Source organism: Terasakiella pusilla DSM 6293 (assembly GCF_000688235.1).
In the GTDB taxonomy this organism is placed as follows: Bacteria; Pseudomonadota; Alphaproteobacteria; order Rhodospirillales; family Terasakiellaceae; genus Terasakiella; species Terasakiella pusilla.
Window position 1 is genome coordinate 1 of sequence record NZ_JHYO01000008.1, and the last position, 115,343, is coordinate 115,343.

The following is a 115,343-nucleotide window of genomic DNA, read 5'->3' on the forward strand; positions in this document are numbered from 1 at the left end:
GTACCGGACTGGATACAAACGGAGGCGCCATCCAGTTCGAGAGCAGACTTAACGCCCAACTCTTTTTGAACCAGGAAGCCCTGACCGTCATAATAGTTTACCCCGGCGAAGTTCAGGCCCAGAGAGGTATCACGTGTATGTGTCCAAGTCGTGTTACGAGAAAGGATGTCGATCTCGCCAGACTGCAACGCTGTAAAACGTTCTTTCGCAGTCAACGGGATGAACTTCACTTTCATCGCATCGCCAAGGACGGCAGCGGCAACGCCACGGCACACATCCACATCGATACCTGTCCAGTTCCCTTTTTCATCCGGAATAGAGAAGCCCGGCAGACCTGTGGAAACACCACAAATCAATTCGCCGCGCGCCTTCACAGTTTCGAGGGTATCTGCTGCAGAGGCTGCACCTGCTGAAACGGCTGTTGCAACAAGCGCACCTGTCAGGACAGACATTGTTTTCTTCATTTTTGAAATCTCCCGTAATTTGTACAATAGACGGAACAAGCAACCGCCAGAAAACCGGCTTCACCCATCGCGTCCTTCGTCACCAAAAAATCCCTAACATTTTTTTGTTCATTTATTCTTTGGCTTAAAACTTTTTTTGCGGACAAAAGCCCGCTTTCGAACCCGTGTAACAAACAAAACCTGACATCGGCTCGGCTTGTTCATGACTTCAGCTTTACCCGTATTTAGTCGTTTAGCAAGACCAAAATCGGGATAAATTCCATTTTTCTGGCGGTCAAATTAAAATTTATGCGTAGTAATGGGTATACATCATTGCCCATGAATATAAATAAGGCGCTTGCGTGCGCTGCAGCGTAAGGAATCGGTTATTTTTTGTGCGCTGCATGATTACATTTTAGCCAGATCAAGGACTTTAATATTTTTTTTTAAATCTTTTGGATTTCTTCGCCAAAGCGTGGCAAAAAATAAACAAACCCAACTTTTTCGTTATGTGGAGAATCTAAAATTATGTCTGAAACCATTATCGGTGTCATCGGCGGCAGTGGCATTTACGAAATCGACGGACTGGAAAATGTCCGTTGGGAAACCGTCTCCTCCCCCTTTGGTAAGGTCTCCGACGATATTCTGTTTGGTGAACTGGACGGCGTGCTAATGCGCTTTTTACCGCGCCACGCCCGTGGACATAAAATCTCCCCCAGCGAAGTCAACTATCGCGCCAATATCGATGCCTTAAAACGCACAGGCGTCACCGATATTATCTCCGTCTCTGCCTGCGGGTCTTTAAAAGAAGAGCTACCACCGGGGCATTTTGTCTTGGCTGACGATTATATTGACCGCACATTTGCACGCGAAAAATCGTTCTTCACCACCGGCTGCGTTGCCCACGTTGCGTTTGGGGAACCTGTTTCCAAGCGCCTTGTTGATTGTCTGGAAGAAGCCCTGAAAGAAACCGGGATCGAGTACACCCGCGGCGGCACCTATCTTGCGATGGAAGGCCCGCAATTTTCAACAAAGGCGGAATCGAACCTGTATCGCAGCTGGGGCTGTTCTGTCATCGGCATGACAAATATGCCGGAAGCGAAGCTCGCGCGCGAAGCCGAGATGGGATATGCCACCGTTGCCATGGTCACCGATTATGACTGCTGGCACGAAGACCATGACGATGTTACCGTCGAACAGGTTATTCAGGTGCTGATCGGCAACGCTGAAAAAGGCCGTACACTGGTGAAAGCCGTTGCCCCAAAAATTGCTGCTGCCCCTTTACCTTGCCCAAGCGGATGTCACACTGCCCTTGAACATGCGTTGATCACCGCGCCGGATGCCCGCGACCCAGAGGTTATGGCAAAACTTGATGCGGTTGCCGGACGCGTCTTGAAAGGCTAACCCCACATGTCACGACCCCTGACATTTTTCAGCCTCTGCCTTATTGCCCTGTCTTTTTGGACGGGGCATGCGCAGGCCACAGAAGACGAAACCGTCCATGACATCTTCATTCATGAAGGGTTGAAATATCAATATAAAGGGGTCGTCCATGACCCGGAAAGTCTGGGTGCCCTATTACAGCCCCAAACCGCAAGCGAGGAAGAAGGCTATCATGTCCTGCGCTTAAACTGTGTCATCAGCAATGATGACCGCGCGCTATTTGAAGAATTGCAAAAGTGGGTCTACGCCAAAACCGTTGATGGCGACCCCAGCGCGCCGGAATGTCGCCGCGCCATCTCGTCCTTACCCAACTCCTACCTACGTGCGAAAATCGAAGATTCTATCGGTGAACGGTCCCTGAACGAGGGGGAACAGCCTTTTGTCGGCACCTGGCAAGGGGTACGCACAAAACCTGACGGATCCGTGGACTACACATGGCGCGTCCTTCGCTCTGATCAGGGCTTATTTCATGTCACCTTTTATCAAGATGACAGCTATTCTGAAGAGATGACCCTGTATCAAACCAACGGCTTTTGGTGGATCGAAAACGAGTTGTTTCACGAATTGCAGGACCATCGGATGATTTCGCTACCCGATGTCTATTCTTTTGAGATACAAGGCGACCAAATTATATTTTCCAGCCCCTACACTTCCTATGATTTTGTAGACCACCGCATTGAAAATTAAGGCATGACTCCATGAACGTAAACGGCACCCCGACACGCACCATCTGGCTCAACAACAATGGCTGGGCGGTTGATATTATCGACCAGACCAAAATGCCTCACGCTTACGAAATCGTAACCATGGAAACGCTGGACGATGCGTGCGTTGCCATTAAAGACATGTTGGTGCGCGGTGCACCTTTGATCGGGGCGACTGCGGCTTACGGGATGGCGCTTGCCCTGCGCAACGACGCCAGCACCAATGCTTGCGATGCGGCTTATGAGGCGCTCTATGCCACCCGCCCGACAGCCGTAAACCTGCGTTGGGCGTTGGATGAGATGAAGGCGAAAGTCTTCCCCTTGCCCGAAGCTGAGCGGGAAGCCGCAGCTTACAAGCTGGCGGCAGAGATTTGCGATGATGACGTGGCGCAAAACTCCGCCATTGGAGATCATGGCCTGAAAATCATTGAACAGCTCTGGGAGAAGAAGGGCAAACAAGGCGTCATCAATATCCTGGCTCACTGTAATGCGGGCTGGCTTGCGACCGTGGACTGGGGTACAGCCACCGCGCCGATGTATAAAGCCTTTGAAGCCGGTATCCCCATCCATGTCTGGGTCGATGAGACACGCCCGCGCAACCAAGGGGCCTCGCTGACGGCGTGGGAACTGGGCAATCACGGCATCCCACACACCTTAATTGTCGATAACGCAGGTGGACATTTGATGCAGCATGGTCTGGTCGATCTTTGCATTGTCGGCACAGATCGTACCACCGCCAGCGGTGATGTGTGCAACAAAATCGGCACCTATCTAAAAGCCCTTGCTGCCCATGATAATGGCGTGCCGTTTTATGTCGGCCTGCCGTCCCCGACCATCGACTGGACCGTCGATGACGGCGTCAAAGAAATCCCGATTGAAGAACGCGATCAAACCGAAGTCACGCAAATGACGGGCCGCCTGCCTGATGGCAGCGTTGCCACGGTTACCATCACGCCAGAAGGCTGTAAGGCAGGTAACTTTGCCTTTGATGTCACCCCTGCCAAATATGTCACCGGCCTGATTACCGAACGCGGCATTGCGCCGGCGACCAAAGACGGTCTGGCCGCCCTGTTTCCGGATAAAAACTAATGTTGGCAAAAGACGTCATTAAAACCGCCCTGAAAATGAATGATCTGGGGATCAATCAAGGCACCAGCGGCAATGTGTCTGCACGCAAGGGCAGCGGTTTTCTCATTACCCCCTCCGGTCTGGACTACGACAGTTTAAAGGCAAAGGACATCGTCAAGGTCAAACAGGACGGCAGCTATAAAGGGCCGTTGAAACCGTCGAGTGAATGGCGCTTCCATCATGATATTTATCAGGTGCGCGACGATGTAAATGCCATCATCCACACCCATTCCAAATTCGCCACCACCTTGGCCTGCCTGCGCCAAGACTTACCGCCCTTTCATTATATGATCGCAGTGGCGGGGGGCAAAGATATCCGGTGTGCGCCGTACGCGACCTTCGGCAGCCAGGACCTATCCGATCACGCGATTGAAGCCTTACAAGATCGTAAAGCCTGCCTGCTTGCCAACCACGGCATGATCGTCGCGGCGGAGAACTTGAAAAAAGCCCTCGCCATCGCCCATGAGATCGAACTGTTGTGTGAACAATATCTCAACGCCCTGCAAGTCGGTGAGCCGCATACCCTAAGCGATGCAGAAATGGAAGAAGTGCTGGAAAAATTCAAGACCTACGGCAAACAAGATACAAAAGAGGAAGACTAACCCCTTCCCATCGTCAAACAACACCCTACATTAAGACAATGTTTCTAAAATGTAGGGTGTTTTTATGTTGAGAACAGGTCTTGTCGCTTCTTTGTTTTTACTTGCTGCACAGCCAAGTCTGGCGCAAGACAACCACACCTCCCAACAACATGATTTTAAACTGGTGGAAGTTACCAACGGGCTGGACCATCCGTGGGGCATGGCTTTTCTGCCTGACGGACGCATCCTGATCACCGAACGGGACACTCCGGCCCTACGCCTCGTCGAAGACGGTGTGTTACATCCCAGCCCGATTGCGGGCCTGCCGGACAATATTTCAACATCCGGTCAAGGCGGCTTGCTGGATATCACACTGCATCCCAATTTTGCCACCAACCAAGTGCTCTATCTCTCCTATGCGGGGAAAGGCGACGACGGTGTCGGTACGGAAGTCCTGCGCGCCAGACTGGTCGGTCATCACTTGACGGACGTCGAGACTGTCTTTCAAGTGTTCCCGAAGACGGGCGGCAGCGCCCATTATGGCTCCCGCCTGCAATTTGGGGCGGAGGGTGAACTTTATGTCACAGTTGGCGATCGCTACAGTTACATGAACGAAGCGCAAAACCCCGCCAATCATCTGGGCAGCATCCTGCGCCTGACGGATGAAGGAAAAGCCTTCAAAGATAATCCGTTCAGCGATACTGTCGGCAAAAAACCTGAAATTTACACTTTCGGTCATCGCAACCCACAAGGCCTGACCGTTCGCCATACAGATGGATCCCTTTGGGCCCATGAACATGGCCCGCGTGGCGGGGACGAGGTGAACAAGCTAAAAGCCGGTGCAAATTACGGCTGGCCCGCCATCACCTACGGCATTGATTATTCGGGACGGACAATTTCGGACAAAACCCACGCGGCGGGTATGGAACAGCCCGTTGTATATTGGGATCCCTCCATCGCGCCCAGCGGCATGGCTTTTTACAAGGGCGACAAATTCCCCAACTGGCAGGATGATCTGTTTGTCGGTGCCCTTGCCGGACAACATTTGCGCCGTCTGGAAATGGAAGGTGATCAGGTCGTGGACCAAGAGGTCCTGCTCGACGAGCTTGCCCGGATCCGCGATGTGCGCAACGCACCGGATGGGTATCTCTACATTCTTACAGATGAAAGTGACGGCAAGCTGTACCGCCTTGAACCCTCAGTTCAATAACGCATTGACGGTGCGCACCAACTCGTCGGACCGAAACGGTTTTTGCAAAACAGCATCCGCACCACTCACAAGGGCAGCATCCAGCAAATCACCGCCATCTTTTAAGGCGCCCCCGCCGGAAATGGCAAGGATGGCGATATTGGGGTTCGCCGCAATCGCTTTGTCGATGACCGCAAGTCCGTCAATATCAGGCATCAGAATGTCCGTGATCAACAGATCGTAGCGACCATGCTTAAGCATGTGTAACGCTTCTTTACCGTTTTCGGCACTTTGCACCTGAAAACCAGCCTCAGCCAAAGCCGATTTCATCACCAACAAAATTGCCATGTCGTCATCGACAATAAGAAGCTGTGCCACAGTGGCCTCCGCCTTGATTTAAAGTTGTATTGTACGCTACCATACGAAAGGTAAATAAATCATAAAGCTTGGCGTTTGCTTTTATTGTTCGCATCCCCTACATTGTTTGCGTATCGAAAAGGAAACAACCGTGCAAGATTACCTCACTGAAATTGCCACCATTATTGTGGACCTTCCCCACTGCAAAAGACTCGGCTTGAAAATCACCCGCCTTGATCAAGGCAGCGGGGCGATGGAACTCCCGCCACAAGCTGACTTTATCGGCAATACCAAGCGCCAGTTTATGCACAGCGCAATCGCCACAACCTTGCTGGATACCTTGTGCGGCGGTGTTGCCTCATCAGTTTATGATGGCGGGCGCACGGTTGCGACCCTTGATCTGCGCATTGATCACCTGACGCCGCTGGATGGCAGCAAACCCCTTTTTGCCGAGGCGGAGTGCTTTCACCGCAATGAGGACGTTGCCTACATTCAAGGTTGGGCGTGGCAGGACACGCCGGACAAACCCGTTGCCAAAGCGACCGGCACCTTTATGACCAATGGTAAATTCCAACTCCAACCAAAGGCCCCGTCATGAGCCAGAAACTCACGCACCTGCAAGACCTGAACCGCCTGATCCCCTACGCGCAAATGGTCGGGCTTGAGATTGCACGTGACGACAAAGGGCTCCTCACCAAGCTTCTTGCCCACCCGGATAATATCGGCAACGAGGTCATCGGTGCCATCCATGGCGGGGTGGTCGGCGGGCTTTTAGAACATGCGGCTTCTTTCCATCTTTTACACGAACTGCTGGATCGCGACACCATCCCACGCATTATCAATGTGTCTTTTGATTACCTGCGCCCCGCCCTCTTGAAGGATACATACGCCCGTGGCTATATCGTCAAACAGGGCAAACGCGTTGCCAACGTGCGCGTCAGCGCGTGGCAGGAAGATGAAAACAGACCCGTTGCCTGCGCAAATGCACATTTCCTTATTGCGTAAATTGTCCCGAAGACCCATTTATAAAGGCCCTAGAGATCGCAGAAGAATGTAAGGACATGGATAACATGCAGTTTTCAGAAACCACCCGAATGGTCACCGTCACCGTTAATCCGTTTTTTTTAGAGGATGAGTCAGACCCGCAGAAAAACAGCTTCATGTGGGCCTATCACATCCGCATCAACAACGAAGGCAACGAGGCTGTCCAGCTGATCTCGCGCTATTGGAAAATCACCGATGGTTTGGGCCGCGTTCAGGAAGTGCGCGGCGAAGGTGTCGTGGGCGACCAACCTCTGTTACAACCGGGGGATTCGTATGAATATACCAGCGGTGTCCCTTTGCAAACCCCGTCCGGCTTTATGGGCGGCGCCTATGAAATGATCAGCTCTGTAGGCGAGCGCATCCACGTAACTGTGCCAACTTTTTCTCTCGATAGCCCCTTTGAAGCACATACCGTCAATTAAGAGAATTGCCCTTCGCGCCTAAGTATGAAAAAATACACAGATATTTCATCATATAAGGACAAGAGGCGTGACTTCCCCTTTTGGTATTATCGGTCGCTGTGAATGGGTTCATTTTTCTGAACTGGAAGGATGCGACATCAAAGCGAAAATTGACACCGGCGCAGATACATCCGCGTTACATGCCTGGAAAATAAAGCCATTCGAAAAAAATGGTCAGGAATGGGTGCGCTTTGAAATCCACCCCAAACAAAAAACCACAGAGGGCAAAAAAATGTGCGAAGCCCCTGTATTGGCCAAAAAAGATATTAAAAGCTCAAACGGTCAGATCGAGTCGCGCTTTACCATTCGCACACCAGCGAAAATAGGGCCGCACAAATATCATATTGACTTAACCCTCACAAACCGCGATGAAATGGGTTTTAGGATGCTATTGGGCCGTAAAGCGATCAAGGGGAGGTTCCTTGTCGATTGCGCCCATTCTTTCTTACAATCTCACGCAGAATAACCATACACGCTTCTAGGAGCCACTTATGAAAATCCTTATGCTTGCAAGGAACCAAAACCTTTACTCCCACAAGCGCCTGAAAGAGGCTGCGGAGGAGCGCGGGCATGAGTTGAATATGTATGACCCGCTGAAATGCTATATGGATATTGCGTCCCATCGTCCGAAACTGTTTTTCGGCTCAACCGAGATTAAAGGGTATGACGCGGTTATTCCCCGCATTGGGGCGTCCGTCACCTTCTATGGTCTGGCTGTGTTGCGCCAGTTGGAAACTATGGGCATGTTTCCCGTCAACGAGTCCGTCGCCATTGAACGATCGCGCGACAAGCTGCGCTCCATGCAGTTGCTGGCGCGCGATGGCATTGGCCTGCCCGTCACCGTCTTTGCCCATGACACCAAAATGACGGAAGAAGTGATCCAGCGCGCAGGCGGTGCCCCGGTGGTGATCAAACTTCTGGAAGGAACGCAAGGCGTCGGTGTTGTCCTTGGTGAAACACATAAAGCCGCCAAATCCGTGATCGAAGCGTTTCGTGGGGCAAACGTCAACATTCTGGTGCAAGAATTTATCCGCGAAGCCGGTGCAACCGATATCCGTGCCCTTGTTGTGGGCGGTAAAGTCGTTGCCACCATGCAACGCACCGGCGCTGAAGGTGATTTTCGTTCTAACCTGCATCGCGGTGGGTCCGCCTGCAAAATCCGGATCACACCGGAAGAACGCAGCACTGCCATTCGCGCGGCAAAAACCATGGGGCTGAATGTCTGTGGTGTGGATATGCTGCGGTCCAACCACGGTCCTGTGGTGATGGAAGTGAACTCGTCACCGGGTCTCGAAGGTGTGGAAACCGCAACAGGCATTGATGTGGCCAGCAAAATTATCGAGCTTATTGAGAAAAAGGCCGAATACGGCAAAACAAAAACCAAAGGCAAAGGTTAAAATCATGCCCCGTGCTCCCTTTATCTTGCGTGATGTCGAAATTCCCGCGGGGACGCGGAAAACCATTGATCTTTCAGTCGGGTCTTTCAGCAACCATATGCCCGCGAATATCCCTGTTCATGTGATCCACGGGCGCACTGAAGGCCCAACGCTGTTTGTCAGCGCCGTGGTCCACGGGGATGAAATCATCGGCGTGGAAATTGTGCGCCGACTGCTGGCAACCCGGTCTTGGACGCGCCTGAAAGGTACCTTGATCTGTATTCCAGTGGTCAATACATTCGGTTTCATCAGTCATAGTCGCTACCTGCCGGACCGGCGTGACCTCAACCGATCTTTCCCCGGCGCGCCCGATGGCTCGCTGGCTGGTCAGCTCGCCCATGTGTTCATGCGCGATATTGTCGCAAAATGTGACTACGGTATCGACCTGCATTCTGCGGCAACACATCGCGTTAACCTGCCGCAAGTACGCTACAATTCAGATACGCCCGAAATGGCGGAAATGGCGACCGTCTTTGGCGCCCCCGTCGCCCTTGAAGCGCCCTTACGGGAAAATTCCTTGCGCGCAGAAGCCGCCAACCTCGGTGTCAACGTCCTCCTCTACGAATCGGGCGAGGCTTTGCGCTTTGATGAATATGCGGTGCGTATTGGCGTGCGCGGGATCCTCAACGTCATGGGGCATCTGGGCATGATCAACAAACGCAAACTCACCTCGAGTGCCGCAAAATCCGTCACTGCCCATCGCAGCAAATGGGCGCGTTCCCCCATCGGCGGCATTTTCCGCGCGGTTAAAACCATTGGGGACGTGGTCAAAAAAGGTGACGTTCTCGGCTATATCTCCGATCCGTTTGGCGCGAATGAAGAAACCCTGACATCGGCCCTAGAAGGGGTGATCATCGGGCGCACCAATCTCCCCCTCGTTAATCCGGGGGATGCCCTCTTCCATATCGCCCTTCTCAAAAAGATTCGGGTCGCAGAAGAAAAACTCTCCCAAATGGAAGAAGATATCGAAGCCGATCCCCTGTTTGATGAAGACGAGATTATCTAGCTTCTCTCTGCCCTGACAGCCCCTAAAAAACTTCGGAAATTTAAGTCACTTGACAGCTTGCCTTTAATTAAGGATATTTTTTATCCTTAATTAATTCACAGGAGCTTGAACCTATGTCACAACGTCTAAAACCCGCCCAGTTCTCAGCCGCACAATATGAAAAGATGGCGGCCCTTTCCGAAGCAACACGGGCGAATAGCGCTCTTGAAACCTCGTTATTACATCTCATTGATGCCCGCGTTTCCCAGATCAACGGCTGTGCCTTCTGCCTAGATATGCATATCAAAATGGCACGGGCTGAAGGTGAAAGCGAATTGCGCCTGCATCATCTGGCCCTCTGGCACGACTCGCCCCTTTTCAGCCAACGTGAAAAAGTCGCGTTCAAATGGGTCGAGGCCGTTACCTTGCTGACCGGTAAAGGCATTGCAGAAGATATCTACCAAGAAGCGCTTGGAGAATTTGGGGAAAAAGATCTGTCCGATCTCACCTTCGCCATTGCCTCCATCAACAGCTGGAACCGACTGGCCGCGCCTTTCAATACGGTTCCCGGTTCAGCCGATGCTCTCTTCGGTCTGGATGCAGTAAAACTCGGATAAGGATAAGAAGCCGCCCCTGTCGGGGGATTGGCGGCTTCTCATTTCCTCATAGACGCGCTAGAAAGGATACCAGAACGTTCACATGCATTTTTCCAAAGAGGGCGCGATGCTTCTCAAAAATCAGGTCGAATGGGCCTTACATTGTTGCTCTATCCTCTCTGCCCTGCCCGCAGACGTGCGCCTGTCCACCAAGGCCCTGTCCGAATTTCACGGCATCCCGAAAGAATATCTCTCCAAAGCCCTGCAAGCCCTTTCAAGTGCAGGCTTGGTGGAAGGGACACTGGGCCCTAAAGGCGGCTATCGCCTTGCCAAAAGCGCCCGCGAGATCAACTTTCTGGAGATTGTCGAAGCCATCGAAGGGCGCAAGCGTACTTTTAACTGCACAGAAATCCGCGGGAACAATCCGTGCAATCCGGCGGATCAGACCTACACCAAACCGTGTGGGATTGCCCGCATCATGTGGAACGCCGATGAGGCCTGGCGCGACAGCTTGCGCGGCGTCACCCTGCAAGACCTGAATGACAATCTCGAAGACGACCTCACAGAAGAAGAATTGCAAGAAAGCCTCAACTGGCTTTTATCTTATAAGTAAGATAGGGATGTTTATTAGCTTTCGGGCAGATTCATCCTTGCATTCTGGCTAACTTGAGTCTATAACCCGCTACCTCGTCACCGACACCTTGTGTTTGTGGCGCATATTTTGTTAAAGGCATTAAATGATGACGCGTTTGGCTAAGGCATGCCTCTCCGTCAGGTTTAATGTAGATACACAAAGGATAATGAAATGCCTAAGATGAAGACAAAATCTGGCGCTAAAAAGCGCTTCAAGATCACAGCGACTGGTAAAGTTCGCGGTGCATACGCATTTAAATCTCACAACCTGCGCAAGCGTTCTCAGAAAATGAAACGCCAAGCACGTGGTACATTTATTTTGACGGCCGCTGATGCGCGCACGGCAAAAACAATGTTGCCTTACGCTTAGTCCGCACAGTTATTAGAAAAGGTTTAAATCAATGCGTTCTACTGTAGCAGTTGCATCCCGTGCACGTCGCAAGAAAATCATCAAACAAGCCAAAGGGTACCGCGGTCGTAATAAAAACGTCCTGCGCGTAGCTATGGAGAAGGTCGATAAAGGCCTTCAGTATCAGTACCGTGACCGTCGTAACAAAAAGCGTAACTTCCGTTCGCTTTGGATTCAGCGTATCAACGCGGGTACACGTCAGTACGGTGTCTCTTACTCACAATTCATGAACGGCCTCAAACTGGCTGGTATCGAGCTGGACCGTAAGGTTCTGGCTGATCTGGCAGCACGTGAGCCAGAAGCGTTTAAATCCTTGGTAGACCAGGCTCAGGCCGCTCTAGCCAAGTAACAAAACGCTCATGTAAAGCGTCTTGCTTTACGGCAAAATATCTTGGAAAAGAGGACTGAAGCCTTATGGCTTTAGTCCTCTTTTTGCTTGTTCACACATTTCCATTTTAGGAACGGATTATGGAAAATATCGATCAGATAAAAACAGAAGTACTGGAAGCTGTCGCAGCCGCAACAGACTCCAAGGCTCTTGACGACATTCGCGTCAGTGCGCTCGGTAAAAAAGGCTCCATCACCTCATTGATGAAGAACATGAAAGACCTGAGCCCGGAAGAACGCAAAGAAACCGGTCAAAAGCTCAATATCGTCAAAGGCGAAGTGGCTCAAGCCCTGGATGCCCGTAAAACAGAACTGGCCGACGCTGAACTGAACGCCCGTCTGATGGCAGAAAAAGTCGACGTCACCCTGTCTGTGCGTCCAGAGACACAAGGCACCGTTCACCCGGTGAGCCAGACCATCGACGAAGCCATCGCCATCTTTGGTGAAATGGGCTTCAGCGTCGCAGAAGGACCAAACATTGAAGATGATTGGCGTAACTTCGGCGCGTTGAACATTCCGCCAGAACACCCAGCCCGTCAGGACCATGACACCTTCTACCTGCCGCGCGAACAAGACGGCAACCGTATGGTTTTGCGTACCCACACGTCCCCTGTTCAAATCCGTTCCATGCAGGAAAAGGGCGCCCCGATCCGTATCATTTGTCCGGGTCGCACGTACCGTTGTGACTATGACGCAACCCACACACCGATGTTCCACCAGATCGAAGGTCTGGTCATTGATGAAAAGACACATTTCGGTCACCTCAAAGGGTGCCTGATTGACTTCTGTAAAGCCTATTTTGGTGTGGATGACCTTCCCGTTCGCTTCCGCCCCAGCTACTTCCCGTTCACTGAACCCAGTGCGGAAGTGGATATCGGCTGCACCCGTGAAGGCGGCGAATTTAAAATCGGCGCAGGCGATGACTGGCTGGAAATTCTCGGCTGCGGCATGGTCCACCCGAAAGTGTTGGAAAACTGCGGCATCGACTCCGAAAAATATCAGGGCTTTGCCTTCGGTATGGGCATCGAGCGGATTGCCATGTTGAAATACGGCATTCCTGATCTGCGCACATTCTATGAATCTGATTTACGTTGGTTGCGTCACTACGGCTTTAAAGCCCTTGATGTGCCATCCATGGTGGGAGGGCTGACCCGATGAAATTCACCTATAGCTGGTTGCTTGAGCACCTCGACACAGACAAAACTTTCGATGAGATCGTCGAAAAACTATCCATGATCGGCCTTGAAGTTGAAGGCGTGGAAGATCGTTCCAAAGGTCTGGAAACGTTTAAAATCGCTGAGATTCTAAGCGCTGAAAAACACCCGGACGCGGACAAACTGAAAGTCCTCAAAGTCTCTGATGGCGAAAAAGAATATGACGTTGTCTGCGGTGCGCCCAACGCACGTGCGGGCCTGAAAGGCGTCTTTGCGACCTCCGGGTCCTATATCCCCGGTCTGGACGTCACCCTAAAGCCGACAAAAATTCGTGGCGTGCCATCTGAAGGCATGATGATGTCTGAAGCGGAAATGAACCTGTCTGACGATCATAACGGTATTGTTGATCTGGCTGGTGACGTTGAAGTTGGCGCGCGCGCAGTGGACGTAATGGGGCTGACCGATCCGATCATCGAGATTGCGATCACTCCAAACCGTGGCGATTGCGCCGGTGTGCGCGGCATTGCCCGTGATTTGGCAGCGGCTGGATATGGCACCTTAAAGCCGATCAATACTGATCCGGTTGCGGGCACATTTGAAAGCCCGATCAAGATCAACATTGCCGACACAAAAGCCTGTCCGCAATTTGCGGGTCGCTACATCCGTGGCGTCAAAAACGGCCCGTCCCCAAAATGGCTGCAAGACAAGCTGCTGGCTGTTGGCCTGCGTCCGATCTCTGCCCTTGTGGATGTAACAAACTATTTCTCCCAAGGTCTGTGCCGTCCGCTGCACGTTTTTGATGCCGACAAACTGAATGGCGACATCAACGTCCGTCTGGCGAAAGAAGGCGAAACCCTGCTGGCCTTGGACGAAAAAGAGTACAAGCTGGACAGCGACATGACCGTTGTGTGTGACGACACCACCCCGCATGGCCTGGGCGCCATCATGGGCGGTGAAGTGTCCGGCTGTACCGATGAGACAACAAACGTCTTCCTTGAATGTGCGTTGTTTGACCCGATCCGCACCGCCATGACAGGGCGCAAACTGGATATCCTGTCTGATGCGCGCTATCGTTTTGAGCGTGGCGTGGATGAAGCCGCGGTCGTTGACATGACAGAAATGGCAACCCGCCTGATTCTTGAACTATGCGGCGGCGAAGCGTCCGAGCTGGTCGTTGCGGGTGAAGAGCCTAAGTGGCAACGCACCATCACGCTGCGCAAGGCCCGTGTTAAAGAACTGACCGGCGTGGACGTGTCGGAAGCGGACATGGTGCGCATTCTGGACGTACTGGGTTGTAAGCTAGACGATCAAGGCGACAGCTTTGCCGTTCAACCGCCGTCCTGGCGTTCCGATATTGAATTGGAAGCCTGTCTGGTCGAAGAAGTTATCCGCGTTTATGGCTACGAACATATTGAGGAAGTCTCGCTTGTTCGTGACACCAATCTGCCGGAAGTCGCGCTGTCCCCTGCCCAGCAGAAACGGGATGTCGCACGACGCACGTTGGTCACCCGCGGGATCTCCGAAGCGGTGACGTACGCCTTCCTGCCGGAAAAACAAGCCCGCCTGTTTGGCTGGACAGACGAAAACCTGCGTCTGACCAACCCGATCAGCACGGACCTTGAGATCATGCGCCCAAGCCTGCTGCCAAACCTGTTGGCGGCGTGTCAGCGCAACAATGATCGCAACATGCCGAACGGGTGCCTGTTTGAAGTCGGTCCGCAGTTTGATGGCGATCAAGCCGATCAACAGCCGGTCGTGGTTGCCGGTGTGCGCACAGGCCAGACAGGCCCGCGTAACTGGGCACAATCCCCGCGCCGCGTGGATGTGTTTGACGCCAAAGCAGATGTAATCGCGGTTCTGGAAGCAGCCGGCGCGAAAGTAGACAGCCTGCAAGTGGACCCGGAAGGGGCGCCCGCCCATTACCACCCGGGCCGCAGCGGTGCCTTGAAACTTGGGCCGAAAAACACCTTGGCCTACTTCGGGGAACTGCACCCCGGCGTGCTCACCAAGATGGGCTACAAGGGCATTGCGGTTGGTTTCGAGATTTATCTTGATAACATCCCGGCCACAAAAGCCAAAAAGACTGGGGCTTTGCGCCCGCTTTTGGTGCTGTCACAACTGCAATCGGTGGAGCGCGACTTTGCCTTTGTCGTTGATAGTGACGTTGCAGCCGCCAAGATCATCCAGTCTGCTAAAACAGCAGACAAAAAGCTGATCTCTGATGCAAGCATCTTCGACGTTTATGAAGGCGACAACATGGAAGCGGGTAAAAAGTCCGTTGCCATCACAGTGACCTTGCAACCGACGACAGATACCCTGACAGACGAAGACATTCAGACTGTCAGCGATAAAATCATCGCAAGCGTTGCGAAAAACACTGGTGGGGAGCTGCGCGCTTAACGCCAGCTTCACATCAGCGACGAAAAAAGGGCTTCCACTTTTTCAGGTGGAAGCCCTTTTTGCTTAAGCCCTTGTCTTAGTTGTGTTCGTTCATATAGGTGACATAGAGCTTGTCATACTTCATCGTATGTTCGCGCAGCCATTTCGCCATATATTCCAGAAAATCAACACTGGTATCCTGACCCGCTTCCTGCTGTCGTTTAATCTCGTTTAAACGCTCCAAGAAGACCCGGTGGGACTTTTTGTGGGCTTCCAGCTCTGGATAGCTCATCTTCGCCATCTCGGCTTCTTCATTAGCCAAATGAATATTCATGTGGTCACTAAACTTGGCAATCATGTCATCAACCTGATCTGCGCCTTTGCCCAGACGCATGAGCGAGTAATACCCGTTGAGCATCGTGATAAACTCTTGGTGTTCCTCATCCACAACCGGATTACCCGTTCTCAGGCTCTCATCCCATTCCATCAGAATGATGGTGTCATTGTCACTTCTGACACGGTCCAAGAACGATTTCACCTCTTCGCGCAGGATTTCCGCTTGATGGGATAGTTCAGAGGACGCATCGGAAATCTGGGTCGCTGCCGCCCCGGTTTCCCCTGCCGCCTGCTCCACCGACTGGATGTTGATCGTCACCTCGTTTGTCCCTTGTGAAGCTTGCTCCACATTTCGCGCAATCTCTGACGTGGCCGCCGTCTGTTCTTCCACAGCCGCCGCAATAGAGTTGGCAATCTGGTCAATCTCGGTAATCGTTTCCCCAATGCTGGAGATCGCAACCGCCGCTTTGTGGGTCACCGACTGCACTTCGCCGATTTGCTTGCTGATTTCCTCTGTCGCTTTTGCGGTTTGGTTGGCAAGGTTTTTCACTTCACTTGCCACCACAGCAAAGCCCTTACCCGCTTCACCCGCGCGCGCAGCTTCGATGGTTGCGTTTAGAGCCAACAGGTTGGTTTGTTCGGCAATATCCTGAATAAGGCTCACCACGGTGCCGATCTTGCCCACTTCCTCCACCATATTTTCAACAGTAGCTTTTGTGTCTGTCGCCTGTCTGGCCGCATAATCCGCAACCTCAGACGATTTATGTACATGGCGGCTGATCTCACCTTCAGAACTTGCCAGTTCTTCCGCTGCGGACGCGACCGTCTGCACGTTGGTCGAAGCTTCTTCCGCCGCCGCCGCCACGGTCGTTGCCTGTGAACTGGTCTCTGTCGCCGTTGCGGACATTTGTGTGGCAGAGGCCTGTAATTCGGTTGCCGCCGACGTCACGGTCTGAACAACCTTGCCTACGCTGTCTTCAAAGCTATCGGCCATCTGGATCATGGCGGCTTTGCGCTGTGCATCCGCGCGGCGTTCCTGCTCGATCTGTTCGGCTTCCAGTTCCTTCACCTTGATCATCTGTTCTTTAAAGTGATTAACCGAAACTGCCATGTCGCCAATTTCGTCCGTCTTGTCGGTGTAGGGCACATCAACCGTCAAATTATCTTGCGCCAAATGCCCCATAACCCCCGTCATCGCCCCAATCGGGCGGGTAATGGAACGCGACAAGACAAAACCGATCGCCCCGACAATGACCGCAATCACCAGCACCACCAGCGCCAGAACATCACGCAATTCAAATGCCGGGATATCAACTTCATCCATCGCAATTTCTGTGACAGCCGCCCATGTAGTCCCATGGAATGTGATCGGCGTGTAATTGGACAGGACTTCTACCCCCTGATAATCAACTGCAACCATCACCCCCTTCTCACCAGCCAAAGCTTTTTTAACCGCATCGGTTTCAATTTTGCGCTTCAGAATCGTGCTCTCTTTGGAGAAACGCGAATCACTTCGCATGGTGTAATCCCCACCAACGAGATAACTTTCCCCGGTTTTCCCCATACCGACAGCCGAGTTCATGATCTTGTTGATCCGTTGAATCGGCATCTGAACGATCACGGCCCCATGAAAAACACTGCCTTCCTCATAGAGCGGTGTCGCCATGAAACTTGCCGGTTTATCCCCGCTAGGGGCATAGGACGCGATATCGGAAAAAGCAATGGTGCCTAACGGCTTGTTTTCAACTTCCCTGTAAACTTTTGCAAGGTCGGTCTTGGACCAATCGCCATCCTTAAGGTTGGTGCCAAAATCCGTTTCCTTATAGACGGAATAAACAACGTCCCCGTCCTCATTAATAAGGAAAATATCATAAAAACCCCGACTGTTGAGCAACTGAGTAAACCACGGATGATAATGCGCATGGGACGCGCTATAGTCTGACCCGTCCCCGGCATCTACCAATTTTTGACGCTCCCCCGCTTTGTGTGGATTATTGGTGATATACAGCGCGCGCACCATCTCTTTGGCGCGATCACCATATTGCGCAAAAGCGTTTTCAATCTCCTACACCGCTTTGACAGCCATATCGTTTGTCGCTATGACGCGCAAATCTTCTTCCACCGCATGCAGATAGTTTTCCAATTCACTGACACGCGCTTCTTTCACCGCTGCCAGCTTGGAAAAAGCCGCATCTTCCAGCGCCTTTTCTGATCGGGTAAAGGAGATCACCCCCGTCACCACCACAGCAAGGATGGACAGGCCTATTATAACCGAAGGTAGTTTTGTAGAAAGCTTCATGGCGGAGTACGACCTCTCGTTCTATTCTTAATAGATTGCCCCGCGCGCCCCTAATAACAAGAGGCACGATAACAAGATCAATCATTTGGTTAGTGCTTTGAGAATTGTAACAGTTTTATCACACAGGACACCAGTGCATATCAACCATAACTTACATTCAAATACTCTTATGGATTTTTTGCTATGACTTGGATCAATTCTAAACAAATAAACCCATCTTCCTCAACCAGATCGCCGACCGATACACCCAGACAGCACCAAATCCATTTCTTTAAGTCATTGATTTTTAAATGAAAAAAAGAATTTCCTATACCTAATTGCTACACACAGTTAGTACACTCTAGATTCGTTTGATGTCAAATTCATTCTACAGGCGGATTTCCATTCCCCTGAATTTTAGAAATCCGCTCATTTCTATTTCGTTCAATATCATCAATAGTTTCAATCTTAGGCGTTTAACCCCGGAGTGTGGTGGAATGAGTTATACTGATCCATCAGCACCGAGGACATTATGGGACAAGTTCTACACGTAAGCGCCAAGACCACTCACGCAGTCAGAGCAGCAATACAGCAATCGCAAGCTTCGGTCTCGGAGTTAAGCGAGCGTTACGGCATTAATCCTAAGACTGTTCGCAAGTGGAGACAGCGCGAAACAGTAGAAGATGCAGCGATGGGGCCCAAGAACCCGCATTCGACAGTTCTTAGCCCTGAGCAAGAAGCGGTTTGCATTGCCTTTCGCCGTCATACTTTATTACCCTTGGATGATTTCCTGTATGCTTTGCAGGCCAGTCTTCCCCATCTTAGCAGATCATCTTTGCATCGTTGTTTTCAGCGTCATGGTATTCAATTTACCAATCAGAAACGTCAAAAATATGCCTTTCATCACATTTTTGATAGGGTATGCGATGAGTTTGATATTGAGCACCGTCTGACAAAAATCAACCACCCTTGGACAAATGGGCAGGTTGAGCGGATGAACCGAACTCTCAAGGAAGCGACTGTAAAACCCTATTATTACGAAAGTCATAATCAACTTCGTAACCACCTGCAAACATTTGTCGCGGCTTATAATTTCGTAAAGCGTTTAAAAACCTTACGAGGTCTAACACTATACGAATACGTTTGTAAAATCTGGACAAAGGAGCCAGAAAGATTCAAAATTGATCCAACCCAACACACGCCGAGACTAAATACCTAGTCAGGTAATAGAACATTGCGCAGCCCCCATCAACTTTTACTGAAGTCAATTTGTACCTGAATAAAAAACCCACTTCGCCCGCAGAGGGGAAAGACGAAGTGGGTTTATCGGATCAACTGAACCGCTTATTTCGGCATAGGACGCAGGGTCTTGTCAAACTGGTCCATGGTAGGATATGTCATCGGGTCCAGATCCTCGAGTTTATCCAAATAAGCGTCATAATCAACGAGGAACTGTTCGCGGTCTTCCTGACTGATATAAGGAACATGCCAACCCACAAACGGCGGCAAGACGTCAAAACCGGCATAACGCAATGTGCCACGCAACAAGGGACGCAGCATATCTTCAAACGGACCGTGAATGGCGCCTTCGCCGAACATATGTTCCTGACCGCCCAAGGTACAGGCAACCAACGCTTTTTTGCCAGCCATCCCGCCTTTATCATAAAAACGCAGACCGCCGTAGATTTTGCCAGAAATGAACACCCGGTCAAACCAGCCCTTCAGGATCGCCGGAACCGAGAACCAATAAATCGGGAAGCTGAAAATTACCAAATCAGCCCACAGGACCTTTTCCACTTCTGCCTGAATGTCAGCTGCGATGGTTTCATTTTCATACCCATGACGTTGTTCCAAAGCGTAGACCAGATAGTCTTTGTTTTTGCGATCGGCGAAATCGTCAGCGCTTGCAATCGGGTTCCAATTCATTTCATAAAGGTCCGAAACCTTTACCTCATGGCCCTGCCCTGTCAGTTTTTCAACAGCCTTATCTTTCATCGCTGTTGTAAAGGACTGCGGTTCTGGGTGGGCATGCACAATAAGAATATTCATAGCTTTACTCCAATCTCGTTATGTCATTTTAATCAAGGGGTGTCGGTGCGTGGCAGACCTCGCAAACAGGGGGTGCTGCCGGTGCAAATAGCTTAAAAATAGAAAGGGAAATGATGACCACCGACGACACGAGCACCAGAAAGATCATCAGCTTTTCATGTCCGAAGTGATCAATAACCACCCCGCCTAACAAGGACCCAATCGCCGCCCCGCCGGTAAAGGACAGTAGAAGGGAAGCGGAAACCTCGACCCGCTCATCCGTCAAAATTTCGTCATTTACGATAGACACACTCAAGGGATAAAAGGAGTTGATAAACACCCCCAATATCATAGACAGGAAACACAGCAGCCAAAACGAACTTTGCGGCGCCAGATACATGACGCAGGCCACAAAGATAGTCCCGCTTAAGGCCGTGTTAAGCGTATTCCATCGCCCGAACCGATCCGAAATCATACCCACCGGCAACTGCAAAAGCGCCCCGATACAAATCGCCGCCCCCACAAAAACACCAATTTGGGTCATGCTATAGCCGCTCTTTTCCGCATAGACAGCTGCATTGGAAAAATAAGATCCGAAGGCAATCCCGGTAATGGGACACAAAAGACTAGCCATCCCTTTCCAGCGGAATCTAAGAAGTTTTTTCTCAAGGACCTTACGGCCCACACCGGCGCATTTGCGAAAAATAAGCAAAAACGGGATCAACGCGATCAAGCAAAAAGACACAGACAGCATCAGCATCACATTGCCCGTTCCTTGCCAAAAGGTCAGCAAAAACTGGCTGCCGCCCAATGCGCCCATAGACAAGAGAATATAAAGCCCAAAGACCCGACCGCGCTGTGCATTCGGAACGGATGTGTTGATCCAACTTTCCGAAATCAGGAAAAGACCACTCATGGCGATACCGGACACAAAGCGGATACACATCAATAAAAACAAATTGCCGGTAAAAGGAGTCACGGCCATACAGGTGCTTAAAATAACTAAAAACACCAAAAACATGGGCACGTAACCAAAACGAAAGACAATCGCCGGCAACACAAACAACGGCGCAGCCTGCCCCAAAAAATAGGACGCCATAACACCTCCAACTGCTGAAGATGAATGACCCACAGACAAAAGTTGTAGCGATAGAACAGTATTATATAGTCCCGCTCCTGCTGAAAACATCAGACAGGAAAACAAGAGAGGGCCTAAGGCCAAATTTATTTTCATCACATGCCCCTAATAGGACGTTTCAGCATCCAGCTTGCGCTCATGAAGCACACGGTTTAACCAATCCGGGTCCATTTCCGGCTCCGAAGAAAGTAAAAGTTCCGTATATTCATGATGGGGCGGCGTGAACATATCGTCACGTAAGCCCTGCTCAATGATATTCCCCTGCCTCATCACCACAACTTCATCTGCAATCGCGCGCACGGTTGCGACGTCATGAGTGATAAACAAGTAGGCCAAACCCATTTGATCCTGAAGCCGTCTCAACAGCTTTAAAATGCCCGCTGCCACCAACTGATCCAATGCCGAGGTAACTTCATCACAAATGATCAGTTCAGGTTCCGCCGCCAAAGCACGCGCAATCCCGATCCGTTGTTTTTGACCACCTGACAACTCCCGCGGTTCACGCATCATAAATTTATCGGGGTCTAGCTCGATCATTTCTAGGAGTTCACGAACGTGCGCTTCTTTCGCTTTGCCCTTTAGGCCTAGATAGAATTCCACAGGTCGCCCGATGATATCCTTAATCTTCTGACGCGGATTAAGGGCCGTGTCCGGGATTTGATAGATCATCTGTACTTTGCGCAAATCATCTTTATGACGCTTGCGGTAATCCGATGCCACTTCTTGTCCATCAAACAGGATGCGTCCTTGGGACGGTTCCAGCAAGCCGGTAATAACCCGCGCTGTCGTACTTTTACCAGAACCAGACTCACCGATAACCGCCAATGTGCGGCCTTTGTAGACCTTCATGGAGACGTTATTCAAAATTTGCACATTGCCGTAACCGGCGACGATGTTATCCACCTCAACCACGGGCACTTCGTTCGGGGTCACGCGACGGACCTCGCTTTGCAAGGTTCTGACCGACCAAAGGCTCTTGGTATAATCTTCCTTTGGCGCCGACAGCATCTCACGAGTTGGGGCTTCTTCAACAAGGCTACCATGTTTCAGAACCATGATCCGGTGCGCCATTTGCGCCACTACCGCAAGGTCATGGGTAATATAAATGGCAGAACAGTTAAATTCGTTCACCACTTCGCGCACAGCCGCCAGCACTTCTATCTGTGTGGTAACATCAAGGGCGGTCGTTGGTTCGTCAAAAATAATCAGATCAGGCTTGCACGCCATCGCCATGGCAGTCATCGCGCGTTGCAATTGCCCGCCTGACACCTGATGGGGATATCGAAACCCGATGGTATCGGCATGGGGCAGATGTAAACGCTCGTATAAGTCCAACGCATTGGCCTCGGCTTCTTTACGCTTCATCGCCCCCTGCTGGATGGGCCCTTCGCAATGTTGGTCGATAATTTTATGCGCCGGATTAAAAGACGAGGCCGCACTTTGCGCCACATACGCAATGCGCACAGTGCGAAGGGCACGGCGTTCCTTTTGGTTAGCCTGCGCAAAATCCAGACCATCAAACAGGACTTTCCCCTTGGTGATCTTGCAGCCGTCACGGGTGTAGCCCATAGCTGCCAGACCAATGGTCGATTTGCCAGCCCCTGACTCGCCGATCAAGCCCAGAACTTCACCTTTTTTAAGGCTCAGGTTGATCCCTTTTACGATTTCATACCATTCATCTTCAAAGAATGCAGAGATATGCAAATCCTGAATATCCAGCAGAAGGTCGTTAGTGTTTTGCGTCATGACATTAATCCTTCAGTCCGCTGGACAGATGCAACAGCCAGTCCACAACAAAGTTTACAGCAACGGTCAGCAAGGCAACCGCAGCAGCGGGCAAGAGTGGCGTATATTCCCCAAACGTGATCAAAACCGCGTTCTCGCGCACCATACCACCCCATTCTGCCAACGGCGGCTGAATACCAAGACCCAAGAACGACAAGCCACTAATAAACAGAAAGACGAAACAGAAGCGCAGGCCAAACTCAGCGATCAAGGGGGCGGAAATATTGGGCAAAATCTCGCGCGAGATGATCCACAGCTTGCTTTCCCCGCGCAGTCTGGCGGCTTCGACAAAATCAAGGGTCACCACGTTCATGGCTGTTGCCCGCGAAATCCGAAAGACCCGTGTCGCATCCAACACCGCGATCACAAAGATCAGAGACACTGTATTGGTCCCCACCACCGACAAAATCAGCAAAGCAAAGATCAACTGCGGGACAGCCATTAAAATATCAACGGTGCGCGACATCACTTGATCAAACCAGCCGCCCACAGTTGCTGACAACATCCCGATGGTACCACCGATCAAAAACGCCAATACCGTGGTTGCAAAGGCAACACCAACCGTATTACGCGCCCCGTAAATCAGGCGGGTAAACATGTCTCGCCCCAGATTGTCCGCACCCAGCCACATGCTGGCATCAGCCGGTGCATAAGCATCCGCGATAATTTCGGTTTCGCTAAACGGGGTGATAAACGGTGCAAACAGCGCGCAAAAAACATAGACGCAGATAACGAAGAGGCCGAATTGCGCACTCAAAGGCGCTTTGGCAATTTGTTGTGTATACGTTCTCATCCTACTTACCTCGGGTGCATGAGACGGGGGTTGGACAGGATGGAGATCACATCCGCAACCGTATTCAAGGTGATATAGGTGACCGCAAAGATCAGACTACAGGCCTGCACGACGGGCAAATCCCGTTTAGAGACCGAGTCAACCAACAGCTGCCCCAATCCCGGATAAACAAAGACCACTTCCACAACCACCACACCAGCGATCAGATAAGCCATGTTCAACGCGATCACGTTTGCAATCGGTGCAAGGGCGTTAGGAACCGCATGGAAAAGGATCACGCGTGACTGCTTCATCCCCTTCAGACGGGCCATCTCGATATAGGGACTAGCCAAAAGATTAATCAGCGCCGAGCGGGTCATACGCATCATTTGCGCCATAACCACCAAGACCAACGTCATAACCGGCAAGATCGCGCTAAAGACTTTATCCCAAAAAGGTGCATCCGGGTTCGGGCTGGACATGCTGGGAAACAGACCCAGCTGGATCGAAAAAACATAAATCAGAATGTACGCCACAAAAAATTCTGGGAAAGACACAGAGGTCAAAGCAGACACGTTTACAATTCTGTCAAACAAAGTGTTGCGATAAAGCGCTGCCAAAATCCCCAACGTCACCGCCAACGGGATCGAAATCACAGCCGCCAAAGCTGCCAAAAACAGCGTATTGGACAAGCGTCCCAAAATCAGGTCTGCGACATCGCGTTGGTTGGCGAAAGACACACCAAAGTCACCGACCATCGCGCCAGATAACCAGCTAAAAAAACGTGTGAAGGCAGGTTGATCCAGCCCCAACTGCTTTCGGAAAGCGGCTAGGTTTTCAGGCGTTGCCGACTGACCGAGGATCGCCTCAGCCAAATCACCGGGCATTAATTCAACGGCAAAAAAAATGATAACAGAAACAGCAAAGAGGGAGAAAAGCCCAAAAAAAATGCGTTCTGCTAGAATCTTATATAAAACATTCATGATGTTCAAATTCATAAAAACGAAAAAAAAGATCGGGTGCTCAAGGAGATTTCAAAAGGGGAGCGCCATGATGGCGCACACCCGATCCGTAAGGTATTAGGACAAACGGCTTAAGCTTGCCACCAACGTTCAATTACGCGTAAACCATCGAGTTCGGCATTAGAGGAAAGCTTACCATCGTTAGCAATTTTCTTGGTCCGTGCGGAGACAAAGTTACCAAACATCGGCATCAACGTGCTACCTTCGTTGCTTAGGATACTTTGCATTTCGTAGTACATAGAACGGCGCTTTTCTTCATCCAGTTCAGAACGTGCCGCAGTCAACAGTTGGTTAAACTTGTCATGCTTAAAGTGGCTCTCGTTCCAGGAAGCGTTTTCGGCGTAAACCAATGACAGCATGCTGTCTTCGGTCGGACGACCAAAATAGTAGGACGCACAGAAAGACTCTTTCATCCACACATCGTTCCAGAAACCGTCAGAAGGCGCGCGCACCACATGCAGATCAATACCTGCTTTGGACATGTGTTCCTTGATCATAACAGCAGCGTTGGTTGCGCCAGAGAAAGCTGCATCAGACACGTGCAACCTGATTTGCAAACCGACTTCGTTGGCTTTCTTCAAGTGGAACTTGGCCTGATCTGGGTCATAAGGGCGTTGCGGCAAGTCTTTGTTGTAAAACTTATAAGCTGGGGAAATCGGGTGGTCGTTCCCCACCATGCCGTAGCCTTTAAGCGCTGTTTTAACCAAGGCCTCACGGTCAACCGCATATTTGATCGCCAAACGGACATCATTGTTTTTGTAAGGCACACGATCCATCATCATCGGGAAAGTGTAATGCTGACGCCCTGTTACGTTATCAATCACAACATTCGGGTTGCGCTTGAGCAGGTGAACCGCTTTCAGGTTCACACGGTTGATCAAGTCAACTTCGCCTGTCATCAAAGCGTTAATCCGTGCTGTGTCATCTGCAATCACCAGAACTTCGGCACCATCAAAGTGAGCGCGACCTTCTTTCCAGTAATTGTCGTTGCGCACCAGCTCCAAACGGACACCCGGCTCAAAATGCTTGATCTTGTAACCGCCTGTGCCATGACCGGATTTCCAGTCTGCCACACCGTCTTTAGACGGCAGCATAACAAGGTGAAAATCAGTCAAAACATAAGGGAAGTCAGCGTTACCGCCCTTCAACTCAAAGACAACATTGTTGCCGTCAGCGCGCACGTTTTCAACTTCCGTCAACAGCCCCTTCGCCGCAGATTTACTGTCTTCGCCTTGGTGGTGGCGAATGGTGGCAATCACGTCTTCGGCACCAAACACTTTGCCGTGATGGAACTCAATGCCGTTGCGCAGCTTGAAAGTCCATTCTTTTGCATCCGGCGAGGCTTCCCAAGACACGGCCAACTCAGGGATCAACTCCCCTTTGTCATTGATTTCTACGAGGTTGTTATAAACAGCACCGGAAAAACCGATCATGGTAAACGCTTCTGCCCACAAGCCAGGGTCGGTGGAATCGGTGGTGTTACCGCTGGACACAGCCACTTTGATAATCCCACCTTTTTTCGGCTCTGCCGCTTGTGCAGTCCCAGAAAACGCGACCGGCGACAGTCCGCCGATAAGACCCGTGGCAACCGTCCCCTTCAGCAATGAGCGACGCGTTAAGCTAAAACCATTCCCTGAATTCTCAGACATTTCTCTCTCCTATGAAGCATCCTGTTGATTTTTACCTTTAAAATCCCGTAGTTATATTTTTGTCAGGATCGGTCTAAATCATAATTGTTAATGTTACTATTGCATTTATATTTTGCAAGTTCTTTTTATGGGTTCCACAAGTTTTTGATGAAGGCGTGACAACGTCACGCCCCCGTCCACTTTGGCTCTCGGCCTTCCTGAAAGGCTTTTGCGCCTTCGGTCGCATCGCTGCTTTCCAACATCTTTTTAAAGTGGGGCCATTTGCCCTGCTGGATACCTTCTTTCAACGCACGATAGGAATCTCTAAAATCGACGCTGTCGGTTTCGCGCACCCCTTCTTTGATGGCCGCGAGGGACAAAGGAGCTGCTTTCAACAACTGTTGCGCCAAAGCGCGTGCTTCTGCCATCAACTGATCGGGCGCAACCACTTTGTTGATGAGATTATATTGAAGCATTTCTTGTGCAGACAGACGCCGCCCGGTCATCAAAACTTCCATCGCCAAAGGTCGCGGCAGATATTTCGGCAACAGGATCGTTGCAATGTCCGGTGCGACCCCGATATGCACTTCCGGCAAGAAAAATGCCGCATGATCTGCTGCAAGGATGAAATCTGCACGCAGCAACATTTCAAAACCGGCCCCAACAGCCAGACCATTCACAGCGCAAATCACCGGCTTTAACAGGTCGTGCATTTCTGTGAAGCCGCAAAAACCGCCCACACCAAAATCCGACACATATTCTTCGCCATCAGCAACGCCATTCAAGTCCCAGCCGCCAGTAAAAAACTTGGCACCGGCCCCGGTCAGGATCGCCACCCGCAAGTCTGCATCATCGCGAAACATGGCGAACACCCGCCCCAAGTCACGTGAATAAGCCGCACTGATCGCGTTCGCCTTCGGGCGGTCCATCTCGATTTCCAAGATGGCCCCGTTGCGGGTAAGATTGATATTTTCAAAAGTTTCCATTGTCGCTCTTCCTATTTTACGAGTCGAACCAAAGCGTCCACCGCTACTGCGCCCTTGCCTTCAGGCAGGAGCATCAGCGGATTGACATCCAATTCGTAGACCTTGTCTTTATTGTCGATCACGTAGTTTGAGATCGCCAACACAGCATCAGCTGCGGCATCCAGATCCGCCTTGGGTCGCCCGCGAAAACCATGGAATAAAGGCGCGGTTTTCAACCCGTTCAGAGCATTGAGAATTTCGTCCTTTGTCGTCGGCAACAACAAGGACGCGCTGTCCTTCAACAGCTCCACCATCACGCCACCAGCACCCACAACCAGACACGGACCAAACTGGGCATCGCTATTAACCCCCACGATGATTTCCGCAACCATGTCCGCGACCATTGCTTCGATCAGGAAAGCGTCTGCCAAGCCTGTCATCTCGTCGATAGCGCGGCGCACGGCGTCTTCGTCTTTCAGGTTTAACTTCACCCCGCCGATATCGGTTTTGTGATCCACACCCAATACTTTGGCAATGATCGGATAGCCAATATCGCTTGCCGCCGCCACAGCTTCATCCGCCGTCTTTACAACCCTGTGGGACGGCACCTGCACCCCATAGGCCAACAGCGCTGCCTTAGATTCTGCTTCGTTCAGGCTAACCGCTTGTTCAGCACACACCGCTGTTGCAGGCGGAGCCAACAGATGATCTTTCGCCTCTTCTTTCCAAGCCATACCGATTTTTGCAGCGGCTTCGATGGCAGCCAAGCCATTATCAATACCGGCAAGAGGAACAATCCCTTTTTCGATCAGTTCTTCAGCCACGGCCTCTGTCATATTTTCAGGCATAGCCGATAAGATGGCACAATGCCCGCCCAGATCTGCTGCCGCGCGGATAAATCCATTTTTGGAGAACAGCCAGTCCGCATCGCTACACCGGTCCAAACGAGGAAAATCAAGAAGGGAAATGTTAAAGTCGTAGCCCACTTCCATAAATTTCTTGAACTGCTGATACAGTCGTTCTTCGTCGCGCCAGTCAAAAAGCTGATAATCCAACGGGTTTGCCACGTCGATGGACGGGTGGACATAGTCTTTCAGTCCAGCAACCGCTTCAGGTGACATCTCGGGAAAATCCAAAGCAAGCTCGTCCGCCGCATCCATGATCAACGAACAGTCCCCTCCCGAGGTAGACAACGCACTACAGCGCATCCCCCCAACCGGGCCGGCAACATGCAGAATTTTCAAGGTTTCGATAAACACATCCAGGCTTTTGACCCGCGCGATAGCAAGTCGTGCAAACAACGCATCCATCAATGCATCCGCACCGGTCAAACTTGCTGTGTGGGACATGGCGATTTTTTGCGCAGCTTCGGATCGACCAATTTTAATGGCGACGATCGGCTTGCCGCGTTCGCGAGCATAAAGTACGGCTTCTTCAAAAGCCTGCGGGTTTGCAATCCCTTCAATATGCAGGCCGATGGCTGTGACATTATCATCATCGGCAAAACAGCGAATAGCTTCGGGCAGGTCATATTTTAAACGAACACCCAAGGACTGCATATACGCAATAGGCAGGGCTTTATTTTGTAGCGTCAGGTTAAAGGCCACGTTGGACGATTGCGTCACAATCGCGACCCCCTTTTCCACCCGCTTACCGCCTTGTTGATCAGGCCACAACATCACCCCATCCAGATAGTTCAGGACACCATAGCAATTGGGGCCCAAAATCATCATATCACCAGAGGCTTCGACCAGTTCGCGGGCAAGAGCTGCACCTTCTTCGCCAGCTTCTGTAAATCCGGTTGCATAACAGACTGCACCACCGCAGCCCATTTCTGCCAGTTCGCGCACCAACTCAATAGTCAGGTTTCGGTTTACTGCAATATAGGCAGCATCCGGCGCTGCGGGCAGATCGGATAAAGATTTAAAGCACTTCAGGCCGCCGACTTCCTCCTTTTTAGGATGGACCGGCCAAATCTCTCCATCAAACCCCATCTTCCCACTTTGGCGGATCACTTCTGCAGCTTCAACGCCGCCGAACACCGCAATGGTTTTGGGTTTTAGAAAGCGCGATAAATCCATTTTCTGGTTCTCCAAATATGTTGTCTTTACCCCCCGTTTTTATTGCAATTAAAACAATAACATTTTACACTTATCGACAATAGTTAGACATTTTTCGCCCAAATAGTATATGCAGTGCAGCAATGAAAAATTATGGTTTTTTTCTCTTACCTGAATTCAGTAACCTGTGTTTATCATTGGCTGTTGAACCCTTGCGCGCCTCCAATCTGTTTTCCCCGCAACGGGCATACAACTGGCATTTGCTGTCACTAGATGGGCAACCTGTGCGCAGCAGCAGTGGCTTTACATTTGATGTGGACTTCCCCCTAGAGACGGGCTGTGACGCGGTTAAGTTTGATATCCTCTTTGTACTTGCCAGCTATAACTATCAAAAATATGCCACTAAAGAAGTCTTGCAAGCGCTTAGAAACCTTGGCCGTAAAGTCCCTGTCCTCGCCGCCATTGATAGCAGCTCGTACCTGTTAGCCAAGGCAGGACTGCTGAACGGGCACAAAGCCACCATCCATTGGGAAGAATTAAAACATTTTCAGGAATTGTCGCTGGATGTGGATGTGGTTGACCAACGCTTTGTCATGGATTCTAACCGATTATCCTGCGCTGGATCCGCGACGACCCTTGATTTTATCCTGGAAATTATTCGACGTGATTATGGCAAGGTTTTTAGCCAGCAAGTCGCCTATCACTTTTTATATACCAGCGAACAACCGGGGGAATATCCGCAAATCCGTCTAGCGGAAGGTCAAACGAAACATCTGTCTGCGCGGATGCAACGCGCCTTCAAGATTATTGACGAACATCTGGAAGGCCCGCTTTCCATCACGGAACTAGCGGAGAAATTACGGATATCCCAACGCCAACTGGAGCGAGAATTTAAAAACAATATCGGCATGAACGTGCGGCAATATTATCTACACACCCGCATCCAAAACGCTCGCAAGATGATCGCCGAAACCTCCCTCACCTTATCGGAGATCGCTGTTCGCACCGGCTTTTCCTCCCAATCCACTTTGGGGCGGGCGTACAAAAAAATCATGGGCCACCCGCCTTCGGAAGACCGCTTCCAACCCAAACTCGGCAGTCGTCAGCGACAGCTCAAACGCTCATAAAAAAAGGGGAGACTATGCCCCCCTTCATCTTGATACGGTGCGTTCAAGCGATTATGCCGCCATATACTGCCCGCCATTGACCGACAGCGTAGCCCCATTGACAAAACCCGACGCCGTGGAAGCCAAAAAGACAACCGCATTGGAAATATCTTCCGGAAGCCCCAATCGACCAACCGGAATTTTTGCCTGTTCCTGCTGCAAAATTTCAGCCGGCATAGCTTGTGTCATCTCGGTTTCCACAAATCCGGGACAAACCGCGTTTGCCGTCACACCTTTGCCTGCCAGTTCCTGTGCGATAGAACGGGTAAAGCCGAGGATACCCGCTTTTGCCGCCGCATAGTTGGATTGACCAAACTGACCGCGCTGCCCGTTCATGGAACTGATATTGATAATGCGACCGAAGCCCTTTTCCCGCATGGCAGGAGCAAAGACACGGCTGGTGTTAAAAACACCGCCCAGATTGACATCGATCACAGTCTGCCATTGGCTGACAGGGTCCATTTTGTGCATAAAGCCATCACGGGTAATCCCCGCGTTATTGACCAGAATATCCACATCGCCATATTTTTCGATCAGCAACTGCTGCGCGGCTTGCACGGAGTCGTAGGACGCCACGTCAATCACAACGCCCGGAATACCGGTTTCTTCCTGAAAATTGCGGATCTGATCGGCGTTAATGTCCCCGATCACAACCTGATACCCTTGGCCCTTCAGGTCTTTGGCACAGCGCGCCCCAATGCCACGCGCGCCGCCGGTAACAAAGGCGATTTTAGAAGTGTTCTCAGACATACTTATACCCCTTCAGTTATATTTTCAACAATCAGACAAATGCCTTGGCCACCACCGATACACATGGTGATCAGGCCATATTTGCCACCGATGCGCTTCAATTCATAAAGGGCTTTAATCGTGATGATCGCGCCTGTCGCGCCAATCGGGTGGCCCAAAGCAACTGCCCCGCCATTGGGGTTTACTTTTTTAGAATCCAAACCTAACACCTTGGACACAGCGCAAGCTTGGGCGGCGAAAGCCTCGTTGGACTCGATTACATCAATATCGTCCAGTGTCAGATTCGCTCGGCTCAAGGCCTGATTGACCGCATCGACCGGCCCCATCCCCATAATCTCCGGCTTCACCCCCGACTGACCGTAAGAAACAATACGTGCCATGGGGGTCAGTTTTTCTTCTGCTACCGTCTTTGCGGAGGCCAAAACCACAGCACCAGCCCCATCATTTAAGCCAGATGCGTTGCCCGCCGTCACAGAACCGTCTTTCTGGAAAACCGGCTTCAAGCTCTGAAAGTCATCCAGAGACGCATCGGGGCGGAAATGTTCGTCCTGATCAAAAATGATACCTTTTCGCGGATTTACTTCTACTGGAACGATTTGGTCTTTGAAACGCCCTTCTTGAACGGCTTTTTCTGCACGTTTGTGACTTTCAAGGGCAAAGGCATCCTGATCTTCTCGGCTGATGTCATGTTCTGCCGCGACATTTTCAGCCGTTACACCCATGTGTCCATGCCCAAACGGGTCGGTTAGAACACCGACCATCATGTCGATAATTTGGTCATTACCCATGCGTTTGCCAAAGCGGTGCGCCTCCATCAGGTAACCGGCTCGGCTCATGCTTTCAGCACCACCAGCGACACAGACATTAACGTCATCAAGCTGAATTTGCTGGGTCGCCGTGATGATCGCTTGCAAGCCACTGCCGCACAAACGATTCAACGTCAGGGCCCGAGACGAAACATCCATACCCGCTTCAATCGCTGCCACACGCGATACATACATATCACGGGCCTGGCCGTGCAAGACATTGCCCAACACACATTGTTCTACTTTGTTTGCATCCAGACCTGATCGCTTGATCGCCTCTTTGGTAACCACAGTTGCCAGATCACATGCTGTCATATTTTTAAGAGAGCCGCCAAAGGCTCCGATACCGGTTCTCGCACCAGCAAGAATATACACATCCTGCATTTCAAATTTCCTGCACTATTTTTATGTTATAGATACATTAACATATTGCCAAACCTTGTCCATCCTAAATGTTATTGGAATCATAACAAAAATATAGTATAAGGGAATCTGTATCAAAAAACTAAAAGTAACTCCATATGGCTAAATCGACGCGACTTATTACTGCCTCTTTTGTCCTTGCATTCGTTGCGGCCAATGCACCACAAAAGATGAGAACCGAAACAATTTCCAAATGGGTGAAGGTTCATCCCACCCGCATTAGAAACCTTGTTTCGCAAATGGTAAAAGCAAACATCCTCAAATCTTATCGTGGGGCTGCAGGTGGTTTAACGCTTGCGCGTTCGCCAGATCAAATCACCCTACGGGAGGTATATGACGCTGTTCAGGACTCCCCGCTAATTACCGAAGGTCTGGACAACCCTTTTGAAGGTTTTGAAGACCATTGCATGGTTCATTCTGTCTTCACCCGCCTGTTTGCAGACATTGAAGGCAACATCCGCCAACAGCTTGAGGAAATTACGCTTTCTTCTCTCTTTGTGCCGTTTGACACGGATATGGACATTGATCACGATACCGAAGAAGCGGTCTAGTCACCTTGTTGAGAAAAAAAGGGCCCTTGAAAATTCAAGGGCCAGTTTAAAAGCGTACCGTCTATTGGCCTCAGGTGCATATACGCTTTCCTCAAGGTCACTACTTATTCAAAATTTCTTTTGAAATAATGTGACGTTGAATTTCCGACGTTCCTTCCCAGACACGTTCGATACGGGCGTTACGCCACAGCCGTTCCACGATGGTTTCATTCATCAGGCCCATACCGCCGTAAATCTGAACCGCTTCGTCCGTGACCCGTGCCAGCACTTCACTGGCAAACAATTTAGCCATCCCCGCATCACCGTCAGACATGGAGCCTTCGTCCATTTTCTGTGCGGTATAAAGGGTCATCAAGTCAGCAGCGCGAATTTCCGTCGCCATATCCGCCAACTTAAACGAAACACCCTGGTTGCTGCCGATGGTCTTGCCAAACTGGGTGCGTTCTTTCGCCCAGGAAAGGGACAAATTCATGGCACGCTGTGCTTGACCGACACAGTTTGCCGCCACCATCACGCGGCCTGCGGTCAACCAATCGTTCGCCACATCCCAACCGCCGTGCAGTTCGCCAAGGATTTTTGAAGACGGCACGCGGCAATCATCAAAAAACAGCTCATACTGATGATAACCGCGGTTGCTAACGCACGTAGGGCCGCGACGAATGACCAGACCGTCAGTATCGGTATCCACCAAAAAGGCGGTAACCTTGTTTTTCATGCGGCCCTTATATTCAAATTTGTCTGTCACCGCAAAAACGATGGCAAAATCGGCTTCCCCAGCGTGGCTTATAAAATGCTTGCTGCCGTTGAGGATAAAATCATCCCCGTCTTGCGTAGCGCGGGTTTTGATGCCTGCTGCGTCTGATCCGGCGTCCGGCTCGGTCAAAGCGAAACAGTCAGACTTTTCACCACGCACGCATGGCAACAGATATTCATCAACCTGATCACCTTTACACGCCATCAAAATTTTGCTGGGACGTGCGACAAACACATGCAATGCCCAGCCAACTTTTGACAACTCGCGTTCAATCAGGGCCTGCGAGACATAATCAAGACCGGGGCCACCAACTTCTTCCGGCATGTTGAAGGCGTAAAAACCGTTTTCCAGTGCGCGCTGCTTGATATGTTCAGCCAGTTCCGGCGAAACTTCACCCGCTTGCTCAACTTCTTCTTCATAGGGTAACAGTTCTTTTTCAACGAAAGCCTGAACTGCATCTACCAGCATTTGCTGTTCTTCTGTAAGGTTAAAATCCATTTTTTCTATCCTAAAAGCGTGAAATCACGCACCTTTCCACACTGGCTCGCGGCCTTCCTGAAATGCAATCGCCCCTTCTGTAGCGTCGCTGCTTTCAAGCATTTTTTTGAAGTGCGGCCACTTGTGTGCGCGCAAATCGGCATAACATTCCTCAAACGACAAAGTTTGGGTGGCGTGGCGTACTTCTTTAATCGCAGCCACGGACAAAGGTGCCGACAACAGGACGCGACGCGCCAGCGCGCGGGCTGTCTCCATCACCTCGCCATGGGCACAGACTTCATTCACGATACCTAGATCCTGTAATTCCGCTGCGGACAAGCGCTTACCTGTCAACAGAATTTCCATGGCCTTTTGACGTGGCATGATTTTCGGCAAAACAAAGGTGCCGATATCCGGCGCCACACCCACTTGCGCTTCCGGCAACCAGAACTGTGCTTGTTCGCTGGCAACGATTAAATCGGCATTTAACAACATCTCAAAGCCAGCCCCGATGGCGTAACCGTTGACGGCACAAATAACCGGCTTCAACAGGTTATGCATTTCTGGAAAGCCGCCAAAGCCACCTTCCCCAAAATCACCCGTATATTCTTCGCCTTCCGCAACCGAGTTTAGATCCCAACCAGCACAAAAAAATTTGCTGCCCGCGCCTGTCAAGATTGCGACTTTCAGGTCGTCATTATCGCGGAACTCGGCGAAAACCTCGCCCATTTTTCGGCTCAACTCTGCATTGATCGCGTTGGCTTTCGGACGATCAAGCGTGATCTCCAAAATCGGGCCGTTGTATTCGATATGTAAGAATTTTTCCATTTCCCTGCTCTGCTTTCTTAAATGGTCTTTATTTTTTGATGGATTATTATTGTTCTTAATGCAAAAACATATGTATCAAATTTGGACAAATTAAAATCAAACTTCGCCAAACATGAAACACTTCAGCTTTTTGCTCTTACCCGACTACAGTAATCTGTGCCTCTTCAACGCATTGGAGCCCTTACGTGCAGCCAATTACTACATTGGGCGCACCTATTACACGTGGTCGCTTGTAACGTTGGATGGACAACAGGTGCATAGTTCCAGCGGCCTGACCTTGCCTGTGGATTGCGCCCTCAACGAGGTTGGGCGTTTTAAAAACCTGGATACGCTGATTGTGCAATCCAGTTATAACTATCAATCCCACGCCACCCCAAAAGCGATTCTGTCGCTACAAAAGAACCGGCATCACTTCAAAAACCTCGGCGGTTTTGATGCGGGCAGCTATTTGTTGGCAAAATGTGGATTGCTTGATGGCTATAAAGCCACCATTCATTGGGCAGAGATTGAGACCTTCTGCGAACAGTTTCCCGACATTGACACGACCAACACCCGCTATGTGATTGACCGTAACAGGATCAGTTCCGGTGGGGCGACCACCGCACTTGACCTCATGATCGCCTTAATCCGCACGGACCACGGGGCGGATATTGCAAAACAGGTATCCGACCTGTTTGTCTTTGATACCGAACGATCGGAAAACACTCCTCAAAAAGAGCGTACGACCTCGCTCATCGAGGAAAGCTCGCCGCGCATTGCCCGTGCCTTACGACTGATTGAAAGCAATCTTGAAGAACCGCTGCCCATCCCACAACTCGCCAAGCAAGCCGGTATTTCCCAACGTCAACTACAGCGGCACTTTGCCGCCACTTTCAAGATGACGCTGGAACAATATTACCTGCGCACCCGCCTCCGCCACGCCCGACAACTCCTGCGCGAAACCTCCTTGCAGATATTCGAGATTTCCATCCGCTGCGGATTTTCTTCCAGAACCTCTTTTTCGCGCGCCTACAAAAATATTTTCGGCCTCTCCCCTTCTGACGAACGCATCCGCGCTTAAAGGGCAACAACACCTTATATCCCCCTCCTTTTCCACTAAGTACTTGAAAGTAATAAGATAATGTATACTATTCTTCTAATCGTATTGGCGCATGGAGTATGCAGGCTTTCAACGCCGTTCACCTCAAAGAAATCAAACCGAAGCGCCCCCCCCCCTGAAAAAAGACTTGGTAATTGACGCTTTGAACAAAGCAATAGCCCTGCGTAAACCACCAAAAGACGTGATCTAACATTCAGATTGTGGCAGTCAATAGTGCTCAAACAAGTTCCGTAAGCTATTGGTAAAATACAAATTCAAACAATCAATGATATAAATGGATTTCCCCCAGTAAGCCGAGCCGATGATACCGCAAAGAGACACCATCAAATTAAAAAAACGGGCTGGCTAAGGGAGTGAGACACACTCCACCTTTTCCGTACAGGTCCACACTTGTTCAAGGTAGACATACCAATGCCAAGATCGGCAGGTCTTCTTTGCGTGACAGGCCACTTGTCAAAAAAGTTGGACGGCTTCACGTTTAAATTCATCAGTTTTTTTGAGAATCATTTGTTCCTCCTGTAAATCTCAGGTTAACAGAAGGTACTCTCCAGTTTTAGGGAAAAACGAGTCCATGATCGTCTGGACTGCCTTTGCTATGGAAAAGCAAAATCATGAAGCGCTTGTCATGTTGAAAAATCACAAAATAGAATTGGACGACGCAGCAAAAGCGCGTTCCTAAGATATATTTCTTTGCGAACTGAAAGAGAGGATCCAGTCTGTGGCCCTTTTTGCTTTGGGAACAAAAGTAATAATTAAAAATATATCCAGCATATATTTGCAATTTAATGAAAGCTAACTGAAAGAAAACCACATCATAATGACTTACATTTAATAACAATAGGAGGCTCACGATGATGGGCAAAAAAGGGAAGGCCCTTTCATTTTTCTTGGTGGTTTGTTTTCTTTTTTCAAGCAATTCGGCACGGGCCGGGACGCTTTTTGAAGGCGAAAGCATCGAGACTGGCGCAGGTTTTCCTGCCATTTACAAATTTATCGCGGGAGATAAAGATAAGCCGTTGTTGGTGATGGTGCCCGGTGCCCACCATAGCGCACGAATTTTCTACGGGGGGCACAAAGGGGCAGTACCTCAAGATTTTGTGGCTCATTGGCTGGTTAAAAAAGGCTACAATGTTCTCGCGTTGTCTTACCCGATTGGTCTGGCCGATCCGGCAATTGAAACCAATCATCCCGATTTCAATGTAACCGCTTGGGGCAAACAAGCTGCCGAACTGGCTGAAAAAGCCATGAAAGATCACGGTTTGAAGAATGACGTGATTTTGCTGGGCTGGTCCATGGGGGGCAAAATCCCTAGCTCTGCCTATAAGGCGATGAAGGATAAGGGGCTGAATCTTGATTTCTATATTGCCTTAACCGCTACAGCCCCCATGCCGGGTATGATTGCGTCGGGGCGTGAATTTCCCATGCTCGACAGCGGTTATGCAGAACGCCATAGCTCATTTGCAGGTTGGTTTAAGCAGGTGGCTGTACAAGGCAAGAAAGAAGGCCATGAGATCATTCCTGAAAAGATCTATATGTCCCAATACGTGGGTGACATTTCCATTGGTCAACAAGGCTATGGTCAAATCTATAAAGACGGGAAATTTGTTACAGATCTAATAGCAACTCAACAAGATATGTCTTCTCATGATTATGGTAACTTTCCTCTTGTCGGTGTGGTCGCACCAAGTGGTCGCGGTGATTCACGTCATGCAATTGTGGATGTCGCAAGCTGGAGCTTTTATAACGCCAACACCATTTACAAACGTTACCTGAAGGGCAACAAGGTCAGCCCAGCCAAACTGTCTGATGCCCAATGGCAAGGGTTGCTGGATGTCTCGGAAAACATCGGGTCACGCTTATTAGAGCGTGTAGAAGGAAATCATTTCTTCTTTGTCGGTGAAGATGGGGCACGCGCAACAGCAAATGCCATTGAAAGGATTGAACGTAAAGTCGATGCGGTGAAATCCGAACTCACCACACACCTCGGCGTTCACATCCAGTAAAGTGTCGAGATAAAAGTAAAACACCCGCAAAAGAGTTGCTCTTTGCGGGTGTTTTTCTTTTATCAGGATTGAGTGACTGTTTTGATAAATTTAAAGGCCAATTGCGCCCCGATGATCACAAGGACCATACGTACCAGATGGAGAAGGGCAACGTAGGTGACTGACCTGTTTCTAGAATCCCGAACCAGTTGATAAGATACTTTTATCACTGGAAAGGAAATCTAATGACAAAACGCAAAACCTATTCTAACGAATTCAGAGCCTCTGCCATTGCTCGTGACCTCGGCATATCAGTCGGTCAATTTGAGATATTGTGGAAGGCTTCTTCTTTTTTCGCACAATGGGCAGGGAAACAGTGATGGCTAAAGGAGTGAGACACACTCCACTTTTTCAAAACAGGTCCACCAAGAAATCGTCTTTTTGGGTGGCGAAAGCCTTCCATTGCTTACCGGTTTTCACCCGTACATAAAGACTTTTGGTATTGTCACGTTCATATACAGTGACGTTCCCGCACGGTGACGTTTTGATAACTCGGTTCGGCATAGGCAATAAAAAACCGAACCAAGTGAACGGTCTAAATATGGTAGCGGCGGCCGGAGTCGAACCGGCACGTCCTCACGGACAAGGGATTTTGAATCCCTCACGTCTACCAATTCCATCACGCCGCCATAGCAGCCATTCACTGGTTCGGTTGCCCCTCTTTTAGTGCGTCACTTCTTTCGGTGCAAGTCTTTTTTCACCCTCTTTTTATCTTTTGACATAATTTTTTCATCTTCTTCGTCCATAACACGTTGCGAACGCCCAGAAGCACTGGTAAACAGCGGCAAATCAAACTTTTACGACAGGATCAAAAACGTGTTGCAACGATGTTATGACTGGACCATGAACCTAGCGCTTCATCGCCATGCGCTGCTGATTCTGTTTGCTGTTTCTTTTGCCGAAAGCTCCTTTTTCCCGATCCCGCCGGACATTATGCTGATCCCCATGATCCTGATGGCACGCGATCAAGCTTGGAAGATTGCAGCGGTTTGCACGGTTGCCTCTGTTTTGGGCGGGATTGCGGGTTATGGAATCGGCTACGGATTATTTGAAGCCATCGCCCAGCCCATTCTGGAATTTTACAATGCGGCTGAAAAATTCGAATCGGTCAAAGCCCTTTATAATGAACATGGGGTGTTGATCGTCTTTTCCGCAGGGTTCTCCCCCATTCCGTACAAGCTGTTCACCATCGCCAGCGGCGTAACCCAAATGGATTTAACCTCCTTTGCCTTGACCTCCCTTGTCGGGCGTGGGGCGCGCTTCTTTATTATTGCGGCGCTGTTGTGGAAGTTCGGCATCCCGATCAAAACCTTTATCGAACAGCATTTGGGGAAACTCACCTTGTTGTTTGTCGCCCTTCTGGCCGGTGGTTTTGCCCTTTTAAAATTATGGCACTAGAAACATGACCTCTCTGATCAATCGTATTTCATCCAACCCGAAGCTGCCCGGCCTGTTCCTGTTTCTGGTCTGCCTTGGCGCTCTCTCCACCGCTTACTTTGTTGAATATGTGCTCGGCATCGAACCTTGTGAGTTATGCCTTTATCAACGCATCCCCTATGCCGCCGTTGGGCTGTTCTCCCTCTTTGCCATCATTGGCAAACCTGGCAGCTTTACCCAGCAAGCCGCCCTGTTGGGATGCGGCATCGCCTTTTTGGTCGGGGCATCCTTGGCCTTTTATCACTTTGGTGTCGAAGAAAAATGGTGGTCGGCGGCCTGCGGCGGTGCGCAATCCATGGATATGAGCCTTGATGACCTGAAAGCCTCCATCATGGCAGAGCCGCTAAAACCCTGTGACAGCCGTGACTGGGTCATGTTTGGCCTATCCATCACGGTTTACAATACGGTTGCCAGCCTGTTTTTAGCCGCAATCAGCTTTACGAGCCTTGCGATCATCCGTAAACTAAAAGCCCACACAAAATAACTGAACGAGAAGACCCATGAGCAGTTCTAAAGGCCGCATGCCCGGTGATCTAAATCACGACCAGATGATTGAACGGATGATCCGCGTTGATCAGGCGGGAGAATACGGTGCTGTTCGCATTTACAAGGGCCAGCTGGCTGTCCTTGGGAAAGGCGATAAAAAAGAACTGCTTGCACATATGTTGGAGCAGGAAGAAGTTCACCTCGACACCTTTAATAAAATGGCCGCCAAACGCCGCGTGCGCCCGACCTTTTTCACCCCCATCTGGCACGCTGCCGGTTTTGCCCTTGGGGCAGGCACAGCGCTGTTGGGGGAAAAGGCCGCCATGGCCTGCACGGTTGCCGTCGAAGAAACCATCGACGGACATTACGCCGAACAGATTGAAGAACTGGGTGAGACTGAGCCGGAACTGAGCGCAACCTTTGCCAAATTCCGCGAAGAAGAACTGGAACATCGCGACATCGGTTACGAACATGGCGCGGAACAGGCCCCAGCCTACAACCTATTGAGCAAAGCAATCAAAAGCGGCTCCAAGTTTGCAATCTGGGTTTCAGAAAGATTTTAGCTAATTCTTAACGCTGGTTGAATTAGTATTCAAAAACATAAACATATACTCAGGTATAGCCACTTCCAAGGATGCGCGGATGGACTCCCTTCTTATAGCCATTGATTATCGTGACCCGGCATGGATCGCGATTGCTTTTGCCTTCGGTCTCTTATGTCGTCAGATAAAACTGCCCCCCATGGTGGGCTTTTTGATTGCCGGTTTTGTGCTGCACCTTATGGGGGCGCAAAGCGGTGAGTTTTTACGCAGCATCGCAGACCTTGGGGTGACCCTGCTGCTGTTTACCATCGGCCTGAAACTCCGTGTGAGCAGCCTGCTCACGCCCGAAATTTGGGGAACGACCACCCTCCACATGGGGACCACAGTTGTCCTCACGGCCTGCCTGTTGATGGGCCTTAGTGTCGGTGGCGTCCTGATGTTTGACGGGATGAACTTTTCAACCGCCCTGATCGTCGCCTTTGCCCTGTCTTTTTCAAGTACCGTTTTTGCCGTCAAAACTATGGAAGATCGCGGCGCAATGACCTCGCGCTACGGTCAGATAGCCATCGGTGTCTTGGTTATGCAGGATATCGCGGCGGTCCTTTTCCTCGCCTTCTCCTCCGGCAAAGTGCCGTCCCCTTATGCCTTGGGACTTCTTGCGCTCATTCCCGGGCGTCACCTGCTGTGGAAGCTTATGGAACTCAGCGGTCACAAAGAATTATTGACGGTCTTCGGGTTTGTTATGGCCCTTGGCGGCGCCGCACTTTTTGAAGCGGTCGGCATGAAAGGCGATCTGGGGGCCCTGATCTTCGGTGTTCTCCTCGCCAATCACCAAAAAGGCAGCGAGCTTGCCCATACGCTCATGGGCTTTAAGGATGTTTTCCTTGTCTGCTTCTTCCTGACCATTGGCTTGACGGGCTTGCCGACCTGGGAAACGGCGGGTGCTGCGCTTATTCTGTTGCTGCTGGTTCCGTTCAAGACTGCGCTGTTCTTCAAAATCTTCAGTTTCTTCAAGGTCCGGGCGCGCGCAAGCACGCTCGCCTCCCTCAGCCTTGCCAACTATAGTGAGTTTGGCCTGATTGTGGCCGCCATTGCCATCAGCGCGGGCTGGCTATCTAACGAATGGCTGACCGTTATTGCGCTGACCCTGTCTGCTTCCTTCATTCTGGCAGCACCGTTCAACGCTTTCAGTGACCGGATCTACAACAAATACCGCCACTATCTCAAAAAACATGAAGCAAGAACACGTCTGGCAGGGGATGAAGATATCTCCCTGAAAGGCAATCTGATCCTTGTCTTTGGCATGGGGCGTGTGGGCTGTGCGGCCTATGACCAGATTGACGCCATGGTGGATGGTCAAATCCTCGGCATCGACCAAGATGACCGCGAAGTTGCCCGACAGCTTGAAGGTGGGCGAAATGTGCTACGCGGCGATGCGACCAACCCGGAATTCTGGTCCCGCGTAGAAGGCGATAAATCAGAGATCCAGTTGATCCTGCTCGCTATGCCAAACCCGCGCGCCAACCGACTTGCCGCAGAACAATTGCGCGCGCTCGGCTATCATGGGCCAATCGTCGCCACGGCAAAATTCCAGGAAGATGTCGAAAAGCTCAAAGAAGCTGGCATCGATCGCGTTTACAATATCTATGCCGAAGCCGGTACGGGTGCGGCAAACCATATGCGCGAATTCCTCAAACCGGACGAAACACTGGAACGCCGCGCACGTTCTGCAGGGCTTTAAATACAATCAGATAAAAATACGTTACTCTTGAGCACACCTATATTCTAGATGGATTTAGCACAATGAAACTGACTGCAAAAACACTCCTTCTCGCTGCGGCCTTCACCCTGTCCGGCCTAGCCCTCAGCGCTTGTTCACCTGAAGTTGGCTCCAAAGAATGGTGCGCAGATATGAAAGAAAAGCCGAAAGGCGACTGGAGCGCAAACGAAGCAACTGACTTTGCGAAACACTGCGTCTTTTAAGAAAGCCCCTAATTCAAGACAATAAAAAACGCCTTTTTGTGCTTTGGGAGAAGCGTCAAAAAGGCGTTTTTTTTAATCGTAAGGGGACGATTAACGTCTGATGTCAGGGCTACAGGAACGTGGGCGAAATTGGGAGGTTCGCATTTATTCCGTTAAGACGAATGTGCCAGGCCAGACCCACCTGAAACGTTCGAATGGAAGAGTTTGGAAATTTTAGTCCCGATCTTCACAAATACCGTCCAAGCCGCTTCGGAACGTACTTTGTGCGCACGTGCAATCGCTGCATCGATTTGATCGCGGGTTAGCGGTTCAGATTCTAAAATCATGTATTTGCTCATGGGTCTTTCTCCAAAAAATTTGATCATTCAAGCCCGATGCATATGAATGTATTTCTTTTCCTGAAAAATGATAATATAGTGTTTTAGCACATCACTTGTGAATTTATGGAAAAGGTCATACCAATTGAGCATTGAAAGCCAGATGTCCATCTTCGCTCAGGTGGTAAAATACGGCAGCCTTTCCGCCGCTGCGCGTCATATGCACCTGACCCCTTCCGCCATTAGTAAACAGCTGGGTGCCTTAGAAGACCGCTTGGGTGTCCGCCTGCTCAATCGCACCACCCGTCGGCTTAATCTAACCGAAGCTGGCGCGCGCTATCTGCAACATAGTCAACGCATCCTGCGCGAAATTGAAGATGCGGAAACCGAAGTCGGCGGGATGCGTGACAAGCCCCGCGGCCTGTTGAAAGTCAACGCCCCTGTTGTGATGGGCGCACGCCAGATATCGCCGCTGCTGGTCGAGTTTCAGGAACGCTACCCCGAAATTCAGGTGGAGATGAACGTCTCCGATCGACGGGTGGACTTGCTAGAAACCGGCGAAGACGTGGCTTTGCGCATTGGGGAAGAACTCTACGATTCCTCCATGATCGCGCGCAAAATCTGCAAATTGCGCCGGATCGTCTATGCCTCGCCCCATTATCTGGAAAAATATGGCGAACCCAAACACCCTGACGATCTGAACGCCCACAACTGCATCACCTACAACGAACCTGCCTACTTAAACGACTGGCCGTTCAATAACTGCCCCGGCCCAAAATTCATCCGCGCCACCGGCAGTTTTATCAGCAACAACGGGGAAGCCCATCATTATGCGGCCCTACAAGGTCTGGGGATTGCGCGTCTTGCGACCTTGCTGTGCGGGGAAAAAATCAAATCCGGCGAACTGGTGGAAATTCTGCGCGATTATGAGCCCCCGTCACGGGTTTACTTCTGGGCGATTTATCCGCAAAATCGCTATCTGCCGCCAAAGGTGCGCGTCTTCATCGACTATCTTTTGGAAAAACTCAGCCCCACCCCACCTTGGGATCAATACGACTCATGACCTTGGATATCCTCCCCGCCCCCTCGCCAAATTTTAACAACCGCCCAGACGGGTGTGCCATCGACATGTTGGTCCTGCACTATACCGGCATGCAATCAGGGCCGGAAGCTTTGGACCGTATGTGCGATGAAGCTGCTCAGGTCAGCGCCCATTATATGGTGGAGGAAGATGGCACCATCTTTCAACTGGTTGCAGAGGAAAAACGCGCATGGCATGGCGGTGTCAGCCATTGGCGCGGAGACAGCAACATCAACGATCGTTCCATCGGCATTGAAATTGTGAACCCCGGTCACGAATGGGGGTATCGCCCCTTCCCCGATGCTCAGATCAACCGTGTGGTGCAGCTCTGTCAGGCCATCCTGTCACGCCATCCGCATATCCCGCCGCGAAACGTCATTGGACATAGCGATATAGCGCCTGCGCGCAAACAAGACCCCGGCGAGTTGTTTCCGTGGCAACATCTGGCTGCGCACGGGATCGGGCTTTGGCCCACCGACCTGTCAACCGCCACAAACGAAGGCGAGATAGATCGACTGCTCAGCGACTTTGGATATGACCCGCAGGAGCCTCAAGCAAGCCTAATCGCCTTTTATCGTCATTTCCAACCCGATGCCCTCCAGACCCCGGACCTTGAAAAATCACGTGCGATCCTGCGCGCATTACTTGACCTTGCGACAAAATAGCCGTAAGGGAAAGCGGTCAGGTGGTTGGATGATCGCTCTATGTCTGGTAACGGGCATAGGGAGGAAAGTCCGGGCTTCATGGATATACGGTGCCGGATAACGTCCGGCGAGGGTGACCTTAGGGAAAGTGCCACAGAAAGCAAACCGCCACGCAAGCTTCGGCGTAACACGTGGTAAGGATGAAAGGGTGCGGTAAGAGCGCACCGCCCGTCTAGCAATAGAAGGGGCACGGTAAACCCCACCGGAAGCAAGACCGAATAGGGATGGACGGCGGATTAAACGGGCCGCAGGTGCATATTCACACCACGCATCCGGGTGTGTCGCGTGAGGCGTCTGGTAACAGGCGTCCCAGACGAATGATCATCTATGCTGTGTAAACAGCGGGACAGAACCCGGCTTATAGACCACCTGACTTTACTTTTCTGTTGTTCAATCAGCCTGTCGCAAGCCAGATCCCAACGCCCACCATCAAGGTGCCGGCGACACGGTTCATGGCTTTGACGTTGCCGCTTTTCTCTAAAAAGTGCCGCATGGATCGACCGCCGCCTGCGTAAAGGCACAGGCATAAAAACTCGATGGTCAACAACACCACGATCAGGGCAATTAACTGTTGAGCCAACGGTTTGCTGGTATCCAGAAACGGCGGCAAGAGCGTCACAAAAAAGGCCCAGCCTTTCGGGTTGGCAATGGCGGTCACAAACCCTTGCAAGGCAAGTCCTGTACGCGACACTTCTTTGGACTGCGTGTTATCCAACGAAATTGCCATCCGCCCGCGTGAGCGCCACATCTGGATGCCCAACCAGCATAAATACGCCCCGCCCACCCATTTAAACGCGGTGAAAAAGTTCGGGAATTCCAGCATAATGGTCGCAACCCCGATAGCAGCGCAAACAGCAACCAGCCCGACGCCGATCAGCTCCCCCCACATCATCCAGAAGGTTTTGCGAATGCCGATGGTAAGTCCCAACGTCAAAGAAAGGGTCATGCACATGCCCGGCGTAATCGAGATCAAAAATGCCGTGGGTAAAAACAGGGCCAACAGGGCAAAATCAACCATAGCACTCCCTTTCAAATAAAATAGGCTGGATATGCGTCATATCTTGAATGGTTAAAAAGAACAAACGGAAAATTGTACCCTGACAAATCCACTCTACCCCCCGCCAGCCTTCTATGTTAGGCGTAACAAAAAGATAAATAAGGGATAGATAGGGAAATGTTCGAGATTGTTTTATTGTCCGTTGCCTCGCTCGCTGCCGGGGCGTTAAACGCGATTGCCGGGGGTGGCAGTTTTTTAACCTTCCCCGCCCTCGTCTATACCGGCATGGCCCCGATCCCTGCCAACGCCACCAGCGCGGTTGCCGTCTTTCCCGCCTACCTCAGTGGCACGCTCGGCTTTATCAAAGAGCTCAAAAGCTTTGGCCTCAAGCCCTTACTCATGTTGACCCTGCTGTCCATCCTTGGCGGTGTCCTGGGGGCGGGCCTGCTGCTCGTCACCCCCAGCGAGGTCTTTAGCATCATTGTGCCGTACCTGCTATTGTTCGCAACCGCGCTCTTTGCCTTTGGGGACCGTTTGACCCTCTACATCGCGCAAAAAGGTAAGGAGATCAAATCCAACAATCCATGGCTGACGTTGCTGACCTGTACCTATGGCGGCTATTTTAACGGCGGTTTGGGGATTGTCCTGCTCGCGCTTTTCTCTCTGCTTGGGTTTCGCGACCTCAACCTGATGAACGGGCTTAAAAACCTGCTGTCCTTTATCTTATCGCTGGCCTCCATCCTCACTTTCGCCCTTGCAGACATGATTGACTGGCAATGGGCGGGGGTCATGATGGTGTCCGCCACCATCGGCGGCTACCTTGGCGCGTTACTTGCGCGACGCTTGCCCAAGGACTGGGTGCGCAAGTTCATCATCCTGATCGGGCTTGTCATGTCTGTCGCCTTTTTCCTGAATTAGATAATGAAGTTCAGCCCATTTCCTGATATGCTCTCAAAAATGGATAAGGAGAGAGATTATGCACACTCAGTCCCCATTTTTATCAGCCATTCATAGCCACTGTCGTAAATGCACCTGCGGGTTTGAAAAATGCAGCACACCCTGCCATTTTATCGAACATATGCTGGAAATTTTGATCATGAACACGCCGGATCAGCATAAAGACCAGATTTACCGGTCCATCACCACACGCTAAGTCGCTTTCAGAAAGTTATCTTTTTTCTTTGGCTTGTGCCTCATGCAACAGGTCAGCCTGCGCATAGGGTTCACAGAGTTTCCAGATCTTTGTCATCTCAGCTTCGGCAAGGTCCATCTGCTTGACCATCCCCTGTAACTTGCGCCCCAGCTGATTGCGCCCGCGCCCGAAGTCGCCATCGGCCTGCCTCGCAAACTCTGCTGACAAAGCCTCAAAAAAAACGGCGACGCGATCATAACGCATCCGCCCGATTATGAGGGCCAGTTCAAACAACTCGCCCTCATAATAAGGCACTTCGGTTTCGTGTAAACGCTCAGCCATTCTCTTTTCTTTCCTCTTTAAAATGTCGGCGGCGTACAAGCTGTCACCAGCTCACAGACCTCTTTGCCGGTATTACGAAAGCGATGTTCCAGCGAGCTATCGAAATAATAAGCCTCACCCGCACGTAAAATCTTTTTCTTGCCCGCGACCGTCACTTCCAGCTCTCCACGCAAGATGACACCGCATTCTTCGCCCTCATGGGTCAGCATCACGCGACCGGAATCGGCGCCCGGCTGATAGCTTTCGTGCAGCATCTGGATATTGCGATTGGGGATCCCTGCGCCAACCAGCTTGTAAGACACCCCTTCCTTACCGATTTCCACCAGTTCTTCTTTTCTAAAAAAGTAACTTTCGCGTTTTTCCAGATCAAAGCTGAAAAACTCGGACAATTCCATGGGAATCCCGTCCAAAATCCGTTTCAACGCGCCCACAGACGGGTTTGATCCTCCCGATTCAATCAAGGACAAGGACGAATGCGCCACCCCCGCTTTTGTCGCCAAGGCGCGTTGCGACAAACCATATTGTTTGCGCACGGTTTTTAGCCGTAATCCCACATCCAGATCGTCCATAAAACGGCCCTTTGTTCAAATGTTCAATATTCTGGACAGTCTATCTTAAATTTTCCTTAATTTCAAATACTTAACAATATGAAGAAACAGACTTGTTGGTAAATCACAAACAAACGACACTGGAGTCAGATTTTTTATGAGGATAAATCATGACAGCACGTCCAAACAATCTCGACAGCTATTGGATGCCCTTTACCGCCAATAAGCAGTTTAAAAAAGACCCCCGCATGCTGGTTTCTGCCGATGGCATGTATTACACAAGTGATGATGGTCGCCAGATCATGGATACCTCAGCGGGTCTGTGGTGTGTCAATGCTGGACACAACCGCCCGAAAATCCGCGAAGCCGTACAGGCGCAAGTCGCGGAACTGGATTATTGCCCGTCTTTCCAATTCGGGCACCCCAAAGCGTTTGAACTTGCCAACCAAGTTGCCGAGCTGTTCCCCGATGGGATGAACCATGTGTTCTTTACCAACTCCGGTTCTGAATCGGTGGACACCGCCCTTAAGATCGCACTTGCCTATCACCGCACCAACGGGCAAGGCACCCGCACCCGCCTGATCGGGCGTGAACGCGGCTATCACGGCACCGGCTTTGGCGGCATTACGGTCGGCGGTCTGGTCAAAAACCGCATGTATTTCGGCAGTCTGCTAACAGGCGCGGATCATATGCCGCACACCCACGACTTGGCTAAAAACGCTTTCACCAAAGGCTGCCCGGAACATGGCGCAGAGCTTGCGGACGAGCTGGAAAATATCGTTGCCCTGCATGACGCCAGCAACATCGCCGCTGTGATCGTGGAGCCTATGGCAGGTTCAACAGGTGTTCTCATGCCCCCCAAAGGCTACCTCCAACGCCTGCGCGAGATTTGTACCAAACACGGTATCCTGTTGATCTTTGATGAGGTCATCACCGCCTTTGGGCGTTTGGGCACCGCAACGGCATCTGACTATTTTGGTGTAAAACCCGATATTATCACCTGCGCCAAAGGCCTGACCAACGGCGTTGTCCCTATGGGGGCCGTGGTGGTTGCTGATTACATTTATGACACCATGATGGAAAAGGCCGACAGCCCGATTGAGCTGTTTCACGGCTATACCTATTCCGGTCACCCCATCGCCTCAGCTGCTGGCCTTGCCACCCTTGAAACCTACCGCGAAGAAGGCTTGTTCCAGCGCGCCCATGATCTTGCGCCCTATTGGGAAGAGTCTTTGCATCAATTGAAAGACTGCAAGAACGTCATCGATATTCGCAATATCGGTCTTGTCGGCGCAATTGAACTCGAAGCCAAAGGCGGCACACGCGGTTTTAATGCGATGGTGGAAGCCTACAAACAAGGCCTGATGATCCGCATCACCGGGGATATTATCGCCATGTCCCCGCCGTTGATTATCGAAAAGAAAGAAATCGACCAGATTATGGAAACAATGCGCAGCGTCCTCGCCGCAATCGACTAAAAGGAAAAGACTTCAATGATCGGACATTTTATCAACGGTGACACTGTTACCCCGACGAATGGCAAAACCGCAGATGTGTTTAACCCGACCACAGGTCAGGTCAGCACCCAAGTCTGCCTTGCCAACGAGGACGACCTCAACAACACCGTTGCGGCTGCAAAAGCCGCCTTCCCGGAGTGGGCCAACACCCCGCCGCTGCGCCGCGCACGCATCCTGTTTAAGTTTAAAATGATGCTGGAAGACCGCATCGACGAGCTGGCGGAAATCATCTCCAACGAACATGGCAAAGTCTTTAGCGATGCCAAGGGTGAAGTCACCCGCGGTATGGAAGTTGTAGAATTTGCCTGCGGTATTCCGCACCTGTTGAAAGGCGATTTCACCGAAAATGTCGGCACAAACGTGGACAGCCATTCTATGCGCCAAGCCTTGGGTGTGGTCGCGGGCATCACGCCGTTTAACTTCCCCGCCATGGTGCCCATGTGGATGTTCCCCGTGGCGCTCGCCTGCGGCAACACGTTTGTTTTAAAACCAAGTGAGCGCGACCCATCTGCAGCACTTTGGATCGCAAACGCCTTGAAAGAGTGTGGCCTGCCCGCAGGTGTCTTCAACGTCTTGAACGGCGATAAGGATGCAGTCAACGGCTTGTTGGCACATCCTGATATTGCCGCCATCAGCTTTGTAGGTTCCACCCCGATTGCGGAACATATCTACACAACCGGTGCCGCCAATGGCAAACGCGTACAAGCCTTGGGCGGCGCGAAAAACCATCTGGTTGTTATGCCTGACGCGGATCTGGATCAAGTGTGTGACGCCTTGATGGGCGCGGCCTACGGGTCAGCGGGCGAGCGTTGCATGGCCATTTCCGTTGCCGTCTGTGTGGGTGATGAAGTTGCCGATCGTTTGAACGAAAAACTAAAGGCCGAGCTGCAAAAGCTCACCGTTGGCCCCAGCCTTGACCCTGCTTCTGAAATGGGGCCGCTGGTCACAAAAGACCACCTGAATAAAGTCAAAGGCTATGTGGACATCGGTGTTGAAGAAGGTGCCGACCTGCTGGTTGATGGTCGTGACTTTAAAGTCGCAGGCTATGAAGACGGCTTCTTTATGGGCGGGTGCCTGTTTGATCGTGTCACCCCAGACATGCGCATCTACAAAGAAGAAATTTTTGGCCCGGTCCTGAGCGTCGTGCGCGCCCAAAGCTTTGATGAGGCCCTTGATCTTATCAATGCGCACGAATTTGCCAACGGCACCTCCATCTTTACTAATGATGGCGATGCGGCGCGCACCTTTACCAGCCGTATCCAGGTCGGGATGGTCGGCGTCAACGTTCCGATTCCCGTCCCGATGGCGTTCCACAGCTTCGGGGGCTGGAAACGGTCCCTGTTTGGCGATCATAGCGTCCACGGGGAAGAAGGCGTGCGTTTCTATACAAAACTAAAAACCGTCACAACCCGCTGGCCCACAGGCATCCGGGCGGGCGCGGATTTCATCATGCCTACCATGAAGTAAAAAGACACTATTTCTCCAGAAAAACAGCCGCATACACGTCTATGCGGCTGTTTTATTTTCTGACGGCACTATTGTAACTTTAGATTGATAATCCCATATAATCTCTTTGTAGGACCACGTGCCTTTAAAGTGTTTGCATACAAAACTTTTTCCTTAGGGATTGACCTTTATCGAATTTTTAATATTCTCGCGCTAAGATTGCTCATTGGAGAAAAAGATTTCATGATTAAGCAATTAACACGCATCTTTAGCATCGTCGCCCTAATGGTAAGTTTTGCCAACGCGACTCATGCCTCCGATGTGGCGAAAATATATACGTCTTTTTTCTCCAATGTTGTGTCAGAAAATCAGGATCGCCCCGGCTTTGGGTATGAGCTGGTCGCGGAGACCTTCAAACTTGCCGGGAAGGACTTTGAAATTATTCCGCTTCCTTGGGCACGGGCTCAATATCTGGTCAAAAACACACCCGAAGCGCTGATCTTTCCCCTGTCATGGACGCCGACCCGCAATGCCCACTATGACTGGAGCCTGCGGATTTTCAGCAACCACACACATTTCATCGGGTTTAATAAAACCAAACTGACAGCCGATAGCGCCCACCAAAAACGCATTGGCGTCCAGCTTAAATCCGGTTGGGACAACTGGTTGACCGAACAAGGTTATCAGGATGTCTACCGTGTCCCCGGTGATGGCAAGGAATTGATCAAGCTATTGCGAAATGACCGCATTGATGCATGGTATACTGACACCATTATCGGTGACTATGTGATCGGTCATCTCGACCAAAAAAACTTCACCTACAGTGATCCGATCCAGACCTTCCAAACCTATCTGGCGACCAACCGTGACGTGCCTTACCCCCATGTCGCCGCCCTTAAAACCGCTTTCAAACAATTAAAAGACAGTGGTCGGCTGGACGAAATCTTCAAAAAATACAATATCTCAGACCTGAATAAGTAATGAATGTACTGCACACCTCTGATTGGCACCTGGGGCGCATGCTCTATGGGAAAAAGAGATACAATGAATTTGCAGCCTTTCTCGACTGGCTGATCACCACAATCAAAGATCAGCGGATTGACTGCCTGATCGTTGCCGGTGATATTTTTGACACCACAACCCCCAGCAATCGGGCGCAATCTCTCTACTATCAATTTCTCTGTGACATGGCGAAGACCGAGTGCCGCCACGTGGTGATCGTTGCGGGCAATCACGACTCGCCCTCCTTCCTTGATGCGCCGAAGGCACTGTTAAAGGCGCTCAATGTCCATGTGGTCGGGCAACGCAGCGACCATATGAGCGACGATATCCTTGTCCTGCGCGATGCCAATGCACAGCCAGAAGCCATTCTATGCGCCGTGCCTTATCTGCGTGATCGCGACTTACGTAAAGTCGAAGCCGGCGAAACCCTAAAGGATAAAGAACAAAAGCTCCTGACCGGCATAAAACAGCATTACCACGAAATCGCACAAACAGCTGCGCGCCTGCGCACGGACCTTAAGGCCGATATTCCCCTCATTGCGACAGGTCATCTGTTTGCCGCAGGCGGTCGCTTGGAAGAAGGGGACGGCGTGCGTGACCTCTATGTCGGCAGCCTTGGGCATGTGGGCGTCGATGTGTTTGCGGACCTGTTTGATTATGTCGCCCTTGGCCATCTGCATGTCCCCCAAGTGGTCGGCGGATGCGATATCGTGCGCTACAGCGGCTCCCCCCTACCTATGGGATTTGGGGAGGCGAAACAGCAAAAGAGTGTCTGTAAAGTGACCTTTGATGCGACAACAGCTGAGGTGCAGACCCTGGATATTCCCCTCTTTCAAAAGCTGGTCAAGCTGCAAGGCGACCTTACGGACCTGCGCGATCAACTCACCCGCCTTGTCCATCAAAAAGAAAGCGTCTGGGTAGAGCTTGTTTATACAGGCAAGGAAATTGCGCCCCACTTGCGCGATGACATGGAACAGATAATTGAAGACAGCCCCGTCGAGATTCTTCGTCTGCAAAACAAACAGATCGTGGACCGTATATTAAGCCAGTCCGACCAAAGCGAGAGCCTTGAAGACCTAAGCGTCCACGATGTGTTTGAACGCTGCCTGAGCACGGGGGACCATCCTGAGGCGCAACAGGACGACTTGCGCCACGCCTACAACGAGATTTTAAAAACCCTTTACGAAGACGACACCCGCGCCGAATAGCGAGACCTTTTATGAAAATCCTGAATGTCCGGTTTAAAAACTTAAACTCCCTTGTGGGGGAATGGTCCATCGACTTCACCGATCCGGCATTCACCACCGAAGGCATTTTTGCCATTACAGGCCCAACCGGGGCGGGCAAAAGCACCATTCTGGATGCCATCTGTCTCGCCCTGTTCGGGCAGACCCCGCGTCTGGGTAAAATCAGTCAGGGCAGCAACGAGATCATGTCGCGCCAGACCGGCATCTGCTTTTCAGAAGTCACCTTTGAAAGCCAGTCCGGCACCTACCGCAGCCATTGGAGCCAGCATCGCTCCCGCGAAAAGGCAGATGGCAACCTGCAATCGCCCAAGCACGAACTGTCGGACGCCGCCAGCGGCAACATCCTGTCCAATAAAGTCTCCCAAGTCCCTTCCCTCATCGAAGACGTTACGGGCATGGACTTTTCCCGCTTCACCCGATCAATCTTGCTGGCTCAAGGGGAGTTTGCCAAATTCCTGACCTCCAGCGCCGATCAACGCGCCCCGATCCTCGAACAGATTACCGGCACGGAAGTTTACAGCCAAATTTCCATCCTCGTCCACGAACGCAACCGCGAGGAAAATGACAAGCTCCAGCAGCTTAAACAAGCCGTCGATCACGTCACCTTGCTCAGTGAGGAAGACCTCACCACAATCACAGAAGACCTTGAGCGCGCAACAGAACAATTGGATGCGCGCAAAGACGCAAACGCCCATCTCACCAAGACCTTACACTGGCGTCACTCCATTGATAAACTGACAGCCGAGCTTAAAAGCTTGGAAGACGCACAGGTGCAACTCGCCAACGACACCACCGCCTTTGCCCCAAAACTCAACGCCCTTCTTGAAGCACAAAAAGCCGCCAGCCTCGACAGCCTGTTTGCCACACTCCAGACCAAACGCGCCGACCAAACGGCTGACCAAGCCCAACGCACGCGTGAGGAAGAAAAGCTGCCCCAATTGATCAAAACGGGCGAGGACAGCAAGGTCCGATTTGATCAAGCGGTTGAGGCCTTCAACACAGCCCGACAGCAACAAGCAAACGCCCAAAACCTCCTCAAAGCGGTGCGGCAACTGGACCACCAGCTCCAGACGGTAAAAGACAACTTGGCGAGCGCCCAAAGCCAGATTGATAAAGAGGAAACAGCCCTAAAAAACCTACAGGCCCAACATCTGCAAAACCACACAGACACAACCCGCCTCAGCCAACAGCGCACCGAAAGTGATGAATATTTGCGCACGCATGCGGCAGATGAAAGTCTGATCGCCGATCTTGCGGGTATTGAAGCCCAATTAAGCGCCCTGCAAGATCAACAAAAGGCGCTCACTCTCGCTGTGCAAAAACGCGACCATGCCCACAAAGCAGTGGAGGAGGCCGCTGAAAAAGTGGCGCAAGGAAGCGCCGCCTTAACCGCCCTTCACACAGCGTTTGAAAGCGCAACAACCCAAAAAGCCACGGCCCAAAGCCAGCTCGACACGCTTTTGGCAGGACGCCTCCTGCGGGAATATCAGACGGAGAAAGACACGCTCGTGCGCGAACTGGGCTTTAAACAGCAGATCGCCACCCTTGAGGCCCAGCGCCAACATCTGGAAGACGGCAAAGCCTGTCCACTTTGTGGGGCAACCGATCACCCCTTCGCCCAAGGCAACGTCCCCACACCGGATGAAACAGAGCTCCAGATCACCGAGATCACCCGCCTGATCGAGCAAATCGAACACGCACAACAGAACCTGCAAGACGCAGACAAAGCCGTCACCCAAGCGCGGGAAAAACACCTCGCCCAAGAACATCACAATGATCGTCTGCACCTTGAACAAACAACTGCCCAAACCACCCTCAGCGATGCGGAAAACCAAATGGCTGAGGCCAAAGCCAGCCTTGCCAAAAGTCTGGAAACCGTGCAGGCCCGTTTACACCCCTTAGGCATTGATCAGATCGATAGCACAAATACCCAAGACCTGCTCGCCCAACTGCGCCACCGCCGCGATCTCTGGCACAACGCTGCGACCCAAAAAACCACGTTTGAAAAAGAGGCCGACCGGCTGGAGACACAAAAGCGCCATCTGGAACAGAATATTCAAGACCAGACCAAACGCCTTACCCAACAACATGCCGACTTGGAGACCTTGCGCCACCGCCTCACCACCCAGCAGGCCGAGCGTCAAAACCTGTTTGGCGACAAAGACCCCGATCAGGAAGAAAAGCGCCTGAACGACCACGTTGCACAGGCTGAACAGCACAGAGAACAGGGCGAAACTCACTACCGCACCTGCCAGCAAACCTACACCACGGCGAAAGAAAAAATCGACGATCTCAAGGCCCGTCTGACAGAACGCGCGGATCAATTACATGGCTTGGAACATGAGTTTATCACCCAACTCAACGCCTTGGGCTTTGAGGATGAGGCAAGCTTCAATACCGCGCGCCTGCCTGCCGTTGAGCGCGACCACCTCCAACAACAGGCCACGGAACTGGAAAACCGCCGCCTCAACCTCACCGCCCGACAGGCAGAAAAAACCGAGGCATTGCGCGAGCTTCGCACCCAACACCAAAATGACCAGCCCCTAGCAGACTTGCAACACGCCCTTTCTGAGGGCGAAGCCCGCCTTGGGGAACTGCAAAGCCAAGTCGCCAGCTTGCGCCACCGCTTGGACGAGAATGAACGCGCCAAAGAGCTGATCAAAGACCGCCAAAGCGCCATCGTTGCTCAACAAAAAGAATGTGTAAAATGGAACAGCCTGCATCAGCTGATTGGCTCGTCAGACGGTAAAAAATTCCGCAACTTCGCCCAAGGCCTGACCTTTGAAGTGATGATCAAACACGCCAACCAGCAACTCAGCAAAATGTCGGATCGCTACCTCTTGCTGCGTGACACCACCCAACCGCTGGACCTCAATGTCATGGACAACTATCAAGGCGGTGACGTGCGCTCGACCAAAAACCTCTCCGGTGGGGAAAGCTTTATCGTCAGCCTCGCGCTTGCCTTGGGACTGGCCCAAATGGCAAGCCACAACGTGCGCGTCGACTCCCTCTTCCTCGACGAAGGCTTCGGCACATTAGACGAAGACGCCCTTGAAACCGCGCTTGAAACCCTCTCCAGCCTGCAACAAGACGGCAAACTCATCGGCGTCATCTCCCACGTCCAAGCCCTAAAAGACCGCATCCCCACCCAAATCCACGTCACCCCCACCCACAACGGCCGCAGCCGCTTAAATGTGCCGGGGGTTGGGGGGGGGGGGGGGGGTGAAAAGTGAAAAAGATTTTTTAAAAATCTAATACCCACAGGTAAGGTTTTTGCGAAAGGCTTTTCCTATTCTGCTAACTAAGATTCAAAGCCTTCCATAATCCTCTATGAAGCATAATATCTTCGTTAATTGAAAATGTAGAATTCTGGTTTCTGAACTTGTAACTATATCTTGTTTCCCTTCCAACCCTTTGAATATTTCCAATTGCGCATGATGAAAATAGAGCGTCGAGAATACTTGCCAGAACATCAGGATCGTCTGATATTTCTTCTTCAATAAAATTAATAAAGTCTCTCGTTTTGAGTTCTCTTGACCGAGTTTTGCCGAAATAACTAAAAACCTGTTCGATAATCTTATCAGAGATTATACCTACTAAACTATCTTTAATCTCTGGCAGAAAATACTCACTTGAGTAGTGCTTAACGCCCTCCTTGACATCATTCTCACTCAACGTTCTTGAATTATAAAAATTTTGCATACTTTTCATAAGCTGCAAAAAGTCTCTTGGAGTATGTCTCGTGTGATTGAGAAGATGTTTAATTGTTTCGGTATGATTGATGCGCTTGGGAAAAAAACTATCAAATATGTCAATGTTTTTGTCGATATATAAATGAGCTCTGGCATTTGCTAATTTGACTAACTCATTTTCAGCTAGATTCTCCTCCCCCCTATACCAATCAAGTTTTACACTAGTGTCTTGTCTAATTTTATTCTTATTTGTGTTGTTGGCTTTCTCAAACACATCAGTGCGGCACAAAATAATAATTTTAATTTTTTGTCTATTTTTGGCGAAGTGCATATTGAGCCGTCTTGCTTGGAAAATCAAAGACCCTATAGCCTTGTATTGCATTTCTTTACCTGTAAGGATGTCATCCAAACCATCAATTACGACAATGTGCTGCGAACCAAAGTTAACCGACAGAATTGCTTTTAACAGATGATCTTCAAGCATTGGCATTCGTCCAATTGCATCCGGTAAATTACCTTCTTCAGTGATTTTAAGGGTTTTTAAAATGTCTAAAGAAAACGTTCTTTTTGAAGAGTGCTCTATGATTCTCCGAATATTCGCATCTGGCAGAAGTCCTACAGACCTCAGAGTACCAAAGGTCTCAGAGAAATCGGCGCCTTGTGCCATGCTCTCATCTTGCTGTATGGAATCCATTACCGATATTAAAAGAAGCCAAGCCCAAGCAGACGGATAAGTTGCCTCAGAGCTTTCTTTCGAAGGACTAAGCTTATCAAATGTTTTAAAAGGAAAGTCTTCTAGGTTAATTCTTTTTACAAAAAATTCAGGATCATGAGCTGCCTCATTTTCAAGCTTCTCACCAAGAATGGATTTTCCTGCACCTTTATTGCCTAGAAACAAAAAATCAGGCTTAAACCTAGCATGGGATAGTGCATTTTTATGATCATAATACCCTTCATTGATCAACCTTGGTTGATACAAAGCTTCATTAGAAGCATCAGCATATCCAAATTCAATTTTTTTAAACAAATGACTACATCCTAAAAAGATAAAACAACATTTTTTCAACTTTTGCACGTCAACTTTACACAACCAAAAAGATATAAATCAAGCCCCATTCGACAAAACTTAGATACTTACTATGTCAAAAACTAACAAACCATGATTCAAGAGAATCCTTATAAAACAAAGTATTACACACCCATAAGATCGGATTCCTATAGGCAGAACACTAATAAATCGCGAGTTTGTTTTTTACTAAGAATCCTGTAATAGGTCATTGAAATTAAAAGAGAACATTTCAAAACAGGTTTAATTGTTTTCTTTAATAACTGTATATGATTTAATCATTTTCAGACCGACAAAATGCGGACAAAGGGAGCGGCACCTCTCTTAACGCGCCTTAAACACTTAAGGTGAACTTTGCGTTAGGAGAAAACATGCCTAGAACAATCCCACTATCTAAGGGCAACCACATTACAGGTTTCCATCCCATTCGCCCTGGCCATGGGATGGTGGCTTTTGAAAGTAAACTTGAGTGTGATTTTCTCTCTTGGATCACTAAATTTGGAGGCAACCCTACGGTTACCTCCCAACCACTCACAACAAAGTATTTAGATCATAACAATATCTGGAGAAAATATACTCCTGATTTTCTGATAACATATCCAACTTTAATTCCAGTCCAGTTACAAAAATGGAATTTCAGTACCAACACTATCATCGAAATTAAGTATTCTGCTGAAGCTGAAAAAAAGTCAGCAACGATCCAAAGAAAACTAAATGCCGTTCGTAAAATAGGCTACCGCACAGTTCTCCTTACAGAAATTGACATTACAGGAGAGCCCTATGAATAACTCAAAAACTCTTGACCCTTCAGTACATGAAGAAGCGAAACGCCGTTTTGATATCCTGAAAAAATATCGAAATCGAACACATTTCTCATTGGAAGAAATCACCTTACTTTCAAAAAAGTTAAAATTATCACAATCTCAAACAAGGAAGATTCTTCGTCGCTTCCTTGAAAGCGGGGGACTAAACTCCCTATTTCCCAGAAAGCCTGGACCGAGAGTTGGGACAAGAAAACTAATGCCAGCTTGCGAAGAAATCATTCGTGAGAAAATTTACAAATTTTATGCTTCACTATCTCAACCTAGTATCTTGAGGTTAAACGAAGAAATTACTGCTGAATGCAAAAAGAATTTTGTCCCAATTCCAAACATCAATACTGTAAGGGCAAGATTAAAAGATGCTGACGCCGAACTCATCGCAAAAAAAAGATATGGAATTGCCAAAGGGCATAGTCGACGAGGTACTGCCTTTAAAAGACACGTAGTTCAAAAACCTCTTCAAGAAGTTCAAATAGACCATACCCCTGTAGACATAATACTTCTCAGCGAAGACAAGAAAACAACATTAGGTCGGCCATATTTGACGATTGTAGAAGATGTCTACAGTCGTATGGTTCTAGGGTATTACCTTTCAATGCGCCCCCCAAGTTCATTATCAGTTGCTCTTGCTCTTCTTAATGCAATTTGGCCGAAAAACGATCTCTTAGACGAAGTCAATATTCCTAGTGAATGGTGTTGTTATGGAGTTCCCTATAGCGTCCATATTGATAATGCAAAAGAATTTCGATCTATTGCTTTGCGAAAGGGATGTGAAGAATTTGGTATAACCCTAAAATACCGTCCTGTAAAAAAATCTTGGTTTGGAGGTCATGTTGAACGCCTCTTAGGAACTATCAATAGTCAAGTTCATCAACTACCAGGTACAACAAAATCTAATCCGCTTGATAGAGGTGAGTACGAAAGTGCTGAGCATGCAAAATTCAATTTCAAAGAATTTGAAAGATGGTTAATCCTTCAAATCCAAAAATACCACCACTCCGACCACCAAGGCTTGGGGAGAATTCCACCAATCTCAATGTGGAAAATGGCTTGTGACAAAGGGTTTTCTCCTGAAACGGTTGGAGATAAAAAACATCTTTACCTAACATTTTTGCCGCTTGAAACGAGAACAGTTTCTCGTGAGGGTATTCGGCTATTCAACATACGTTACGTAAACACAGAGATTGAACGATATGCAAATTATCTTGGGAAAAAAGTCATTGTGAAATATGACCCAAGAAACCTTGCAAAGGTATGGGTCTACTTTCCAAACAATAATATCTACGAGTTTCATTATAGAAACCCAGGAAACCCTAACATCTCAAGGTGGGAACTAGAAGCAATCAGCAAAAAACTAATTGCTGAGGGGAGAGCACGGGTCTCTGAAGAAGCCCTGTTTCAAATTCATAAGCAGCAACGCGAAATAGAAAGAAGCGTTGCGTCCCAATCCAGTCAAATTGAGTCAGAACCAGAAAACGTAAATGAAGACCCCTTACGTAATTATTCTCCTAAGACTCTGGATACGGAGTAAGTGACATGACTGAAGATGCAACAAATTATAGTCATTTGAGTGAATTAGCACTTGAATACATTCATCGCAGTGACGACGAACGTAAAAGGTTCATATGCCAAGACAAATGGATAGCATTACCATTTGCAGAACAAGCAATTAAGCGCATTGAAGAGCTCCTTTTTTTTCCGAAGAACAAAAGAATGACATGTTTATTAATTCATGGAGAAAGTTCAATGGGAAAATCGCATATTTTGGATAGGGTTCGAAAGAAATACTCTGCAGGCATCCAACGAAGAGATGGAGGAGACAGCCACCCTATTCTGGCTCTTCAACTAGTTGCAACTCCTGATGAAAAACGTGTTATGTCAGCAATCACACGCAGCCTAAAAGCACCTACGCGAAATAGGGAAACAATTGAAAGCCTTGAACGGGTTATTAGTAATGTTTTTGCACGTATCAAGCCAGCAGCACTTTTCCTCGATGAATTTAACAACATTGATGCATGCTCACGCCAAGATCAGAAAAAAATACTCAATTTCTTCAAATATCTATCAAACGAATACCGGATGCCCGTTATAGCTTTTGGCACCTCTCTTTCAGTTTCAATCATAGGATATGATCCACAAATAAGTCGCCGCTTCGAAACCTTTTTATTGCCGACCTGGTCATTAAATGAAGAGTTTATAGACTTCGTAGCAAGCTTAGTTGCAACATATCCACTAAGAAAAAAAAGCCACGTCATCGAACCCAGATTATGTAGAGAAATTCTAGAAGTTTGCGATGGTGTAACAGGAGAAGTTGAAAAATTACTGCGCAGAGCAGCTTTAAAAGCTGTTGGGGGAGAAGAGCGCATAACGCCTTCGATCATATCGGAGGTAATAGATCAAAGATGGCTATAACTACATCATCACATTTTCAAAAGGTGGATTTCCTACCTCATGAGGCATTTTCCTCCTGGTTTACACGACTAGCATCTGAAAACAGTTGCTCTGCAAAAGATTTCCTTCATCTTCTTGATGACCATTTTGGCTACAAAGGAACATTGGTTCGATCAAGTCGTGATATTGATGATCCATCAGAGGAACTTCTAATAGCCCTATTTTGTATAGATTTTGCAAATGTCGAAGAAATGCGTTCCTCGACTTTATCATCTTGGAAGAATCAAATTACATTTCCTTGGCTTCGTACTCGCTATAATTCAAGTACCCTTTCCCCAGTTAAAAAAATCCGGTGGTGCCCTACATGCCTAAAGGAAAATGGCAATTTTGATATAAGGTATAGACTAGGTCAAAACCTGTGCTGCTCAAATCATAAACAATTTATATCAGATAAATGCCCCTGCTGCTTCCAACCCATCACTACTTGGCCTCTACTAAATAGTAAATATGCTCTGTGCCCTTACTGTCAATCTCACCTTGACAAAGGAAACCACTTAGAAGTCCCAGATTGGGCTTTGCAATGGCAAGAGCTCGTAGACACTGCCAATAAAAAATTTGTTGTGTTTCATACAGGAAAAAAAGTCGCTACCTTCAGGTTTGTCGAAATGTTTATAATGTTCCATGCACTTCTGGACCCATTATATTCCCCTGGAAAATGGGTGAAAGGCTTAGCTGAAAGCCCTTGGATACATCCTAAATATATCTACAGCCTATTCGACGAATTCCCAAACAGAGTATCTTCCATTACGACTCACATGCAGACATGCGCATTAATAATCATGCTAATGAACAAGGATGCAGACAAACTGAAATTTTTCTTCGCAAAACTTGATGAAACGCGTCAACGTATCGTCGCTGTTGTTTCAGATCGTTGCTTGCCCCTTAACTGGTCGTCCTACTTGCCAGCTTCAGCAATCGAGTTCGCAGAAACAGATGCTATGCTAAAAATGAGGAGACCTCTATATCAATCTTTCACACGTTACATACGAAATCCAAACCCGTCCAAACCTATCCAGCCATTACGTTATCCTCTCTCAAGAAAACGTAATGAAATATTGCAATAAATATAACTGATTTATAGGTGCATTATGTCTTCATCAGTCCGTATCTCAGAACGTCTCTTTCAAGCTGCTTATCAAAAAGGGAAAATTGAATGCAGATCTACCGCCAAACAAATCGAATATTGGGCGGAAATTGGTAGGACTGTGGAAAGACATGCAGGTCTTACGGCTATGGATTTATTGCAAATATCTTCTGGTGCTAAAACACTAATAATTGAAGAAATGGATGTCAGCAATATTTCAAGTTCAACCATCTTAGAACTTATTGAACAAGATAAAGCTTCCGGTGATTTCCAAAAAGATATTTTGAAAAATGGACCTATCTATCAGCGCTGTTTAACCAATACAAATTACCTTGAACAAATTCATCCTGATGGCAGCACAAAAATTGGAAATTTTGTTGATGGTTGTTTTGTAAAAAAGACATAAGCGAAGCGAAGAGAAATAATCACTTTTGCCATGACTATTACTTAGAAAGTTTATTGAAGAATGGATCCTTTTTTACTGTCTCGCTAGCTTTTTCAAGGTCAAGGCTACATATATCAAAATCAATTTCTATTTGTTCTGTTCTTGACATTGATTTCTCAAAAATCGCATGCCGATTATAAATCTCAAAATGCGGAGGATTGGAAACATACGCTACAAATTCTTCAAATAACTTATCTGCACTCCACTTTTTTATCTCAGCAGACAATTTAGAAACACACATGATCAGACTTCTAAGGCTAATTACACATGCATCTTGCAATTCATACCCATCAAATATGACAGAGTTAGTAATTATTATGTTGCTAACTCGAATTGCTTCTTTCCCTATACACAAGTGCTTAGCCACTTCCTGAATTTTTGTCTCTATAACCTCCTTTCGTTTCTTTAACTGAAAAGCACCTTTCGTAATGCCTTTTAAAGAATGATAAAACTCCCTTGAGCTTGCGTACTGACCAACACTTTTTGCCTCACACAAAACAAGATTATTTCCGATCTTTATAACAAAATCTGTTTCATTCTTACGTTTCCCTAAAATCCTATAGATTGGGATGCTGCGCGGCAAAACTTTGAACTTCTCCTCTCCCCACCCATTTGTGAAATTTGTAATTTGTTCAATACATCGTTGTTCGAAGTAAGTACCTCGAGCCGAACTTTCGCCATGGTTCCCCAGTTGCAACTGCAAAAACCTGACCGGATCAACAGTCAAAATCGCGGGGACAGTCAATTTCAGAAAGTTTTTATCAATACTGATCAGAGGCCTTGACCACACTCCATCTTTTGCAGGAATGGAGAAGGTTAATTTCTCAATTATTTTCCGAGCACGTTGGCGCGTGCAAGGTATGCAGTGAGATAATAAATGAATCAAATCCGTTTTTTGATAATCCATTACAATCAAATCAACACTTTTCTTCTGTTGCACCTCTTCGACTAGAGCCAAGCAAAGTGAATGTAAAATATCCCACGCATATACGACATCAACATGTCCTCGTTCTTCTAACGCGGTGAATAAATATTCAGTTCCTACCCACCCTCGAATTTTTGCCAAGCACGATGCTCTTGGTTTTTGAAAAACAGGAGCTGTTCTGAAAAATGGTTTTCCACCATCATAGCTAACGCCAGTTACAATGTCGTATTGAGAAAGAGCCAAGGCATCAAGACGGTCATAAACCTCATCATAGGCCTGTAAATACCATTCTTTATCCCTTTGGTAATTTATAGCTTTCCTGACCTGATAGCTTTCTCCAAATGAATTTCTCTTAGTCTCTAGAGACACCTTATCTTCGGAAAAAGAAACTTTATCTTCGAGAAAAAACACTCGATCAAAAGCAAACTTATAGAGAAAAATTGAATATAAAGTTTTTTGTATCGCTGAAGCGGCGGCATTCACTTCTGGCTTATTCAATGACTCAATCGGCAACACAATTTCAGTATCTAGTTTCCTTCTTTTAGACTGCATAAATAAAAAGTCAGAGAGAAGGTCAATTGTAGCCTCATTGAAATCCACCCCTTTTTCAAAGGTATCGACATCTTTTAGAATAGGTAGAACCGAGCGGTTAATATCGTTTAGTATGCTACTTATGACTAGCGGCAAAGGATGGTCGTCAGAGTTTTCATTGATCTTTTCCCAGTTGGTCTGACAGCGTTTTCCAACATATAACGCAAAACAAACAAGTTGCCTCTCTTGTTCATTATTTACGGGTATATTGCTCCATACATTTTCGTCCCACGCATAATTGTATGGCATAGAGACCTTCTTATCTTTTACGAACTGTCGAATACTCTCCATAACCCCCTCATTTACACAACCAAAGTAGGGTGACCCTCCCTATCAAAACTTATCATATAGTTGTTTAGATCATATGGACAGATTCGTAAAGTTGTGATAAAACTAGACTTCCAATTGAGCTGTTACTCTTGAGAGCAAAGCATGCCAAAAGACCTCGTTAGCACTTCTCCTTTTCTTTTCCAGTTCGCTGTGAATAGAGAAGGTAGCACTGAAATGCCAGGGCACTACGACTCTTCTAGAAATGTATGGGTCGTAAACGACAATGGTACATCCACTCCATTAATAGAAAAAGCTGAGAATGTTGCTGAACTTGCCACAAAAACTAAGGCACAAGTTGAAGGTGAAGATATGCCGTTCACCATCACAAATGAATTAAGAACAAAAACCGAGGCACAGCGCAAACGTGATGACGAAGCCCAGTCAATTTATAGCTCACTATTGATGCTGATAACCAAAACATGCTCAGCTCCAGAACGTGATGATTGATGTTCCTAATACTAACTAATGAAAAAGATATAACATCTGATTACATAGTTCGTGAATTAGAGAAACGATCTTTACCTTATTACCGGCTCAACTCAGAGAACCTACCCAATTCGAAAGTTTCTTTTACCCCTGATCTAGGATGGAAAATTTCCTATAACAACAAAGTATTGTCTTTCTCAGACGTTACCGCAGCATATTTCAGACGCCCTGGAGAAATCTCACTGCCTGCAAGCGTTACAGGCTATGACGAACAAAAATATTGCCTGGGTGAATGGAACACCGTTTTACTGTCCGCAATAAACTCAATTGAAAATAAATGGCTAAATTCCCCCAAGGCTATTTATTCTGCCGAAGACAAACCTATGCAGCTATTCTTGGCAAAGGAAATTGGTTTCTACATTCCCGAAAGCTTGATAACGAATGATGCGAAATTAGCTTCTGGTTTTACAAATGGACAGGCTTGTATCGCAAAACCATTAAAAGTCGCGTTATTGGATGAAACAGAACAAGAGAAAGTAATTTTCACCAACAAACTTCCTCGCGGACAAGTATTCCCAGATGAAACACTATCATTGGCCCCAATCATTCTTCAAACTGAGATCAAAAAAGAATGTGATATCAGGGTAACTGTTGTTGGCGATAAGGTATTCGCGACAAAAATCTTATCGCAGTCAACAGAGGAAACCAAAGTTGATTGGAGAAGAGGTGAGCACGTCGACCTAATTCATCAAGCCTGCATCCTTCCAGAAGAAATTGAAGAAAAATGTATCACCCTAACACGGAAACTTAATTTGCGATTTGGGGCGATTGACTTAATTCTCGATCAGCAAGGTGTTTACTGGTTTCTAGAAATTAACCCTAACGGCCAATGGGCATGGATAGAAAACAGGACCCAAAGCCCTTTGTCATCCTCAATTGTTGATGAGCTGGAAAGAATCTCTAATGCTTAAGAAAACAATTGAATTTATATGGCCTACGTTCCCTGAATGGAAAACATTTAACCCAATGCAGCTGGATATTTCTCAGCAAGAAGAAGCTAATAAGATTAGAACCTTAGATTGGAGTCAAAGCACTGATTTAGCTATAGATGAAGCCATCAGAATTTCAAATAATGAAGATGAAAGACTAAGAAGTGTAAAATCAAAAGCGACAAATATCTTATTATTCATTGCCGCCTTTGTTCCATTTCTAACTTTTTCTATTAATTCGCCTTGGTCTAAGAACATTGTTTCTTTACCCGAATGGTTAACAATGTTGTTTTTTGGAGCCGCAACATCTTATCTTTTGGCATCAGCAGTATGGGCTTTGCGGACAATACAAAAAGCTGCATATCATTACGTCTACGTCACAGACCTGACAAAGATATGGGAACATCCAGATAGAAATATCCAGGAAGACCTCTTAAAAGAACATTTACTAGCATCTCTTCACAATCAAGAGATCGTGAATATAAAAGTTAGCACTTTTAATATGGCTTACGCCTTCCTTTACCGCGCTATTATTGCCCTCGCAATATTGATATTCCTGCAACTGGCCTACAGCTTTTTAACAAAGCTCTTTCCGTGGTTTGTTGTAATTTATGAGCTAATTTTTGGAGTGAGTATTTAGCTATTCCATGGTCACCCACCACAACATTTTTTATATTTCCTTCCGCTACCACAAAAACAAGGGTCGTTTCGACCAATCGTACCCTGTCTAGCCAAATAGTTTTGACGCCTGCTTTGTTTTAGGTTATCTGCCCCTTTTTTCAATACCTCTAAACGTTCTTTGCTTAAGCCAAACAATGTTGCTTTCTCCCATTGAACATTAACTAAACGCCCCGTACCGGCATAAGTCAACTCAATCAAAAAACGCTCCTTCTCATCATTCATAGCCATAGTGGCGTGTGTGTGATCAATTGCTTGACCATGCTTAGGTAATGCAGAGGGTATTGAATAAGCAAATACCGTTATGTTCACATCACCGTGTATTGATATCGGCTTGGCTTCTTGAGCATTGATCGACTTAAAAAGAGCAGGATCAATGCTTCCAAACAACTGCTCTCGCCAACCACCATTTAAATCAAGTAGAAAGCTTGTGAATTTTGCCTTTGAAGCATTTGGGGCAGCTGCGCAATGATCTATAACCTCTCTCATCCTAAGAGGCATTTCTTGAATTGGGAATGGAGATGCTTCAGGGTCAAATAACTTCTTGCTAAAGAACTCATTGATTGGCGTTCGGTAGCCTAGAAAGTTTATTTGTCTATCTGCCTGCCCACCTTTTTTATCCTCAGCATATCCCTCATAATAATTATGGGAATGATATAGGCCGATATGATCAAGCTCATCATCAAGATGGAGTACGTCGGAAGCCAATGCTTTTTTCCTGACTTCCACAAAATGAAGAAATTGAAGAGGATTAATAAAAAGATCTGCGTACACGCGCAAATCGTTTATGGATATCGTCCAAACTGGCTGTTGCCCGGGGTTGATACCAATCTTTCTCAAATGCTGGGTTTGGGCAGCTATCTCAGTGAACGGGTCCAAGGTTACGGCACACAAAGTAACACTATGAAAGTCGGACAATGAGATTTTCGAAACCTCTTTATGTTTGTCATCAAAGATTGAAACTGTTCCAGCACTTTTCATGTAATCAAGAAAACGATTTCCTTGTTTAGCTGGAGCTTCTACCAATCCTCTAAGTGATCGGATATATGCAGGTATATCTGTTGCAGGCGAAGTATATGTAAATGCTCCTGCTTTGACCTCGATAACGAACAGATGCCCCTGATATAAAATCAAACTATCTGTTTCAAACCAATTTGGGTTTTGCGCACCCTCCGGCTTCCAGCGATAATAAACTTCTCGAAAAATTTCACAGCCTGGCATCAATTTTTGGAAATAGTCTAATGGCAATTTTTCTGAAGTTTCCTTTCTATTATGTATCCATTCCTGTTTTACCTCCTCAGAAATAGCGTATAACTTCTTTTCTAATTGCCTGTAAAAATGATCAAAAAGTTGGTGTAAATCAAAACAGTAAAACTTACCTTCAATTTTTATGAATGGTTTCTGGAAAACAGGCCATATACGAAGTGGCCACCCGGCCAAATCACCTTCAGCAAAAAAATCTTGATTTTCACCAAGAGACCAAGAAAAATCTTCTAGGAACTCCTTTGGAAGATCACAAACTTTCTCAAGGTCAAACAATCCATACCCAAGAAATTTATCAACAGCGCTATGCAATTCATCTTCGAGATCGTATTTTTTCAGAATTGCAGGACCAATATCTTCAGGAGAAGATATTTCTTCAAATACATCGCTTAAATCTTCAGTTTCCAGGATTTTTAAAACTTGCTTCCTTGATTTTTCTATCTCCCGGTGAGAATCAGAAATCCCGTTGCTAAGACTATCCCAAATTTTTTCGATTTCATCACAAAGAGCATCACTAGAAAGACCATAATGATTTGAAATCAATTCAGATTGTGAACTTAGAGTATCACGTAGAGAAGAAACCTGATGACATGGATACATTTCCCCACGAACATTGATCCAATGCAATTGAGCTTTTACTGAAAAATCTTCAAAGAATTCATCAAATTCAGGATCTTCCTTTTGTTTTTTGCACGTTAAAGAAATTAGATAACTCATATTCACTAGTTTGAATAAGCTATCTACAAGCTCTTTTAGTTTTCTCCATCCCTCTTCATCAACTTCATCTTTCTGATTGTCTTGTGGAGAAACCGAGACTAATACACTTTGAATGTAATCCAGCATCCGCATTGAGACAGTATCAGGCTCTACATCTTTTTCTTGGCCCTCAAAAATCATGCACTCTCTTGCCAGCTCCCAAAAAGCTCGATGCAATAGTTTAAGAGGAGGGTATTGCACAACCAATTGCGCAATTTGAGCTACGAGGCTGTCAATTTCTGAAATAATCTCCGGTAATTTCTCAATCATATTGTCACGGAACTTAACGAATTGACCATCATCCCAGTTTGATTGATAAAAAATATCTTTGCCAAATCGAGCATATTGGTGAGGCCCAAACTGAAACACATCATCAGGCTTCATAAATTGTTTTTTCTTCATTCTTTTCGCCATTAAACGTCCACCTGAAAACACGCTTCAATTGCTTGAAGTTCGTTTATAACGTCATCACACAAAGCCTCAAAATGAACTGCAAATGTCTCATGCTCATCCAAAGCTTTTTGAATAATTTTCTTAGCCTCATCCCCCGCGGAATGACCTTTAACTTTTGAACGTATCAACTGAATATTTCTAAGTGCCTTTAATCCATGGCTCTCATCTGTATCGTCAAAATTCTTCACCAACTTCTCTAACAAAGAAATGCTGCGTTCTTGGTTATCATACTCAATCTCTAGCTCGGTTAATCTCAGCCTGATAGGTTTTACTAAAAAACCCTCTACAATCAACTTACTAAGATCCATAACTGCTTCCGCCCATTCATCCTGACTGGATGTGCGCGGAATATTGATATGATCAACGAGTTCCTGATCCCTTAACTTCCAGAAGCCAATAGAATTCTTATTCCATGTATTCAAAAGTCGTTTTAGTAAAATTAACGCTTCCTCATTATCGAAATACTCAGCCTTAAAATCATTTGCAAACGCACGATCAGAAATCCCAGTCTTAGGCTCTTCATTAAAACCTAGCCAATGCAATTGTTCAGAATACGGTAGTTTAGCTAGATCACAGATATATGCGTGAATTTGGCCTGCTTCATTTACATCATACCCACGCAAAGACCACGCAGCCCTGCAACTAATTGATCGGGTTGTAACAGTGTATTTTTCTCTATCAGTTTTATATTTTAGGAGGACCTCTGGCCTAAAGAAGGCGGGCGACAGTTCAAAGGGAAGATCGTTTTGATCAGCGACAAAGTAATTTGTTGTCGCTTCCGGTGCAGTTGAAATTTTACGAACCACCTTATTTCGCCAATCAAACGCAACAAAATCAGCAAAATCTCTTTCCTCAGTTGCAAACCAATTAGCCTCTAAATCAGCACTACTTTTAGGGGGCGGAATAACTTCAAAACCTCGTAGGTAGCTGCCGGCTCCACCGTCATTCTTTTTTCTGAAAATAAAATTCTCGCTAAGCTCAATGATTTCTTCTGGGCGTGATGTCCAACCCGAAAATCCATCATAATTTATCAGCGTAAAATCATATACACGAACCAATGAAGCATTGGAGGCAGCCAGATAGTAGTTTAATTCTTCCCGATCAATTGTAACTAGGTAACATTCATCTGCATCCTCTTTGAGAGTTACAGAAACAATTGGTTTCAAATCACCGTTTTCATCATATTTACAAAATGCGCGTTGTGATGTTTTCCAATGTATTCCAGTTAAATGACTAAACTCTTGAGCAACCTCACAATATGTGCTGCCCGCCCCTGTTTCACCTTCAATACTTCTCATAAAGATTAGGTTTTTTGCACTTCTTAGAGTTTTTGTTCCATCATCACACGACTCTTTTTCGACTCTAACACCAGGCTCCCCGCCACCAGATACATAACATGCGGCATGTGTGAATGGATTCATACTCCAGCCCAAGAGGTCATCTGCATCGATAGGGAAAAGGAATTCATTCGGCACGACTAACGTGTGAACAAACGTGTGTTTATCAGAAGCATAAATTATGAGCTCATTATCATTCGCTGTATTTTGTTGCAAAAAGTGAAGATGCTGTTCCCCCTGAATCCATTCCAAATATGGCGCAGTCTCCTCCGGACAATAATCGATTGATTTAAGACCTTTAAGTAATTGCTTATGTAAAAAACTAGGCATTTTCAGCCCTCCGTTCATCCATACCCCAAAGACACCCTCAGATGGTTTTTAACAAAATAACAAAACCTACAGGGAATATATTATTCTTATGCACTACAGCATAGCAAAAAAGAAGCCTTCCGAGGCTAACATAACAGGTTACTAATTGAAGAGTTTTTGACGCGCTATATGGTTTAAATCGCGAACTAGATATAAACTGTATTTCTAAATCAAATTAACACATGGTCAACTCGACAAAATAAAAACAAAAATACACATTAACCATTTGATATTACGGCTATCTATTGTTTTTTTCTCATTGTTTTGGATTATGATTTATTAAATTCATGATAAAAACCACATCATGAATCGATAGAGAGAGCAGCGATTAATTCTAGAAAACAGTGATTCAAAAATAAAAAAATCGCCAAATATTATTTTTCGACATACTAGCTATAGGCCTCACGGACATAAATGCCCCCCTCTACGATAAAACCCAAAAAACACCTCCTTAGGATCAAAACCGTGAAAGGTCTTGATCCTATTTATTTTTTCGTTCGACATCCCGTTCGTGCTGATTTTTGGAAAGCTACATATATGCAAAAGGGAAAAGTTACACACAAGATATAGAGATAAAACCACAGGTGAAGCCCTTGTAAACTGGGGGTTTACCCATGTTTTTACGTTGACCTCCCATCAAATCCCATGGTATCCCATATTATCCCATCGAATAATAAGGGCCTCTTCCTTCTTTGACAGAAGTGCGTCTCGGTTCATCGGTTTTTAACGACCTATGAGTCATTATTCAACGGGATTGGTTTGGAACTCTTGTTTTGTAGGCAAAGCCACCATGGCACTTTTTGTCGGAAGGCATCTAAATAAAATAGATAAAAAGGGACGCACCAGTGTTCCTAAGCCCTTCCGCGCGTCTTTTGAAGACCAGTCTTTCCGCGGGATGTACGCCTACCCTTCCTTTAAATTCCCCGCAATCGCCGCCTGTGGCGAAGAGTTCATGATCCTGCTGTCCGATAGCTTGACGGCGGAAACCGACTTTTTCTCTGATGATCAGGACGATCTGGCGGCTGTTATTCTGGAAAGCGCAACGCAACTGAGCTTTGATGGCGAAGGTCGTGTGATTTTGCCGCAAGACCTGCTGGATCATGCCGGTATCACCGACGAAGCCCTGTTTGTCGGGCGCGGTCGGGAGTTTTTCATCTGGGAACCGGGTGCTTACGAAACCCATTCAAAACAAGCCTTTAACCGGGCCCGCGAAGCCAAGCGCACCTTAAAACTCAAAGTCACGGGAGACAACGTATGAGTGGTCACATCCCCGTACTGTTAAACGAAATTGTTGACGCCATCGATCCACAGGAAAACGACATTGTTGTCGACGGGACCTTCGGCGGGGGCGGTTATACCAAAGCCATACTGGACAAGGCCAATTGCCGTGTCTTCGGCATCGACCGTGATCCGGACGCCATCAAGCGCGGGAACGATCTTTCCCAACAACTTGAAGGTCGTCTGACAATGTTCGAGGGCTGCTATGGGGACATGGCGGCCCTTGTCGATCAGAAAGTGAACGCAGTGGTTCTCGATATCGGGGTCTCCTCCTTCCAGATTGATGAGGCGGATCGCGGCTTTTCCTTCCGTGAAGATGGCCCGCTGGATATGCGCATGGCCCAAAGCGGCGAGAGCGCAGCCGATGTGGTCAACACCTATGGCGAAAAAGAACTGGCCGATATCATTTATAAATATGGCGAAGAACGTCATTCGCGCCGTGTGGCCAAAGCGATTGTGGAAGCCCGCAAGGAAGAAGAGATCACGACCACAGGGCAACTGGCAAAGATCGTGCGCTCTGTCGTGTGGCAAGCCAAGGACAAGATCGATCCGGCGACCCGCACCTTTCAGGGGTTGCGCATCTATGTGAACGACGAATTGGGCGAACTGGAACGCGGACTTGCTGCCGCCGAGCAGATTTTGGAACCCGGCGGTCGTCTGGTTGTTGTGACCTTCCACTCCCTTGAAGATCGCATCGTCAAAAAGTTTTTGAAAGAACGCGCAGGCCAGACCTCGCGCGGCAACCGCTATATGCCGGATGCCGGCGACAGTGGCCCGCAAGCCACCTTCACCCTTATCAACCGCAAACCCGTTGCCCCCAGTGATGGGGAATGTCGGGAAAATCCGCGCGCGCGTTCCAGTAAACTGCGTGCCGCTTTGCGCACAGATGCCCCCGCTTGGACAGGAGAAAACGCATGACACGCCTGACCATCGCCTTAACCGCTGTTCTCGCCCTTGCGCTGTCCATCGGGGTATTTCGTATCACCTATCAGGTGGACGAACTTGAAAAGCAGTTACACAGCCTGAACAACGAAATTCTGGATGAACAGGAAACCATCCATATCCTGAAAGCGGAATGGAGTTACCTGAACGATCCCAGCCGTCTGGAATCTCTTGCCAAACGTTATCTTGATCTGGAAGAGATGCGCGGGGAACAGCTTGTCACCTTTGACAGTCTGAATAATCCGGCTGCCTTGCCACCTGACCCCAACACAACCCCGGCAAAGCTGGAGCAATAATCCATGGAATTGCGCGGGGCAAAAATCAAACAACAGCGTAACAAGCGCGCTATTGAAACAGGACATAACCGTACCATGGTTGCTGGTGCGGTCTTTGCCGTTCTGTTTATGGTGCTGGCTGCGCGGGTTGTGGATTTATCCCTGTTCAATGGTCATCAGGAACCGCGCTTGGTCAAGGTTGAGACCAGTACCGAGATTGAAACCACGCGGGCCAACATTCTAGATCGCAACGGCACGCTGATTGCGACCTCCTTGCCGACGGACTCTTTGTTTGTGGATTCAAAAGCATTTATGGCAACCGGTGAAGATGCGACCATGACAGCGCGTAAACTCGCCAGCATCCTGCCGGAACTGAGCCTGAATAAAGCCGCTGAAAAACTGACTTCTGGCCGTCGTTTTGAATATCTGGTGCGTAACCTGACACCGGAACAGAAATATCAAGTCAACCTGTTGGGTATCCCCGGCCTGCACTTCCAACGTGAAGAGCGCCGCACCTACCCCCACGGCCCCTTGGTCGCCCATGTCCTTGGCTATACAGATGTGGACGGACGCGGGATTTCCGGTGTGGAAAAAAGCTTCGATCAACAACTGCTGGGACCGGATGGCAACCTGCAACTTTCCATTGATGTGCGCGTCCAGTCCGTTGTGCGCGCTGCCCTTATGGAAACGATTGAGGAATTTAAAGCCATCGGCGGCGCAGGGCTTGTGATGGATATTGAGACGGGCGAGCTTCTGGCCCTTGTCTCCCTGCCCGATTTCGACCCCAACGACACCAGCACCGTCAAGGGAGATGCCGGTTTCAACCGCGCAACCAAAGGTGTGTATGAGATGGGATCCATCTTTAAATTGTTGAACACCGCCATGGCGCTTGATGCGGGTGTGGTCACCTTGCGTGATAAGTTTGACGCAACAAAGCCGCTGAAAATCGGTCGCTTCCGTATCAATGACTTTCACGGCAAAAAGCGGGTGCTGACCGTGCCGGAAGTCTTGGTCTTTTCCTCCAACATCGGGTCGGCCCAAATCGCACTGGAAGCAGGGACCGACCTGCAGCGCGAATATCTAGGACGGTTTGGCCTGTTGAACACCGCTTCCATTGAAATTCCCGAAGTCGGTGCCCCCTTGCTGCCGGGCAACTGGCGCAAAGCCAACACGATGACCATCTCCTACGGGCATGGTATCGCGGTTTCCCCCTTGCAATTGACCAGCGCCATCGGTGCGGTTGCCAATGGGGGCATCCTGCGCCAACCGACTTTGCTCAAAACCAACGAAGCAGACCGCCTGCCCGGTCATCGCGTGATTAGTGAAAAAACGTCCGAAGTCATGCGCAAGCTGATGCGCCTTGTTGTTTTGCAAGGCTCCGGCAAAAACGCGGATTCAAAATTTTATCGCGTGGGCGGTAAAACAGGGACAGCGGATAAGCAAGAAGGCGGGCGGTATAATCGCCGGGCACGTATTTCGTCCTTTGCAGGTGTCTTCCCGATGGATAACCCAAAATATGCGATCCTCGCCATGGTCGATGAGCCGGTCGGCATTAAACGCACCTTTGGCTATGCCACAGCGGGCTGGGTTGCCGCCCCCATTGCCAAAAAGATCGTAGATCGCATCGGCCCCATGTTAGGCCTGCAACCATCCAGTGGTGACGAACAACTCTATCAACCAGGGGACCCCCTGTTCATCAAGGTGAAAGGGTAAGTCATGGTTATGTTGCAAGATCTCATCCCCGAATTTGACGCAAATGTCGCTGTCAGCGGGATCACGGTTGACTCCCGCAAGGTCGAAGACGGCTTTTTGTTTGCCGCCCTGCCCGGCACGCAAGTCGATGGGCGCAAATTCATCCCCCAAGCAATCGCAAACGGGGCGCGCGTCATCTTGACCGCCAACGATCAGGAGATCGAGGCACCGGACAATGTGGTGGTGGTGTACGACGCCAACCCACGTCTGCGCTTTGCCGATATCGCAGCCTCTTTTTATGAACGTCAACCCAAATGCATTGCGGCTATTACCGGCACAAACGGCAAAAGTTCCTGCGTGACCTTTGTGCGCCAGCTTTGGTCCCTGTTGGGGCAACAAGCCGCCAGTGTCGGCACCATTGGTGTGTCCGCCCCCGGTCTGGAAATCGCGGGCGGCCTGACCACCCCAGATGCCGCAGGTTTGCATGAACGTTTGGCTGATTTGGCCGATCATGGCGTCACTCACCTGGCCATGGAAGCCTCCAGTCACGGGTTGGACCAATACCGCCTTGACGGGGTGAATGTGCGCATTGCCGCCTTCACCAACCTCAGCCGCGATCATCTGGATTACCATCCGGACATGGATAGCTATCTGGCGGCCAAATCCCGCTTGTTTAGTGACGTGTTGCGCATGGGCGGCATTGCTGTCCTGAATGCCGACATCCCGGAATTTGAGACGTTGAAAGACGCAACCGGCACCTATGGTCACAGCATCCTCAGCTATGGGGAAAAAGGCGACGATATCCAACTTCTGTCCGCCACCCCGTGTGAGGGCGGACAACGCCTGTCCCTCAGCGTGCAAGGTACGACCTATGACATTACCCTGCCCTTGGCCGGTGATTTTCAGGTGGAAAATGTGCTCTGTTCTTTAGGCGTTGTTCTCGCCTCCAAATTTGAAGCAGCAGAGGTTGTGCCGTTGCTGGTAAAACTAGAAGGCGTGCCCGGTCGTCTGGAACTGATCGGCAAGGGTGTCTATGTGGACTACGCCCATACACCCGATGCGCTTGAAACCGTCCTCAAGGCCCTGCGCCCCCATACGGAAAATAAGCTGGCTGTCCTGTTTGGCTGCGGCGGGGACCGTGACAAAGGTAAACGCCCTGAAATGGGTCGGATCGCACGTGCCTGTGCCGATGTGATTTATGTCAGTGATGATAACCCGCGCAGTGAAGATGCAACCACCATCCGGTCTGAAATCATGGCAGCTTGCCCGGATGCAATTGAAATTGGCGATCGCAAAGCCGCTATTGAAACCGCGATCAAAGCAATGGACGATGGTGACGTTTTGGTGCTTGCGGGTAAAGGGCATGAGACAGGCCAGATTATCGGCGATAAAGTCCTGCCCTTTGATGATCGTGCGCTCGCGCGGGAGGTGATCCATGGCTGATCTCCTTTGGACAAGCGAAGAAGCCGCGAAAGCTGTTGACGGCACGCCCTTTGGCGATTGGGCCTCAACGGGCATCACCATCGATAGCCGCGCTGTGGCGAAAGGCGATCTGTTTATTGCGATCAAAGGCCCCAGCTTTGACGGTCATGACTATGTGCAAGCCGCCCTGAAAGCCGGTGCCAGTGCTGCCATTGTCTCCCACATTCCCAAGGATTGCCGTAAAGACGACAATCTTTTGCTGGTGCGTGACACGACCAAAGCCCTGGAACAATTGGGCATTGCCGCGCGTGCACGCTCCAACGCAAAAATCATCGCCGTGACAGGCAGTGTCGGCAAAACAGGCGTCAAAGAAGCCTTGGCCAGCGTCTTGTCCCAACAAGGCAAAACACATGCGACCATCGGCAATCTCAATAACCATTTCGGCCTACCCTTAACTTTGGCACGGATGCCGCGTGATTGTGACTATGCGGTCCTTGAACTGGGGATGAACCACGCAGGCGAACTGACGCCGCTGTCCCACATGGCAAAACCACATGCCGCCATCATCACCACCATCGCGTCCGCCCACCTTGAACATTTCAACGGGTTAGAGGGGATTTGCGATGCCAAATGTGAGATTTTCGCCGGACTGGATCAAGACGGCGTTGCGATCCTAAATGCCGATAACGCCTTTTTTGATCGTATGAAAGACGCAGCCCTTGGCCATCGCATCCTCGGCTTCGGCACCTCATCAAAGGCGGACTTCAAAGCCATTGACGCAACACCTGTCGCCACCGGCACAGATATTAAAGCGGACCTGAACGGGCACGCCCTTAACTACACCATTGCCCATCAAGGTCAGCATTGGGTGGGCAACAGCCTGTGCGTCTTAGCGGGCGTTGTGGCTTTGGGTGCGGATGTCAAACAGGCCGCGGCCCATCTTGGTCAATTGGCGCAATTAAAAGGGCGCGGGGCCGTCCATCATATCGATGCCCCGTTCGGCAGCATTCAGGTGATTGACGAAAGTTACAATGCCAACGAAGCCTCCATGCGCGCTGCCCTTGAGGTTCTGTCCCTCAAAGAGGGGCGTCGCATCGCTGTGCTGGGTGATATGCTGGAACTTGGTCCCGATGAAGTCAACATCCATGCCGGATTGGTGGATGCCTGTGATCCCATTGATCTGGTCTTCACCTGCGGTCCCCTCATGAAACATTTGCATGACGCGCTCCCCCAAGCCAAGCGCGGTGCCCATGCCCCCGATTCAAAACACCTCGCCCCACTGGTTGTGCAAAGCCTGCGCGCCGGTGACATCATCAGTATCAAAAGCTCAAAAGGATCGCGCACGGTTATCGTGCTGGATGCCCTGTTGGATTTGGATGTGAAAAAAGAGACCTAACACACATGCTATACCACCTCCTCTTTCCCCTAGCCGATGAATATACGGTCTTCAACCTGTTCAAATACCTGACCTTTAGAACAGGTGGCGCGGTTATGACCGCCATGTTGATCGCCTTCATCATCGGCCCGTCCATGATCCGCTGGTTGCGTCAATGGCAGGGGCAAGGCCAACCCATCCGCAACGATGGCCCTGAAAGCCACCTGAAAAAACAAGGCACACCGACCATGGGCGGGATCATGATCCTGTTTTCCATGTCCGTGTCCGTCCTGTTGTGGGCCGACCTGACCAATATGTATTTCTGGGCGGTGATGCTGGTCACTCTTGGCTACGGCCTGATCGGTTTCACCGATGATTACCTGAAAGTCTCCAAGAAAAACACCAAGGGTCTGTCGGGGAAACTCAAGCTTTTGGGGCAAATCCTGTTTGCCGGGATCGCCGCTTACATGATTGCGCTCACTCAGCCTGACAGCCTCAACACCCATCTGGCGCTGCCGTTTTTCAAAGACGTACTGATCAACCTCGGTTGGTTCTTCCCCGTCTTTGGGGTCTTTGTCATGATCGGCGCCTCTAACGCGGTTAACCTGACAGATGGCTTGGATGGTCTTGCGACGGTGCCTGTCATCATCGCCTGCGGCGTCTTTGCCATCATCGCTTATTTGATCGGCAACGCGGTCTTTTCCGGCTACCTGCAAATCCATTATGTCCCCGGCGCCGGGGAACTGGCGGTTATTTGCGCCGCTGTTATTGGCGGCTGCATCGGCTTTTTGTGGTTTAACGCCCCACCCGCCATGGTCTTTATGGGCGACACAGGATCTTTGGCCCTTGGCGGCACCTTGGGGTCCATCGCGGTTGTGACCAAGCACGAACTGGTGCTGGCCATTGTCGGCGGCCTGTTTGTGTTGGAAACCGTGTCCGTCATCGTACAGGTTGCCTCCTTCAAGCTGACGGGCAAGCGGGTCTTTAAAATGGCCCCGCTGCACCATCATTTTGAGAAAAAAGGCTGGGCCGAGCCCACTATCGTTATTCGCTTCTGGATCATCGCCTTAATCTTGGCCTTGATCGGGCTTGCGACATTGAAAATTCGTTAAAGGACAAACGGTCGTGATCATTCCAACCACATATAAAGACAAAACGGTTGCCATTCTGGGTCTCGGTAAATCCGGCCTATCGGCGCTGCATGCCTTGAAAGAGGCAGGCGCAACCGTGTGGGCATGGGATGATCAATCCGATCAAAATGACCTTGTCGATCTGACAAAAGCGGACTGGTCACAAATTGACCTGCTGGTCATGAGCCCCGGTATCCCGCACACCTATCCCGCGCCCCATCCGGTGGCAGAACTGGCCCGCGCCCACAACGTAGACATCGTCTGTGATGTGGAACTGCTGGTCCAGACCCAGCCCAATGCAACCTATATCGCCATCACCGGCACCAACGGCAAATCCACCACAACCGCGCTCATCAGCCATATTCTGGAGGTTGCGGGCTTTGACGTGCAAGTCGGCGGTAACTTCGGCATCCCTGCCCTTGATCTTGATCCACTGGATGAAGACGGCGTCTATGTGCTGGAAATGTCGTCCTATCAGCTGGAACGCACACCGTCACTGTGCGCGGACGTCGCCATCTGGATGAACATCAGCCCGGATCACCTCAACCGCCACGGCGGGCTGGACGGCTATATTGCGGCAAAGAAAAATATCTTTAACGGTCAAAGCAACGAACAGTTTGCCCTGATCGGGGTTGATGACGCCCATAGCCGCGCTGTTTTTGCTGAAGACGGTTTGACCAACGCGCGCCGCATCGCCATTTCTGCCCAAGGCCCCGTTGAAGACGGGATCTTTAGTGACGAAGACATCCTGATCGACGAGGCCTTTGATGACGAAGGCACCCAAGTCATGGACCTGTCTGCCATCAAGACCTTGCAGGGTCGCCATAACCAGCAAAATGCCGCCACCGCTTACGCAGCCGCCATGGCGATTGGTGCCGCACCGGAATGGATCGTGCGCGGGCTTGCCAGTTTCCCCGGCCTTGCCCATCGTCAAGAAAATGTCTGTGTGGTCGAGGGCGTCTCCTTCATCAACGACAGTAAAGCCACCAACGCGGATGCAGCGGGCAAAGCCTTATCATCTTACGAAGACATCTACTGGATTGCCGGTGGTCAGGCCAAAGAAGGCGGGATCGACAGCCTGAAGGATGAGCTATCCCACGTCAAAAAAGCCTACCTGATTGGGGAAGCCCAAGACGCCTTTGCCCAGACCCTTGAGGGTGTACTGGACTGTGAGCGCTGCACCACCTTGGACAAAGCCGTTTTGCGCGCCTTTGCAGATGCGCGTGCAACAGGCGGCGTTATTCTGCTGTCCCCGGCGTGCGCGTCCTGGGATCAGTTTACCAGTTTTGAAGCCCGCGGCGATGCGTTTAAAGACCTTGCCTGGCGCGTGCAGGAGGAGGCCGCGAAATGATCAGCTTCTCTCGTGTAGATACCAGCATTATGGGGCGTTGGTGGTGGACGGTCGACCGTTGGCTGCTGGCATCCCTGTTGCTGATCGTTGGTGTCGGGGCGATCCTGACCCTTGCCGCCAGCCCGCCTGTTGCGGCGCGCCTCCATCTCGATACCTACCATTTTGCCCTGCGCCAATTTGCTTATCTGCCGCTTGCTTTGGCGGTGATGCTAGGTGTCTCCATGCTCACCCCCATTCAGGTGCGCAGGCTCGCGACCCTTGGCTTTGGCGTCTTTATCTTATTGACCGCCAGCACGCATTTTCTGGGCGCGGAAATTAAGGGTGCGGCGCGTTGGGTGTCGCTGGGCAGCTTCACCCTGCAACCGTCTGAATTTGTTAAACCGACCTTCGCGGTCGTTGCCGCATGGATGTTTGCTGAATGGCGCAAAGACGGCACTTTTCCCGGGCATTTCATTGCCATCGGGCTGTTTGGCTTGGTCGCAGGCTTGCTGGTCACCCAACCGGATTTCGGCATGACCGCTGTGATCTCGGCGGTCTGGGGGATACAGTTCTTCCTCGCTGGCCTGCCTGTCTTCTTTGTGGTGCTGGTCGCCTTTTTGTTTATGACAGGATCAATGGTCGCCTACATGACGGTGGATCACGTGAAAAGCCGTGTGGATCGCTTCCTTGATCCCACCAGCGGCGACAGCTATCAGATCAGCCGTTCCCTCGAAGCCTTCCAGAACGGGGGCTTTTTGGGCACCGGTCCGGGGGAAGGACAGATCAAGCATGTGCTGCCCGATGCCCATACCGACTTTATCTTTGCCGTTGCAGGCGAAGAATTTGGCATGATTGCCTGCCTGTTGATCATTGGTCTGTTTGCAACCGTGGTCTTGCGCGGCTTTGCCCGTATGTTCCGTGAAGACAACCTGTTTGTCTTGCTGGCGGTGGGCGGACTTGTCACCCAGTTTGGCCTGCAAGCGGTCATCAACATGGCTTCGACCACACATCTGATGCCGACCAAAGGCATGACCTTACCGTTTATCAGCTATGGCGGCTCCAGCCTTCTGTCCCTTGCCCTTGGTATGGGGATGCTGCTTTCTTTAACACGACGACGCCCCGGAGGTGACTTGTGAGCGACACAAAACCACTCATCATTCTGGCTGCCGGTGGCACAGGGGGGCATGTCTTCCCTGCAGAAAGTCTCGCCAGTGAATTGCAAAAACGCGGCTATCGTCTGGCGCTGTTTACGGACAAGCGCGGCGGGTCTTACAGCGGTGTGCTTGGGGGGCTGGAAACAAAACATATCTCCGCTGGCGGTGTTGCAGGTCGCGGCCTCATCGGCAAAGCCCTGTCTGCATTCTCGCTTGCATGGGGAACTTTTCAGGCCAAGCGCCTGCTGGGGAAAATGGGGCCACGCGTTGTCGTGGGCTTCGGCGGCTATGCGTCCGTGCCGACCATGATTGCTGCTTCCCTTGGTGGCTATGCTTCCATGATCCACGAACAAAACGCCGTTCTGGGTCGCGCCAACCGACTGCTTGCACCCAAGGTAAAACGCATCTGTACCTCTTATGCCCGTGTCGATCACATCGGCGGGGTGGACAGTTCCAAGGTCAACTTTACGGGCATGCCCGTGCGCGCCAACATTATTGATGTGCGCAACACCCCCTATCCTGTTTTGGATGAGACCAGCCCTATTGAAGTGTTAGTGCTCGGCGGCTCCCAAGGGGCGCAGGTCTTTAGTGACGTGCTGCCGGAAGCGTTTGGCAAATTGCCGACATCGTTACAGGACCGCTTGCACATCACCCAACAGTGCCGACCGGAACTGCTGGACGAAACCCGCAAGCGTTATGTGGAAAAAGGCCTGAACGCGACACTCGACAGCTTTTTTGACGATGTGCCCCAGCGCCTGAGCAAGGCGCATTTGCTGATCGCACGTTCCGGTGCCTCCACCGTTGCGGAAGTGACGACCGTTGGCCGTCCGGCGATCCTTGTGCCTTATCCCTACGCGATTGATGACCATCAAACCAAAAACGCCCATGCCCTTGATGAAACAGGCGCAGGCTGGCTGATCCCGCAGGATGGTTTGGATGCCGATCAACTCGCCATACGTCTGGAAGCGTTGTTTACAACACCAAAGACCCTTATCAACACTGCCGCCGCCAGCCTCAACGCTGGCCGTCCCGATGCCGCATCCCGACTTGCCGATGCGGTCGAAGAACTTATCGAGGTATAAAAAGACCATGAAATCCCTTCCCCTCTCCATCGGCACTATCCATTTTGTCGGCATCGGCGGCATCGGTATGAGCGGCATTGCAGAAATTCTGCATAACCTTGGCTATCAGGTGCAAGGCAGTGACCTCAGCGACAACGCAAACGTTAAACGTCTGCGCGATCTGGGCATCCCCGTCTTTATCGGTCATACGGAAGAAAATGTGGCCAATGCCGAAGTGGTGGTTATTTCCTCTGCCGTCAAACCCGATAACCCTGAAGTGGTGCGCGCCCGTCACAAGCTGATCCCGGTTGTACGCCGTGCGGAAATGCTGGCGGAACTGATGCGCCTCAAAGCCTCAATTGCGGTTGGCGGCACCCATGGGAAGACCACAACAACCACCATCATCGCAACCCTTTTGGATGCGGCAGAAATGGACCCGACGGTTATCAACGGCGGAATTATCAATGCCTATGGCACCAACGCGCGCCTTGGCGAAGGCGACTGGCTGGTTGCGGAAGCCGACGAGTCTGACGGCACCTTTATTAAACTGCCCGCGGCCTGCGCGGTTGTCACCAACATCGACCCGGAACATCTGGATCATTACGGCAACTTTGATACGTTGCGCAAAGCCTTTGATACGTTTGTGCAGAACATCCCGTTCTACGGATTTGCCGCCCTGTGTATCGACCATGCGGAAGTGCAAGCCATGATCCCGCGCGTGTCAGATCGCAAAATCGTCACCTACGGGTTTTCCCCCCAAGCGGACGTGCGCGCAACCAACGTGGATATGAATGCCGATGGCGTGCGTTTTGATGTCACCATCACGCGCCGCGGTGACGAAGACGCCCGCACCATCGAAGGTCTGCATTTCCCTATGTTGGGTCAGCACAACGTCCAGAACAGCCTTGCCGCCATCGCTGTCGGTCTGGAACTGGGCATGAGCGATGCTACCATCCGCAAAGGCTTGTCCTCTTTCAGTGGGGTGAAGCGTCGTTTCACCAAAACCGGCGAAGTCGATGGCATTGCGATCATTGATGATTATGCTCACCATCCGGTCGAAATCGGTTCTGTCCTTAAGGCCGCACGCGGCGCGGGTCGCGGCAAGGTGCATGCTGTCGTGCAGCCGCACCGTTATTCGCGCCTGCGCGATTTGTTTGAAGAATTTTCCACCTGCTTTAACGATGCCGACACCGTCATTGTGGCCGACGTTTATCCCGCAGGGGAACAGCCCATCGAAGGGATCGACAAGGCCCATCTGGCAGAAAGCCTGATCAGCCACGGACACCGTCACGTCATCGCCCTTGAAAATCAGGACGCGCTTGCCGGTGTGATTAACGAGATCGCAAGCCCCGGTGATTATGTGGTCTGTTGTGGTGCGGGCAGTATTTCTGCCTGGGCCTATGCGCTGCCGGATCAACTGACCAAGGTTAAGGGAGTATAACAACGTGACCAACCTGCCTGCCTTCAACACCGGATTGCTGGATCGTCTGCCCCCTGTGCGCGGACGACTGAGCGCCAATGCGCCTTTAGACAAGGTGACATGGTTCCGTGTGGGTGGCCCGGCGGAAGTCATGTTTCGTCCTGAAGATGCAGACGACCTTGCCCTGTTTATCAAAAACAAACCCAAAGACGTGCCTGTTACTTTCTTGGGGGTCGGGTCCAACCTGCTGGTGCGCGATGGCGGCATCCCCGGTGTGGTGGTCCGTCTAGGACGCAACTTTGCCCAAATCAGCGTGGAGGGCGACCAGATTATCGCAGGCGCCGGTGCCTTGGATGGCAACGTTGCAAAAGTCGCGCTTGAGAATTCTTTGGGAGGTTTAGAATTTCTTAGTGGTATTCCCGGCACAATAGGCGGTGCCCTGCGAATGAACGCAGGCGCCTATGCGCGGGAGATAAAAGACGTGTTGATTGACGCCACTGCAATTTCACCCCTTGGTGAGGTTAAAACCCTCAGCCTTGCGGACCTTGGATATTCCTATCGTCACAGTGATCTGGCGGACGACTGGGTCTTCCTGTCTGCCCGTCTGCAAGGGAGGACAACTGATCAAGACGCCATCCGCGCTGAAATGCAAAAAATTCAGGACGCCCGCGGGTCCAGCCAACCGATCCGGTCGCGCACTGGCGGGTCCACCTTTGCCAACCCAGAAGGGCACAAAGCATGGCAGTTGATCGACCAAGCCGGATGCCGTGGCCTCAAACGCGGCGGGGCGCAAGTGTCCGAACAGCATTGCAACTTCCTGATTAACACGGGTGACGCCACCGCCGACGACCTTGAAGGTCTGGGCGATGACGTGCGCGCGCGTGTGAAAGACACCAGCGGCGTCACCTTGCGTTGGGAAATTAAAAGAATTGGTTTGAGAAAAGGAGAGACATCATGACAACCCATGTTGCCGTCCTCATGGGCGGATGGTCCTCAGAACGCGAAGTCTCCCTCGTTAGTGGTGCGGCCTGCGCCAAAGCCTTGCAACAAGCAGGGTATAGTGTCACGACAGTCGATATCCAGCGCGATATGGGCACCTTGTTGACCCGCCTTTATCCAAAGCCGGATGTGATCTTTAATGCACTTCACGGCCCCTATGGGGAAGATGGCTGTATGCAAGGTTTCTTGAACATCATCAACATCCCTTACACCCATTCCGGTGTGATGGCGTCCGCGATTGCCATGGACAAGCCAATGGCAAAGCGCCTGTTTGAACAGGTCGGCATCAAATGCGCCAAACATATCATGGCGAAACGCGACGATGTGTTGGCGGGGGACGTGATGGATCGCCCCTATGTGATCAAACCGACCAATGAAGGTTCCAGCGTTGGGGTTAAAATTGTCCTGAATGGCGATGAGCCGCCGTTCTCCCACGATGACTGGCCCTATGGTGAAGAAGTCATGGTCGAAGAATTTATTGCGGGGCGTGAACTGACCGTTGCCGTCATGGGTGATCGCGGGGCCTTGGGCGTGACCGAGATTTGCACTGATCATAAATTTTATGACTATGACGCAAAATATGTTGATGGCGGGTCTTATCATGTGGTCCCCGCAGACGTGCCGGAAGACATCACTAAAAAAGTTAAAACTATGGCAGAACTGGCCCATGAAACATTGGGCTGTCGCGGCGTATCGCGTGCGGACTTCCGTTATGACGATAAAAACGGTGAACTTTATATTCTGGAAGTAAATACACAGCCCGGCATGACCCCGACATCATTGGTGCCGGAACAAGCGGCAGCAGCAAATATTTCCTTCCCGAAACTGGTCGCCTGGATGGTGGAGAACGCGCGATGCGACAATTAAGTGTAGCTTCCAGCGCCAAGAACAAGCGCAAACGCTCAACCCCGTTCTGGAAAAAAGCCGCCTTTAAACCGTTGGCTTTCAGTGCGGTGATGGGGCTGTCTGCGGCGCTTTTGACCTATGCAGTCAAGACCGGTCTTGCCGATCTCGCCTCCAGCCGCTTTGAGCGCGCAACTGTGGAAGCGACCGCAAATTCAGGCTTTATCCTGCGCGATGTGCTGGTTGAAGGGCGCAGCAACACGCCGATTGAAGATTTGCGCGCCGTCGTCAATCTGGAACTGGATCAACCGATTTTTGATGCCGACCCGGAAACCTTGCGCGAACGGATTGAGGCCTTGCCGTGGGTGGCAACCGCCATGGTGGAACGACAACTGCCGGATATCATCCACATTCGCCTGAACGAACATCGCCCGACCGCCATCTGGCAACATGACAGCACCTTCTCGCTGATTAACAAAGAAGGCGACGTCATCTTGACCGGCGGGGAAGATATTAAAGTCTTTTCTCACTTGCCGTTGGTGGTTGGAGCGGGTGCGCCCGCACATGCTCAAGAAGTCTTGCAGATTTTACGCACAGAACCAGAGCTGCACAAACGGGTCAAAGCCGCTGTGCGCGTGTCTGACCGCCGCTGGGACATTGTGATGGACAATGATTTCACCATTCGCCTGCCCGAAGATCATCCCGAAAAAGCATGGTCACGTCTGGCGCTTTATACGAAAGAGAATGAACTGTTTGAAAAGAAACTCGCATCCGTCGATTTGCGTTTTCCAGACCGGATATTAATAAAAATCGACGATTTGGAAACGATTCGTAAACCATTGCTGGGGCAAGATACATAGGTCGGAGCATATCTGTTCCTCCTAGTTTTGAATAATTTTGGAATGCAAAACGTGACAAAGAAAACCAGAAACGGCTTGATTGCAGCCCTGGATATCGGCACTACAAAAGTGTCGTGCTTTGTCGCGCGTGCAGGGTCCGGCAAGGCCCCGGAAATTATTGGCCTGTCCCACCAGATTGCCAACGGCCTGCGCCGGGGCGTGATTGTGGATATGGAAGCCGCGGAAAAATCAATTCGCAGCGCCGTCCATGTGGCAGAAGAAATGGCGGACGACACCATCGAACGGGTCATCGTTTCCCTGTCCGGCGGTCATGCTCAAGCCAATCTTGTTAATGTGGAAACCAACGTCCATACCGCGCAAATTGCCGATATTGACGTACAGCGTCTGTTTATGCAGGCCCGCGCCCAAGGGCAAATCCCCAAAGATCACACCCTGCTGCACACGCTGCCGACAGAATTTTCCATCAATGATGAACATGGCGTGCGTGACCCGCGCGGCATGGCAGGCGATCGTCTGGGCGCGCGTATGAATTTGGTTTCCGCCAATTCCAGTGCGGTGCAAAACCTGAAAACCTGTCTGGAACGCTGCCACCTTGATGTGGAAGAAGAAGTGGTCGCGGCCTACGCAAGCGGTCTCGGCTGTCTGGTCGAGGATGAGCTAAGTCTCGGCGTCTGCGTCGTGGATATGGGCGGCGGCACCACTGACATCGCTGTCTTTATTGAAGGCGAGCTGGTCTATATGGACAGCATCCCAGTTGGCGGCAAGCAAGTGACAAACGATGTGTCGCGCGGCCTGAACACGCCGATTGCACACGCTGAACGGATGAAGACAAAATTCGGCAGCTGCCTGCCAGCACCGAGTGATGATCACGAAATTTTGCGCGTCCCCGTGTTGGGGGAAGAAGATGATGCAGAAGGCACAACAGCCTCCCGGTCCATGCTGGTCAGCATCATCCAGCCGCGCCTTGAAGAAACATTGGAGCTTGTGCGCGAACGTCTGGAACACAGCGGCTTTGATAAAGCGGTTGGTCGTCAGGTCGTTCTCACCGGTGGGGCCTCGCAGTTGCGCGGTGTGCCGGAACTCGCCGCACGCATCCTCAATAAAAAAATTCGTCTTGCCCGTCCGCAAAAACTCAGCGGTCTGGCAGATGCAACAAGTGGACCTGAATTTTCAACATGCGTCGGGCTGTTAAAGTACGCATATGAAAAACAAGGGTTGTGGCCGACCGGCGCAACTCAATCTGGTCCCGACCCAAATAGTATTTTGGGAAAATTAGGGTTCTGGTTTAAACAAAATTTTTAGATTTAGGACCTAGACTACACAAATCCCCCTGACAACCATCATCATAAGATGGACTGGGGAAAGAGCGATAACAAGGCAAGTCACATACGTTGTTTTTAGAAAGGGCACTTAAAAATGGCCATTAATTTTCAAGCTCCGGAACATCAACCGGCCCCCACGCAGACAGGTCCGCGCATCTCCGTCATCGGTGTTGGTGGCGCAGGCGGTAACGCTGTCAACAACATGATCCAGTCCCAGTTGGAAGGCGTTGAATTCGTCGTTGCCAACACGGACGCACAAGCTTTGACACAGTCCAAATCCGATCACCGGATCCAATTGGGTGCCAATCTGACGTCTGGTCTGGGTGCTGGCTCCAAGCCGGAAATCGGTCGCGATGCAGCCCTTGAGTCCATTGACGATATCATGCAGCAAATCTCCGGCTCCAACATGGTGTTCATCACCGCTGGTATGGGTGGCGGCACCGGGACAGGTGCAGCGCCGGTTATTGCCCATGCGGCGCGTGAAGCTGGGATCCTGACCGTTGGTGTCATCACCAAACCTTTCCAGTTTGAAGGTGTGCACCGCATGCGTCTGGCAGAAGCCGGTATCGAAGAAATGCAAAAATACGTGGACACGCTGATCGTGATCCCGAACCAGAACCTGTTCCGCATCGCAACGGAAAACACAACCTTTGCCGAAGCCTTTAAAATGGCCGACGCCGTGCTTCATTCCGGTGTGCGTAGCGTCACCGATCTGATGATCCGTCCGGGTATGATCAACCTCGATTTCTCCGACATCAAAACGGTTATGTCCGAAATGGGCAAAGCCATGATGGGCACAGGCGAAGCTGAAGGCGAACGTCGCGCGATTGAAGCGGCGGAAGCGGCGATCTCCAACCCGCTTCTGGATGACAGCTCCATGAAGGGTGCCAAAGGCGTCCTGATCAATATCACAGGCGGCATGGATATCTCGCTCTTTGAAGTGGACGAAGCTGCAAACCGTATCCGTGAAGAAGTTGACTCTGATGCCAACATCATCTTCGGGACAACGCTTGACGAAAGCCTTGAAGGTAAAATGCGCGTCTCTGTTGTCTCTACAGGAATAGACAGCATGGAAGCCCGTGCGCCGAAACCACGCGTTTTGGAAGATGACGTTGACGCCATCAGCACACAAGCAGCTCCAAAACCGCAAACGGCCCCTGCTGCAGCACAAAGTGCACCTGTACAAACACAGACACCTGCCCCACAAACAACTGTGGCCACACACACGCAGCCGACAATGGCTCAAACTGTTGCGTCCAAAGTTTTGTCCATGCAGTCTGCTGCCAAACCGGCTCAACAAGACACCATGGCTCAACAGCCGGTACAGCAAAACGCAGCCGTCAACGCTGAACAGGTTGCCATGCGCATTCAAAACACACTGGGCAACACCCAGTCCGTGCAACAGGAACGCGCCCCGTTCATCCCGCCGGCCGCTGCTGAAGTTGCCCATGTGGAAGAACCGGTTGCCGCCCATAACCCGTTCCATGCTGCCCCGAAAGCAGCTGAACAGCACGAAGAAGCTCCAAGTGCCGCCCGTTCTCTGTTCGATCGCGTAACAGGCCGTGGCGCACGCCCGCAAAAACCGAAAGAAACAGCGGAAATCCACGAAATGTCTCAGCAAAGTCTGGACATTACACCGCAGGATCGTTCCTCCGTTTCCTCTCAACAAGCTGAAGACGACTTGCTGGATATCCCGGCATTCCTGCGTCGCCAAGCCAACTAAGGGTAGGTCTGCCTTAACCGCCCGTCAAAATAACCTTTGGTTATTTTAAAAACAACGTAACTTAAAGCCGTTCCTACTGGTGCAATCGCCCTTGCACGTCTGGGAACGGCTTTTATTTTCAATAAGTTAGAAATATTTCATCTTGTAACAAAACGTAATAAAGCTTGATTTGAATTCTTCCCCTCATCCGGTTAATAATTCAACCTACGAAATTCGGGTAGACACACCACCAAAGATGAAAGACGCGTCATGACAATGATTTCAAACCAGAAAGCGACACAGGTCCTCCGCCAGAAGACTCTCAAAACGGCGATCAACTGTTCAGGCATTGCGCTTCATTCTGGTGAAAAAGTCACCATTACGCTGAAACCTGCTGAAGCCAACACTGGCATTATCTTCAAACGCACCGACATTGCAGGCAAAGGCGCGGAAATCGCAGCCACCTACAACAATGTCGTTGAAACCCTGCTCTGCACAAAAATCGGCAACGAAGAAGGTGTCACCGTTGCCACAATCGAACATTTGATGGCCGCCCTGTCCGGTTGCGCGATCGACAACCTGATCGTTGAAGTGAACGGCCCAGAAATGCCGGTCATGGATGGCAGCTCTGCCCCGTTCGTCTTTTTGATCGAATGTGCCGGCACCAAAGAATTGGATGCCCCACGCAAAGCCATCCGCATTGAAAAAGCAGTCAGCGTTGAAGATAAAGGCCGCTTTGCAGGCTATCAGCCGTGCAAAGGCAGCATCCTTGACTTCACCATCGATTTTGACAATCCGGCGATTGCCCGTCAGGACCACACGGTTCATCTGGGTCGCGGTGTCTTTAAAGAAACAATCTCACGTGCGCGTACCTTCGGCTTTTTGCATGAAGTTGAATATATGCGCTCTCAAGGCTTGGCCCGTGGCGGCTCCCTCGACAATGCCGTTGTGGTCAGCGCTGATGGCGTTATGAACGAAGATGGCCTGCGCTATGAAGACGAGTTTGTACGTCACAAAATTCTGGATGCCATTGGCGATCTTGCTTTGGCAGGTATGCCGATCATCGGTCGCTACACAGGGGTTTGTTCCGGTCACTACCTCAACAACCAACTGCTGCGCGCCTTGATGGCGGACCAGGATGCCTGGTCTGTGGTCCCGATGACGGCAGAAGATCTGGACGCGGCCTATCTGGAACAGCGCAAAACACAAAGCGCCTGAGAACGAACTCTCATAAAACGACTTAGACCCTGCGCTTGATTGCACAGGGTCTTTTTTGTTGAAATATTGCATTTGCATAGAGACAAGACCACTTTTCTTGGTATAGTCTCGCGACGTTTCCCAACCAACGGCAATAGATAATAGACTTCAGATGAAACATTTCTCGCACCGCCCGTTTTTCTATCTCGCTGCCCCTGTGCTTGCTGTCTCCTTACTCAGCGCCTGCTCATCTACAGATGACGAAGTTCCCTATGTGGAAAGCCCGGTCGAGCAGCTCTATAATGATGGTCACAATGCCTTGCTGGCGGGGGAATATGAAGTCGCGGCGCAAAAGTTTGACGAAGTTGAACGTCAGCACCCTTATTCTGTCTGGGCGACCAAATCCCAGCTGATGGCCGCCTTTGCCTATTATGAAAACGAAAAATACGACGAAGCCGTCATTGCCCTTGATCGTTTCATCCAACTGCACCCGTCCAACAAGGACGTGCCTTACGCAACCTACCTCAAAGGCTTGTCTTACTACGAGCAGATTTCGGATGTGGGCCGTGATCAGTTGATGACAGATCAGGCGCAAAAGACCTTCCGTGAATTGATCAAACGTTTCCCGACCAGCAAATACGCGCGCGACGCCCGTCTAAAACTAGACCTCACCGTTGACCACTTGGCCGGTAAGGAAATGGAGATCGGACGCTATTACACCTCGCGCAACCAATGTATTGCCGCGCTGAACCGTTTTAAGTCGGTTGTTGAAAAATATCAGACAACGACCCACGTTCCCGAAGCCCTGCACCGGATGATCGAATGTTACATCCAGTTGGGTCTGGAGGATGAGGCAAAACGCACAGCCGCCGTCCTGGGGCATAACTTCCCCGGGTCGGAATGGTACATCGATACCTATCAGATCGTGGAACGTAAACGTCTAAAAGATAAAGAAGACCCTAGCTGGTACTGGCCGTTTGAGAAAAAAGACACCCTCGAACTGTTGGAAGAACAGGACGGCGTCAAGGCAGAAGAAGAACGCCTTGAAGGGGAAGAAGACCTGTTACCGGTTAAAAAAGAAAGCTCTTGGTGGAAAGTCTGGGAATAAGCGGGCGCAAAGATGCTACATCGTCTTTCAATTCGTGACATTGTCCTGATCGACAAACTCAATATCGATTTTAAAAACGGTCTCTGCGTCTTGACCGGGGAAACCGGCGCGGGTAAATCGATCCTGCTGGATAGTCTCGGGCTTGCCCTTGGCGCGCGCGCCGACAGTGGGCTTGTGCGCCATGGCAGTCCCAAAGGCAGTGTCAGTGCTGAATTTGATCTGCCGGCCAATCATCCCTTCTGGGATATTTTGGCCGATGCGGATATTGAACGTGAAGAAGACACGCTGGTGCTTCGCCGCGTGGTCAATGCCGACGGACGCTCCCGCGCCTATATCAACGACCAGCCAGTCAGTGTGTCCTTGCTGAAACAAGCAGGCGCGGCACTGGTGGAAATCCATGGACAGTTTGACACCCAAGGGCTGATGAACCCGGCAACCCATCGCGGCCTGCTGGATATATTTGGCAACCTTGGCAAACTCGCTGCACAGACCAAGACGGCCTTTAAAGACTGGAAAAAGGTCGAGAAAGAACGCATAGAGGCCGAAGCCGCCCTTGAAAAAGCCCGCGCCGACGAAGAATATCTGCGCCATGTGGTCGAAGAGCTGACCCAGCTTGCCCCGCAAGAAGGTGAAGAAGCAGACCTCGCCGCCCAGCGTCAAAAAATGATGCATGGCGAAAAGCTTTTGGATGGCATGAAGCAGGCCCATGGGGAACTGTCCAACCATAAAGGGGTGGAAACCATGTTACGCAATGCGCTTCGCCACCTTGAACGCATCGCGGAAAAAGCCGAAGGCAGCCTGAATGAGGTTATCGAGACACTGGATAAAGCGTCTGAATATACCTCCCAAGGTATCCAGCTTCTGGAACGGGCAAGTAACGATGTTGACCTTGACCCGCGCCATCTTGAAGCCATCGAAGAACGCCTGTTCGCCCTGCGTGGGGCTGCGCGCAAACATGATGTGCCCGTGACCGAATTGCCGGGCCTGAAAGACCGTTTTGAAGCCCAATTAAATGCGGTGGAAGCAGGCGATAGCGCCCTGCAGGACCTGCGCGCCCAAGAAGTCGAAAAACGCACGGCCTATATAACCATCGCTGAAAAACTCGGCGCAGAACGTCGCAAGACAGCCCAAGGTCTGGACAAAGCCGTCAACCATGAGCTAGGGCCGCTAAAGCTGGGCGGGGCCACCTTTGGCACCACCTTGCAAAAGCTGGAACAAGCCGACTGGAACGAGACTGGCTGTGACCGCATCGCCTTTGAGATTTCCACCAACCCCGGCGCGCCGCTGGGACCGATTGCCAAAGTGGCCTCCGGTGGGGAACTGTCACGCTTTATGCTCGCGCTTAAGGTGGTTCTCGCACAGGCCGACCCGATCCCGACCTTAGTGTTTGACGAAGTGGACGCAGGTATCGGCGGCGCGACCGCAGCGGCTGTGGGCGATCGCCTTGGTAAGCTGGCGGAAGAGGTGCAGGTCCTTGTGGTCACCCACTCCCCCCAAGTTGGCGCACGCGGTAACCATCACTTGCGCGTTTCTAAAAGCGAGAGTAACGGGTCGGTGACCTCCACCATCCGTGCGCTCAGTGATGATGAACGAACAGAAGAAATTGCCCGTATGATTTCCGGTGAACACGTCACCACGGAAGCACGCGCGGCGGCAGATACCCTCCTAAACGCGGTTTAAGAATATGAAAATTAAAGGCTTAAGAGAAGTTGCGGTTGATCAGTTGACCGAACTGGACGCCCATGCCGAACTGTCAGCACTTGCCAAAGAAATAGCCGAGCATGACAAACGCTATTATCAGCACGATGACCCAACCATTGACGATGCGGCCTATGATGCTTTGCGCGCGCGCAACACCGCGATTGAAGAAAAGTTCCCGCACCTAAAACGCAAAGACAGCCCGACCGATAAGGTCGGCACGCCTGTTCAATCCGGTTTTTCCAAGATCACCCATGCAGTGCCGATGCTGTCGCTTGGCAATGCCTTTGCCGAAGAAGACGTGCAGGACTTTCTGGATCGGATCCGCCGCTTCCTTGGGTTGGATGCGGGTGAAGAACTGGCAATTGTTGCTGAACCAAAAATCGACGGACTGTCCATCTCACTGCGCTATGAAAACGGCAAATTTGTGCAAGCCGCAACCCGCGGGGACGGACGTGTGGGTGAAGATGTCACCCGCAATATCCTGACACTCAAAGAACTACCGAAAGAATTGCCCGCGGGTGTACCGGATGTAGTGGAAATCCGCGGTGAAGTCTATATGGCGAAGGATGAGTTTTTGGCCCTCAACCAGCGCCAAACGGATGCAGGCGCCAAAGTCTTTGCCAACCCACGCAATGCCGCCGCCGGATCGTTGCGCCAACTGGACAGCAACATCACCGCCAATCGCCCCTTGCGCGTCTTTGCCTATGCGTGGGGCGAATTAAGCGCGCCGTTAGCAGACACCCAAATGGGCGTGATCGATACCTTTAAATCATGGGGTCTACCCGTCAACCCGTATACCAAAGTCTGTCGCAGCCTTGAGGAAATCATGGCGCTTTATAACCAAATCAACACAGATCGCGCCCAGCTAAATTATGATATCGACGGCGTGGTCTATAAGGTGGACCGCCTTGATTTGCAGCAACGTCTTGGCTTTGTATCGCGCAGCCCGCGTTGGGCCATTGCCCATAAATTTGCGGCAGAACAAGCCCAGACGATTGTGGAAAATATCGACATTCAGGTTGGGCGCACAGGCAAACTGACCCCGGTTGCTCGCCTGACCCCGATCACGGTGGGCGGTGTTGTGGTCTCCAACGCGACACTCCACAACGAAGATGAGATCAAGCGCAAGGACGTGCGCATCGGGGATACAGTGGTGATCCAGCGCGCCGGTGACGTGATCCCGCAAGTGGTGGAAGTGGTGAAAGACCAGCGCCCTGCCGACAGCATCCCTTATGACTTCCCCCACACTTGCCCGGACTGTGGCTCCCACGCGGTGCGCGAAGAAGGCGAAGTGGATATCCGCTGCACAGGCGGCTTGATCTGCCCTGCCCAAGCGGTGGAGCGCCTGAAACATTTTGTCTCGCGCAACGCCTTTGATATGGACGGATTGGGTGCCAAGAACATCGAAAAGTTCTGGCAGGAAGGATTGGTCAAGACCCCGGCGGATATCTTCCGCCTGTCCCAACACACAGACACCATCGCCACATGGGAAGGCTGGAAAGAAAAGTCCATCGCCAACCTGAAAAAATCCATTGAAGATCGTCGCACCATTGCCCTTGATCGCTTTATCTATGCCCTTGGTATCCGTCAGATCGGGCAAGCCAACGCACGCACCTTGGCCAAAAACTACCTGACGTTCGAGGCGTGGTACGATGCCATGATCGCCGCCAAAGATATCGAAGGCACCGCCTATGAAGACTTGATCAATATCGACGGAATCGGCACCTCTATGGCGCAAGACCTAATCGACTTTTTTGACGAACCCCATAACCGCGAGGTCATGGCGGATTTACGTGCCCAATTGGATATCGAAGCATTTGACGTGCCGGACACTACAGACAGTCCGGTTGCGGGTAAAATCGTCGTCTTTACAGGCACCCTTGTGACCATGAGCCGCGCAGAGGCCAAAGCCAAAGCGGAGAGTCTGGGCGCAAAAGTATCGGGGTCAGTATCTAAAAAGACCGATTATGTGGTCGCGGGGGAAAGTGCCGGATCAAAGCTTAAAAAAGCTGAAGAATTGGGCGTTGCCGTGCTGACAGAAGAAGGCTGGCATGAGCTGGTGGGGCGGTAAACACCCCACCGGACACGCATAAGTCTTTTATTCGGCGGCGTCGAGGTCGATCACTTCAAAATCATGAGTGATCTCGGCTGTTGCGCCCAGCATGATAGAGGCGGAGCAATATTTTTCAGCGGACATTTCAACCGCCTGCTGAACTTTCTTTTCCTTCAGGCCGTGGCCTGTCACTTTAAAGTGGGCATGGATTTTGGTGTAGACCTTCGGGTCTTCATCCGCGCGCACGCCATCGATTGCCACTTCGCAATCCACCACATTTTCGCGCATACGGCCAAGGATATGGACCACGTCAAAGGTCGTACAACCGCCCATCCCCAGCAATAACATTTCCATCGGGCTGGGGCCGACACTGCCTTGGCCCGGTCCTTTTGCTTCCATCACGACGCCATGTCCGCTGGACGAGGTGCCGATAAAGATGCGATCTTCAACCCATTTTACACGTGTAGTCATTTGTTCACCCTTGACTAAAAAGATATTTGATCCCTACATAACAAGAAACAAAAGGGAATACCACATGATTGATTGGGCACAAGTTGCCAAAGCCAAAGCCCCTCCCACCCACGGACGCGAGATCTTCCACGTCCGCGTGTCGGAGATTTGTCCGAACGGCCTTTTTTCAATCTGTAGTGTCGCGGAATATCTGCAAGAAGCCGCCTTTCGAAACTCGTCCCTACTCAATCTGGGTATGGAAAGTCTGCAAGGAACGAGTCTGGCATGGGTCTTGGCCCGTCTTGGTATTTACGTGCGCCATTACCCCCGCCAAGGCGACGCCATCACGGTCGAGACCTGGTATGCGGGCTTGCAAGGTCATTTCGGCAATCGTTTTTATCGACTGCGTGACAGCAACAACGTGGTGATTGCCAGCGCGCTGTCCACCTTTGCCCTGTTTGATCTCAAGAATCGCACCATGGCAGACTGGCCGGAATTTGTCAGCGCACGCATCCCCGATGCCGGCCCCAAGCCCATCGAGTTTGAACGGCGCATGATCAACAAGCCCTTTATCGGTATCCCGCAAAGCCCGATCAAGCCGCGCTTGGGCGACATCGACCTTTATAACCATGTCAACAACACAAAACTGATCGAATGGTCCTTGAGCGCCGCTGCCGAAGGCTGTCGCCATCCGTTTCAGCCGCGCGCCCTTGATATCGTCTTTCGCCACGAATGTCGTCTGAACAACCGTGTGCAAGCCGAAGTCCAACAACTTAATCCGAAAGAAAGCCTTGTCCTTCTGACAAACGAAGACGACACGGAACTCGTTCGCGCCCATATCACCCGCTAAATCTTGAAGGCCCGTCCCATGAAAACAGAACACCCGCAAACCATTCGCCTTGCCGATTATCAGGAACCTGCCTTTTTGGTGGACAGTGTCGATCTTGTCTTCGATCTGGAGCCGACCAGCACACGGGTTGTCTGCGCGGCCATCTATCGCGCCAATGGCGACCAGGACACCTTGGTCCTTGATGGGGAAAACCTGACGCTGTTGAGCATTGCCCTTGACGGGCGTACGCTCGACGACAGCGAGTACACCGTCAGCGGGGATACACTGACCCTGACCAATCTGCCCGACATGTTTGAACTGGTCGTCGAAACCGAGATTGACCCCAAAGGCAACACGCACCTGTCCGGCCTCTATCAATCCAGCGGGAACTATTGCACGCAATGTGAAGCCCAAGGTTTTCGCCGGATCACCTATTTTCAGGACCGCCCCGATGTGATGACACGCTACACCGTCACCATCATCGCGGATAAAGACGCCTGCCCTGTGATGCTGTCCAACGGCAATCTGGTGGAACAGAGCGAGGAAGAAGACGGCAAGCACCTGTGCGTCTGGGAAGACCCGTTCCCGAAACCAAGCTACCTGTTTGCACTTGTGGCAGGTGATTTGGCCTGTGTTGAAGATACATTCACCACAAAAAGCGGCAAAAACGTTGATCTGCGCATTTTCGTCGAACATGGCAATGAGGATCGTTGCGATTGGGCGATGGAAAGCCTCAAAGCCTCCATGAAGTGGGACGAAGACCGCTTTGATCTGGAATATGACCTCGACCTGTACAACATTGTCGCGGTCAGTGACTTCAACATGGGCGCGATGGAAAACAAATCCCTGAACGTCTTTAACACCAAATATGTGCTGGCAAAATCCGACACCGCCACCGATCAGGATTATGCAGGTGTTGAAGCCGTGATTGCCCACGAATATTTCCACAACTGGACGGGCAACCGCGTGACCTGTCGTGATTGGTTCCAACTTTCTCTAAAAGAAGGGCTGACGGTTTTTCGTGATCAGGAATTTTCATCCGATATGCGATCGCGCCCAACCGAGCGGATTTCCAACGTCAAAATTCTGCGTGCGGCCCAGTTCCCCGAAGATGGCGGCCCGCTGGCCCATCCGGTACGTCCTGACAGCTATATCGCGATCGACAACTTCTACACCGCCACCGTTTACAACAAAGGCTCCGAAGTCATCCGCATGATGCACACTTTGCTGGGGGAAGAAAACTTCCAGAAAGGGATGAAACTGTATTTTGAACGTCACGACGGCGAAGCAGTCACCTGTGATGATTTTGCCAGCGCCATGATGGATGCATCCGGCATTGACCTTAACCAATTTAAGCTCTGGTATTCCCAAGCGGGCACACCGGAAGTCACGGCCGACTGGTCTTATGAGAGAGAGGCGAAACAGTTTAGCCTGACCCTCAGCCAACATCTTGCCCCCACACCGGGACAGGCGGGCAAAGAAGTTATGCATATGCCGATCGCGATCGGGTTGGTGGGGCAAGACGGCAAAGACCTGCATTCAGAGGTTCTCTCGCTCAAAGAAGCCAAGCAGACCTTCATCTTTGAAGGGATAGCTGAAGAACCTGTCCTGTCCCTAAACCGTGGTTTTTCTGCCCCCATCCGCTTGAAAGCGCCTTACACGCAAGATCAACTGGCTTTCCTCATGGCAAATGACAGCGATGAGTTCGCCCGTTGGGAAGCCGCACAGACTTACGCAACCGATCTGTTATTAAGCATGATTGCAACCTTGCAAAAAGAAAAGACGATCACGCAGGACAGCCGCTTTATCGAAGCACTAAAAACCACCCTCAATGATCCCGCGCTTGATCCTGATTACATTGCACTGAGCCTGCAACTGCCCACCGAAGGCTATCTTGCGGAACAAATGGACGTGGTTGATGTGGACGCCATCCATCAGGCCCGCGAGATCCTGCGCCTGTTTATCGCGCGCGACTTAAAAGACGACCTGTTGGCAAAGTTCCGCGATTTACGCAGTGACAGCCCCTATAGCCCGGATGCCAAATCTGCGGGGGAACGTGCGCTGAAAAACATCTGCCTTGCCTATCTGGGGGAACTGAATGATCCGGCGTTCCTCGCATTAATTACGGCACAGTACCATAATGCCAACAACATGACCGATCGCATGGCTGCCCTCAGCATCCTTGCCAACACAGATGTCCCCGTGCGCGCAGAAGTGCTGGAAAATTTCTACACCCGGTTCAAAGATGATCCGCTGGTGGTTGATAAATGGCTGAGTGTGCAGGCCATGTCCTGCCTGCCAAAGACCCTAAAGACGGTCAAAAAGCTGATGAAGCATGAAGCCTTTTCGATCAAAAACCCCAACAAGGTGCGTTCCCTCATCGGGGTTTTCTGCCATGCAAACCAGCTGCATTATCATGCGGTTGACGGCAACGGCTATATCTTCCATGCAGATCGAATCCTTGAGCTGGACAAGATCAACCCGCAAATTGCCGCGCGCATGATCGCCCCGCTTGGTAAATGGCGCCGTTTCGATAAAGCGCGTCAAAAGTTGATGAAAGAACAGCTTAAACGCATCATCGCAACAGAGGGGCTCTCTAATGATGCCTATGAAATGGCAACGAAATCGCTGGGAAAATAGGCGCTAATGTCTTCTTTGCAGGGCTTTAAGGCAGGACTTGATAAACGAGTCCTGCTCCTGCAGGCTGCCGCTTAGGGTTTCCACAATATCTTCATAACTGGACCCACCGGCAAACTGGGGTTTATCCAGATCATACCCGTATAAAAAACCCATCGACCATTTGTTAAAAGAGCGCTGGGTGATATCCACGTTCAACAACACCTCCACCTCTTCATGGCGGGCATCTTTTATAATCTTGCCAAGTAACCCCGTCAGACTGTCTTCCGCCCCTTCCAAGACCTGAATAAAGGCATTGCCTGTGTACACAAGCACGCCTGTGATATCAGCCGTTTCATTATGATCACGGCACGTCTGAATAATATCTTTCAGGTCATCCTGGGTCAGGTCCATTCGGGCTACTGACGAATAGGCCAATCGTTTAAGCATTCTAGATCCTCTAAATAAGACGTTGCCTCATCATATCCAATTTAGAGTTTCTTTGCTAGCCTTGCATGAGCCAAATATTAGGAATAATCCCTTTTTGCGTGTAAAACCTTATCCAGATAACGCTGACTTTCTGTCGGCATTTTTGCTTTCAGGCGATTATAAACTGCCGTGGGACTTGAGCGGTTGATCTCAGCAAATGCTTGCGTGCGGTTGCTATGAAAACTCTTTAACACATTGCCCGCCCCGCCATTATAGGCCGCAATCACACAATAGTGACGCGATGTCGGGTTGGTGACATTTGCCAAATAGCGGTTTTGCAAAATATAAAGATAAGCGCACCCCATACGGATATTATTTTCCGCATTAAACAGATAATCCCGTGTTGGCGTCCCTGCACGCTTATGGATCAACTGATAGGCATCGCGCCCCGCCGTGGTCGGCACAATCTGCATCAGGCCATAAGCAGGCACCCAACTGACCGCATAGGGGTTAAAGTTACTTTCCGTTTTAATAATGGCATAGACCAAGGCACGTTCAATGCCATATTGGGCGGCATATCGGTTCACCAGCGGGCTGTAGCGGTTTTGACGTGTCGCGTTATGGACGCGGGCCAACGGAAATTCGACATAGGTTTTGGTCGCAGTGGTGTTAGCATCCAGCTTGATGGTTTGGGTCTTTTTCTGCGTCTTGATCAAATAATCCGCAAATCGATTTGCCCGCCATGCCCAACGGATCGCCTTCCCATCCTGGTCGACCACCTGTTCATATAAAAACGGCACACCGCCCAGCTTGACCGACTTGTCGGAAAATAAATCCACATTGGTCGGATCATCCGGCGACAGGACCGTCATGACAATCGCGTCTTTCAGATGGCTTGGCACCAATGTTTCCACACGGACCAGCGCTTTGTCAAAATCCACAATGCCACGGGATTTATAATTGTCGCTGTATTTGACAAAGACTTTCTTTTGCGGTGTCTGGGCATTTTCTTCCCCCCAAACCGTCACAACGTCACCCAGAAACTTTTTGGCAAATTCGTCTAAGCGTTCAAAGTCGCGTACCAGCGTTTTGGGGTTACGTGCCCAGCTTGTCGCCTTATTGGTCGCCACGTTGCGTACCGCACCGCTTAAGGAACCACCGCGCGCAGCGGCTTCCAACGTGCGCACGATCTCACTTGTAGAACAAGCCGTCAGCGCTGCGGGTAAACAGCCTGCCAGAAAAGTGCGTCTTGAAATCATGCAAAGACCTTTTGCTTAACTTTTGGATATGTCATCCCTAACGTTATAGCGCGTAATCCCATAAAAATCGTAAACGCCGCCCATAAGCCATGATTCCCATAGAGCGACAGCAAAAACAGGCTTAAAGGCAAGTAGATAGCCAGCGACACAATCATCATATTACGCAGATAAGAAGTCTGGGTCAGGCCAAAATAGATCCCGTCCAGCTGGTAACTCCAGACCGAAACAACGGGCAAAATTACCGCCCAGATCAGATACGTTTCGGCTTGGGCAATGACCGGAGCAAGGTTGGTAAACAATCCGATAATGGCTTCGCCCGCCACAAAATAGACACCCGCAAAGGCCAATGCGCAAAAAGCGGCAAGTCTGGTCGATTGTTTCACCGCCCGTTCAAAAGAGACCCGGTCTTTACGCCCCACACCATGACCGGATAAGACCTCGACCGCATGGGCAAACCCATCCAGCGCATACGACGTAAACTGCTGAAACTGGAGGAGGATCGCATTTGCCGCCAGCACCACATCGCCCATCTTCGCCCCTTGGGCGGTAAACCAGGCAAAGGACGTGAGCAAACAGACCGTGCGGATAAACAAATCCACATTCATGCCCATCAACCGCTTAATCTGTGCCAGATCAAAGATGCGTTGGCGCTGCCATCCCCCGCCCAAAGCGTTTAAATGCCCCTTCAGGCGTATCAAACCGATTAATAAGCCACCATATTGCGCGATGACTGTTGCCAAGGCCACCCCTTCAACCCCGTAGCCCATGCCCATGACAAACCACAGGTCCAGCACCACATTGATCACATTGATGCTCACCTGCTGGATCAACACGCCACGGGCATCTTGGCGGGCCAGTATCCAACCGATCAAGGCATAATTCATCAGCGCTGCCGGGGCTGACCAAATGCGGATGGTAAAATAAGCTTCAGCTAACGCCTCCACTTCTGCGCTTGCCTCCAGCAGACCACGCGCGAGCTGAAAGATCAAAGACTGCCCGATCCACAAGCCCATGGCCCCGACCAGTGCAATCAGACCAGCGCGGGCAAAAACGGCGCGGGCTTCATCCCCATCGTCGCGCCCCAAAGCTTGGGAGGCAAGACCGGTTGTTGCCAAACGTAAAAAGCCAAAGCCCCAGTAAATATAGTCGAAAATCAGGCCGCCGACCGCCACTGCCCCCAGATAGGCAGCGCTGTCCATATGCCCCATCACCGCCGCGTCCACCGCCCCCAACAACGGAACCGTTATGTTCGACAGGATAATGGGCAGGGCCAGCGCCCAGACCTTTGCGTCAGCCTTCAATCTTCGTCAAGTTTCAAAGACAGGGAGTTAATGCAATAGCGCAGGCCCGTTGGCTGTGGTCCGTCAGGGAACACATGACCTAAATGACTGTCACATTTCGCACAATGCACTTCGGTGCGCACCATCCCATGAGTTACATCGCTGGTTTCTGCCACGCCGTCATCCGACATGGGTTCATAAAAACTTGGCCAGCCGCTCCCTGAATCATATTTGGTTTCAGATCGGAACAAAGGTTCCCCACATCCCGCACAGCTATAGGTCCCAGCGATTTTCGTATCCCAATATCGGCCAGTGAAAGCGCGTTCGGTACCTTGTTCGCGCAAGACCGCATATTCATCAGCGGATAAGTCCTCGCGCCATTCTTTCTCGGTTTTTGTTACCTTGTTCGTCATCAGAGACTCTCCTTTTCTGTCATCAGAAAGGTAAGTCCTTTTCGCCATTTGGCAAGATAAAGCTACTGGTCACGTCGCAAGAAAATAAAATCCCCGCCCACATCATGACCCGCAAACCGGATATTGGAATATTGCGGCGTCTGGCGGGCATTTAACAAAACCTGCGCGCGCACCTTGGTAAACAGCTGTGTACCATCCATCAGATCACGATTGTCTTTCAGGCTCTTTAAAAACGCATGGGCAAAAACCGAATGTTGGCCGCCGCCTTGATCGCTGACGGGTTCCAGCGCACCACTGGATAAGACCGTGCGCGATTTTCTGTTCGTCAGTGTCTCCAGATAGCCCGCTGGTTTCTCCGTCAGTTTTAGCCCCCGCATGCCGTCAAGGTCTGGATCAGCCGATCGCGTCAACGTGCCAGCATAGCAACTATCGGCGACGACCATCACATGCTTGGCTTTAAGCGCCTTTAAGGTATCGGTCACATCCGCATTAGACACCCAGCGCGCCCGCGTGGTTTTATCCGCATCGACGGGCAACCAGTATCCGCGCTCACTTTCCCCGTCCAACCAGCCATGTCCAGCGTAATAAATCAGCAGATTATCTTCTGCTTTCAGGATTTTGCGGTATTCGTCCAGCGCTGTGATGATGTCGTCGCGGGTTGCATTAATCAAGGTGGTCACAGAAAACCCGTACTGCCCTTTGAGGGTTTTTGTCACTTCCTTGGCATCCGTGATCGCAGTTTTCAGGTTGGTCAAATTGGGGTAGCGGTTGTTCCCAATCACCAAGGCATAATAGCGCCCAAACGTCACGCCTTTGGACTGACTGGGGGCCGCATCACGGGTGATCAAGGGCGCGCCCTTTCTGATCGGGGTAGCCTGTTGGGGGTGGGGCTGTATCTGTTGCACAGGAGCCGCAGGCTTAGCACTCGCCCGAGGTGCAGTCCCCGTACATTCTTTGCCACCATATTCGCACCAGAGATCCATAAAGGTCGTTTGCGCCACCGCCGTCGCAGTCATAAAAAGCAAAACCAACAGACAGGATACAAACAGTCTCATGCCCGGCGCCATTATTCAAACCCCTGCGTCAACACCGTTCGGCGTTTCTCAAACTCTTCGCTGGAAAGGCCGTAAACCAACAGCATCTTGTCTTCGCCCGCATCAATCAATCCGGTGCCATAGGCCTGCCCCTCCAGATGTCCCGCGATATTAAATCGGGCTTCCCCCGCGATGCGGCCATCAAAACAGCTCAATTTGGCAACCCCCAACTCCGATTGCGCCCCCAATGTGTAAGTTCCCCGACAGATCGCGCGTTCTTTATCGTTTAGGAAGGCCAGTGCCTGCGCTTGACCGGTGCGGCCTGTGGTATCAAAATATCCCAAGATTTCCTGCCGTCCCCGTTTATCCTTGACCAGTGCAATGGCGGGGAGGCGCGTTCGAAACGGTAGTTCCTGCGGTGTCATAAAAACGGTCTGATTGACCGCCACCAGACGACAGCCACAGGTGATTTTTTTATGATCCGCAAAGCCTTTGACCCCTTTTAAACAATTGTTTAACGCCACAGTTGCCGCACGATACCCATTGGCATACCCCCAACTGGAATAATACCGCGAACAGGCTTGTGGAGTGCCGATGGCAAGGGCTTTATGTTTCGGTTTTCGCAACCACCGCTGCGCCAGACTGTTTTTCTGAAAAAAGGCGTAATCCTGTACCGAGGCAGGGGCAACCCGATGTTTGCTCTGGCGTTCTCCCTCCATGGCGACGGACTGGAGGTCCGCATTTCCATAGGCGACAGACATTGGGTGCGGGTTATAAGCCAATTGTGTCGCCCGACACCCTGACAGAACCAAAATTCCCAACACCACCACTGACAAACGCACGCGATCCATCTTCACCCCCGACAGAAACAAGATGTTTATTTCTAGCAAAGATGGAGCACAATGCAATTTTAAAAGATTTTACGTTGTGGTTTTTAAGGCGTGCTGCACAATCTTTTTCATCAAGGTCGGCAGGGCATAATCCTTAAGATCCTCCAACTGGACCCAAACCCCATTCACAGGGGAGTTCGCCTGCAAACGTCCACAGATCACCGTTACCTCTAAATGGAAATGGGTAAAGGTATGCTTGACGATCCCTTCTTTACTCTTCCAAAGTGCACTGCCCGGCGCCTGACGCAACGCATTATTTAGCGACATACTTTCTTCGCGCCACTCAGTCGACGGGATTTCCATCATCCCGCCCAACAAGCCTTTTTCCGGTCGTTTGCGCAACAAGACCGACCCATCCGAACGGGTCAGCCAAAAGGCATGGGCTTTGCGGGTCGGTTTCGGCTTTTTCGGCTCTTTTCTCGGATAGTCCGTTGGCTCACCTTCCAAACGGGCCACACAGTCTTTCATCCACGGACACAGACCACACGCCGCCTTTTTGGGCGTACAGATGGTCGCGCCAAGGTCCATCATAGCTTGAGCAAAATCCCCGGCCCGTTTTTGCGGCGTCAAAGTCTGGGCCAGTTCGGTCAGTTGCTTCTTTGCCTTGGGCATGGTTTCTTCGACCTTAAACAGGCGCGAGACCACCCGTTCCACATTGCCATCCACGGGCGTGGCCTTTAATCCAAACGCGATGGAAGCCACAGCCGCTGCCGTATAAGGGCCGATGCCGGGCAGGTCCAACAGACGTTTCTCACTTTCCGGGAAACGACCATTATGATCCCGCGTCACCACTTGGGCACATTTATGTAAATTGCGCGCACGGGCATAATAGCCAAGGCCCTGCCAGGCATGCAGTACCTCATCTAACTCAGCAGCCGCTAAATCCTGCACGGTGGGCCATTTTTCAAGGAAGGATTTATAATAAGACTTTACGGTCGCAACGGTGGTTTGCTGCAACATGATCTCACTCATCCAGACCTTATAGGGATCGGCCTTCTGGTCCGGGGCCATGCGCCAGGGCAAATCGCGCCGTTCACGATCATACCAGTCCAACAATTGTTCAGCACGCATTGACATAAAGTTCCTTGGTGTGTTTTCTCCGCACTAGGAGTATGCTTAGACAGCCAAGAATTCAAGGACCTTTCATGACCCCAATGATCGAAGATTTTCTCAACCGTGAAGAAGGACGCAGAAACCGCAGCCTTTCCAAGCGTTTTCGCACGTGGTTGGGGTCAGAAAAAGCAAAAGTCCATGCCGAAAAACTGGAACGCTGCCTCGCCAAATCCGGCAATGAGGCTAAAGCAGGCCAAGTCCTGCGCCAATGTGAAGAAGCCTATAAAGCGGATGATGCCTATCGCAAACAAGATAATAAGCGCAAAAAATCCCTCAAACAGTTTCAAGAAGCCTTTGAAAACTGGCTCAACACCGACAAAGGCAAACCCTATCTGATCGAAATTCTATCGGCAAAAACAGAAGAGGTGCGCGAACTGACCAAAGATGAAGCGGAAAAAGCCTTTGCCCGCGCAAACCCGCATCTTTTGCCCGAAGATTACCGCGACACCTCCAAAACCCGTATTCGCCCGGTACGCCATGCCCGGCTCAAAGGCGTTGAGGATTTGTCTTTTGATGTGATCGAACCGGGGCTGAATCAGCTTGGTCTGGTCGGCGCCAGTATCGTGCGCAGCTGGTCGGAGATCGTCGGCCCCGCCTTGGCGCAAAACACGCAGGCCGAACGCGTCACCTTCCCACCGAAAGCCCGCACCAACGGCACGTTGTTTATCAAGGCGCGCCATGGCTTTAACACCATCATCCAGCATCACCTGTCCCAGATCATCTTTCGCATTAACAGCCATTTTGGCTTTTCTGCGATTTCGGAAATTCGCATTTCCAAACGGTACTACGAAGAATTTGACAGCACTGGAGACCGTGTGGTGCGCAAAGTCATGTCCAGCCGCGTCACTCCCGCCAGCGAAGTCTCACCCAATACAGCAAAACTCTTGGAAGGGATCACCGATCCGGAGCTTCGTAAAGCCTTTGAAGAATTGGGCAAAGTGATCAAGGCACGTAACGGTTAAGTTACATACTTATCCTTTTTTTGCCACATTCACCCTCTAATCTAAGGCAATTGTTTTAGTTAATCTTTTGGAGCTATTCCTTGAAAAAGTTCATCTTGAATGCAAGACACTATTTTGTCCTCCCTGCCCTTTTAGCACTCACTTTGACCGCCTGTGGTGAATCAGAGCCTGAAACAAGTGAAAACACGACACCTTCAGCGCAAGAAACACAATCAACAGAACAAGTGAAACCCATTGAAACAAAGGCAAAGACAAAAGCGACCAACGTCTCCCTTTCAGAACAAGACCTGCAACGGATGATTGGCGACCCCAACGCCCCGGTCACAATGATCGAATATGCTTCTTACACCTGCCCCCACTGTGCGGACTTCCACACAAAAGTCCTGCCGCAGATTAAAAAAGAATTTGTCGATACTGGCAAAGTTAAAGTTATCTTCCGTGACTTCCCGTTTGAACGTGTAGGCGCAACGGCTGCGCTCCTGTCAACCTGTGTCGACCCCAGCCGTTACCATGGTTTCAACGACCTGTTGATGAAACAGCAATCCCAGTGGGCAGCCTCGCCCAATCCGGTCGGCAGCCTGTTGAAATTAGCAAAACTTGCGGGTCTGTCCCAAGAAAAAATCGATTCGTGTCTGGCAAATGAAAAACTGCTCGATGAAATCGTTGCCGTTCGTAAGGAAGCTATGGATAAACATGGCTTTAACTCAACGCCCAGCTTCCTGATTAACGATGAAAAAGTCGTCGGCAGCGGCGAGTATGAGCGCTTTAAAAGCATCATCGAAAGCAAACTTGACTAAGACAACGTCAGTTTGAAATTGCCTATCTGAAAACGGCCTCGTATATTCGGGGTCGTTTTTTATTTTTTAGGTCACACGCCCCTTGATTCAATTCAAGAAACTTCGACTGACAGGGTTCAAATCCTTCGTGGATCATTCCGAACTGCTGATCAACACCGGGCTGACCGGTGTGGTCGGACCGAACGGCTGTGGCAAATCCAATCTTGTCGAAGCCCTTCGCTGGGTCATGGGCGAAACCTCCGCCAAGCAAATGCGCGGCGGGGAAATGGATGACGTGATCTTTGCCGGGTCCGGCAATCGCCCGCCCCGCAACGTCGCCGAAGTCGGCCTGATCCTTGACAATACCTCGCGTACCGCCCCTGCCTTGTTTAATAATGAGGAAGAATTGCAAGTGACGCGCCGGATCGAACGGTCCAAGGGGTCAAACTATAAAGTCAATGGGCAAGACGTCCGCGCGCGTGATGTGCAACTGCTCTTTGCCGATGCCGCGACCGGTGCGCGATCAACCGCGATGGTGTCGCAAGGTAAGATCGGGCAGATCATTAGCGCCAAACCCCAAGCCCGCCGCATCATCCTTGAAGAAGCCGCAGGCATCACCGGCCTGCATTCACGCCGCCACGAAGCCGAACTGCGCCTGCGCGGGGCAGAAAGCAATCTTGGACGCTTGGACGATGTGCTTGTAACGCTGGAAGCGCAACATAAAAACCTGCAAAAACAGGCCCGTCAAGCCAGTCGCTACAAAACCATTTCCGATCGCATCCGAAAGGCAGAAGCCCTATTGTTCCACATGCGTTGGGGCAATGCACTGGATGAACTGGACAAGGCAAGGAGCGCTTTTAAACAGGCCGAACAACGCGTCCATGACCTGACCTCGCGGGCGGCCGAAGCCTCTAAAGTGCAGGCCGAAGCTTCCACCCACCTGCCTGCCTTGCGGGAAGCCGAAGCCGCGGCAGGCGCGGAACTGCATCGCCTGACCATCGCACGCGAACAGCTGGATAACGAAGAAAAACGCCTTGAAGACACTAAGGCCGAGCTGAAACGCCGCATCGAACAGGCGACCCAAGACCTTGAGCGTGAAACCGAATTTGGCAAAGACGCCCAAGCCGCCCTAACCCGTCTTGAAAACGAACGCGAAAATATCGCGGTTCAAGGCGAAGATGATGAGATGCTGCGCGAAGAAGCCCTTGAGCGCCTTGAAATGGTCAAGGAAGAAGTCGCCCAGCGTGAAGAACGCATCAACAGCCTGACCGAAGAAGTTGCCCAAAGCGAAGCCAAACGCAACAGCTTAAAAAACCGGATGAACGAGCAGGAAGCCCAGCTGCAAAAACTGCAAGGGCGCAAAAGCGAGCTTGTCGCCCAAAAGGCGGAGTTGGAGGCCACCCGTCTCGATGAAGACCAGCTGATGGAAGCAGAAGCCCTGCTGGAAGAAATCACAGAGCGTCAACTCCAGCAGACAGAAGCCATTGAACAGGCCGAAGATACCCGCAGCCAAGCCCGCGAAGCCGTGCAAGCCGCGCTGAATCACTTGCGCGAAAACGAAGCGGTCATCGCCAAGCTGGAAGCTGAAGAAGATGCTTTGGCCGAGCTGTTGGACACCAACAACGAGGATGACAGCGGTAGCCCCATCATTGACGATATCGCGGTTGAGGCTGGCTATGAAGCCGCCCTTGGCGCTGCCCTTGGCGATGATCTATCGGCGTCGCGCGATCATCAGGCTGCACTCCATTGGGAACAATTATCCCCACTTGCCAACCCGTTGCCCCTGCCCGAATCCGCCCGCCCGCTTTCCGGCCTGACCAAAGCTCCGGCAGAACTTGCCCGCCGTTTGGGTCAAGTTGGTGTGGTTGAGACACCCCAAGACGCCGCGCGATTACAAGCCGAATTGCAGCAAGGCCAACGGCTTGTGAGTACACAGGGCGGCATGTGGCGTTGGGACGGGTTTGTCACCGCCCCCGGCGCACCGAGTGCAGCAGCGATTCGCCTAAAGCAAAAAAACCGTCTTGGGGAAATTCGCCAGCTCTGGGAAGAAGCCCGCGCCAAAACCGACGAGGCCGAAGAACGTCTGCAACAGACCAAAGAGCGTGAGACACAAGCAGATGAGGCCGAGAAAGCCCTGCGTGAAGATTTGCGCCAAACCAATGCGCAACTGGAAGCCGCGCGCACCCAGCTTTCCAACCTGAAAAATCAGATCAACACCCTTGATGCGAAACTCGCCACCCTCAATGACACACTGGAACGCATCGCCCAAGAAAGTGAAGAAGTTGCCGAAAATCTGATGGGCACCAAAGTCGATCTGGAAGACCTGCCCGAAGGTGATCAGGGCCGCGAGCAACTGTTGTTGTTGCGCGAAGAACTGGCAGATAAACGCACATTGTTGATGGATCATCAATCCGCCTTTGAACGTATCAAGCAGGAGGGGGAGAACCGCCATCGCCGTCTCAAAGAGATTGGCGAAGAACTGACCTCCTGGAAAAACCGTGCCGAGCGGACCTCCCGCCATATCGAAGATTTGGGTGAACGCCGCGCCGGATTGCTGGAAGAACTGGAAACACTGGCTGAGCGACCAGAAGAAATTGAAGGCAAGCGCCAAGCCCTGTTTGAAGGGATCGAACGCGCCGAAGAAAAACGCAAATTCTGCGCCGACAAACTGGTTGAAGCCGAAAGCCATCTGCGTGATGTGGATGCCCACACCCGTCAGGCAGAGGCCGAGTTGGCCACCTGCCGTGAAGAACGCGTGCGCTTTGAAGCCCATGTCAATCAGGGCAAGCAATTGTGCATGGCTCTTGCCGAACGTATCCGCGACCGACTGGATTGCAAACCGGAAGAGCTGGAAGAGATTGCCGAGATTGATGAAGGTTCTGAGCTGCCGGACCTTGACGCCGCAGAAAAACGCGTTGATCGCCTGTTGCGTGAACGTGACACCATGGGGCCGGTCAACCTGCGTGCGGAAACCGAGCTGGAAGAGTTGGACGAACAAGTCAAAACCATGACTTCGGAACGCGAAGACCTGACCAAAGCCATTGATAAACTGCGTCAAGGGATTAACGAGCTAAACCGGGAAGGTCGCGACCGCCTGCTGACCTCGTTCAACGAAGTAAACCAACATTTTAAAGAATTGTTCACCCGCCTGTTTGGCGGCGGGGATGCGCATCTTCAATTAATCGAAGATGACGACCCCTTGCAAGCCGGCCTTGAGATTATGGCCTCGCCACCGGGCAAACGGATGCAAATTCTCTCCCTGCTGTCAGGGGGGGAGCAAGCCTTAACCGCCCTTGCGTTGTTGTTTGGTGTCTTTTTGACCAACCCTGCCCCCATTTGCGTCCTCGATGAGGTCGATGCCCCGCTTGATGACGCCAACGTGGACCGTTTTTGTACCATGTTGGAAGAAATGTCACGCAGTGGCTCCACCCGCTTTTTGATTATCACCCACCACCGCATGACCATGGCGCGCATGCATCGTCTGTTTGGTGTCACCATGACGGAACGCGGCGTGTCCCAGCTTGTCTCGGTTGACCTACAAAAAGCGGAAGAACTGGTGGATACCTAGGGCTTCTTTATCCCACAAGATCATGTGCTGAGACGATCTTTGCAAAGGAAAACCCAAGGGCCGCCATAAAGGTCGCCTGCACGTCCTTTGCGGCAATCGTCTGTCCGTCAAATACCAGATCACGGGTCGCACAGGCATCGGCAACAACCGTACAATCATAGCCAAAATCTGCGGCTGCCCGCACGGTAGAATCGATGCAATTCTGCGTCATCGCGCCGACGACGACCAGTTTTGTGATGCCATTTTGATCCAGCACCCCTTTTAAATCCGTGCCTAAAAAGCTGTTCGCCTTATGCTTTGTGATCACAACCTCGTCTTCAAGTGGCGAAACACTGTCATGAATGTCAGCCCCCATCGTCTTAGGCTGAAAAAACGGGATCTTCGCGCTCAAGGCCTCATGACGCACATGGACAATCAGGTCCTTTTCTGCCCGAAAATGTGCCAGGACGCGTGACGCATTCTCAGCCGCCGCTTCCATCCCGACAAGTGGCCAGGCATGGGCCTCAAAGCTTGGGAAATAATCATTCTGAATGTCTATGAGCACCAAAGCTGTCTTCGTCATCTTCTCTTCCTTTCTGTCTGACGATTGCAATGATGTTAGTCTTGCTCAGGTCTGCAAAAATAGCTAACGTCACAAATGACATTATTCAGGCAAAATGTGACAAAATGATCAAAATCGCGATCGTCAGTTATCCTGACAGCCTTCAATCCGCCGTGTTCGGTCTTGCGGAGATGTTTCACCTTGCCAACCGCAATGATCCCCCCGCCCCCTTTCAGTGTGACATTGTGACAGAGGATGTGCCCTCACGCGCATACAACATCGTGATCCTTCCGCCCAATTTGGGAAGCGAGTATACCGAGCAAGCCTCAGACAGTTTAAACACATGGCTTTGCGACCAAAAACAGCAAGGTGCGATTTTATGTGCGGCCTGTGCCGGCTGCTTTATTTTAGGTCAAAGCATTGATTTAACGGGTCGCCGCGTGACGACCCACTGGGCGCTTGCGGACAAGTTTCGCACCGCCTTTCCCAAAACCGAGCTTGATAGTGACAAGATTTTGATCAACGATGGTGATCTTATTACCGCAGGCGGCCTGATGGCCTGGGTCGATCTTGGCTTGGAACTGATCGCCCAATTTTCCAGCCCGACCATTATGCGCAAGGTCGGTAAAACCATGGTGGTCGATACCGCCCGACGTGAGCAACGATTCTACAAGCGTTTTTCACCACGGCGCGATCATGGAGATCAAGCCATTTTGAATTTGCAAAACCACCTAGAAGAACACTATCACCAGCCTATGACCGTATCAAAGATGGCTGACTTCTGTGGTTTAGAGCCACGCAGCTTTCTGCGGCATTTTACCAAATGCTGTCAGCTCACCCCAAAGCTTTATCAACAGCAGCTGCGCATCCAAAAAGCTTGTGATTTACTGGAAGGCACCCCCCAAACCATAGATCAGATTTCCTACCACGTCGGCTATGAAGACATATCAGCCTTTCGCCGCACCTTCATCAAAGTGATGGGGCTGACACCTCGTGACTTTAAAAACCGGTTTGGGGAAGCGAGCTTTGCTGTCTAGGCGACTTTGACCACAAAATTATAAAAGGCAATATGTCCCTTTAACGCTGCGGCCCCTTCTTTCGTCGGGTCTTCATACGCCCAAGCGACATTTTCAGCCTCACGCCCGTTCAACGCAATTGTCCAATAAGACGCATCCCCTTTACGTGGGCAATGCGTTACCTTGTCCGTTGGGGTAAGTAGCTCCATGCGAATATCTTTTTTGGGGAAGTAGATGACTGGCTTAAATGCCCCTTCCGTTAGGTTCAACGCGTTTTGTGAAGTTGCGATCACTTCACCATCGAAGGTGGCCGTCACTGTTTTTCCCACAGGCTCGATAACCAAATCGGACATGATATTTTCCTTTCCTAAATGCCTTGATCAGACGCTAGACCAAAGCGGAAATTTTCACCAATCACCACACTTCACAAAACCGTGAAAATGGCTTGAAGGCGGGAAAAACTTGAAAAAAAAGCCAAAGCCTTTCATAACCATACCAACGATTTGAAAGGCTTAAGAACATGATTGAAAATAATTTTGGAAAACTGGGCGCAACCCAGATTGAAGCGCTCGCAAAAGCTGAACCGCTTATTGATGCGATCCTCAAAGCGCAAGACGAGGTTGATTACGAAGCCTTCTGCGCCAATTTTGAAGGCGGTTTGCGCACCAACATCACCAAAAGCGACTTTGAACAAAACGCCCGGCACATCCTGTCAACCATGGGCAAATTCAAAGAAAAAAAGTTCCTCGCAACCCTTAACCGCCAAGGCATGGTCGGTCTGATCTACAAATGCAAATTTGACGGCAGCCCGGATGATTTCATCCTCACCTTTACCTTGAACGATCAAGCCGACCCTTTAAAGGCGTCCGGCATCTGGATTAGTTAAACCGCTAATCGACCAGCTCTCCGCTCACACATAATCCAAGGGCAGCTCGGTGGTGCATTTGATTTTCTCCATCGCGAAGGAGGAAGATACATCATTGAGCTGCACTTTCTGGATCAGGCGTTTGTAAACCTGATCAAAGGCCTCGATATCCGGCACGACGATCTTGAGCAGGTAATCCACATCCCCACTCATACGATAAAATTCAACCACTTCTTCGATAGATGAAACAGCTTCGGAAAAATACTGGAGCCAAGCAGCATCATGGTGTCCAGTCTTGATGGACACAAACACAGTTGTCTTTAAGTTCAGATGCTTATCATCCAACAAGGCGACCCGAGCACGGATCACCCCGTTTTTTTCCAAATTCTGGATGCGACGCCAGCAGGGGGTCGTCGACAAGTTTACTTTTTCAGCGATCTCAGCAACGGAGAGCGACGCATCTGACTGCATGGTTTGCAGGATCTTTTTATCTATGTCATCCATGATTTCGTATTCTCTTCAGGAGGTGCGTTTCTTATTTTAATTTCAATTTGGCGGAAAACTAACACATTCTTGCAGGAATCACATAGCGCTTATTCAGCCTCTTTTTCCCGATTCCCTTACCTGAGTACCGTTTAGCAAGTGGTAATCCCACTTTTTGCATATATTTTCCAATACCTTACAAGCCGTTTTTCCGGCCTTGACACATAGGGTGCGCGTATATATGTTCCGAGCCACATTCGGCTTAAGTGCTGAGAAGTGGGGGAAGCGTTTGTTCTCTCTCATTTTGCTCCCGAAATTTCAGGGATTTGGAAGATGAGTGATAAAGACGAACGTTCCGAACTAGACAAGTTCGACACCCGGTTAAAGCAGGCGCAGGAATCTTCTATTGCGCCGCGCGGTTTGAAGGCACCAACCAACGAACCGCCCAAAGGGTTAGGGCTTGCCTTACGCTGTGGGGCTGACCTGGTTTCAGGTCTGGCTGTCGGGGTAGGCATCGGCTATGCGTTGGACACGTATGTGTTCGACACAAAACCATGGTTGATGGTCTTGTTTTTCTTCTTGGGTGCAGCAGCCGGAATTATGAACGTTTTTCGGACGGTTCAGGGTTTGGGGTTAGCCGTTGGCTATAAAGACACTCCGCCTCGGCAGACCGGAAAAGACGATAATTTAAAGGATTAGCCTTTTTTAGGGCAAAGATGAGGGCACTGTGTCGAACAATCCGCTACAACAGTTTCAGATTAACACCATCGTTCCCATCGACCTTGGTGGAATCAATGCATCTATCACAAACTCTGCCGTTGCCATGGTTGCAACCGTTGCTGTTGTGAGCATTTTCTTAATCATGGGGATGGGCAGCCGCAAGCTGGTTCCGGGTCGCTGGCAATCAATGGCCGAGCTTAGCTATTCCTTCGTCGCAGACATGGTGCGCGATAACGTTGGAAATGAGGGTCGTAAATACTTCCCGGCTGTTTTCTCTCTCTTCATGTTTATCCTGTTCGGCAACCTGTTGGGTCTGCTGCCGTACAGCTTTACATTCACAAGCCACATTGCCATCACTTTTACTTTGGCAATGATCGTATTCATCGGCGTTACCCTGATCGGTATTGCGCGTCACGGTTTGCACTTCTTCTCTTTGTTTGTGCCAAGCGGTGTTCCGGCGTTCATCTACCCGATCCTGGTTCCGATTGAAGTTATTTCTTACCTGTCCCGTCCGGTTTCCCTGTCCATTCGTTTGTTTGCA

108 protein-coding genes, 1 tRNA gene and 1 other RNA gene (1 of these 110 running past the window's edge) are annotated in these 115,343 nt (G+C 50.4%); 74 read left to right on the forward strand and 36 right to left on the reverse strand.

Annotated features, from left to right (window positions below):
• Positions 1–464: transporter substrate-binding domain-containing protein (locus Q397_RS0106755; RefSeq protein WP_028878877.1), on the reverse strand; the 464-nt coding region annotated here is incomplete at its 3' end.
• A 507-nt stretch (positions 465–971) separates the two neighbouring features.
• Between Q397_RS0106755 and Q397_RS0106760 the strand changes: the two genes are divergently transcribed.
• The 5 genes from Q397_RS0106760 (at position 972) to Q397_RS0106780 (ending at position 5,509) form a co-directional block, all read left to right on the forward strand.
• Entirely contained in the window at positions 972–1,847 is an 876-nt protein-coding gene (locus Q397_RS0106760) for an S-methyl-5'-thioadenosine phosphorylase (RefSeq protein ID WP_028878763.1), read from the forward strand.
• Between the two features lie 6 nt (positions 1,848–1,853).
• On the forward strand, positions 1,854–2,573 hold the full coding sequence (locus Q397_RS0106765) for a hypothetical protein (RefSeq protein ID WP_028878764.1): 720 nt from the start codon (positions 1,854–1,856) through the stop codon (positions 2,571–2,573).
• 11 nt (positions 2,574–2,584) lie between these two features.
• Entirely contained in the window at positions 2,585–3,679 is a 1,095-nt protein-coding gene (gene mtnA, locus Q397_RS0106770) for an S-methyl-5-thioribose-1-phosphate isomerase (RefSeq protein WP_028878765.1), read from the forward strand.
• Positions 3,679–4,320 (forward strand): class II aldolase/adducin family protein, encoded by a 642-nt coding sequence (locus Q397_RS0106775; protein ID WP_028878766.1) that lies wholly within the window; start codon positions 3,679–3,681, stop codon positions 4,318–4,320. Before mtnA ends, Q397_RS0106775 begins: the two co-directional genes overlap by 1 nt.
• Before the next feature lie 64 nt (positions 4,321–4,384).
• A complete protein-coding gene (locus tag Q397_RS0106780) occupies positions 4,385–5,509 on the forward strand; it encodes a PQQ-dependent sugar dehydrogenase (RefSeq protein WP_028878767.1) in 1,125 nt (374 codons plus the stop codon).
• Here Q397_RS0106780 and Q397_RS0106785 read toward each other — a convergent pair.
• Positions 5,498–5,866 (reverse strand): response regulator transcription factor, encoded by a 369-nt coding sequence (locus Q397_RS0106785; protein ID WP_051609787.1) that lies wholly within the window; start codon positions 5,864–5,866, stop codon positions 5,498–5,500. The two genes, Q397_RS0106780 and Q397_RS0106785, sit on opposite strands and share 12 nt — an antisense overlap.
• Before the next feature lie 130 nt (positions 5,867–5,996).
• Here Q397_RS0106785 and Q397_RS23950 point away from each other — a divergent pair, with 130 nt between their 5' ends.
• From Q397_RS23950 to pheT, 12 genes are all read left to right on the forward strand, one after another.
• Entirely contained in the window at positions 5,997–6,443 is a 447-nt protein-coding gene (locus tag Q397_RS23950) for a PaaI family thioesterase (protein WP_028878769.1), read from the forward strand.
• Complete coding sequence (locus tag Q397_RS0106795; protein ID WP_028878770.1) at positions 6,440–6,850, forward strand: PaaI family thioesterase; 411 nt, start codon at positions 6,440–6,442, stop codon at positions 6,848–6,850. Before Q397_RS23950 ends, Q397_RS0106795 begins: the two co-directional genes overlap by 4 nt.
• Positions 6,851–6,915: 65 nt before the next feature.
• The gene (gene apaG, locus Q397_RS0106800) at positions 6,916–7,311 is read left to right on the forward strand and encodes a Co2+/Mg2+ efflux protein ApaG (protein ID WP_028878771.1); all 396 of its coding nucleotides are present in this window, start codon (positions 6,916–6,918) and stop codon (positions 7,309–7,311) included.
• A gap of 67 nt (positions 7,312–7,378) precedes the next feature.
• Positions 7,379–7,816 (forward strand): ATP-dependent zinc protease family protein, encoded by a 438-nt coding sequence (locus Q397_RS0106805; RefSeq protein WP_028878772.1) that lies wholly within the window; start codon positions 7,379–7,381, stop codon positions 7,814–7,816.
• A 25-nt stretch (positions 7,817–7,841) separates the two neighbouring features.
• Positions 7,842–8,747: a 30S ribosomal protein S6--L-glutamate ligase gene (gene rimK, locus Q397_RS0106810; protein ID WP_028878773.1), complete on the forward strand. Its 906-nt coding sequence runs from the start codon at positions 7,842–7,844 to the stop codon at positions 8,745–8,747.
• Between the two features lie 4 nt (positions 8,748–8,751).
• Positions 8,752–9,792 carry a succinylglutamate desuccinylase/aspartoacylase family protein gene (locus Q397_RS0106815; protein ID WP_028878774.1) on the forward strand — a complete coding sequence of 347 codons (1,041 nt, stop codon included), beginning with the start codon at positions 8,752–8,754 and terminating at the stop codon, positions 9,790–9,792.
• Between the two features lie 113 nt (positions 9,793–9,905).
• On the forward strand, positions 9,906–10,388 hold the full coding sequence (locus Q397_RS0106820) for a carboxymuconolactone decarboxylase family protein (RefSeq protein WP_028878775.1): 483 nt from the start codon (positions 9,906–9,908) through the stop codon (positions 10,386–10,388).
• A gap of 106 nt (positions 10,389–10,494) precedes the next feature.
• A complete protein-coding gene (locus Q397_RS0106825) occupies positions 10,495–10,980 on the forward strand; it encodes an RrF2 family transcriptional regulator (RefSeq protein WP_028878776.1) in 486 nt (161 codons plus the stop codon).
• A 192-nt stretch (positions 10,981–11,172) separates the two neighbouring features.
• Positions 11,173–11,370: a 50S ribosomal protein L35 gene (gene rpmI, locus Q397_RS0106830; protein ID WP_028878777.1), complete on the forward strand. Its 198-nt coding sequence runs from the start codon at positions 11,173–11,175 to the stop codon at positions 11,368–11,370.
• A 31-nt stretch (positions 11,371–11,401) separates the two neighbouring features.
• Complete coding sequence (gene rplT / locus Q397_RS0106835) at positions 11,402–11,758, forward strand: 50S ribosomal protein L20 (protein ID WP_028878778.1); 357 nt, start codon at positions 11,402–11,404, stop codon at positions 11,756–11,758.
• 119 nt (positions 11,759–11,877) lie between these two features.
• A complete protein-coding gene (gene pheS / locus Q397_RS0106840) occupies positions 11,878–12,954 on the forward strand; it encodes a phenylalanine--tRNA ligase subunit alpha (protein WP_028878779.1) in 1,077 nt (358 codons plus the stop codon).
• Positions 12,951–15,350: a phenylalanine--tRNA ligase subunit beta gene (gene pheT, locus Q397_RS0106845; RefSeq protein WP_028878780.1), complete on the forward strand. Its 2,400-nt coding sequence runs from the start codon at positions 12,951–12,953 to the stop codon at positions 15,348–15,350. Before pheS ends, pheT begins: the two co-directional genes overlap by 4 nt.
• Positions 15,351–15,426: 76 nt before the next feature.
• Here the strand turns inward: pheT and Q397_RS23955 are convergent, their stop codons facing one another.
• Both Q397_RS23955 and Q397_RS0106855 read right to left on the reverse strand, forming a co-directional pair.
• Entirely contained in the window at positions 15,427–17,685 is a 2,259-nt protein-coding gene (locus Q397_RS23955) for a bacteriohemerythrin (protein WP_051609788.1), read from the reverse strand.
• Between the two features lie 45 nt (positions 17,686–17,730).
• Positions 17,731–17,964 carry a hypothetical protein gene (locus Q397_RS0106855; RefSeq protein WP_028878781.1) on the reverse strand — a complete coding sequence of 78 codons (234 nt, stop codon included), beginning with the start codon at positions 17,962–17,964 and terminating at the stop codon, positions 17,731–17,733.
• A gap of 511 nt (positions 17,965–18,475) precedes the next feature.
• Here Q397_RS0106855 and Q397_RS21445 point away from each other — a divergent pair.
• Positions 18,476–19,162, forward strand: a complete 687-nt coding sequence (locus tag Q397_RS21445) for an integrase core domain-containing protein (protein WP_028878782.1) — start codon at positions 18,476–18,478, stop codon at positions 19,160–19,162.
• 125 nt (positions 19,163–19,287) lie between these two features.
• Here Q397_RS21445 and Q397_RS0106865 read toward each other — a convergent pair whose 3' ends face one another.
• The 8 genes from Q397_RS0106865 to Q397_RS0106900 all read right to left on the reverse strand — a co-directional run bounded on the left by Q397_RS0106865 (position 19,288) and on the right by Q397_RS0106900 (position 29,362).
• Positions 19,288–19,992 carry an NAD(P)H-dependent oxidoreductase gene (locus Q397_RS0106865; RefSeq protein WP_028878783.1) on the reverse strand — a complete coding sequence of 235 codons (705 nt, stop codon included), beginning with the start codon at positions 19,990–19,992 and terminating at the stop codon, positions 19,288–19,290.
• Positions 19,993–20,020: 28 nt separating this feature from the next.
• A complete protein-coding gene (locus Q397_RS0106870) occupies positions 20,021–21,205 on the reverse strand; it encodes an MFS transporter (RefSeq protein WP_084148971.1) in 1,185 nt (394 codons plus the stop codon).
• A 9-nt stretch (positions 21,206–21,214) separates the two neighbouring features.
• Complete coding sequence (locus Q397_RS0106875; protein ID WP_028878785.1) at positions 21,215–22,855, reverse strand: ABC transporter ATP-binding protein; 1,641 nt, start codon at positions 22,853–22,855, stop codon at positions 21,215–21,217.
• 4 nt (positions 22,856–22,859) lie between these two features.
• Positions 22,860–23,687, reverse strand: coding sequence for an ABC transporter permease (locus tag Q397_RS0106880; RefSeq protein ID WP_028878786.1), 828 nt, complete (start codon positions 23,685–23,687; stop codon positions 22,860–22,862).
• Between the two features lie 5 nt (positions 23,688–23,692).
• Positions 23,693–24,649, reverse strand: coding sequence for an ABC transporter permease (locus Q397_RS0106885; RefSeq protein ID WP_028878787.1), 957 nt, complete (start codon positions 24,647–24,649; stop codon positions 23,693–23,695).
• A 110-nt stretch (positions 24,650–24,759) separates the two neighbouring features.
• A complete protein-coding gene (locus tag Q397_RS0106890; RefSeq protein ID WP_028878788.1) occupies positions 24,760–26,337 on the reverse strand; it encodes an ABC transporter substrate-binding protein in 1,578 nt (525 codons plus the stop codon).
• A 164-nt stretch (positions 26,338–26,501) separates the two neighbouring features.
• Positions 26,502–27,302 (reverse strand): enoyl-CoA hydratase-related protein, encoded by an 801-nt coding sequence (locus tag Q397_RS0106895; protein ID WP_028878789.1) that lies wholly within the window; start codon positions 27,300–27,302, stop codon positions 26,502–26,504.
• Between the two features lie 11 nt (positions 27,303–27,313).
• Positions 27,314–29,362, reverse strand: a complete 2,049-nt coding sequence (locus tag Q397_RS0106900; RefSeq protein WP_038012992.1) for an acetate--CoA ligase family protein — start codon at positions 29,360–29,362, stop codon at positions 27,314–27,316.
• A gap of 122 nt (positions 29,363–29,484) precedes the next feature.
• Here Q397_RS0106900 and Q397_RS23960 point away from each other — a divergent pair, with 122 nt between their 5' ends.
• The gene (locus tag Q397_RS23960; protein ID WP_051609789.1) at positions 29,485–30,468 is read left to right on the forward strand and encodes a GlxA family transcriptional regulator; all 984 of its coding nucleotides are present in this window, start codon (positions 29,485–29,487) and stop codon (positions 30,466–30,468) included.
• Positions 30,469–30,519: 51 nt separating this feature from the next.
• Here the strand turns inward: Q397_RS23960 and Q397_RS0106910 are convergent, their stop codons facing one another.
• A complete protein-coding gene (locus Q397_RS0106910) occupies positions 30,520–31,257 on the reverse strand; it encodes a 3-oxoacyl-ACP reductase (RefSeq protein ID WP_028878791.1) in 738 nt (245 codons plus the stop codon).
• A gap of 2 nt (positions 31,258–31,259) precedes the next feature.
• Positions 31,260–32,447, reverse strand: a complete 1,188-nt coding sequence (gene bktB, locus Q397_RS0106915; RefSeq protein WP_028878792.1) for a beta-ketothiolase BktB — start codon at positions 32,445–32,447, stop codon at positions 31,260–31,262.
• A gap of 137 nt (positions 32,448–32,584) precedes the next feature.
• On the opposite strand from bktB, the gene Q397_RS21455 reads away from it, so the two are divergent.
• Complete coding sequence (locus Q397_RS21455; protein ID WP_038012994.1) at positions 32,585–33,037, forward strand: RrF2 family transcriptional regulator; 453 nt, start codon at positions 32,585–32,587, stop codon at positions 33,035–33,037.
• 100 nt (positions 33,038–33,137) lie between these two features.
• On the opposite strand, the gene Q397_RS0106925 is transcribed toward Q397_RS21455, so the two are convergent.
• A complete protein-coding gene (locus tag Q397_RS0106925) occupies positions 33,138–34,289 on the reverse strand; it encodes an acyl-CoA dehydrogenase family protein (protein WP_028878793.1) in 1,152 nt (383 codons plus the stop codon).
• A gap of 24 nt (positions 34,290–34,313) precedes the next feature.
• On the reverse strand, positions 34,314–35,096 hold the full coding sequence (locus Q397_RS0106930; RefSeq protein ID WP_028878794.1) for an enoyl-CoA hydratase-related protein: 783 nt from the start codon (positions 35,094–35,096) through the stop codon (positions 34,314–34,316).
• A 112-nt stretch (positions 35,097–35,208) separates the two neighbouring features.
• Here Q397_RS0106930 and Q397_RS0106935 point away from each other — a divergent pair, with 112 nt between their 5' ends.
• Together Q397_RS0106935 and Q397_RS0106950 are read left to right on the forward strand one after the other, a co-directional pair.
• Positions 35,209–36,156 (forward strand): GlxA family transcriptional regulator, encoded by a 948-nt coding sequence (locus tag Q397_RS0106935; protein WP_028878795.1) that lies wholly within the window; start codon positions 35,209–35,211, stop codon positions 36,154–36,156.
• 890 nt (positions 36,157–37,046) lie between these two features.
• Positions 37,047–38,198: an alpha/beta fold hydrolase gene (locus tag Q397_RS0106950; protein WP_028878796.1), complete on the forward strand. Its 1,152-nt coding sequence runs from the start codon at positions 37,047–37,049 to the stop codon at positions 38,196–38,198.
• Positions 38,199–38,779: 581 nt separating this feature from the next.
• Here Q397_RS0106950 and Q397_RS0106960 read toward each other — a convergent pair.
• Positions 38,780–38,866: transfer RNA gene (locus Q397_RS0106960), tRNA-Leu, on the reverse strand.
• Positions 38,867–39,053: 187 nt separating this feature from the next.
• Here Q397_RS0106960 and Q397_RS0106965 point away from each other — a divergent pair.
• The 5 genes from Q397_RS0106965 (at position 39,054) to Q397_RS21460 (ending at position 42,685) form a co-directional block, all read left to right on the forward strand.
• Entirely contained in the window at positions 39,054–39,635 is a 582-nt protein-coding gene (locus Q397_RS0106965; RefSeq protein ID WP_028878797.1) for a YqaA family protein, read from the forward strand.
• A gap of 4 nt (positions 39,636–39,639) precedes the next feature.
• Positions 39,640–40,158 carry a disulfide bond formation protein B gene (locus tag Q397_RS0106970; protein ID WP_051609790.1) on the forward strand — a complete coding sequence of 173 codons (519 nt, stop codon included), beginning with the start codon at positions 39,640–39,642 and terminating at the stop codon, positions 40,156–40,158.
• Between the two features lie 16 nt (positions 40,159–40,174).
• On the forward strand, positions 40,175–40,723 hold the full coding sequence (locus Q397_RS0106975; protein ID WP_028878799.1) for a demethoxyubiquinone hydroxylase family protein: 549 nt from the start codon (positions 40,175–40,177) through the stop codon (positions 40,721–40,723).
• 79 nt (positions 40,724–40,802) lie between these two features.
• Entirely contained in the window at positions 40,803–42,443 is a 1,641-nt protein-coding gene (locus Q397_RS0106980) for a cation:proton antiporter family protein (RefSeq protein WP_038012996.1), read from the forward strand.
• A gap of 62 nt (positions 42,444–42,505) precedes the next feature.
• Complete coding sequence (locus Q397_RS21460) at positions 42,506–42,685, forward strand: DUF3012 domain-containing protein (RefSeq protein WP_038012998.1); 180 nt, start codon at positions 42,506–42,508, stop codon at positions 42,683–42,685.
• Positions 42,686–42,837: 152 nt separating this feature from the next.
• On the opposite strand, the gene Q397_RS0106990 is transcribed toward Q397_RS21460, so the two are convergent.
• Positions 42,838–43,023, reverse strand: coding sequence for an RSP_7527 family protein (locus tag Q397_RS0106990; RefSeq protein WP_156950651.1), 186 nt, complete (start codon positions 43,021–43,023; stop codon positions 42,838–42,840).
• 142 nt (positions 43,024–43,165) lie between these two features.
• Here Q397_RS0106990 and Q397_RS21465 point away from each other — a divergent pair, with 142 nt between their 5' ends.
• The 3 genes from Q397_RS21465 (at position 43,166) to rnpB (ending at position 45,164) form a co-directional block, all read left to right on the forward strand.
• Entirely contained in the window at positions 43,166–44,065 is a 900-nt protein-coding gene (locus tag Q397_RS21465; RefSeq protein WP_038013000.1) for a LysR family transcriptional regulator, read from the forward strand.
• Positions 44,062–44,748, forward strand: a complete 687-nt coding sequence (locus Q397_RS0107000) for an N-acetylmuramoyl-L-alanine amidase (RefSeq protein ID WP_028878802.1) — start codon at positions 44,062–44,064, stop codon at positions 44,746–44,748. The genes Q397_RS21465 and Q397_RS0107000 overlap by 4 nt, the downstream gene beginning before the upstream one ends.
• Positions 44,749–44,764: 16 nt before the next feature.
• Positions 44,765–45,164: RNase P RNA component class A (gene rnpB, locus Q397_RS23970), an RNA gene on the forward strand.
• A 17-nt stretch (positions 45,165–45,181) separates the two neighbouring features.
• On the opposite strand, the gene Q397_RS0107005 is transcribed toward rnpB, so the two are convergent.
• The gene (locus Q397_RS0107005) at positions 45,182–45,805 is read right to left on the reverse strand and encodes a LysE family translocator (protein ID WP_028878803.1); all 624 of its coding nucleotides are present in this window, start codon (positions 45,803–45,805) and stop codon (positions 45,182–45,184) included.
• A gap of 156 nt (positions 45,806–45,961) precedes the next feature.
• Here Q397_RS0107005 and Q397_RS0107010 point away from each other — a divergent pair, with 156 nt between their 5' ends.
• On the forward strand, positions 45,962–46,702 hold the full coding sequence (locus tag Q397_RS0107010) for a sulfite exporter TauE/SafE family protein (protein WP_028878804.1): 741 nt from the start codon (positions 45,962–45,964) through the stop codon (positions 46,700–46,702).
• 58 nt (positions 46,703–46,760) lie between these two features.
• On the forward strand, positions 46,761–46,937 hold the full coding sequence (locus tag Q397_RS24955) for a hypothetical protein (protein ID WP_156950652.1): 177 nt from the start codon (positions 46,761–46,763) through the stop codon (positions 46,935–46,937).
• 15 nt (positions 46,938–46,952) lie between these two features.
• Here the strand turns inward: Q397_RS24955 and Q397_RS0107020 are convergent, their stop codons facing one another.
• Together Q397_RS0107020 and Q397_RS0107025 are read right to left on the reverse strand one after the other, a co-directional pair.
• A complete protein-coding gene (locus Q397_RS0107020; protein WP_028878805.1) occupies positions 46,953–47,258 on the reverse strand; it encodes a hypothetical protein in 306 nt (101 codons plus the stop codon).
• Positions 47,259–47,275: 17 nt separating this feature from the next.
• Positions 47,276–47,827: a cupin domain-containing protein gene (locus tag Q397_RS0107025; RefSeq protein WP_028878806.1), complete on the reverse strand. Its 552-nt coding sequence runs from the start codon at positions 47,825–47,827 to the stop codon at positions 47,276–47,278.
• Positions 47,828–47,976: 149 nt separating this feature from the next.
• Here Q397_RS0107025 and aptA point away from each other — a divergent pair, with 149 nt between their 5' ends.
• From aptA to Q397_RS0107050, 5 genes are all read left to right on the forward strand, one after another.
• Entirely contained in the window at positions 47,977–49,284 is a 1,308-nt protein-coding gene (aptA, locus tag Q397_RS0107030) for an omega-aminotransferase AptA (RefSeq protein ID WP_028878807.1), read from the forward strand.
• Between the two features lie 15 nt (positions 49,285–49,299).
• Entirely contained in the window at positions 49,300–50,790 is a 1,491-nt protein-coding gene (locus tag Q397_RS0107035; protein WP_028878808.1) for a CoA-acylating methylmalonate-semialdehyde dehydrogenase, read from the forward strand.
• Between the two features lie 222 nt (positions 50,791–51,012).
• Positions 51,013–51,750: a substrate-binding periplasmic protein gene (locus Q397_RS0107040; protein WP_028878809.1), complete on the forward strand. Its 738-nt coding sequence runs from the start codon at positions 51,013–51,015 to the stop codon at positions 51,748–51,750.
• On the forward strand, positions 51,750–52,979 hold the full coding sequence (locus tag Q397_RS0107045; protein ID WP_028878810.1) for an exonuclease SbcCD subunit D C-terminal domain-containing protein: 1,230 nt from the start codon (positions 51,750–51,752) through the stop codon (positions 52,977–52,979). Before Q397_RS0107040 ends, Q397_RS0107045 begins: the two co-directional genes overlap by 1 nt.
• An 11-nt stretch (positions 52,980–52,990) precedes the next feature.
• Entirely contained in the window at positions 52,991–56,251 is a 3,261-nt protein-coding gene (locus tag Q397_RS0107050) for an AAA family ATPase (RefSeq protein WP_028878811.1), read from the forward strand.
• A 64-nt stretch (positions 56,252–56,315) separates the two neighbouring features.
• On the opposite strand, the gene Q397_RS0107055 is transcribed toward Q397_RS0107050, so the two are convergent.
• Positions 56,316–57,737, reverse strand: coding sequence for a P-loop ATPase, Sll1717 family (locus Q397_RS0107055; RefSeq protein ID WP_028878812.1), 1,422 nt, complete (start codon positions 57,735–57,737; stop codon positions 56,316–56,318).
• A 410-nt stretch (positions 57,738–58,147) separates the two neighbouring features.
• On the opposite strand from Q397_RS0107055, the gene Q397_RS0107060 reads away from it, so the two are divergent.
• From Q397_RS0107060 to Q397_RS21470, 5 genes are read left to right on the forward strand one after another with little or no spacing between them, the layout of a single operon-like run.
• Entirely contained in the window at positions 58,148–58,564 is a 417-nt protein-coding gene (locus Q397_RS0107060; protein ID WP_028878813.1) for a TnsA endonuclease N-terminal domain-containing protein, read from the forward strand.
• On the forward strand, positions 58,557–60,128 hold the full coding sequence (locus Q397_RS0107065) for a Mu transposase C-terminal domain-containing protein (RefSeq protein ID WP_028878814.1): 1,572 nt from the start codon (positions 58,557–58,559) through the stop codon (positions 60,126–60,128). The genes Q397_RS0107060 and Q397_RS0107065 overlap by 8 nt, the downstream gene beginning before the upstream one ends.
• A 5-nt stretch (positions 60,129–60,133) precedes the next feature.
• Positions 60,134–61,009 carry a TniB family NTP-binding protein gene (locus Q397_RS0107070; RefSeq protein ID WP_028878815.1) on the forward strand — a complete coding sequence of 292 codons (876 nt, stop codon included), beginning with the start codon at positions 60,134–60,136 and terminating at the stop codon, positions 61,007–61,009.
• The gene (locus tag Q397_RS24645; protein ID WP_084148972.1) at positions 61,000–62,112 is read left to right on the forward strand and encodes a TniQ family protein; all 1,113 of its coding nucleotides are present in this window, start codon (positions 61,000–61,002) and stop codon (positions 62,110–62,112) included. The genes Q397_RS0107070 and Q397_RS24645 overlap by 10 nt, the downstream gene beginning before the upstream one ends.
• Before the next feature lie 24 nt (positions 62,113–62,136).
• The gene (locus tag Q397_RS21470) at positions 62,137–62,538 is read left to right on the forward strand and encodes a TA system antitoxin ParD family protein (protein WP_038013004.1); all 402 of its coding nucleotides are present in this window, start codon (positions 62,137–62,139) and stop codon (positions 62,536–62,538) included.
• A gap of 37 nt (positions 62,539–62,575) precedes the next feature.
• On the opposite strand, the gene Q397_RS0107085 is transcribed toward Q397_RS21470, so the two are convergent.
• Positions 62,576–64,384 carry a hypothetical protein gene (locus Q397_RS0107085; RefSeq protein WP_028878817.1) on the reverse strand — a complete coding sequence of 603 codons (1,809 nt, stop codon included), beginning with the start codon at positions 64,382–64,384 and terminating at the stop codon, positions 62,576–62,578.
• Between the two features lie 141 nt (positions 64,385–64,525).
• Between Q397_RS0107085 and Q397_RS21475 the strand changes: the two genes are divergently transcribed.
• From Q397_RS21475 to Q397_RS0107100, 3 genes are read left to right on the forward strand one after another with little or no spacing between them, the layout of a single operon-like run.
• Positions 64,526–64,870, forward strand: a complete 345-nt coding sequence (locus Q397_RS21475; protein WP_038013033.1) for a hypothetical protein — start codon at positions 64,526–64,528, stop codon at positions 64,868–64,870.
• Positions 64,870–65,820, forward strand: a complete 951-nt coding sequence (locus tag Q397_RS0107095; RefSeq protein ID WP_028878818.1) for an MvdC/MvdD family ATP grasp protein — start codon at positions 64,870–64,872, stop codon at positions 65,818–65,820. Before Q397_RS21475 ends, Q397_RS0107095 begins: the two co-directional genes overlap by 1 nt.
• Complete coding sequence (locus tag Q397_RS0107100; protein WP_028878819.1) at positions 65,813–66,478, forward strand: hypothetical protein; 666 nt, start codon at positions 65,813–65,815, stop codon at positions 66,476–66,478. Before Q397_RS0107095 ends, Q397_RS0107100 begins: the two co-directional genes overlap by 8 nt.
• Before the next feature lie 11 nt (positions 66,479–66,489).
• On the opposite strand, the gene Q397_RS25375 is transcribed toward Q397_RS0107100, so the two are convergent.
• Positions 66,490–68,937, reverse strand: coding sequence for an SEC-C metal-binding domain-containing protein (locus Q397_RS25375; RefSeq protein ID WP_169737980.1), 2,448 nt, complete (start codon positions 68,935–68,937; stop codon positions 66,490–66,492).
• Positions 68,938–68,948: 11 nt separating this feature from the next.
• Positions 68,949–70,655, reverse strand: a complete 1,707-nt coding sequence (locus Q397_RS0107110; RefSeq protein WP_028878820.1) for a hypothetical protein — start codon at positions 70,653–70,655, stop codon at positions 68,949–68,951.
• Between the two features lie 829 nt (positions 70,656–71,484).
• Between Q397_RS0107110 and Q397_RS0107115 the strand changes: the two genes are divergently transcribed.
• From Q397_RS0107115 to ligA, 20 genes are all read left to right on the forward strand, one after another.
• Positions 71,485–71,952 carry a division/cell wall cluster transcriptional repressor MraZ gene (locus tag Q397_RS0107115; RefSeq protein ID WP_028878821.1) on the forward strand — a complete coding sequence of 156 codons (468 nt, stop codon included), beginning with the start codon at positions 71,485–71,487 and terminating at the stop codon, positions 71,950–71,952.
• Entirely contained in the window at positions 71,949–72,890 is a 942-nt protein-coding gene (rsmH, locus tag Q397_RS0107120) for a 16S rRNA (cytosine(1402)-N(4))-methyltransferase RsmH (RefSeq protein WP_028878822.1), read from the forward strand. Before Q397_RS0107115 ends, rsmH begins: the two co-directional genes overlap by 4 nt.
• Positions 72,887–73,210, forward strand: a complete 324-nt coding sequence (ftsL, locus tag Q397_RS21485; protein WP_051609792.1) for a cell division protein FtsL — start codon at positions 72,887–72,889, stop codon at positions 73,208–73,210. The genes rsmH and ftsL overlap by 4 nt, the downstream gene beginning before the upstream one ends.
• A 3-nt stretch (positions 73,211–73,213) precedes the next feature.
• Positions 73,214–74,902 (forward strand): peptidoglycan D,D-transpeptidase FtsI family protein, encoded by a 1,689-nt coding sequence (locus tag Q397_RS21490; protein WP_051609793.1) that lies wholly within the window; start codon positions 73,214–73,216, stop codon positions 74,900–74,902.
• 9 nt (positions 74,903–74,911) lie between these two features.
• On the forward strand, positions 74,912–76,324 hold the full coding sequence (locus tag Q397_RS0107135) for a UDP-N-acetylmuramoyl-L-alanyl-D-glutamate--2,6-diaminopimelate ligase (protein ID WP_205618802.1): 1,413 nt from the start codon (positions 74,912–74,914) through the stop codon (positions 76,322–76,324).
• Positions 76,317–77,699, forward strand: coding sequence for a UDP-N-acetylmuramoyl-tripeptide--D-alanyl-D-alanine ligase (locus tag Q397_RS0107140; protein WP_028878824.1), 1,383 nt, complete (start codon positions 76,317–76,319; stop codon positions 77,697–77,699). The genes Q397_RS0107135 and Q397_RS0107140 overlap by 8 nt, the downstream gene beginning before the upstream one ends.
• 5 nt (positions 77,700–77,704) lie before the next feature.
• Entirely contained in the window at positions 77,705–78,790 is a 1,086-nt protein-coding gene (gene mraY / locus Q397_RS0107145) for a phospho-N-acetylmuramoyl-pentapeptide-transferase (protein WP_028878825.1), read from the forward strand.
• A 13-nt stretch (positions 78,791–78,803) separates the two neighbouring features.
• Positions 78,804–80,159, forward strand: coding sequence for a UDP-N-acetylmuramoyl-L-alanine--D-glutamate ligase (gene murD / locus Q397_RS0107150; protein WP_028878826.1), 1,356 nt, complete (start codon positions 78,804–78,806; stop codon positions 80,157–80,159).
• A complete protein-coding gene (locus Q397_RS0107155; protein WP_028878827.1) occupies positions 80,156–81,274 on the forward strand; it encodes an FtsW/RodA/SpoVE family cell cycle protein in 1,119 nt (372 codons plus the stop codon). Before murD ends, Q397_RS0107155 begins: the two co-directional genes overlap by 4 nt.
• Positions 81,271–82,374, forward strand: coding sequence for an undecaprenyldiphospho-muramoylpentapeptide beta-N-acetylglucosaminyltransferase (gene murG / locus Q397_RS0107160; protein ID WP_028878828.1), 1,104 nt, complete (start codon positions 81,271–81,273; stop codon positions 82,372–82,374). Before Q397_RS0107155 ends, murG begins: the two co-directional genes overlap by 4 nt.
• A gap of 7 nt (positions 82,375–82,381) precedes the next feature.
• Positions 82,382–83,794, forward strand: a complete 1,413-nt coding sequence (gene murC / locus Q397_RS0107165) for a UDP-N-acetylmuramate--L-alanine ligase (protein ID WP_028878829.1) — start codon at positions 82,382–82,384, stop codon at positions 83,792–83,794.
• A 13-nt stretch (positions 83,795–83,807) separates the two neighbouring features.
• Positions 83,808–84,731 carry a UDP-N-acetylmuramate dehydrogenase gene (murB, locus tag Q397_RS0107170; protein ID WP_156950656.1) on the forward strand — a complete coding sequence of 308 codons (924 nt, stop codon included), beginning with the start codon at positions 83,808–83,810 and terminating at the stop codon, positions 84,729–84,731.
• Positions 84,728–85,639, forward strand: coding sequence for a D-alanine--D-alanine ligase (locus tag Q397_RS0107175; RefSeq protein WP_028878831.1), 912 nt, complete (start codon positions 84,728–84,730; stop codon positions 85,637–85,639). The genes murB and Q397_RS0107175 overlap by 4 nt, the downstream gene beginning before the upstream one ends.
• Positions 85,627–86,475, forward strand: coding sequence for a cell division protein FtsQ/DivIB (locus tag Q397_RS21495; protein ID WP_051609794.1), 849 nt, complete (start codon positions 85,627–85,629; stop codon positions 86,473–86,475). Before Q397_RS0107175 ends, Q397_RS21495 begins: the two co-directional genes overlap by 13 nt.
• A gap of 42 nt (positions 86,476–86,517) precedes the next feature.
• The gene (gene ftsA, locus Q397_RS0107185) at positions 86,518–87,777 is read left to right on the forward strand and encodes a cell division protein FtsA (RefSeq protein WP_028878832.1); all 1,260 of its coding nucleotides are present in this window, start codon (positions 86,518–86,520) and stop codon (positions 87,775–87,777) included.
• A 114-nt stretch (positions 87,778–87,891) separates the two neighbouring features.
• A complete protein-coding gene (gene ftsZ / locus Q397_RS0107190; RefSeq protein WP_028878833.1) occupies positions 87,892–89,520 on the forward strand; it encodes a cell division protein FtsZ in 1,629 nt (542 codons plus the stop codon).
• A 249-nt stretch (positions 89,521–89,769) separates the two neighbouring features.
• A complete protein-coding gene (gene lpxC, locus Q397_RS21500; RefSeq protein ID WP_240475037.1) occupies positions 89,770–90,717 on the forward strand; it encodes a UDP-3-O-acyl-N-acetylglucosamine deacetylase in 948 nt (315 codons plus the stop codon).
• A gap of 151 nt (positions 90,718–90,868) precedes the next feature.
• Positions 90,869–91,804 carry an outer membrane protein assembly factor BamD gene (locus tag Q397_RS21505; protein ID WP_084148973.1) on the forward strand — a complete coding sequence of 312 codons (936 nt, stop codon included), beginning with the start codon at positions 90,869–90,871 and terminating at the stop codon, positions 91,802–91,804.
• Between the two features lie 12 nt (positions 91,805–91,816).
• Complete coding sequence (gene recN / locus Q397_RS0107205; RefSeq protein WP_028878834.1) at positions 91,817–93,484, forward strand: DNA repair protein RecN; 1,668 nt, start codon at positions 91,817–91,819, stop codon at positions 93,482–93,484.
• Between the two features lie 4 nt (positions 93,485–93,488).
• Positions 93,489–95,576 carry an NAD-dependent DNA ligase LigA gene (ligA, locus tag Q397_RS0107210; RefSeq protein ID WP_028878835.1) on the forward strand — a complete coding sequence of 696 codons (2,088 nt, stop codon included), beginning with the start codon at positions 93,489–93,491 and terminating at the stop codon, positions 95,574–95,576.
• 27 nt (positions 95,577–95,603) lie between these two features.
• Here the strand turns inward: ligA and Q397_RS0107215 are convergent, their stop codons facing one another.
• Entirely contained in the window at positions 95,604–96,029 is a 426-nt protein-coding gene (locus tag Q397_RS0107215; protein ID WP_028878836.1) for an OsmC family protein, read from the reverse strand.
• Positions 96,030–96,093: 64 nt separating this feature from the next.
• Between Q397_RS0107215 and Q397_RS0107220 the strand changes: the two genes are divergently transcribed.
• The gene (locus tag Q397_RS0107220; RefSeq protein WP_038013010.1) at positions 96,094–96,858 is read left to right on the forward strand and encodes an acyl-[acyl-carrier-protein] thioesterase; all 765 of its coding nucleotides are present in this window, start codon (positions 96,094–96,096) and stop codon (positions 96,856–96,858) included.
• Between the two features lie 18 nt (positions 96,859–96,876).
• A complete protein-coding gene (gene pepN, locus Q397_RS0107225) occupies positions 96,877–99,477 on the forward strand; it encodes an aminopeptidase N (protein WP_028878838.1) in 2,601 nt (866 codons plus the stop codon).
• A 3-nt stretch (positions 99,478–99,480) separates the two neighbouring features.
• Here pepN and Q397_RS21510 read toward each other — a convergent pair whose 3' ends face one another.
• The 7 genes from Q397_RS21510 to mutY all read right to left on the reverse strand — a co-directional run bounded on the left by Q397_RS21510 (position 99,481) and on the right by mutY (position 105,829).
• Positions 99,481–99,903 (reverse strand): BLUF domain-containing protein, encoded by a 423-nt coding sequence (locus tag Q397_RS21510; RefSeq protein ID WP_051609795.1) that lies wholly within the window; start codon positions 99,901–99,903, stop codon positions 99,481–99,483.
• A 77-nt stretch (positions 99,904–99,980) separates the two neighbouring features.
• Entirely contained in the window at positions 99,981–101,141 is a 1,161-nt protein-coding gene (locus Q397_RS0107235) for a murein transglycosylase domain-containing protein (RefSeq protein WP_028878839.1), read from the reverse strand.
• On the reverse strand, positions 101,138–102,442 hold the full coding sequence (locus Q397_RS0107240; RefSeq protein WP_028878840.1) for an MATE family efflux transporter: 1,305 nt from the start codon (positions 102,440–102,442) through the stop codon (positions 101,138–101,140). The genes Q397_RS0107235 and Q397_RS0107240 overlap by 4 nt, the downstream gene beginning before the upstream one ends.
• The gene (gene msrB / locus Q397_RS0107245; RefSeq protein ID WP_028878841.1) at positions 102,439–102,834 is read right to left on the reverse strand and encodes a peptide-methionine (R)-S-oxide reductase MsrB; all 396 of its coding nucleotides are present in this window, start codon (positions 102,832–102,834) and stop codon (positions 102,439–102,441) included. Before msrB ends, Q397_RS0107240 begins: the two co-directional genes overlap by 4 nt.
• 62 nt (positions 102,835–102,896) lie before the next feature.
• Positions 102,897–103,889, reverse strand: a complete 993-nt coding sequence (locus Q397_RS21515; protein WP_169737981.1) for a caspase family protein — start codon at positions 103,887–103,889, stop codon at positions 102,897–102,899.
• Between the two features lie 11 nt (positions 103,890–103,900).
• Positions 103,901–104,719: a hypothetical protein gene (locus Q397_RS0107255; RefSeq protein ID WP_028878842.1), complete on the reverse strand. Its 819-nt coding sequence runs from the start codon at positions 104,717–104,719 to the stop codon at positions 103,901–103,903.
• A gap of 69 nt (positions 104,720–104,788) precedes the next feature.
• On the reverse strand, positions 104,789–105,829 hold the full coding sequence (gene mutY / locus Q397_RS0107260; protein ID WP_028878843.1) for an A/G-specific adenine glycosylase: 1,041 nt from the start codon (positions 105,827–105,829) through the stop codon (positions 104,789–104,791).
• Positions 105,830–105,903: 74 nt separating this feature from the next.
• Here mutY and Q397_RS0107265 point away from each other — a divergent pair, with 74 nt between their 5' ends.
• From Q397_RS0107265 to smc, 3 genes are all read left to right on the forward strand, one after another.
• Complete coding sequence (locus Q397_RS0107265; RefSeq protein ID WP_028878844.1) at positions 105,904–106,833, forward strand: DUF721 domain-containing protein; 930 nt, start codon at positions 105,904–105,906, stop codon at positions 106,831–106,833.
• Positions 106,834–106,913: 80 nt separating this feature from the next.
• Positions 106,914–107,630, forward strand: a complete 717-nt coding sequence (locus tag Q397_RS21520) for a DsbA family protein (protein WP_051609797.1) — start codon at positions 106,914–106,916, stop codon at positions 107,628–107,630.
• A gap of 82 nt (positions 107,631–107,712) precedes the next feature.
• The gene (smc, locus tag Q397_RS0107275; protein WP_051609798.1) at positions 107,713–111,177 is read left to right on the forward strand and encodes a chromosome segregation protein SMC; all 3,465 of its coding nucleotides are present in this window, start codon (positions 107,713–107,715) and stop codon (positions 111,175–111,177) included.
• A 7-nt stretch (positions 111,178–111,184) separates the two neighbouring features.
• Here smc and Q397_RS0107280 read toward each other — a convergent pair whose 3' ends face one another.
• A complete protein-coding gene (locus Q397_RS0107280) occupies positions 111,185–111,739 on the reverse strand; it encodes a cysteine hydrolase family protein (protein WP_028878846.1) in 555 nt (184 codons plus the stop codon).
• A 104-nt stretch (positions 111,740–111,843) separates the two neighbouring features.
• Here Q397_RS0107280 and Q397_RS0107285 point away from each other — a divergent pair, with 104 nt between their 5' ends.
• Positions 111,844–112,755, forward strand: coding sequence for a GlxA family transcriptional regulator (locus tag Q397_RS0107285; RefSeq protein ID WP_038013013.1), 912 nt, complete (start codon positions 111,844–111,846; stop codon positions 112,753–112,755).
• Here Q397_RS0107285 and Q397_RS0107290 read toward each other — a convergent pair.
• Entirely contained in the window at positions 112,752–113,087 is a 336-nt protein-coding gene (locus Q397_RS0107290) for a DUF427 domain-containing protein (protein WP_028878848.1), read from the reverse strand. The genes Q397_RS0107285 and Q397_RS0107290 overlap by 4 nt on opposite strands.
• 167 nt (positions 113,088–113,254) lie before the next feature.
• On the opposite strand from Q397_RS0107290, the gene Q397_RS0107295 reads away from it, so the two are divergent.
• A complete protein-coding gene (locus Q397_RS0107295) occupies positions 113,255–113,620 on the forward strand; it encodes a hypothetical protein (protein ID WP_028878849.1) in 366 nt (121 codons plus the stop codon).
• A gap of 24 nt (positions 113,621–113,644) precedes the next feature.
• Here Q397_RS0107295 and Q397_RS0107300 read toward each other — a convergent pair whose 3' ends face one another.
• Entirely contained in the window at positions 113,645–114,103 is a 459-nt protein-coding gene (locus Q397_RS0107300) for an Lrp/AsnC family transcriptional regulator (protein WP_028878850.1), read from the reverse strand.
• A gap of 312 nt (positions 114,104–114,415) precedes the next feature.
• On the opposite strand from Q397_RS0107300, the gene Q397_RS0107305 reads away from it, so the two are divergent.
• Both Q397_RS0107305 and Q397_RS0107310 read left to right on the forward strand, forming a co-directional pair.
• Positions 114,416–114,781: an AtpZ/AtpI family protein gene (locus Q397_RS0107305; protein ID WP_028878851.1), complete on the forward strand. Its 366-nt coding sequence runs from the start codon at positions 114,416–114,418 to the stop codon at positions 114,779–114,781.
• 28 nt (positions 114,782–114,809) lie between these two features.
• A protein-coding gene (locus Q397_RS0107310; protein WP_028878852.1) for a F0F1 ATP synthase subunit A crosses the window boundary here: on the forward strand, positions 114,810–115,343 show its 5' portion. 195 nt of this gene lie beyond the right edge of the window; only the first 534 of its 729 coding nucleotides appear in the window; the start codon lies at positions 114,810–114,812; its stop codon lies off the right edge, out of view.

What these genes read in the sequence shown, in the direction of transcription:
- Q397_RS0106760 (WP_028878763.1), top strand. Translation starts at nt 972, where the DNA reads ATGTCTGAAACCATTATCGGTGTCATCGGCGGCAGTGGCATTTACGAA.
- Q397_RS0106765 (WP_028878764.1), top strand. Translation starts at nt 1,854, where the DNA reads ATGTCACGACCCCTGACATTTTTCAGCCTCTGCCTTATTGCCCTGTCT.
- mtnA (WP_028878765.1), top strand. Translation starts at nt 2,585, where the DNA reads ATGAACGTAAACGGCACCCCGACACGCACCATCTGGCTCAACAACAAT.
- Q397_RS0106775 (WP_028878766.1), top strand. Translation starts at nt 3,679, where the DNA reads ATGTTGGCAAAAGACGTCATTAAAACCGCCCTGAAAATGAATGATCTG.
- Q397_RS0106780 (WP_028878767.1), top strand. Translation starts at nt 4,385, where the DNA reads ATGTTGAGAACAGGTCTTGTCGCTTCTTTGTTTTTACTTGCTGCACAG.
- Q397_RS0106795 (WP_028878770.1), top strand. Translation starts at nt 6,440, where the DNA reads ATGAGCCAGAAACTCACGCACCTGCAAGACCTGAACCGCCTGATCCCC.
- apaG (WP_028878771.1), top strand. Translation starts at nt 6,916, where the DNA reads ATGCAGTTTTCAGAAACCACCCGAATGGTCACCGTCACCGTTAATCCG.
- rimK (WP_028878773.1), top strand. Translation starts at nt 7,842, where the DNA reads ATGAAAATCCTTATGCTTGCAAGGAACCAAAACCTTTACTCCCACAAG.
- Q397_RS0106815 (WP_028878774.1), top strand. Translation starts at nt 8,752, where the DNA reads ATGCCCCGTGCTCCCTTTATCTTGCGTGATGTCGAAATTCCCGCGGGG.
- Q397_RS0106820 (WP_028878775.1), top strand. Translation starts at nt 9,906, where the DNA reads ATGTCACAACGTCTAAAACCCGCCCAGTTCTCAGCCGCACAATATGAA.
- Q397_RS0106825 (WP_028878776.1), top strand. Translation starts at nt 10,495, where the DNA reads ATGCTTCTCAAAAATCAGGTCGAATGGGCCTTACATTGTTGCTCTATC.
- rpmI (WP_028878777.1), top strand. Translation starts at nt 11,173, where the DNA reads ATGCCTAAGATGAAGACAAAATCTGGCGCTAAAAAGCGCTTCAAGATC.
- rplT (WP_028878778.1), top strand. Translation starts at nt 11,402, where the DNA reads ATGCGTTCTACTGTAGCAGTTGCATCCCGTGCACGTCGCAAGAAAATC.
- pheS (WP_028878779.1), top strand. Translation starts at nt 11,878, where the DNA reads ATGGAAAATATCGATCAGATAAAAACAGAAGTACTGGAAGCTGTCGCA.
- pheT (WP_028878780.1), top strand. Translation starts at nt 12,951, where the DNA reads ATGAAATTCACCTATAGCTGGTTGCTTGAGCACCTCGACACAGACAAA.
- Q397_RS23955 (WP_051609788.1), bottom strand. Translation starts at nt 17,685, where the DNA reads ATGGTGCGCGCGCTGTATATCACCAATAATCCACACAAAGCGGGGGAG.
- Q397_RS0106855 (WP_028878781.1), bottom strand. Translation starts at nt 17,964, where the DNA reads ATGAAGCTTTCTACAAAACTACCTTCGGTTATAATAGGCCTGTCCATC.
- Q397_RS21445 (WP_028878782.1), top strand. Translation starts at nt 18,476, where the DNA reads ATGGGACAAGTTCTACACGTAAGCGCCAAGACCACTCACGCAGTCAGA.
- Q397_RS0106865 (WP_028878783.1), bottom strand. Translation starts at nt 19,992, where the DNA reads ATGAATATTCTTATTGTGCATGCCCACCCAGAACCGCAGTCCTTTACA.
- Q397_RS0106870 (WP_084148971.1), bottom strand. Translation starts at nt 21,205, where the DNA reads ATGAAAATAAATTTGGCCTTAGGCCCTCTCTTGTTTTCCTGTCTGATG.
- Q397_RS0106875 (WP_028878785.1), bottom strand. Translation starts at nt 22,855, where the DNA reads ATGACGCAAAACACTAACGACCTTCTGCTGGATATTCAGGATTTGCAT.
- Q397_RS0106880 (WP_028878786.1), bottom strand. Translation starts at nt 23,687, where the DNA reads ATGAGAACGTATACACAACAAATTGCCAAAGCGCCTTTGAGTGCGCAA.
- Q397_RS0106885 (WP_028878787.1), bottom strand. Translation starts at nt 24,649, where the DNA reads ATGAATGTTTTATATAAGATTCTAGCAGAACGCATTTTTTTTGGGCTT.
- Q397_RS0106890 (WP_028878788.1), bottom strand. Translation starts at nt 26,337, where the DNA reads ATGTCTGAGAATTCAGGGAATGGTTTTAGCTTAACGCGTCGCTCATTG.
- Q397_RS0106895 (WP_028878789.1), bottom strand. Translation starts at nt 27,302, where the DNA reads ATGGAAACTTTTGAAAATATCAATCTTACCCGCAACGGGGCCATCTTG.
- Q397_RS0106900 (WP_038012992.1), bottom strand. Translation starts at nt 29,362, where the DNA reads ATGGATTTATCGCGCTTTCTAAAACCCAAAACCATTGCGGTGTTCGGC.
- Q397_RS23960 (WP_051609789.1), top strand. Translation starts at nt 29,485, where the DNA reads ATGAAAAATTATGGTTTTTTTCTCTTACCTGAATTCAGTAACCTGTGT.
- Q397_RS0106910 (WP_028878791.1), bottom strand. Translation starts at nt 31,257, where the DNA reads ATGTCTGAGAACACTTCTAAAATCGCCTTTGTTACCGGCGGCGCGCGT.
- bktB (WP_028878792.1), bottom strand. Translation starts at nt 32,447, where the DNA reads ATGCAGGATGTGTATATTCTTGCTGGTGCGAGAACCGGTATCGGAGCC.
- Q397_RS21455 (WP_038012994.1), top strand. Translation starts at nt 32,585, where the DNA reads ATGGCTAAATCGACGCGACTTATTACTGCCTCTTTTGTCCTTGCATTC.
- Q397_RS0106925 (WP_028878793.1), bottom strand. Translation starts at nt 34,289, where the DNA reads ATGGATTTTAACCTTACAGAAGAACAGCAAATGCTGGTAGATGCAGTT.
- Q397_RS0106930 (WP_028878794.1), bottom strand. Translation starts at nt 35,096, where the DNA reads ATGGAAAAATTCTTACATATCGAATACAACGGCCCGATTTTGGAGATC.
- Q397_RS0106935 (WP_028878795.1), top strand. Translation starts at nt 35,209, where the DNA reads ATGAAACACTTCAGCTTTTTGCTCTTACCCGACTACAGTAATCTGTGC.
- Q397_RS0106950 (WP_028878796.1), top strand. Translation starts at nt 37,047, where the DNA reads ATGATGGGCAAAAAAGGGAAGGCCCTTTCATTTTTCTTGGTGGTTTGT.
- Q397_RS0106970 (WP_051609790.1), top strand. Translation starts at nt 39,640, where the DNA reads ATGACCTCTCTGATCAATCGTATTTCATCCAACCCGAAGCTGCCCGGC.
- Q397_RS0106975 (WP_028878799.1), top strand. Translation starts at nt 40,175, where the DNA reads ATGAGCAGTTCTAAAGGCCGCATGCCCGGTGATCTAAATCACGACCAG.
- Q397_RS0106980 (WP_038012996.1), top strand. Translation starts at nt 40,803, where the DNA reads ATGGACTCCCTTCTTATAGCCATTGATTATCGTGACCCGGCATGGATC.
- Q397_RS21460 (WP_038012998.1), top strand. Translation starts at nt 42,506, where the DNA reads ATGAAACTGACTGCAAAAACACTCCTTCTCGCTGCGGCCTTCACCCTG.
- Q397_RS0106990 (WP_156950651.1), bottom strand. Translation starts at nt 43,023, where the DNA reads ATGAGCAAATACATGATTTTAGAATCTGAACCGCTAACCCGCGATCAA.
- Q397_RS21465 (WP_038013000.1), top strand. Translation starts at nt 43,166, where the DNA reads ATGTCCATCTTCGCTCAGGTGGTAAAATACGGCAGCCTTTCCGCCGCT.
- Q397_RS0107000 (WP_028878802.1), top strand. Translation starts at nt 44,062, where the DNA reads ATGACCTTGGATATCCTCCCCGCCCCCTCGCCAAATTTTAACAACCGC.
- Q397_RS0107005 (WP_028878803.1), bottom strand. Translation starts at nt 45,805, where the DNA reads ATGGTTGATTTTGCCCTGTTGGCCCTGTTTTTACCCACGGCATTTTTG.
- Q397_RS0107010 (WP_028878804.1), top strand. Translation starts at nt 45,962, where the DNA reads ATGTTCGAGATTGTTTTATTGTCCGTTGCCTCGCTCGCTGCCGGGGCG.
- Q397_RS24955 (WP_156950652.1), top strand. Translation starts at nt 46,761, where the DNA reads ATGCACACTCAGTCCCCATTTTTATCAGCCATTCATAGCCACTGTCGT.
- Q397_RS0107020 (WP_028878805.1), bottom strand. Translation starts at nt 47,258, where the DNA reads ATGGCTGAGCGTTTACACGAAACCGAAGTGCCTTATTATGAGGGCGAG.
- Q397_RS0107025 (WP_028878806.1), bottom strand. Translation starts at nt 47,827, where the DNA reads ATGGACGATCTGGATGTGGGATTACGGCTAAAAACCGTGCGCAAACAA.
- aptA (WP_028878807.1), top strand. Translation starts at nt 47,977, where the DNA reads ATGACAGCACGTCCAAACAATCTCGACAGCTATTGGATGCCCTTTACC.
- Q397_RS0107035 (WP_028878808.1), top strand. Translation starts at nt 49,300, where the DNA reads ATGATCGGACATTTTATCAACGGTGACACTGTTACCCCGACGAATGGC.
- Q397_RS0107040 (WP_028878809.1), top strand. Translation starts at nt 51,013, where the DNA reads ATGATTAAGCAATTAACACGCATCTTTAGCATCGTCGCCCTAATGGTA.
- Q397_RS0107045 (WP_028878810.1), top strand. Translation starts at nt 51,750, where the DNA reads ATGAATGTACTGCACACCTCTGATTGGCACCTGGGGCGCATGCTCTAT.
- Q397_RS0107050 (WP_028878811.1), top strand. Translation starts at nt 52,991, where the DNA reads ATGAAAATCCTGAATGTCCGGTTTAAAAACTTAAACTCCCTTGTGGGG.
- Q397_RS0107060 (WP_028878813.1), top strand. Translation starts at nt 58,148, where the DNA reads ATGCCTAGAACAATCCCACTATCTAAGGGCAACCACATTACAGGTTTC.
- Q397_RS0107065 (WP_028878814.1), top strand. Translation starts at nt 58,557, where the DNA reads ATGAATAACTCAAAAACTCTTGACCCTTCAGTACATGAAGAAGCGAAA.
- Q397_RS0107070 (WP_028878815.1), top strand. Translation starts at nt 60,134, where the DNA reads ATGACTGAAGATGCAACAAATTATAGTCATTTGAGTGAATTAGCACTT.
- Q397_RS24645 (WP_084148972.1), top strand. Translation starts at nt 61,000, where the DNA reads ATGGCTATAACTACATCATCACATTTTCAAAAGGTGGATTTCCTACCT.
- Q397_RS21470 (WP_038013004.1), top strand. Translation starts at nt 62,137, where the DNA reads ATGTCTTCATCAGTCCGTATCTCAGAACGTCTCTTTCAAGCTGCTTAT.
- Q397_RS0107085 (WP_028878817.1), bottom strand. Translation starts at nt 64,384, where the DNA reads ATGGAGAGTATTCGACAGTTCGTAAAAGATAAGAAGGTCTCTATGCCA.
- Q397_RS21475 (WP_038013033.1), top strand. Translation starts at nt 64,526, where the DNA reads ATGCCAAAAGACCTCGTTAGCACTTCTCCTTTTCTTTTCCAGTTCGCT.
- Q397_RS0107095 (WP_028878818.1), top strand. Translation starts at nt 64,870, where the DNA reads ATGTTCCTAATACTAACTAATGAAAAAGATATAACATCTGATTACATA.
- Q397_RS0107100 (WP_028878819.1), top strand. Translation starts at nt 65,813, where the DNA reads ATGCTTAAGAAAACAATTGAATTTATATGGCCTACGTTCCCTGAATGG.
- Q397_RS25375 (WP_169737980.1), bottom strand. Translation starts at nt 68,937, where the DNA reads ATGAAGAAAAAACAATTTATGAAGCCTGATGATGTGTTTCAGTTTGGG.
- Q397_RS0107110 (WP_028878820.1), bottom strand. Translation starts at nt 70,655, where the DNA reads ATGCCTAGTTTTTTACATAAGCAATTACTTAAAGGTCTTAAATCAATC.
- Q397_RS0107115 (WP_028878821.1), top strand. Translation starts at nt 71,485, where the DNA reads ATGGCACTTTTTGTCGGAAGGCATCTAAATAAAATAGATAAAAAGGGA.
- rsmH (WP_028878822.1), top strand. Translation starts at nt 71,949, where the DNA reads ATGAGTGGTCACATCCCCGTACTGTTAAACGAAATTGTTGACGCCATC.
- ftsL (WP_051609792.1), top strand. Translation starts at nt 72,887, where the DNA reads ATGACACGCCTGACCATCGCCTTAACCGCTGTTCTCGCCCTTGCGCTG.
- Q397_RS21490 (WP_051609793.1), top strand. Translation starts at nt 73,214, where the DNA reads ATGGAATTGCGCGGGGCAAAAATCAAACAACAGCGTAACAAGCGCGCT.
- Q397_RS0107135 (WP_205618802.1), top strand. Translation starts at nt 74,912, where the DNA reads ATGTTGCAAGATCTCATCCCCGAATTTGACGCAAATGTCGCTGTCAGC.
- Q397_RS0107140 (WP_028878824.1), top strand. Translation starts at nt 76,317, where the DNA reads ATGGCTGATCTCCTTTGGACAAGCGAAGAAGCCGCGAAAGCTGTTGAC.
- mraY (WP_028878825.1), top strand. Translation starts at nt 77,705, where the DNA reads ATGCTATACCACCTCCTCTTTCCCCTAGCCGATGAATATACGGTCTTC.
- Q397_RS0107155 (WP_028878827.1), top strand. Translation starts at nt 80,156, where the DNA reads ATGATCAGCTTCTCTCGTGTAGATACCAGCATTATGGGGCGTTGGTGG.
- murC (WP_028878829.1), top strand. Translation starts at nt 82,382, where the DNA reads ATGAAATCCCTTCCCCTCTCCATCGGCACTATCCATTTTGTCGGCATC.
- Q397_RS0107175 (WP_028878831.1), top strand. Translation starts at nt 84,728, where the DNA reads ATGACAACCCATGTTGCCGTCCTCATGGGCGGATGGTCCTCAGAACGC.
- Q397_RS21495 (WP_051609794.1), top strand. Translation starts at nt 85,627, where the DNA reads ATGCGACAATTAAGTGTAGCTTCCAGCGCCAAGAACAAGCGCAAACGC.
- ftsA (WP_028878832.1), top strand. Translation starts at nt 86,518, where the DNA reads ATGCAAAACGTGACAAAGAAAACCAGAAACGGCTTGATTGCAGCCCTG.
- ftsZ (WP_028878833.1), top strand. Translation starts at nt 87,892, where the DNA reads ATGGCCATTAATTTTCAAGCTCCGGAACATCAACCGGCCCCCACGCAG.
- lpxC (WP_240475037.1), top strand. Translation starts at nt 89,770, where the DNA reads ATGACAATGATTTCAAACCAGAAAGCGACACAGGTCCTCCGCCAGAAG.
- Q397_RS21505 (WP_084148973.1), top strand. Translation starts at nt 90,869, where the DNA reads ATGAAACATTTCTCGCACCGCCCGTTTTTCTATCTCGCTGCCCCTGTG.
- recN (WP_028878834.1), top strand. Translation starts at nt 91,817, where the DNA reads ATGCTACATCGTCTTTCAATTCGTGACATTGTCCTGATCGACAAACTC.
- ligA (WP_028878835.1), top strand. Translation starts at nt 93,489, where the DNA reads ATGAAAATTAAAGGCTTAAGAGAAGTTGCGGTTGATCAGTTGACCGAA.
- Q397_RS0107215 (WP_028878836.1), bottom strand. Translation starts at nt 96,029, where the DNA reads ATGACTACACGTGTAAAATGGGTTGAAGATCGCATCTTTATCGGCACC.
- Q397_RS0107220 (WP_038013010.1), top strand. Translation starts at nt 96,094, where the DNA reads ATGATTGATTGGGCACAAGTTGCCAAAGCCAAAGCCCCTCCCACCCAC.
- pepN (WP_028878838.1), top strand. Translation starts at nt 96,877, where the DNA reads ATGAAAACAGAACACCCGCAAACCATTCGCCTTGCCGATTATCAGGAA.
- Q397_RS21510 (WP_051609795.1), bottom strand. Translation starts at nt 99,903, where the DNA reads ATGCTTAAACGATTGGCCTATTCGTCAGTAGCCCGAATGGACCTGACC.
- Q397_RS0107235 (WP_028878839.1), bottom strand. Translation starts at nt 101,141, where the DNA reads ATGATTTCAAGACGCACTTTTCTGGCAGGCTGTTTACCCGCAGCGCTG.
- msrB (WP_028878841.1), bottom strand. Translation starts at nt 102,834, where the DNA reads ATGACGAACAAGGTAACAAAAACCGAGAAAGAATGGCGCGAGGACTTA.
- Q397_RS21515 (WP_169737981.1), bottom strand. Translation starts at nt 103,889, where the DNA reads ATGAGACTGTTTGTATCCTGTCTGTTGGTTTTGCTTTTTATGACTGCG.
- Q397_RS0107255 (WP_028878842.1), bottom strand. Translation starts at nt 104,719, where the DNA reads ATGGATCGCGTGCGTTTGTCAGTGGTGGTGTTGGGAATTTTGGTTCTG.
- mutY (WP_028878843.1), bottom strand. Translation starts at nt 105,829, where the DNA reads ATGCGTGCTGAACAATTGTTGGACTGGTATGATCGTGAACGGCGCGAT.
- Q397_RS0107265 (WP_028878844.1), top strand. Translation starts at nt 105,904, where the DNA reads ATGACCCCAATGATCGAAGATTTTCTCAACCGTGAAGAAGGACGCAGA.
- Q397_RS0107280 (WP_028878846.1), bottom strand. Translation starts at nt 111,739, where the DNA reads ATGACGAAGACAGCTTTGGTGCTCATAGACATTCAGAATGATTATTTC.
- Q397_RS0107285 (WP_038013013.1), top strand. Translation starts at nt 111,844, where the DNA reads ATGATCAAAATCGCGATCGTCAGTTATCCTGACAGCCTTCAATCCGCC.
- Q397_RS0107290 (WP_028878848.1), bottom strand. Translation starts at nt 113,087, where the DNA reads ATGTCCGATTTGGTTATCGAGCCTGTGGGAAAAACAGTGACGGCCACC.
- Q397_RS0107295 (WP_028878849.1), top strand. Translation starts at nt 113,255, where the DNA reads ATGATTGAAAATAATTTTGGAAAACTGGGCGCAACCCAGATTGAAGCG.
- Q397_RS0107300 (WP_028878850.1), bottom strand. Translation starts at nt 114,103, where the DNA reads ATGGATGACATAGATAAAAAGATCCTGCAAACCATGCAGTCAGATGCG.
- Q397_RS0107305 (WP_028878851.1), top strand. Translation starts at nt 114,416, where the DNA reads ATGAGTGATAAAGACGAACGTTCCGAACTAGACAAGTTCGACACCCGG.